Annotated in this window: 121 protein-coding genes, 1 pseudogene and 1 other annotated feature (2 of these 123 only partly in view); of the genes and pseudogenes, 87 read left to right on the plus strand and 35 right to left on the minus strand. The window is 35.7% G+C overall.

Annotation, left to right across the window (positions count from 1 at the left end):
- Positions 1 to 173, minus strand: the 5' end (the start) of a protein-coding gene (gene dapB / locus ACVWNY_RS16060) for a 4-hydroxy-tetrahydrodipicolinate reductase (protein WP_438720837.1). It extends 583 nt beyond the left edge of the window; 173 of the gene's 756 nt are visible here — the first part of the coding sequence; the start codon lies at positions 171 to 173; its stop codon lies off the left edge, out of view.
- Between the two features lies 1 nt (position 174).
- Entirely contained in the window at positions 175 to 1065 is an 891-nt protein-coding gene (gene dapA, locus ACVWNY_RS16065; protein ID WP_454071964.1) for a 4-hydroxy-tetrahydrodipicolinate synthase, read from the minus strand.
- 392 nt (positions 1066 to 1457) lie between these two features.
- Here dapA and ACVWNY_RS16070 point away from each other — a divergent pair, with 392 nt between their 5' ends.
- The gene (locus ACVWNY_RS16070) at positions 1458 to 2606 is read left to right on the plus strand and encodes a M20 metallopeptidase family protein (RefSeq protein WP_454071965.1); all 1149 of its coding nucleotides are present in this window, start codon (positions 1458 to 1460) and stop codon (positions 2604 to 2606) included.
- 302 nt (positions 2607 to 2908) lie between these two features.
- A complete protein-coding gene (locus ACVWNY_RS16075; RefSeq protein WP_454071966.1) occupies positions 2909 to 4240 on the plus strand; it encodes a uracil-xanthine permease family protein in 1332 nt (443 codons plus the stop codon).
- Between the two features lie 36 nt (positions 4241 to 4276).
- Here the strand turns inward: ACVWNY_RS16075 and ACVWNY_RS16080 are convergent, their stop codons facing one another.
- Entirely contained in the window at positions 4277 to 4618 is a 342-nt protein-coding gene (locus tag ACVWNY_RS16080) for a carboxymuconolactone decarboxylase family protein (RefSeq protein WP_438720834.1), read from the minus strand.
- A gap of 46 nt (positions 4619 to 4664) precedes the next feature.
- Positions 4665 to 5414: a DeoR/GlpR family DNA-binding transcription regulator gene (locus ACVWNY_RS16085; protein WP_438720833.1), complete on the minus strand. Its 750-nt coding sequence runs from the start codon at positions 5412 to 5414 to the stop codon at positions 4665 to 4667.
- A gap of 187 nt (positions 5415 to 5601) precedes the next feature.
- On the opposite strand from ACVWNY_RS16085, the gene ACVWNY_RS16090 reads away from it, so the two are divergent.
- Together ACVWNY_RS16090 and hxlB (ACVWNY_RS16095) are read left to right on the plus strand one after the other, a co-directional pair.
- Complete coding sequence (locus ACVWNY_RS16090; protein WP_454071967.1) at positions 5602 to 6282, plus strand: ribulose-phosphate 3-epimerase; 681 nt, start codon at positions 5602 to 5604, stop codon at positions 6280 to 6282.
- 2 nt (positions 6283 to 6284) lie between these two features.
- Positions 6285 to 6842 (plus strand): 6-phospho-3-hexuloisomerase, encoded by a 558-nt coding sequence (gene hxlB / locus ACVWNY_RS16095; protein WP_454071968.1) that lies wholly within the window; start codon positions 6285 to 6287, stop codon positions 6840 to 6842.
- Positions 6843 to 6887: 45 nt separating this feature from the next.
- Here hxlB (ACVWNY_RS16095) and ACVWNY_RS16100 read toward each other — a convergent pair whose 3' ends face one another.
- Entirely contained in the window at positions 6888 to 7640 is a 753-nt protein-coding gene (locus tag ACVWNY_RS16100) for a DeoR/GlpR family DNA-binding transcription regulator (protein WP_454071969.1), read from the minus strand.
- Positions 7641 to 7860: 220 nt separating this feature from the next.
- Here ACVWNY_RS16100 and ACVWNY_RS16105 point away from each other — a divergent pair, with 220 nt between their 5' ends.
- The 19 genes from ACVWNY_RS16105 to ACVWNY_RS16195 all read left to right on the plus strand — a co-directional run bounded on the left by ACVWNY_RS16105 (position 7861) and on the right by ACVWNY_RS16195 (position 27336).
- Complete coding sequence (locus ACVWNY_RS16105) at positions 7861 to 8661, plus strand: sorbitol-6-phosphate dehydrogenase subunit (RefSeq protein WP_454071970.1); 801 nt, start codon at positions 7861 to 7863, stop codon at positions 8659 to 8661.
- A gap of 12 nt (positions 8662 to 8673) precedes the next feature.
- The gene (locus ACVWNY_RS16110) at positions 8674 to 10587 is read left to right on the plus strand and encodes a PTS mannitol transporter subunit IICBA (RefSeq protein WP_454071971.1); all 1914 of its coding nucleotides are present in this window, start codon (positions 8674 to 8676) and stop codon (positions 10585 to 10587) included.
- 15 nt (positions 10588 to 10602) lie between these two features.
- Positions 10603 to 11763 (plus strand): mannitol dehydrogenase family protein, encoded by a 1161-nt coding sequence (locus ACVWNY_RS16115; protein ID WP_454071972.1) that lies wholly within the window; start codon positions 10603 to 10605, stop codon positions 11761 to 11763.
- Positions 11763 to 12410 carry an HAD family hydrolase gene (locus ACVWNY_RS16120; protein WP_454071973.1) on the plus strand — a complete coding sequence of 216 codons (648 nt, stop codon included), beginning with the start codon at positions 11763 to 11765 and terminating at the stop codon, positions 12408 to 12410. Before ACVWNY_RS16115 ends, ACVWNY_RS16120 begins: the two co-directional genes overlap by 1 nt.
- Positions 12411 to 12530: 120 nt before the next feature.
- Entirely contained in the window at positions 12531 to 12782 is a 252-nt protein-coding gene (locus tag ACVWNY_RS16125) for a TMEM175 family protein (RefSeq protein ID WP_454071974.1), read from the plus strand.
- A gap of 422 nt (positions 12783 to 13204) precedes the next feature.
- Positions 13205 to 13597, plus strand: coding sequence for a hypothetical protein (locus tag ACVWNY_RS16130; RefSeq protein ID WP_218325619.1), 393 nt, complete (start codon positions 13205 to 13207; stop codon positions 13595 to 13597).
- A 103-nt stretch (positions 13598 to 13700) separates the two neighbouring features.
- Positions 13701 to 16478 carry a sigma-54-dependent transcriptional regulator gene (locus tag ACVWNY_RS16135; protein ID WP_454071975.1) on the plus strand — a complete coding sequence of 926 codons (2778 nt, stop codon included), beginning with the start codon at positions 13701 to 13703 and terminating at the stop codon, positions 16476 to 16478.
- A gap of 147 nt (positions 16479 to 16625) precedes the next feature.
- Positions 16626 to 17057 carry a PTS sugar transporter subunit IIA gene (locus tag ACVWNY_RS16140; RefSeq protein WP_438720827.1) on the plus strand — a complete coding sequence of 144 codons (432 nt, stop codon included), beginning with the start codon at positions 16626 to 16628 and terminating at the stop codon, positions 17055 to 17057.
- Positions 17054 to 17533: a PTS sugar transporter subunit IIB gene (locus ACVWNY_RS16145; protein WP_454071976.1), complete on the plus strand. Its 480-nt coding sequence runs from the start codon at positions 17054 to 17056 to the stop codon at positions 17531 to 17533. Before ACVWNY_RS16140 ends, ACVWNY_RS16145 begins: the two co-directional genes overlap by 4 nt.
- A 21-nt stretch (positions 17534 to 17554) precedes the next feature.
- The gene (locus ACVWNY_RS16150; protein ID WP_218325623.1) at positions 17555 to 18370 is read left to right on the plus strand and encodes a PTS mannose/fructose/sorbose transporter subunit IIC; all 816 of its coding nucleotides are present in this window, start codon (positions 17555 to 17557) and stop codon (positions 18368 to 18370) included.
- The gene (locus ACVWNY_RS16155) at positions 18363 to 19211 is read left to right on the plus strand and encodes a mannose/fructose/sorbose PTS transporter subunit IID (RefSeq protein WP_246601439.1); all 849 of its coding nucleotides are present in this window, start codon (positions 18363 to 18365) and stop codon (positions 19209 to 19211) included. The genes ACVWNY_RS16150 and ACVWNY_RS16155 overlap by 8 nt, the downstream gene beginning before the upstream one ends.
- Positions 19212 to 19442: 231 nt before the next feature.
- On the plus strand, positions 19443 to 20741 hold the full coding sequence (gene lysA, locus ACVWNY_RS16160; protein WP_218325625.1) for a diaminopimelate decarboxylase: 1299 nt from the start codon (positions 19443 to 19445) through the stop codon (positions 20739 to 20741).
- Between the two features lie 10 nt (positions 20742 to 20751).
- Positions 20752 to 21582 carry a diaminopimelate epimerase gene (gene dapF / locus ACVWNY_RS16165; RefSeq protein WP_218325626.1) on the plus strand — a complete coding sequence of 277 codons (831 nt, stop codon included), beginning with the start codon at positions 20752 to 20754 and terminating at the stop codon, positions 21580 to 21582.
- Positions 21583 to 21766: 184 nt separating this feature from the next.
- Positions 21767 to 22216: a flavodoxin gene (locus ACVWNY_RS16170; protein WP_218325627.1), complete on the plus strand. Its 450-nt coding sequence runs from the start codon at positions 21767 to 21769 to the stop codon at positions 22214 to 22216.
- 232 nt (positions 22217 to 22448) lie between these two features.
- The gene (add, locus tag ACVWNY_RS16175) at positions 22449 to 23471 is read left to right on the plus strand and encodes an adenosine deaminase (protein WP_218325628.1); all 1023 of its coding nucleotides are present in this window, start codon (positions 22449 to 22451) and stop codon (positions 23469 to 23471) included.
- Between the two features lie 140 nt (positions 23472 to 23611).
- Positions 23612 to 24259 carry a GNAT family N-acetyltransferase gene (locus tag ACVWNY_RS16180; protein ID WP_218325629.1) on the plus strand — a complete coding sequence of 216 codons (648 nt, stop codon included), beginning with the start codon at positions 23612 to 23614 and terminating at the stop codon, positions 24257 to 24259.
- Positions 24260 to 24395: 136 nt separating this feature from the next.
- Entirely contained in the window at positions 24396 to 24755 is a 360-nt protein-coding gene (locus ACVWNY_RS16185) for a YxeA family protein (protein WP_218325630.1), read from the plus strand.
- Between the two features lie 11 nt (positions 24756 to 24766).
- Entirely contained in the window at positions 24767 to 25513 is a 747-nt protein-coding gene (locus ACVWNY_RS16190) for an ABC transporter ATP-binding protein (protein ID WP_454071977.1), read from the plus strand.
- An 11-nt stretch (positions 25514 to 25524) separates the two neighbouring features.
- Positions 25525 to 27336: an ABC transporter permease gene (locus ACVWNY_RS16195; RefSeq protein ID WP_218325632.1), complete on the plus strand. Its 1812-nt coding sequence runs from the start codon at positions 25525 to 25527 to the stop codon at positions 27334 to 27336.
- 156 nt (positions 27337 to 27492) lie between these two features.
- Here ACVWNY_RS16195 and ACVWNY_RS16200 read toward each other — a convergent pair whose 3' ends face one another.
- From ACVWNY_RS16200 to lepB, 5 genes are all read right to left on the minus strand, one after another.
- Positions 27493 to 28092, minus strand: coding sequence for a response regulator (locus ACVWNY_RS16200; RefSeq protein ID WP_454071978.1), 600 nt, complete (start codon positions 28090 to 28092; stop codon positions 27493 to 27495).
- Positions 28085 to 29194, minus strand: coding sequence for a sensor histidine kinase (locus tag ACVWNY_RS16205; protein WP_461211750.1), 1110 nt, complete (start codon positions 29192 to 29194; stop codon positions 28085 to 28087). Before ACVWNY_RS16205 ends, ACVWNY_RS16200 begins: the two co-directional genes overlap by 8 nt.
- A gap of 63 nt (positions 29195 to 29257) precedes the next feature.
- Entirely contained in the window at positions 29258 to 30010 is a 753-nt protein-coding gene (locus ACVWNY_RS16210) for an ABC transporter permease (RefSeq protein ID WP_454071980.1), read from the minus strand.
- A gap of 14 nt (positions 30011 to 30024) precedes the next feature.
- On the minus strand, positions 30025 to 30684 hold the full coding sequence (locus ACVWNY_RS16215) for an ABC transporter ATP-binding protein (RefSeq protein WP_454071981.1): 660 nt from the start codon (positions 30682 to 30684) through the stop codon (positions 30025 to 30027).
- A gap of 153 nt (positions 30685 to 30837) precedes the next feature.
- Positions 30838 to 31380 (minus strand): signal peptidase I, encoded by a 543-nt coding sequence (gene lepB / locus ACVWNY_RS16220; protein ID WP_281419016.1) that lies wholly within the window; start codon positions 31378 to 31380, stop codon positions 30838 to 30840.
- Positions 31381 to 31528: 148 nt separating this feature from the next.
- Here lepB and ACVWNY_RS16225 point away from each other — a divergent pair, with 148 nt between their 5' ends.
- The 13 genes from ACVWNY_RS16225 (at position 31529) to ACVWNY_RS16285 (ending at position 43976) form a co-directional block, all read left to right on the plus strand.
- A complete protein-coding gene (locus ACVWNY_RS16225; protein WP_454071982.1) occupies positions 31529 to 32581 on the plus strand; it encodes a serine hydrolase domain-containing protein in 1053 nt (350 codons plus the stop codon).
- 10 nt (positions 32582 to 32591) lie between these two features.
- The gene (locus ACVWNY_RS16230; protein WP_454071983.1) at positions 32592 to 33749 is read left to right on the plus strand and encodes a cation:proton antiporter; all 1158 of its coding nucleotides are present in this window, start codon (positions 32592 to 32594) and stop codon (positions 33747 to 33749) included.
- Positions 33750 to 33867: 118 nt separating this feature from the next.
- Complete coding sequence (locus ACVWNY_RS16235) at positions 33868 to 34248, plus strand: HsmA family protein (RefSeq protein ID WP_454071984.1); 381 nt, start codon at positions 33868 to 33870, stop codon at positions 34246 to 34248.
- 15 nt (positions 34249 to 34263) lie between these two features.
- Positions 34264 to 35733, plus strand: a complete 1470-nt coding sequence (locus ACVWNY_RS16240) for an MFS transporter (RefSeq protein WP_454071985.1) — start codon at positions 34264 to 34266, stop codon at positions 35731 to 35733.
- A gap of 69 nt (positions 35734 to 35802) precedes the next feature.
- Positions 35803 to 36453, plus strand: coding sequence for a hypothetical protein (locus ACVWNY_RS16245; protein ID WP_454071986.1), 651 nt, complete (start codon positions 35803 to 35805; stop codon positions 36451 to 36453).
- Between the two features lie 234 nt (positions 36454 to 36687).
- On the plus strand, positions 36688 to 38751 hold the full coding sequence (locus ACVWNY_RS16250; RefSeq protein WP_454071987.1) for a PRD domain-containing protein: 2064 nt from the start codon (positions 36688 to 36690) through the stop codon (positions 38749 to 38751).
- Positions 38752 to 38903: 152 nt separating this feature from the next.
- Complete coding sequence (locus tag ACVWNY_RS16255; protein WP_454071988.1) at positions 38904 to 39371, plus strand: PTS sugar transporter subunit IIA; 468 nt, start codon at positions 38904 to 38906, stop codon at positions 39369 to 39371.
- A gap of 19 nt (positions 39372 to 39390) precedes the next feature.
- Entirely contained in the window at positions 39391 to 39687 is a 297-nt protein-coding gene (locus tag ACVWNY_RS16260) for a PTS sugar transporter subunit IIB (protein ID WP_454071989.1), read from the plus strand.
- Between the two features lie 153 nt (positions 39688 to 39840).
- Positions 39841 to 41091 carry a PTS transporter subunit IIC gene (locus ACVWNY_RS16265; protein ID WP_454071990.1) on the plus strand — a complete coding sequence of 417 codons (1251 nt, stop codon included), beginning with the start codon at positions 39841 to 39843 and terminating at the stop codon, positions 41089 to 41091.
- A gap of 26 nt (positions 41092 to 41117) precedes the next feature.
- A complete protein-coding gene (rpe, locus tag ACVWNY_RS16270) occupies positions 41118 to 41762 on the plus strand; it encodes a ribulose-phosphate 3-epimerase (RefSeq protein ID WP_454071991.1) in 645 nt (214 codons plus the stop codon).
- Between the two features lie 145 nt (positions 41763 to 41907).
- On the plus strand, positions 41908 to 42660 hold the full coding sequence (locus ACVWNY_RS16275; protein ID WP_454071992.1) for an SDR family NAD(P)-dependent oxidoreductase: 753 nt from the start codon (positions 41908 to 41910) through the stop codon (positions 42658 to 42660).
- 12 nt (positions 42661 to 42672) lie between these two features.
- Positions 42673 to 43227: a 6-phospho-3-hexuloisomerase gene (hxlB, locus tag ACVWNY_RS16280; RefSeq protein WP_454071993.1), complete on the plus strand. Its 555-nt coding sequence runs from the start codon at positions 42673 to 42675 to the stop codon at positions 43225 to 43227.
- An 80-nt stretch (positions 43228 to 43307) separates the two neighbouring features.
- A complete protein-coding gene (locus tag ACVWNY_RS16285; RefSeq protein ID WP_454071994.1) occupies positions 43308 to 43976 on the plus strand; it encodes an HAD family hydrolase in 669 nt (222 codons plus the stop codon).
- A gap of 64 nt (positions 43977 to 44040) precedes the next feature.
- Here the strand turns inward: ACVWNY_RS16285 and ACVWNY_RS16290 are convergent, their stop codons facing one another.
- Positions 44041 to 44802 carry a MurR/RpiR family transcriptional regulator gene (locus ACVWNY_RS16290; RefSeq protein ID WP_218325642.1) on the minus strand — a complete coding sequence of 254 codons (762 nt, stop codon included), beginning with the start codon at positions 44800 to 44802 and terminating at the stop codon, positions 44041 to 44043.
- A 162-nt stretch (positions 44803 to 44964) separates the two neighbouring features.
- Between ACVWNY_RS16290 and pfkB the strand changes: the two genes are divergently transcribed.
- The 6 genes from pfkB (at position 44965) to dhaM (ending at position 49635) form a co-directional block, all read left to right on the plus strand.
- Complete coding sequence (pfkB, locus tag ACVWNY_RS16295) at positions 44965 to 45918, plus strand: 1-phosphofructokinase (RefSeq protein ID WP_454071995.1); 954 nt, start codon at positions 44965 to 44967, stop codon at positions 45916 to 45918.
- A 2-nt stretch (positions 45919 to 45920) separates the two neighbouring features.
- Positions 45921 to 46910: a tagatose-bisphosphate aldolase gene (lacD, locus tag ACVWNY_RS16300; protein ID WP_218325644.1), complete on the plus strand. Its 990-nt coding sequence runs from the start codon at positions 45921 to 45923 to the stop codon at positions 46908 to 46910.
- A gap of 103 nt (positions 46911 to 47013) precedes the next feature.
- Positions 47014 to 47982, plus strand: coding sequence for a dihydroxyacetone kinase subunit DhaK (locus tag ACVWNY_RS16305; RefSeq protein ID WP_454071996.1), 969 nt, complete (start codon positions 47014 to 47016; stop codon positions 47980 to 47982).
- 19 nt (positions 47983 to 48001) lie between these two features.
- A complete protein-coding gene (locus tag ACVWNY_RS16310) occupies positions 48002 to 48691 on the plus strand; it encodes a YczE/YyaS/YitT family protein (RefSeq protein WP_218325646.1) in 690 nt (229 codons plus the stop codon).
- A gap of 12 nt (positions 48692 to 48703) precedes the next feature.
- Complete coding sequence (gene dhaL / locus ACVWNY_RS16315) at positions 48704 to 49264, plus strand: dihydroxyacetone kinase subunit DhaL (protein ID WP_218326149.1); 561 nt, start codon at positions 48704 to 48706, stop codon at positions 49262 to 49264.
- Entirely contained in the window at positions 49264 to 49635 is a 372-nt protein-coding gene (gene dhaM, locus ACVWNY_RS16320; RefSeq protein WP_218325647.1) for a dihydroxyacetone kinase phosphoryl donor subunit DhaM, read from the plus strand. The genes dhaL and dhaM overlap by 1 nt, the downstream gene beginning before the upstream one ends.
- Before the next feature lie 88 nt (positions 49636 to 49723).
- On the opposite strand, the gene ACVWNY_RS16325 is transcribed toward dhaM, so the two are convergent.
- The gene (locus ACVWNY_RS16325; RefSeq protein WP_454071997.1) at positions 49724 to 50368 is read right to left on the minus strand and encodes an HAD family hydrolase; all 645 of its coding nucleotides are present in this window, start codon (positions 50366 to 50368) and stop codon (positions 49724 to 49726) included.
- Between the two features lie 178 nt (positions 50369 to 50546).
- On the opposite strand from ACVWNY_RS16325, the pseudogene ACVWNY_RS16330 reads away from it, so the two are divergent.
- Positions 50547 to 50729, plus strand: a pseudogene (locus ACVWNY_RS16330) (family 1 glycosylhydrolase); the annotation flags it as partial.
- A gap of 13 nt (positions 50730 to 50742) precedes the next feature.
- Positions 50743 to 51867 carry a glycerate kinase gene (locus tag ACVWNY_RS16335; RefSeq protein ID WP_454071998.1) on the plus strand — a complete coding sequence of 375 codons (1125 nt, stop codon included), beginning with the start codon at positions 50743 to 50745 and terminating at the stop codon, positions 51865 to 51867.
- Between the two features lie 10 nt (positions 51868 to 51877).
- On the opposite strand, the gene ACVWNY_RS16340 is transcribed toward ACVWNY_RS16335, so the two are convergent.
- A complete protein-coding gene (locus ACVWNY_RS16340; protein WP_454071999.1) occupies positions 51878 to 52324 on the minus strand; it encodes a GNAT family N-acetyltransferase in 447 nt (148 codons plus the stop codon).
- Positions 52321 to 52785: an Rrf2 family transcriptional regulator gene (locus tag ACVWNY_RS16345; protein ID WP_218325651.1), complete on the minus strand. Its 465-nt coding sequence runs from the start codon at positions 52783 to 52785 to the stop codon at positions 52321 to 52323. Before ACVWNY_RS16345 ends, ACVWNY_RS16340 begins: the two co-directional genes overlap by 4 nt.
- 484 nt (positions 52786 to 53269) lie before the next feature.
- Between ACVWNY_RS16345 and ACVWNY_RS16350 the strand changes: the two genes are divergently transcribed.
- The 3 genes from ACVWNY_RS16350 to ACVWNY_RS16360 are packed head-to-tail and all read left to right on the plus strand — an operon-like array spanning position 53270 to position 59938.
- Positions 53270 to 53806 carry a hypothetical protein gene (locus ACVWNY_RS16350; RefSeq protein WP_454072000.1) on the plus strand — a complete coding sequence of 179 codons (537 nt, stop codon included), beginning with the start codon at positions 53270 to 53272 and terminating at the stop codon, positions 53804 to 53806.
- 9 nt (positions 53807 to 53815) lie between these two features.
- On the plus strand, positions 53816 to 54610 hold the full coding sequence (locus ACVWNY_RS16355; RefSeq protein WP_454072001.1) for a hypothetical protein: 795 nt from the start codon (positions 53816 to 53818) through the stop codon (positions 54608 to 54610).
- 12 nt (positions 54611 to 54622) lie between these two features.
- On the plus strand, positions 54623 to 59938 hold the full coding sequence (locus ACVWNY_RS16360) for a hypothetical protein (RefSeq protein WP_454072002.1): 5316 nt from the start codon (positions 54623 to 54625) through the stop codon (positions 59936 to 59938).
- A 44-nt stretch (positions 59939 to 59982) separates the two neighbouring features.
- On the opposite strand, the gene ACVWNY_RS16365 is transcribed toward ACVWNY_RS16360, so the two are convergent.
- On the minus strand, positions 59983 to 60954 hold the full coding sequence (locus ACVWNY_RS16365) for a VOC family protein (protein ID WP_218325655.1): 972 nt from the start codon (positions 60952 to 60954) through the stop codon (positions 59983 to 59985).
- A gap of 40 nt (positions 60955 to 60994) precedes the next feature.
- On the opposite strand from ACVWNY_RS16365, the gene ACVWNY_RS16370 reads away from it, so the two are divergent.
- The 3 genes from ACVWNY_RS16370 to ACVWNY_RS16380 all read left to right on the plus strand — a co-directional run bounded on the left by ACVWNY_RS16370 (position 60995) and on the right by ACVWNY_RS16380 (position 64493).
- The gene (locus ACVWNY_RS16370; protein ID WP_218325656.1) at positions 60995 to 61576 is read left to right on the plus strand and encodes an alpha/beta hydrolase; all 582 of its coding nucleotides are present in this window, start codon (positions 60995 to 60997) and stop codon (positions 61574 to 61576) included.
- Between the two features lie 74 nt (positions 61577 to 61650).
- Positions 61651 to 63105 carry a helix-turn-helix domain-containing protein gene (locus ACVWNY_RS16375; protein ID WP_218325657.1) on the plus strand — a complete coding sequence of 485 codons (1455 nt, stop codon included), beginning with the start codon at positions 61651 to 61653 and terminating at the stop codon, positions 63103 to 63105.
- 272 nt (positions 63106 to 63377) lie between these two features.
- A complete protein-coding gene (locus tag ACVWNY_RS16380; RefSeq protein ID WP_218325658.1) occupies positions 63378 to 64493 on the plus strand; it encodes a tyrosine-type recombinase/integrase in 1116 nt (371 codons plus the stop codon).
- A gap of 43 nt (positions 64494 to 64536) precedes the next feature.
- Here ACVWNY_RS16380 and ACVWNY_RS16385 read toward each other — a convergent pair whose 3' ends face one another.
- Positions 64537 to 65520 carry a hypothetical protein gene (locus tag ACVWNY_RS16385; protein WP_218325659.1) on the minus strand — a complete coding sequence of 328 codons (984 nt, stop codon included), beginning with the start codon at positions 65518 to 65520 and terminating at the stop codon, positions 64537 to 64539.
- 73 nt (positions 65521 to 65593) lie between these two features.
- Positions 65594 to 66364 (minus strand): glycyl-radical enzyme activating protein, encoded by a 771-nt coding sequence (locus tag ACVWNY_RS16390; protein WP_218325660.1) that lies wholly within the window; start codon positions 66362 to 66364, stop codon positions 65594 to 65596.
- 151 nt (positions 66365 to 66515) lie between these two features.
- On the opposite strand from ACVWNY_RS16390, the gene ACVWNY_RS16395 reads away from it, so the two are divergent.
- From ACVWNY_RS16395 to ACVWNY_RS16450, 12 genes are all read left to right on the plus strand, one after another.
- Positions 66516 to 67259, plus strand: a complete 744-nt coding sequence (locus ACVWNY_RS16395; RefSeq protein ID WP_218325661.1) for a DeoR/GlpR family DNA-binding transcription regulator — start codon at positions 66516 to 66518, stop codon at positions 67257 to 67259.
- Between the two features lie 115 nt (positions 67260 to 67374).
- Entirely contained in the window at positions 67375 to 69819 is a 2445-nt protein-coding gene (locus ACVWNY_RS16400) for a glycyl radical protein (protein ID WP_218325662.1), read from the plus strand.
- 11 nt (positions 69820 to 69830) lie between these two features.
- Positions 69831 to 70511 carry a fructose-6-phosphate aldolase gene (locus ACVWNY_RS16405; protein WP_218325663.1) on the plus strand — a complete coding sequence of 227 codons (681 nt, stop codon included), beginning with the start codon at positions 69831 to 69833 and terminating at the stop codon, positions 70509 to 70511.
- A 370-nt stretch (positions 70512 to 70881) separates the two neighbouring features.
- On the plus strand, positions 70882 to 71232 hold the full coding sequence (locus tag ACVWNY_RS16410; RefSeq protein WP_218325664.1) for a MerR family transcriptional regulator: 351 nt from the start codon (positions 70882 to 70884) through the stop codon (positions 71230 to 71232).
- 175 nt (positions 71233 to 71407) lie between these two features.
- On the plus strand, positions 71408 to 73009 hold the full coding sequence (gene aspD, locus ACVWNY_RS16415; RefSeq protein ID WP_218325665.1) for an aspartate 4-decarboxylase: 1602 nt from the start codon (positions 71408 to 71410) through the stop codon (positions 73007 to 73009).
- Positions 73010 to 73018: 9 nt separating this feature from the next.
- A complete protein-coding gene (locus ACVWNY_RS16420; RefSeq protein ID WP_218325666.1) occupies positions 73019 to 73747 on the plus strand; it encodes a GntR family transcriptional regulator, LSA1692 subfamily in 729 nt (242 codons plus the stop codon).
- Positions 73748 to 73759: 12 nt separating this feature from the next.
- Positions 73760 to 75055: a Sapep family Mn(2+)-dependent dipeptidase gene (locus ACVWNY_RS16425; protein ID WP_218325667.1), complete on the plus strand. Its 1296-nt coding sequence runs from the start codon at positions 73760 to 73762 to the stop codon at positions 75053 to 75055.
- A 207-nt stretch (positions 75056 to 75262) separates the two neighbouring features.
- Positions 75263 to 76216 carry a glycosylasparaginase gene (locus ACVWNY_RS16430; RefSeq protein ID WP_454072003.1) on the plus strand — a complete coding sequence of 318 codons (954 nt, stop codon included), beginning with the start codon at positions 75263 to 75265 and terminating at the stop codon, positions 76214 to 76216.
- Between the two features lie 18 nt (positions 76217 to 76234).
- Positions 76235 to 76564 (plus strand): PTS sugar transporter subunit IIB, encoded by a 330-nt coding sequence (locus ACVWNY_RS16435; protein WP_218325669.1) that lies wholly within the window; start codon positions 76235 to 76237, stop codon positions 76562 to 76564.
- A 19-nt stretch (positions 76565 to 76583) separates the two neighbouring features.
- The gene (celB, locus tag ACVWNY_RS16440; protein ID WP_438720762.1) at positions 76584 to 77939 is read left to right on the plus strand and encodes a PTS cellobiose transporter subunit IIC; all 1356 of its coding nucleotides are present in this window, start codon (positions 76584 to 76586) and stop codon (positions 77937 to 77939) included.
- Positions 77940 to 77951: 12 nt separating this feature from the next.
- Positions 77952 to 78470: a GrdB-related putative oxidoreductase gene (locus ACVWNY_RS16445; RefSeq protein WP_218325671.1), complete on the plus strand. Its 519-nt coding sequence runs from the start codon at positions 77952 to 77954 to the stop codon at positions 78468 to 78470.
- A gap of 15 nt (positions 78471 to 78485) precedes the next feature.
- Positions 78486 to 78803 (plus strand): PTS lactose/cellobiose transporter subunit IIA, encoded by a 318-nt coding sequence (locus ACVWNY_RS16450; protein WP_218325672.1) that lies wholly within the window; start codon positions 78486 to 78488, stop codon positions 78801 to 78803.
- A 34-nt stretch (positions 78804 to 78837) separates the two neighbouring features.
- Here the strand turns inward: ACVWNY_RS16450 and ACVWNY_RS16455 are convergent, their stop codons facing one another.
- On the minus strand, positions 78838 to 79530 hold the full coding sequence (locus ACVWNY_RS16455) for an alpha/beta hydrolase (RefSeq protein WP_218325673.1): 693 nt from the start codon (positions 79528 to 79530) through the stop codon (positions 78838 to 78840).
- A gap of 173 nt (positions 79531 to 79703) precedes the next feature.
- Between ACVWNY_RS16455 and ACVWNY_RS16460 the strand changes: the two genes are divergently transcribed.
- From ACVWNY_RS16460 to ACVWNY_RS16500, 9 genes are all read left to right on the plus strand, one after another.
- Positions 79704 to 81161, plus strand: a complete 1458-nt coding sequence (locus ACVWNY_RS16460) for an NAD-dependent succinate-semialdehyde dehydrogenase (RefSeq protein ID WP_218325674.1) — start codon at positions 79704 to 79706, stop codon at positions 81159 to 81161.
- Positions 81162 to 81286: 125 nt separating this feature from the next.
- Entirely contained in the window at positions 81287 to 82573 is a 1287-nt protein-coding gene (locus ACVWNY_RS16465) for an MFS transporter (protein ID WP_218325675.1), read from the plus strand.
- On the plus strand, positions 82574 to 84595 hold the full coding sequence (locus tag ACVWNY_RS16470; protein ID WP_454072004.1) for a CocE/NonD family hydrolase: 2022 nt from the start codon (positions 82574 to 82576) through the stop codon (positions 84593 to 84595). It begins immediately after the preceding gene.
- Positions 84596 to 84674: 79 nt separating this feature from the next.
- Entirely contained in the window at positions 84675 to 85448 is a 774-nt protein-coding gene (locus ACVWNY_RS16475) for a Cof-type HAD-IIB family hydrolase (protein WP_218325677.1), read from the plus strand.
- 15 nt (positions 85449 to 85463) lie between these two features.
- Positions 85464 to 85652 carry a hypothetical protein gene (locus ACVWNY_RS16480; protein WP_218325678.1) on the plus strand — a complete coding sequence of 63 codons (189 nt, stop codon included), beginning with the start codon at positions 85464 to 85466 and terminating at the stop codon, positions 85650 to 85652.
- Between the two features lie 540 nt (positions 85653 to 86192).
- Positions 86193 to 86756, plus strand: a complete 564-nt coding sequence (locus ACVWNY_RS16485) for a GNAT family N-acetyltransferase (protein ID WP_218325679.1) — start codon at positions 86193 to 86195, stop codon at positions 86754 to 86756.
- 67 nt (positions 86757 to 86823) lie between these two features.
- Positions 86824 to 87960: a hypothetical protein gene (locus tag ACVWNY_RS16490; protein WP_218325680.1), complete on the plus strand. Its 1137-nt coding sequence runs from the start codon at positions 86824 to 86826 to the stop codon at positions 87958 to 87960.
- Positions 87961 to 88213: 253 nt separating this feature from the next.
- Positions 88214 to 88876 carry a CoA transferase subunit A gene (locus ACVWNY_RS16495; RefSeq protein ID WP_454072006.1) on the plus strand — a complete coding sequence of 221 codons (663 nt, stop codon included), beginning with the start codon at positions 88214 to 88216 and terminating at the stop codon, positions 88874 to 88876.
- Entirely contained in the window at positions 88870 to 89508 is a 639-nt protein-coding gene (locus tag ACVWNY_RS16500; protein ID WP_218325682.1) for a 3-oxoacid CoA-transferase subunit B, read from the plus strand. The genes ACVWNY_RS16495 and ACVWNY_RS16500 overlap by 7 nt, the downstream gene beginning before the upstream one ends.
- 45 nt (positions 89509 to 89553) lie before the next feature.
- Here the strand turns inward: ACVWNY_RS16500 and ACVWNY_RS16505 are convergent, their stop codons facing one another.
- The 12 genes from ACVWNY_RS16505 to ACVWNY_RS16560 all read right to left on the minus strand — a co-directional run bounded on the left by ACVWNY_RS16505 (position 89554) and on the right by ACVWNY_RS16560 (position 95246).
- On the minus strand, positions 89554 to 89766 hold the full coding sequence (locus ACVWNY_RS16505; RefSeq protein WP_218325683.1) for a hypothetical protein: 213 nt from the start codon (positions 89764 to 89766) through the stop codon (positions 89554 to 89556).
- A 33-nt stretch (positions 89767 to 89799) separates the two neighbouring features.
- Positions 89800 to 90240 carry a VOC family protein gene (locus tag ACVWNY_RS16510; RefSeq protein ID WP_218325684.1) on the minus strand — a complete coding sequence of 147 codons (441 nt, stop codon included), beginning with the start codon at positions 90238 to 90240 and terminating at the stop codon, positions 89800 to 89802.
- A 32-nt stretch (positions 90241 to 90272) separates the two neighbouring features.
- Positions 90273 to 90743, minus strand: coding sequence for a GNAT family N-acetyltransferase (locus tag ACVWNY_RS16515; RefSeq protein ID WP_218325685.1), 471 nt, complete (start codon positions 90741 to 90743; stop codon positions 90273 to 90275).
- A gap of 94 nt (positions 90744 to 90837) precedes the next feature.
- Positions 90838 to 90975 (minus strand): glycine zipper domain-containing protein, encoded by a 138-nt coding sequence (locus ACVWNY_RS16520; RefSeq protein ID WP_218325686.1) that lies wholly within the window; start codon positions 90973 to 90975, stop codon positions 90838 to 90840.
- Positions 90972 to 91502 carry a putative immunity protein gene (locus ACVWNY_RS16525; RefSeq protein WP_218325687.1) on the minus strand — a complete coding sequence of 177 codons (531 nt, stop codon included), beginning with the start codon at positions 91500 to 91502 and terminating at the stop codon, positions 90972 to 90974. Before ACVWNY_RS16525 ends, ACVWNY_RS16520 begins: the two co-directional genes overlap by 4 nt.
- Positions 91502 to 92008 (minus strand): GNAT family N-acetyltransferase, encoded by a 507-nt coding sequence (locus ACVWNY_RS16530; RefSeq protein ID WP_218325688.1) that lies wholly within the window; start codon positions 92006 to 92008, stop codon positions 91502 to 91504. Before ACVWNY_RS16530 ends, ACVWNY_RS16525 begins: the two co-directional genes overlap by 1 nt.
- Before the next feature lie 8 nt (positions 92009 to 92016).
- Positions 92017 to 92550, minus strand: coding sequence for a sugar O-acetyltransferase (locus ACVWNY_RS16535; RefSeq protein WP_281419017.1), 534 nt, complete (start codon positions 92548 to 92550; stop codon positions 92017 to 92019).
- A gap of 24 nt (positions 92551 to 92574) precedes the next feature.
- Positions 92575 to 92748 carry a hypothetical protein gene (locus ACVWNY_RS16540; RefSeq protein ID WP_218325689.1) on the minus strand — a complete coding sequence of 58 codons (174 nt, stop codon included), beginning with the start codon at positions 92746 to 92748 and terminating at the stop codon, positions 92575 to 92577.
- Positions 92749 to 92769: 21 nt separating this feature from the next.
- Positions 92770 to 93105 (minus strand): SdpI family protein, encoded by a 336-nt coding sequence (locus ACVWNY_RS16545; protein WP_454072008.1) that lies wholly within the window; start codon positions 93103 to 93105, stop codon positions 92770 to 92772.
- A gap of 12 nt (positions 93106 to 93117) precedes the next feature.
- Positions 93118 to 93324 (minus strand): hypothetical protein, encoded by a 207-nt coding sequence (locus tag ACVWNY_RS16550; protein WP_218325691.1) that lies wholly within the window; start codon positions 93322 to 93324, stop codon positions 93118 to 93120.
- Between the two features lie 114 nt (positions 93325 to 93438).
- On the minus strand, positions 93439 to 93867 hold the full coding sequence (gene mgsA / locus ACVWNY_RS16555; RefSeq protein ID WP_218325692.1) for a methylglyoxal synthase: 429 nt from the start codon (positions 93865 to 93867) through the stop codon (positions 93439 to 93441).
- Positions 93868 to 93872: 5 nt separating this feature from the next.
- Positions 93873 to 95246, minus strand: coding sequence for a M24 family metallopeptidase (locus ACVWNY_RS16560; RefSeq protein WP_454072009.1), 1374 nt, complete (start codon positions 95244 to 95246; stop codon positions 93873 to 93875).
- A 629-nt stretch (positions 95247 to 95875) separates the two neighbouring features.
- On the opposite strand from ACVWNY_RS16560, the gene ACVWNY_RS16565 reads away from it, so the two are divergent.
- The 8 genes from ACVWNY_RS16565 to ACVWNY_RS16600 are packed head-to-tail and all read left to right on the plus strand — an operon-like array spanning position 95876 to position 104150.
- Complete coding sequence (locus ACVWNY_RS16565) at positions 95876 to 96469, plus strand: YveK family protein (protein WP_218325694.1); 594 nt, start codon at positions 95876 to 95878, stop codon at positions 96467 to 96469.
- A gap of 16 nt (positions 96470 to 96485) precedes the next feature.
- Positions 96486 to 97160 (plus strand): sugar transferase, encoded by a 675-nt coding sequence (locus tag ACVWNY_RS16570; RefSeq protein WP_218325695.1) that lies wholly within the window; start codon positions 96486 to 96488, stop codon positions 97158 to 97160.
- A gap of 12 nt (positions 97161 to 97172) precedes the next feature.
- Positions 97173 to 98354 carry a beta 1-4 rhamnosyltransferase Cps2T gene (cps2T, locus tag ACVWNY_RS16575; protein ID WP_438720739.1) on the plus strand — a complete coding sequence of 394 codons (1182 nt, stop codon included), beginning with the start codon at positions 97173 to 97175 and terminating at the stop codon, positions 98352 to 98354.
- Positions 98355 to 99608 carry a glycosyltransferase gene (locus ACVWNY_RS16580; RefSeq protein ID WP_438720738.1) on the plus strand — a complete coding sequence of 418 codons (1254 nt, stop codon included), beginning with the start codon at positions 98355 to 98357 and terminating at the stop codon, positions 99606 to 99608. It abuts the gene before it with no gap.
- Positions 99609 to 99612: 4 nt separating this feature from the next.
- Complete coding sequence (locus ACVWNY_RS16585; protein ID WP_454072010.1) at positions 99613 to 100854, plus strand: O-antigen ligase family protein; 1242 nt, start codon at positions 99613 to 99615, stop codon at positions 100852 to 100854.
- Complete coding sequence (locus ACVWNY_RS16590) at positions 100833 to 101738, plus strand: glycosyltransferase (protein WP_218325699.1); 906 nt, start codon at positions 100833 to 100835, stop codon at positions 101736 to 101738. The genes ACVWNY_RS16585 and ACVWNY_RS16590 overlap by 22 nt, the downstream gene beginning before the upstream one ends.
- Entirely contained in the window at positions 101725 to 102711 is a 987-nt protein-coding gene (locus tag ACVWNY_RS16595) for a Stealth CR1 domain-containing protein (RefSeq protein WP_218325700.1), read from the plus strand. The genes ACVWNY_RS16590 and ACVWNY_RS16595 overlap by 14 nt, the downstream gene beginning before the upstream one ends.
- Before the next feature lie 11 nt (positions 102712 to 102722).
- Complete coding sequence (locus ACVWNY_RS16600) at positions 102723 to 104150, plus strand: lipopolysaccharide biosynthesis protein (protein ID WP_218325701.1); 1428 nt, start codon at positions 102723 to 102725, stop codon at positions 104148 to 104150.
- Positions 104151 to 104166: 16 nt separating this feature from the next.
- On the opposite strand, the gene proS is transcribed toward ACVWNY_RS16600, so the two are convergent.
- Positions 104167 to 105606 carry a proline--tRNA ligase gene (proS, locus tag ACVWNY_RS16605; protein WP_218325702.1) on the minus strand — a complete coding sequence of 480 codons (1440 nt, stop codon included), beginning with the start codon at positions 105604 to 105606 and terminating at the stop codon, positions 104167 to 104169.
- A gap of 42 nt (positions 105607 to 105648) precedes the next feature.
- Positions 105649 to 105844, minus strand: a binding site (T-box leader).
- Between the two features lie 105 nt (positions 105845 to 105949).
- On the opposite strand from proS, the gene ACVWNY_RS16610 reads away from it, so the two are divergent.
- The 3 genes from ACVWNY_RS16610 (at position 105950) to ACVWNY_RS16620 (ending at position 107673) form a co-directional block, all read left to right on the plus strand.
- Positions 105950 to 106831 (plus strand): helix-turn-helix domain-containing protein, encoded by an 882-nt coding sequence (locus ACVWNY_RS16610; RefSeq protein ID WP_454072011.1) that lies wholly within the window; start codon positions 105950 to 105952, stop codon positions 106829 to 106831.
- A 103-nt stretch (positions 106832 to 106934) separates the two neighbouring features.
- Positions 106935 to 107333, plus strand: a complete 399-nt coding sequence (locus tag ACVWNY_RS16615) for a helix-turn-helix domain-containing protein (protein WP_218325704.1) — start codon at positions 106935 to 106937, stop codon at positions 107331 to 107333.
- A gap of 13 nt (positions 107334 to 107346) precedes the next feature.
- A complete protein-coding gene (locus tag ACVWNY_RS16620; RefSeq protein ID WP_218325705.1) occupies positions 107347 to 107673 on the plus strand; it encodes a hypothetical protein in 327 nt (108 codons plus the stop codon).
- 188 nt (positions 107674 to 107861) lie between these two features.
- On the opposite strand, the gene ACVWNY_RS16625 is transcribed toward ACVWNY_RS16620, so the two are convergent.
- Complete coding sequence (locus ACVWNY_RS16625) at positions 107862 to 108407, minus strand: SHOCT domain-containing protein (protein ID WP_454072012.1); 546 nt, start codon at positions 108405 to 108407, stop codon at positions 107862 to 107864.
- 165 nt (positions 108408 to 108572) lie between these two features.
- Between ACVWNY_RS16625 and ACVWNY_RS16630 the strand changes: the two genes are divergently transcribed.
- Positions 108573 to 109673, plus strand: a complete 1101-nt coding sequence (locus ACVWNY_RS16630) for a glycerol dehydrogenase (RefSeq protein WP_454072013.1) — start codon at positions 108573 to 108575, stop codon at positions 109671 to 109673.
- Between the two features lie 40 nt (positions 109674 to 109713).
- Here ACVWNY_RS16630 and ACVWNY_RS16635 read toward each other — a convergent pair whose 3' ends face one another.
- The gene (locus ACVWNY_RS16635) at positions 109714 to 110760 is read right to left on the minus strand and encodes a DUF975 family protein (RefSeq protein WP_218325708.1); all 1047 of its coding nucleotides are present in this window, start codon (positions 110758 to 110760) and stop codon (positions 109714 to 109716) included.
- 475 nt (positions 110761 to 111235) lie between these two features.
- Between ACVWNY_RS16635 and ACVWNY_RS16640 the strand changes: the two genes are divergently transcribed.
- Both ACVWNY_RS16640 and ACVWNY_RS16645 read left to right on the plus strand, forming a co-directional pair.
- A complete protein-coding gene (locus tag ACVWNY_RS16640; protein ID WP_218325709.1) occupies positions 111236 to 112504 on the plus strand; it encodes an MFS transporter in 1269 nt (422 codons plus the stop codon).
- 12 nt (positions 112505 to 112516) lie between these two features.
- Entirely contained in the window at positions 112517 to 113713 is a 1197-nt protein-coding gene (locus tag ACVWNY_RS16645; protein ID WP_218325710.1) for an amidohydrolase, read from the plus strand.
- Between the two features lie 48 nt (positions 113714 to 113761).
- Here the strand turns inward: ACVWNY_RS16645 and ACVWNY_RS16650 are convergent, their stop codons facing one another.
- Positions 113762 to 114136, minus strand: a complete 375-nt coding sequence (locus ACVWNY_RS16650; protein WP_218325711.1) for a hypothetical protein — start codon at positions 114134 to 114136, stop codon at positions 113762 to 113764.
- Entirely contained in the window at positions 114133 to 114339 is a 207-nt protein-coding gene (locus tag ACVWNY_RS16655) for a helix-turn-helix transcriptional regulator (protein ID WP_218325712.1), read from the minus strand. The genes ACVWNY_RS16650 and ACVWNY_RS16655 overlap by 4 nt, the downstream gene beginning before the upstream one ends.
- Before the next feature lie 155 nt (positions 114340 to 114494).
- On the opposite strand from ACVWNY_RS16655, the gene ACVWNY_RS16660 reads away from it, so the two are divergent.
- Both ACVWNY_RS16660 and ACVWNY_RS16665 read left to right on the plus strand, forming a co-directional pair.
- On the plus strand, positions 114495 to 114815 hold the full coding sequence (locus ACVWNY_RS16660; RefSeq protein ID WP_218325713.1) for a DsrE/DsrF/TusD sulfur relay family protein: 321 nt from the start codon (positions 114495 to 114497) through the stop codon (positions 114813 to 114815).
- A 14-nt stretch (positions 114816 to 114829) separates the two neighbouring features.
- Positions 114830 to 115045, plus strand: the start of a protein-coding gene (locus ACVWNY_RS16665; RefSeq protein ID WP_218325714.1) for a sulfurtransferase. Its footprint extends 531 nt past the window's final position; 216 of the gene's 747 nt are visible here — the first part of the coding sequence; it begins with the start codon at positions 114830 to 114832; its stop codon lies off the right edge, out of view.

A 115045-nucleotide genomic window follows, 5' to 3' on the forward strand; every position in this document is an offset into this window, starting at 1 on the left:
ATCACATCTGCTGAAACATTTACGTCAGAAATTTGGGTAAAAGTAGGGAACTCAGCAGTAAAAGATTCACGATCGACACCAGCTACGACTTGCATTTCAGTTTGTTGAGCAATTATTCCTTGCAAAACTTTACCCATTTTGCCATTGGCGCCACTTAATATAACGTCTAGCATGTTAACCCTCCAAACCGTACGCTTGCATTTCTTTTTCTAAACGAGCCACTGTTGCCTCAGATGGTTGGCTTAACGGTAAGCGATAATGAGTTTCGGTTCCTTTAAGTAGTCCAACAGCTTTTTTAACTGGAATAGGATTGACTTCAGAGAAAATTGCATGAATCAAAGGAATTTGTGCCAATTGTAATTGACGTGCCCGTTCATAATCGCCGGCTAATAAACGTTTTGTTAATTCGCTGGTCGCTTTTGGAGCAATGTTGGCGATCGTTGAGATCGTGCCAGAACCGCCCAATGCTGTAATGGCTAAGACTTGGTCATCATTGCCAGAATAAATCGCGAAGTTTTGCTCTTTAGCCATGATTTGAGCAATTGTAGCGATTTGCGAAATATCGCCAGAAGCTTCTTTGATGCCCACAATATTTGGAATTGTAGCTAATCTTTTTACCATATGAGGTGGGATATTAAAGTTTGTCCGTGAGGCAACTGAATATAATAAAATAGGCAGTTTGACACTTTGAGCAATTTTTTCATAATGCATGAACAAACCATCTTCATTGGCTTTGTTGTAATAAGGTGTTACTACTAATAAAGCATTCGCGCCAACTCTTTCCGCGCCAGTTGATAATTCGATCGCATGATTGGTGTCGTTAACACCAGTACCGGCAATCACAGGAATTCGGCCATCTACTTTTTTTACTACTGCTTCGATGACAGCAATATGTTCATCATTGGTTAAGGTCGATGCTTCCCCAGTCGTTCCACAAGCGACAATTGCATCAGTACCTTGAGAAACTTGCCATTCAGTTAGTTCTTCTAATTGTTTAAAATCGACAGAGCCATCCGCAAAAAATGGGGTGACTAGTGCAACTGCAGAGCCTTCAAAAATTTTCAATCTATACACTCCTCGAAAAAAATATTCTTATTAAGATGATTGAATTATAACTATTATATGAGAAAGTATCAATGATTTTCTAATGAAAACCCAAGTTATTAACAAAAAAATCAGCCTCCCAAGATGGGGGACTGATAATAAAAAAGGTGCAGCAGGAATATAACGAAAGGATTCGATTAAGAGGTTAGAGAATTAGCGGATAATTCTGCACCTTTAGTGAACTGTAACGTAATACATTAGAAATCTGTGAAAACGATTCCTTATAGCTTTATCCTACAGAATTCAGCTACTGTAGTCAATAAATTTTCATAAAATAATCATTTTTTATTAAAATTAGGCAAAAGTAGCGATCTATATTATAATATGAAAATAAAAAAAATGGAGTTGATTAAATGCTAGCTTCAGAAATAATTGAATTAGAATCTTTTGTGACACAGACTCGTCGTGATTTGCATCAAATCCCTGAACTGGGTTTAGCTGAAAAAAAAACAGCTGCATATATTCGTCAAAAATTAACCGAATTTGGTATTCAAGAAATTTATGAAGTGATTGAAACTGGAATAATTGCTGTCTTACGAGGAGAAAAAACTGGCAAAACCATTGCTTTTCGTTCAGATATTGATGCGTTACCTGTAGAAGAAGAAACGGGTATTTCATTTGCCTCAAAAACTAAAGGGAAGATGCATGCTTGCGGACATGATGGACACATGGCGACCTTATTAGCTTTTGCCAAATATTTAACTGCACATCCTGATGAAATTATTGGTACGGTCGTTTTAATTTTTCAGCCAGCCGAAGAGGGTCCTGGTGGAGCGAAGTTAATTTTAGAAACAGGGATTTTACAAAAATTAGGCGTAGAAAAAATTGTCGGTCTCCATGTTTGGCCAGATTTATCTGCTGGGAAAATTGCTTCACGTCCTCATGGCTTAATGGCAAGAAATGCTGAAGTCACTTTGAAAATTAAAGGCCGTTCCAGTCATGGCGCCCAACCGCAATTAGGGGCAGATGCTATTGTGGCTGCCGGTGGAATTATTTCAGGCCTAAATAGTATTTTAGCGAAAAATATCAATCCTTTAGACGCCGTAGTTTTGAATTTTGGAACGATTCATGGTGGTGAGGCAATGAATATCGTTGCTAAAGAAGTTGAAATGAAAGGTACTTTACGGGCATTTGATGATCGGGTATATGATGAAATCGTTCGACGAATTGAACTTTTAGCTGGAGAGATTGCTAAAGGTTACGGTTGTGAAGCAGAAGTCCAATTTAATCACATGTATCGAGTGGTTGATAATGATCCAGAAATGGTCCAAATTTTAGCTGAAACGACATCAGAATACTATGAAGAAACGCCGCCTTCTTTGACGGCTGAAGATTTTTCTTTGTATCAAACTGAAATACCAGGATTATTTTTCTTTTTAGGTATTCGTAACGAAGAAAAAGGTTATATTCATCCGTTACACAATGGAAAAATGCAATTTGATGAAGCTGCATTGTTGACGGGTGTAGAAACTTACGTGCGCTTGTTAAAAGCTTTTAATTAAATAAGTACGAGAGAAACAGCTGGAACTGTTTCTCTTTTTTATTGCGGCACATATTGAAAGCGCTTAAATTAAATAACGGTTTAAAGATTCAAAAGAGAATCTCATGAAAATATTTTAAAAAAACAAAAAATTATTTGTATCGAAAAAAATATTTTTATATAATAGATTTGTTGAAGGTGACAAGTCATGATCTTTTTTCAAAATGTAAGCCCTTTCTATTTGTCCTTGTGATGCTATTCACTTTCGAATCATTAATTGTTCAGTCACTTAAGTCTAAGAAAAATGTTTTGAGGAGGAAAAGAATGAAAGCAGAGATGAAAAGCAATTTATTTCAGTACGATGCAAAAACTAAACTATCAGAAGTAGTTCCTTTAGGTATGCAGCACGTTGTCGCAGCAGCCGTTGGAATCGTTACACCCGGAATCATGATTGCCGGAGCCAGCGGAATGGGTGCGGCAGATCGAACCTTAATTATTCAAACTTGTTTAGTTTTTTCTGGTTTTGCTACCTTGATTCAACTTTTTAAACCTTTTGGAATTGGTTCCCGGCTACCAGTGATGATGGGGACTAGTTTTGCCTATGTGCCAATTTTACTTTCTATCACCAATGGAGAAGCTTCAGGTTTTGGCATGATCATTGGTGCTCAGATGGTGGGTAGTATTGTTTCCGTCTTAGTTGGTCTGGGGATTAATAAGATTCGAATATTATTTCCACCTTTGGTTACTGGAACAGTTATTTTGAGTATTGGATTTTCATTATTTGATGTAGCGGTAGGTTATATGGCGGGAGGAAAAGCTAGTCCTACTTTTGGTTCGCTGCAAAATTGGGGCGTAGGCTTAGCGACGTTTGCGATTGTTTTTTTCTTTACGTATTTTGTTAAAGGCGTGTTTAGTCTAGCATCAATTTTAATTGGTGTAATTGCTGGTTATCTATTATCCATTGTATTGGGAATGGTAGATTTTTCGGCGATTTCAAATGCTGGTTATTTCCAAATGGTTCAGCCATTACATTTTAAACCAGAATTTGAAGTTATTCCCATCGTAACTTTAACTATTATGTTTATTGTAAATGCAGTGCAGGCGATAGGAGATTTGACTGCTTTGACTGTCAGTGGTTTAGATCGTGAGCCAACCAATCAAGAATTAGGCGGCGGTATCATAGGAAATAGTATTACAACTTTTGTAGGGGCGTTTTTCGGAGCATTACCTACAGCAACTTTTAGTCAAAATATCGGTTTGGTTTCTGTTACTAAAGTAGTTAATCGTGGTGTTTTCTTGTTTGCATCAGTTGTTTTAATGATTGCTGGATTTGTGCCTAAAATTTCAGCCTTATTGACGACTATTCCACAAGCCGTAATTGGTGGGGCTACTATTGCTGTATTTGCTTCAATCTCCATGACGGGAATGAAAATGATTGCATCGGCTGGTTTTTCTCGAATTAATACAGGCATCATCGGCTTATCGTTAGCTTTTGGGATTGGAATCCCGTTGACAACAGGTTCATTGGCTGGTCCAGGATTTCCTGCTTGGGTCGATCAAATTTTTGGTGGTTCTGAAGTAGTTCTTACTACAATTATCGCAATTATTTTGAATCTATTATTAAATCATACAAGAGTGGGACGTGAAAAAGCCTAAAAATTGCCAGAGCATAAAATTGCTCTGGCTTTTCTCTTATTGATTTTCTAACATTTCTTTCGCATAAGCTAAGGCTTTCCCACTGTAGGCTGCCCCAGGTCCGCCAGACATACCAATTGCAATTTTTGCTACATCAGCTAGCTCTTCAAAAGTTGCGCCAGCTTTAATCGCTAAACCGACATGTGTGATGATGCAACCTTCGCAACGAGCACCAATAGCTACGCCTAAAGTAATTAGTTCTTTCGTTTTGGCATCAACGGCACTTTCCTCGTTAATCGCTTGTGCCATTCCCTTAAATGCTTGACCGGTACTTCCGATGGCTTCCATCAAAATCTTATTTTGTTGCGCCATTTCTTGTTGGGTTTCTGCTAAACTCATAAAATACCTCCTGTTATTTGATGAATTTATTATAACACAAACGTTTTCAATCAATTAATAGAACATCTTTCAAACTATATTCTCGACGAATTTGATTAGGTAATTTTTCCGCAATTAAATAAGTTAAATCATCAATTGGTCCGACAATTGCATGACTGACAGTACTAAACTTATCAGTTGTGGCCATGCCTAAAACTTCAGTAGCACACCTTGTCATTTCTTGTTTAATTTCTGCCTCAGCTATCGTAGGGACACTTGTTCCTGCATCTAAATCAAGATTATATACCCCCATTACATAAAGATCGGCCCGAATTTGTTTGAGACTCTTATAAGTTGTTACCCCAATATTAATCATTGATTGTTTATAAAATTCTCCCCCCAGATTAATTACTTCTAAATTTTTATGCTGGGACAATGCCATTGCAATCGGTGGACTGTTAGTGATAATCCGTCCTCTAAAATCTAGCGGAATTTCGTTGGCTAAAGCTAGATTAGTCGTACTACCATCGATGATAATGACACTGTCTTCTTTTAGAAACGGCAAGGCTTTTTTGGCTAACGCTGTTTTTTTGTCGTTGTCTAGATTAATCCGAAAGCTAAAATCAGTCACAGGAGGCCCTACCCGTAATGCGCCACTATGAACACGTTTTAAAAGGCCTTTACTATCTAGTTCCTTTAGATCACGGCGAATTGTGTCTTCAGAAACTTCCAAGCGAGCACTTAAATCACTGGCAATGACTTTTTGTTCGGAATTTAAAATATCGATAATTGTCTGCTGTCTTTCCTCTTTTAACATCTTTTTAGCACCTACTTTAAGTCTTTTTTATATTTTCTCATTTTTGCGGTTTGTCGTCAATTTTTCAATATTTTGCATGCTTAAAAGCATTAACATGCAAAATATATAATTTATTTTGCATGTTTGTGTTGATTTATATTTAATGAGCGTTTACAATGAAAGCAATTAAGAGAGGAGATATATAAAAATGACGAAAGATATTGTGCTGTCACCGTCAATTATGTGTGCTGATTTGGTTAATTTAGAGAATGATATTCGTGAACTGGAGAAAAATGGTTTAAATACCTTGCATATCGATGTGATTGATGGCGATTTTTCTCCCAGTATGCCTTTAGGTTTAGAGACGATTAAGCGGATGCGGGAAATTACAAAAATGAATTTTGATATTCATATTATGTCCACAAATAACGAATTTTTCATTCAAGAAATGCTGAAAATTGGCGTGGAAAGCATCACTTTTCACCTAGAAACCAGTTTACACGTAGATCGGTACATTCAATTAATTAAAAATGCCGGTACCAAAGTAGGTGTAGCTTTAAATCCAGCGACTCCTTTGTCAGATTTAGCTTATGTTTTACCTGATTTAGACTTGGTCTGCTTGATGCTTATTAATCCTGGTTTTGCAGGTAATAAGAATGAAAAGCAAGTTCCTTATGCGCAACAAAAAATTATTGATCTGAAAACATTAATCGAGAAAAATAGTTTAACGACTGCTATTCAAGTGGATGGCCGGGTCTCACTAGCATCTATACCGGATCTAATTAAGGCAGGTGCCAATAATTTAGTGTTAGGAAGCACCAGCTTATTTATTCCGGATAATACTTTAACGGAAAATAAAGCAACTTTGATGAAAGTGATTGGAGGATAAAGATGTCATTTAACCAAGTACAAAAAGAAATTTTATCAGAATTAATTTCTACTTTAGAAGCAGTTTCAAATGAACAGGTTGATCAATTGATTGGTGCAATCGAGCAAGCTGATCGTGTATTTTTCGTAGGAGTTGGTCGGGTTTTATTATCATTAGAAGCAGTTGCCAAGCGTTTAGCACATCTAGGTGTAGATACTGTAGTAGTGGGTCAGATTACTGAACCAGCGATTACTGAAAATGATTTATTGATTGTTGGCTCTGGTAGTGGGGAAAGTTTATTTCCATTAGGAATTGCTAGAAAAGCCCGATCCTTTAATGCTAAAGTTGCCCATATCGGTGCCAATCCTAAGAGTTCCATGAGCGAGTTGACAGATTATTTTGTGCGAATTCCTGTTCAAACGAAACTAAATTTACCAGGAGAAATCCCTTCAATTCAACCGATGACTAGTTTATTTGAACAAAGTTTATTGTTGTTAGGAGATACAATCGCATTAATGATAATTCAGAAAAATCAGATTGATATGCCGAAGTTGTGGCAGTATCATGCAAACTTGGAGTAACAAATAAAGAAGCCCATCAATAAAATTTTGACGGGCTTCTTTACCCTAGGCCGGTTTGACGTGAATATTTTTTTTACTGAACTCGGCTAAAAGTTTTTGATCTTTGGCATCAGTGACTAAAATGGTTACATCTTCTGGCGTACAGCAAATATAATTACTATAAACATTTAGCTTATCAGCTGAAGCCATGGCGATCACTTCATCAGAAACTTGACACATTTTTTGTTTCATTTGAGATTCTTGTTGACTGTGGACCGTCACGCCAATTTCCGGATGAAAATTATAAATACCCATTAGATAAGTATCAATCCGCATTTCATCTAAGACAGTTAAGGCTTCTACACCTAAACTAATGGCTGCTCGTTTCGCGACAATTCCACCCAAAGCAATAGTCTTGATATTTCTTTTTTTGATTGCTTCAATCGTAATAAAAGGTGAATTTGTGACAATTGTAGCTGAAAATTCTTCCGGTAACGCTTTAACCAATTCAAGATTAGTAGTGCCACCATCAATTAAAATGACACTATCCTCAGTTAGCAGTGGTAGCGTTTGGGCAACCAAAGCCTGTTTTTTTTCAACATTTGAAGACAAACGTTGTTCAAATGTTGTGACGGCTGGACCTAAACTGATGGCCCCACTGTAAATTCGTTTTACCAAGCCTAGTTGATCCAACTCCCGCAAATCTCTTCGAATTGTATCTTCAGAAACTTCGAATTTCCGACTCAAATCAATTGCTAAAATCTTTTTTTTCGCATTTAATTCTTCTAAAATTAAATTCTGTCTTTCTCTCTTCAGCATAAAATCCCTTCTTACTTATATTCATTTCCTTAATATTACCATAAAATCGCAATAAAAAATTTTTTTATAAAACGCAATCGTGCAAAAAAAATGAATGATTGCGCAAAAAAATGTTGTAATTTGCACGTTAAGCGTTTACAATGTAAACAAGCAATGAGTATTCACTAAAAACAAGCAAAAAAATAGCTTGTTTTAAAAATTTAAAACGAGGTGCGAAAAAATGATGGAAAAATGGTTGGACTTATCTGGAAAAGTGGCAATTGTAACGGGTGGAAGTATGGGGTTAGGTGAAAAAATGGTCGATGCACTTGCAACAAATGGGGCACAGGTGATCTCAGCAGATATCACTGAGATGGATACTCATGCAGGTAAAGACAATGTGACCTTAATCGTTTGCGATGTTGCCAATAAGGCCTCTGTAGATAGCATGGTAGCTGAGGTTGTTGAAAAATTTGGCAAAATTGATATTTTAGTCAACAATGCTGGCGTAAGTCGTCCACGGATGTTGGTGGATTATTATGGAGAACATCCTGAATACGAATTGACTGAAGATGATTTTGATTTCATGACTAACGTCAATCAAAAAGGTGTTTTCTTATGCTCTCAAGCGGTGGCGAGAGTCATGGTGAAACAAGAATTTGGCGTCATTATCAGCATGTCTTCTGAAGCAGGGATTGAGGGTTCCAAAGGCCAAAGTGTTTACTCAGCGAATAAAGCTGCAGTTCATGCCTTTACCAAAGCTTGGGCAAAAGAATTAGGTCAATTTAATATTCGCGTCGTAGCAGTAGCACCTGGCATTAATGAAAGAACACCAATGAACAACGATGCAAATTTTAAAGCATTAGCTTATACTCGTGGCCTTGATCCAAATGTTGTTCATCAAGACTTTTCATCAATCCCATTAAATCGTCCTGGGAAAATGACGGAAATTGCTGACTTAATTTGTTACTTATCATCTGATCATGCTTCATATATTTCTGGCACGACAATTAATATCACAGGCGCTAAATCTACTCGTTAGGAGGAAAACTGGATGGAAATCTCTCAAAATAAACCAGGTATTTTGGCTAAAATTCGCCGCTTCGGTGGATTCATGAGTGGCATGGTAATGCCAAATCTAGGTGCTTTTGTTGGTTGGGGTTTGATGGCCGCACTATTCATTCCCAATGGTTGGTTACCCAATGCTCAATTAAATGAACTTGTTGGTCCGATTTTAAATTATGTCTTTCCATTATTAATTGGTTACACTGCTGGATACAATATTCATGGTCAACGTGGTGGGGTAATTGGTTTATTCACTAGTATGGGTGTGGTAGTAGGTTCAGACATCACTATGATTAGTGGTGCGATGATCATGGGGCCATTATCCGCTTGGGTCTTAAAGAAATTTGATCAATTTATTGATGGTCGTATTAAACCGGGCTTTGAAATGTTTGTTAATAATTTTAGTTTAGGTATTATTGGTGCCATTTTTACAATCGTAGCTTTTCTGTCTGTAGGACCAGCAATTCGTGGTTTAGTTGCTATCTTAACCGCGGGGGTTCAGTGGGCAACCGATAATCGCATGATTCCCGTGTTATCCGTTTTTATGGCTCCAGCTCAGGTATTATTTTTAAATAATGTAGTGAATCATGGGATTTTAGCGCCAATTGGGTACGCCCAAGCTGCAGAATTAGGAAAATCAATTATGTTCTTGGTTGATACAAATAATGGTCCATTATTAGGAACGTTATTCTCAATTGCCTTATTTGGTCGCGGTAAAGCAAAAAACACAGCTCCGATGGCGATGTTTATTGCTGGAATTGCCGGGATTGGGGAGGTTTACTTCCCATTTGTTTTAGGAAATCCGATTATGGTCTTTGCCACAATGGGTGGCTTGGCGGTCTCCTTGTACTTGCAGGTCTTGTTAGGAGGCGGGTTGATCGGAGTCGCCTCGCCGGGTAGTTTGATAAATATTGCTTTAATGACACCAAAAGATGCCATCTTTGCCAATTTTGTCTCGATACTTGCTGGTTTCATTGTCTCGACCCTGATAGGAATGTTCTTATTAAAGACATTCGGATCAGGTGAAGAAAATGAGCTAGAAAGTTTTGAAGTCGGTGATCGTAAAGTTCGGAGTGTGGCTGATTTTGCTGCAAGTTCTGGAAAACAAACAGCATTATTGAAAAAAATCAATGCAGCAGTGGCAAAAATTGTCGTGGCTTGTGATTCAGGGATGGGTTCTAGTGCGATGGGGGCTTCTGTCTTGAAGAAACGCTTGAAATCAGAAGGTTTAGGTGGGATTAAAGTGGTTAATTCTTCCGCTAATCAAATTGATTCTGATGCCGATCTGGTTATTACACTGGACTCGTTAATTGAACGAGCCGAGATTAGTGGAAACAATCCTAATATTGCTTACATTCCAATTAATAATTTCTTGAAAGAGAGCGATTACGATGAAGCAATTGCTTTTGTTAAAGAGAGAAATAGTGAAAGTAGCGAACCAGAAATTTTTGAGACTGAAGAAGCAATTGCAATTGATTCCAAAATCTTAAATGAACACAATATCCTCTTAAATCAAAATTTTAATAATGTAGAAGAAGCTATTATCGCTTCGGGGAATCTGCTAGTGAAAAGAGGTTATGTAACTGGTGATTATGTAGATCAAATGATTGAACGAAATAATCGTTTGCCAGTCTATGTAGGAAATCATGTGGCAATTCCTCATGGTTTAGAAGACGCTCGCGGAGCGATTAAACATTCTGGAGTATCAATTATTCAAGTACCTGAAGGCGTAGCTTTTCCAGATGGTGATATCGCGTATATCTTTATTGGGATTGCCGGAAAAGATAATGAACATTTAGAAATTTTAAGTACAATCACAAATGCGTTGGTGGACGAAGCCAATGTTGAAAGGATTCGCAAGGCGGAGACAGTCAAGGAAATTTTAACTGTTTTTAAAAAATAAAATGGAGATGAAGGTATGAGTAATAAAAATGTGTTAATTGTCGGTGCTGGTCGTTTAGGTAAAGGATTTGTAGGAGAAACGTTCTTTAATGCTGATTGGCAAATTAGTTTTCTCGACAACAGTCCAAAAGTAATCGATAAATTAAATGAAAAAGGTTATTATGATGTGCGAGTTCATACCACAGATGATGTTTTCATGAATAAAATTGAAGGTTATAAAGCCTATTTAGCAGATGATAATTATGCTGTCATGGATGATTTTTTAGCAGCTGACTTAGTGATGTTGCCACTTTACCCAGAAGATTTTGAAGAATCAGCGAAATACTTAGGAAAATGTTTTGATAAACAATTTGAAGTCAATCCTGAAAGTAAAAAAACTTTAATTTGTTTAACTAATAAGAATCATATTATTGACCAAATTACTGCATACTATCGAGAAAATTTAGGTTCAGAAGAGGCAAAGACCTGGTTTGATAAAAATGTTGTCGTAAGAGATTCCATCGTTCGTCGTTCAACTGATGCCGATTCAGAATATAGTACTGATTTAGTGACGACTGCAGTGGCGGCCTTAATTATCCAAGGGCCTGTTAACAGTGACTTTAGTGATGTAAAGTGGCTAGACGTTAGAGACAATGTTGAGATGCTGAAGGATATTAAGGTCTTTACCATCAATGGGCCCCATGCGGCGACGGCTTACTTTGGCTATTTGAAGGGTTATGATGATATCACTACGGCTCAAACAGATCCAGAAGTGGCGGCTTTAATTAAAGAAGTTCACGATGCGACTGTTCACGCAGTACTGTTTGAATATCCCGTGACTCGTGATGAAATTCGTGAACTAGAATATCTGCCAAAAGCTAAAAATGAAATGCCTGATGCGATTTATCGAGTTGCTTACGATCCAATTCGCAAAGTGGGAGCTCATGATCGTTTTATGGGTGTCGTGGCGCTATGTGAAAAATATGGGATTGATTACACTGGTTTAACGAAAGCTTTAGCTAGTGCCTTTGCTTATAATGAACCACGAGATGAGAGCGCCATGGAAATTCAAGCAGATATTAAAGATATTGGCTTAACTGAAACAATTGCCAAATATATTGGAAGAACAGAAGATGATGACGTTGTAGCGAAAATTGTAGAACAATACCAAAAATTGGCAATTAAGGAAGTAGTATAGTGACTTTTCAAGCAGTTATCTTTGATATGGATGGAGTAATTATTGACTCTGAACCGATACAATTGGCCCGGCAAAAGGAATTTATCGCCCATAAAAATATCCATATTTCTGAAGAAGAAATGCTAAAAGTGGTGGGTGCTAATCGAAAATTAACCTATCAAATTATCTCTCCTTATGCGCCAGAAGAAACTTTTGATACCTATTTTCAAGGTTTTACGGATTATTTTAAAGCGCAAAAGATTGATTTTCAAAGTATTTTAAACGAAGAAATTTTAACTGTCTTTGATTGGTTAAAGAAAAAAGACAAAAAAATCGCTTTGGCTTCTTCAGGATCACCAGAAAAAATTGCAACGGTATTAGAAGAATGTGAGCTAGCTGGTTATTTCGATGTTGTTTTAAGTGGTGATCAGTTTAAACAATCGAAGCCTCATCCAGAAATCTATTTCACAACTGCAGAAAAGTTAGCTTTGCCTGTGGAAGCGTGTATCGTAGTTGAAGATTCTGAATATGGTATCACCGCCGCAAAAAAAGCCGGCATGTATACTTTTGCCAAAAAAGAAACCCGATTCAATTTCTCTCAAATAGATGCCGACCAACTGTTTACTGACTTTGATGAGTTACAACTTGCTTTGGAAAAGCAAAATTAATTCTAAAGAGAGGCTTGCCTCTCTTTTTTTCGTTCTTCTGTATTTTTCGAAGCAATTTGGCAACTTATTCATACTGATTGCGTATTTTTTTAGGTCCTACACTAAATAAAAAGGGACAGCATGTCAAAGTTACAGGTTGAGGGTCTTAATGATGGGATTATTTCGATCGTTACGACATTATTAGTTTTGAAATTGCCACAATCAGCTGGTGGTAGTTGGAACGATTTATTTGCAGTGGGTCATAAGTTAGTCGTTTATTTAATTAGTTTTGTGGCGCTGGCTACTTATTGCAACACAACCATTACCATCTTTTCCAAATCGTTGATAAAAACGATGGGGTGGTTTTATGGGCGAATAATGTACTTATTTTAATGATGACTCTTTTTCCATTTGTAACACATGGGTGGGTGATCAATCCTTGTGCTTGGCCACCGCAAGCCTTGTTTGGTTGGATTCTTTCAGGCACCATCAGATCATATTTTTTTCCGCTTATATTTTAGTATGTCCGATAGGTGAGATTCTCCTTTAGTAAAAGTTATTTAGTCACTATCCAAAGCTTTATTGGTCAATTGTTTGGGTGGTAGTAGCCTTATTTACAGGTTATTTTACTACACTGCTAACTATTATTGTCATCAATATAGTGGTTTTGGTAAGGTGATTTATTCCTGAACGGAAGATTAAAAGATCAATCTAAACTGATATGGTTGAGATTTTTTTCGCAATCAATTTTTTATTGCTATGAGATTCTGAAGTAAGGTACACTGCAAGTATGAAAATAAGTGAGGGGATATTTTATGGCGTTATTTTTGCAAGAGGAGAGTTTTTGTCAATTTTTAGCTAGTAAGTTTACTGACCGTCAGTTTTCGTTGGGTCATTCGGTGATTTCCATCAATGTAGTCAGTCTAAGTCCGATTATGAGTTGCCTCTATTATAGTGAAAATTTCTTTGCGGCTGCTAAATATAATCGTCAACTGGAAGTTTTCACAGATTATTTATTAGTAGATCAATCAGAAATTGTTAGTAAAGAGCTAACCAAGCAAGGTCTGAACTATCAGTTAACCATTGAAACACAAGAAAAATTAGCCAATGATCAACATTTAAAATTGTCATTCAATCTATCATCCATGACAGGAACAAAGTGGCATAAACAAAATCTAAAGAATATTGTTGCTAGTTTTAGTGAATAGTTAAAAAAATCCGAGATTGCCGTCTCGGGTTTTTAATTTAGATTGGCAAAAGACCGAGCGTTGTCTATAATGAAGAAAAGTGTTTCAAAAAAAGGGTGAAAAAATGAAGCGGATTGACAAAGTGTATCAAAAACTAAATGAAATTTGGTATACGAGTGATGAGACTCGTTTAATCCAAGAAAAAGGTTCTTCAGCTTCTGAGTTGGCAGAATTGTTAGCGTTGTCTCGAGCAAATGTTAGTTCAGAGTTGAACAAGTTAGTCCGGGATGAAATGGTTGTTAAAATCAAAGGATATCCTGTGCGTTATATTTCAGTGGAAGCTTTAGAAGAAATTTTACATATTCAATGGCCAGCTAGCCGTAATGAAATCGAAAACGTTGATGAATTTATTGTCGACAATCAACTTAAATTCAATCATAAAAAAAATCGTAATCCCTTTGATTTATTGATTGGTCACAAGGCTAGTTTGAAAAAGGCTGTCTCTCAAGCCAAAGCTGCAGTTCATTATCCACCGAATGGCTTGCATATGTTGCTTTTGGGGCCAACAGGATCTGGAAAAACTTTTTTTGCCAATAAAATTTATCAATATGGGATTTACGAGCAGTTGTTTGATGTTGAAGCACCCTTCATTAGTTTTAACTGTGCTGATTATTATAACAATCCTCAACTTTTGATGTCGCAACTGTTTGGTTATGTTAGAGGGGCTTTTACTGGTGCGGATGAAGACCATCCAGGCTTAGTAGAACAAGCCAATCATGGCGTATTGTTATTAGATGAAGTCCATCGCTTGACGCCAGAAGGTCAAGAAATGTTGTTTTATTTTATTGATAACGGGCATTTCAATCGAATGGGGGAAAATGGTTTTCAACGGGAAGCCGAAGTTTTAATCGTGTGTGCCACTACCGAAGATCCTAACTCAAATTTGTTAGGTACTTTTCAACGACGAATTCCTATGACCATTGAGATTCCTGCTTTAATTCACCGTTCAATCGAAGAGAGGGTAGATTTAATCAAGTTCTTGTTTGAAAATGAGGCCAAACGAGTGAAGAAAACTTTCTATATCGACATTGATGTGATTAGTGCGCTGGTACAAGGGGTAAATTATGGCAATGTTGGACAATTGAAATCGCAAATTCAATTGGTTTGCGCCCAGGCATTTTTGAAACAGCTTCATCAAGGCAATGAAATCAAGATTACACTCCAAAGTTTGCCGGAAGAAGTCCGTAATCAGTGGCATTCCAGCAGTCAAAATATTAAAAAATCCGAGGAAATTTCTTCTTATGTTGATGTGACAACGGTGATTTATCCTAATAAGTTACAAGAAAGCCTCGAAGAAGAAAACAGTGGTCTCAATATTTATGAGGTCATTGAAGATAAGGTCAATATACTTGAAAAAGAAGGCATTTCTAAGAAGGATATCCATCAATATATTATGACCGACCTGCATCTATATGTACGGAACTTTGTTAATAAGAGCACAATTGACTATAATTTATTGAAATTTGTCGAGCCAAAGATTTCGGAATTGACTTTGCGTTTGAAAAATATTGCTGAGGCAGAGATGGGCGTAACCTTTGATAACCGTTTCTTATATTACATTGGCATGCATTTAGATGCGTATTTTCACCGAGAAACGAAGGATAAACTGCTTTCTCCCTTTGATATCATTGAAATAAAAAAAGAAAATGCGAGTGAATACCAAGTTGCCTGTTTATTTAAAACCGAAATAGAAAACAGATTAGAAATTAGTTTCCCCGAAATAGAAGTTATTTATTTAACAATGTTGTTAGTCTCAATTGAAACACTTGATGAAAAGAAGAAGGTGAGTGTTTTAGTAGTGGCTCATGGTAATTCTACGGCAACTTCGATGGTGCAAGTGGCCAAAGATTTATTAGGAGATGTTCCGATGGCCGCTTTAAACATGCCGTTGGAAGTTCAGCCAGAGGAATTATTTGCTAAATTAGTTGAAACTATCAAAGAAATGAATCAAGGTCGTGGCGTCTTAATGTTGGTTGATATGGGCTCTTTGGCAACTTTTGAAGAAAAGTTAATTAAAGCCACTAAAGTCCCAATCAAAACCATTCCCAACGTGACGACTAGTATGGTATTAGACGTGGCGCGGAAAACAAATTATATGGATCTAGATTTAAACGGTATTTATCACTCTGTTACGAAAGATTTTCTGTCAGCTATGCAATTACAAGGCTTAACTGGTGGACGGGATAAAGCCATTTTAGCAGTCTGTACCACTGGTCAAGGGACCGCCAAAAAATTAGAAGAAATGATTACTAAAGTGGTGGATAGTCAAACAGATGAAACAGTTCGAGTAGTAACTGTTTCAAGTTTAAAAATGAAGGAAGACATCCCTAATCTTTTGGAAAAATACCAAGTCATTGCTTCTGTAGGTACCAAAAATCCCAAGATTGACGTACCATATATTTCTTTAGAAAATCTAGTGGACGGCTCAGGAGAGCGGGCCTTACGACAACTTTTAGGCCAGTACGATAGCAGCAAAGAAGTCATCACAAAAGATAATGTCATTATTCGTGATTTGGTACAAGATACTTTGAATATGTATTTAGTCTACTTAAACCCTCATCATATCACTGATTTATTAATGGAGTGGATCGACGATTTACAAATCAAGTTAGGTAGAAGTTTTCCCAATTCTTTGTCATTAAAATTAGTCGTCCACACAGCCTTTGCCTTTGAGCGGGTGCTGAAACAAAGTTCACTGGATTACGATGAGCCTTTGCGAGAAGAGTTGGTTGATTTGCTGGCTTTAGTGGGGGAAACAATTGCCCCAGTTGAAGAGAAGCTGGACTTAAATATTTCGCAAGATGAGAAAACGTTTATTGCAGAAGTTTTATTAGCAGACTAAAGTGTTTTAAAAATTAAAAAAAGCTGGAGAAGTGTTTTATTTTATTAAAACACTTCTTTTTTTATTGATAAAAACTGTCATTTTAAAGGGAAACACTTTTTTGGCACGTTACTTGCTTTATTGAAAGTGAAGGAAAGGAGCGAAAGTATGGTGAAAATAATAATTAGTGGACATGGCCAACTTTCAACTGGCATACTCAGTGCTTTTGAAATGATTTTTGGAGCAGATCCAGCGGTCATTGCTATTCCCTTTTTAAAAGGAGAAGGCTTACCACAAGTACAGGAGAAATTTCAGGCGGAGATGGATGCATTAGCTGAAGGAGAAGAAGTTTTATTTTTAGTTGATGTGTTTGGGGGAACACCTTACAATGCTGCAGCGCAAGTTATTTACCCATTGAAAAACGCCGATATTTTAACCGGTGTGAACTTGCCGTTAGTTTTAGAAGCCGCTAGTCGTAAGGACGGCGAGAATCTAGCCGAGATACTACCAGCATTAAAAAACGTTGGTTACGAGAGTTTTAAAGTTTTTACTGAAGAAATTAAAAAGACCCAAACAGATTCTGAGGAGGATTTACTATGAAAATAGAATTAGCAAGAATTGATGATCGGTTTATCCACGGACAAGTTTTAACTAAATGGGTTAAATTACGACCGGTTGATCGGATTATTATTGTATCAGATGCAGTAGCCAATGATGAAATGAGAAAAACGTTAATTTTATCTGTTGCGCCAGCAAATGTGAAGGCCAGTGCGGTAACTGTTGATAAAATGGTGCGGGCTTACAACTCACCACGGTATGAGAATGATTCTGTCATGCTGTTATTTGAAGGACCAGAAGATATAGTGGAATTAGTGGGAAAAGGTGTCCCATTAAAAGAAATTAATGTTGGTGGGATGCGTTTTGAAAAAGACCGCAAGCAAATTACTAAAGCTGTTAGCGTGTCACTAAAAAATATCGAAGCTTTTGATACATTACACGATCTAGGTGTGAAATTAGAATTACGTCAACTACCGGGAGATTCTAGTACTGATTTTTATAACGAATTACACAAATAAAGGATAAAGGAGTTTGAAAAGATGAACGCAATACAGATTGTATTACTTTTAGTGGTTGCTGGTATTACGGGTATGGGGAGTGTGCTAGACGAAGCGCAAACACACCGTCCATTAGTTGCTTGTACTTTGGTAGGATTAGTTTTAGGTGATGTTGGAACGGGCATACTCTTAGGTGGAACTTTAGAAATGATGGCCTTAGGATGGATGAATGTTGGTCTGGCGATGGCACCTGATACAGCAATTGCTTCAGTAATTTCAACTATTTTAGTAATTGTTTCTAATCAAGGAATCGGCGAAGGCATTGCGATTGCAGTACCTTTAGCTGCAGCCGGTCAAGCATTAACAATCTTTGTTCGTACTATTACCGTTTTCTTTGTTCATAAGGCAGACGATTATGCAGCTAATGGTAATTTTAAAGGGATTGAACGCATGCACTTACTCGGTCTTTCATTACAAGCGCTTCGTGTCATGATCCCAACATTTATCATTACAATGATTAGTGCAAATGCAGTTAGTAGTTTCTTAAATAGTATTCCAGAGGTAATCACAGGTGGATTGCAAATTGGTGGTGGCATTATCGTAGTTGTTGGTTACGCCATGGTTATTAATATGATGGATGTTCCTTATTTGAAACCTTTCTTTTATATGGGCTTCCTATTCGCCGCCTTCACTAATTTCAACTTAGTAGGTTTTGGTGGGCTCGGTCTTTGTTTAGCACTTCTTTTTATTCAATTAAAATATAATGTTGTCGGCGGAGGCAAAGCAGCTGTTGCAACACCAAATAATCAAAGTGTCAATGATTACGATGACGACCTAGACGACGACTTGGATGCTTAAGGAGGATAAAACTGTGGAAAATCAAAATAAATTAACAAAAAAAGATTTAAATAGTATGTTTTTAAGATCAAATCTATTGCTTGGTTCATTTAACTTTGAACGGGTACAAAATATGGGCTTCTGTTTTGTTATGATCCCAGCAATTAAACGTTTATATGCACCAGGAAAAGAAAGAAATGAAGCTTTGCAGCGTCACTTAGAATGGTTTAATACGCACCCCTGGTTAACAGCACCAATTTTTGGGGTTGTCGGTGCGATGGAGGAAGAAAAAGCTAACCACGGGAATTTGCCAGGTAATTCAATTTCCGCAATGAAAATTGGTTTGATGGGACCTTTGGCAGGTGTCGGTGATCCGATTTTCTGGGGAACAGCGCGTCCGGTATTAGCAGCTTTAGGTGCATCGTTAGCAGCAGCTGGTAGTATCGCGGGACCAATTCTATTTTTTGTAGCTATTAATGCGATTCGTCTAGCAACTAAATATTTTGGCTTAACTTTGGGATATGAAAAAGGAAATGAAATTATTAAAGAGATGGCTGGTGGCCGGATTCAAAAATTAACTGAAGGTGCGTCAGTCGTTGGATTATTCGTTATGGGGGCTTTAGTTAACAAATGGACCACGATAAATATTCCTATCATTGCGACTCGGATTACTAATGACAGTGGTAAAGTAGTTACACAAACAGTTCAAGATGTGCTAGATAGCATTATGCCTGGAATGTTGGCCTTATTACTGACCTTATTTGTTTCTTGGCTGTTGAAGAAAAATGTTAGTCCATTATTAATTATTTTAGTAATCTTCATTGTTGGTATTGCTGGTAAAGCTTTTGGCTTCTTGGGTTAAAATAAGTATGGATTGCGGAGAAAATGCGCAATCCTTTTTTCTATTCTACTGGATATTTATTTATTCATTAAAAGCTTTTTTGATTTTATAGAAAGTAAAAATACCAATTGATAAAGCTTAACTGTCTGTCATCAATATTTATTTTTTAATTATCTAGCCTTCATCAATCTTTTACTTTCTTTTAATAAAAAATCTTGTTAAGATGAAGCAAATAAATATTCGGAGGTTGCGATGGATTTTGAAACGAAAAATGGTCATTTGATGTGGGATGGCTGTGACACAGTTGCGTTGGCGCAAGAGTTTGGTACGCCGTTATATGTAATGTCGCAAACAAAAATTGAAAATAAATTAAATGAATTACAGACAAATTTTGTCGATAAATATGAAAAAGTAAGAGTGGCTTATGCCAGCAAAGCTTTTTCAACTTTGGCGATGCTAAAAATTATTGAAAAACAAGGCTTCTCATTGGAGGTTCTTTCTGATGGAGAATTGTATACTGCTATTAAAGCCGATTTCCCCCCAGAATTGATTGAGATGAATGGCAATAATAAAAGTCTGGCTGAAATTGAAATGGCGATTGATTATGGTGTCGGTCGAATTATTGTGGACAGCTTACAGGAAGTGGCGATTATTCGCTCAATTGCGGCAAAGAAAAATAAAGTCATTAATATTTTATTTAGAATCACGCCAGAAGTTTCCGTAGCTACTCATTCGTTTATTTCGACAGGACAAAAGGATTCAAAATTTGGTATTCCGATTGATCCAGCGATCTTATTCCCACAAGTGGAGCAAGCGATTCAAGCACCAGAAGTGAATTTCTTAGGCTTTCATTTTCATGTTGGCAGCCAATTGTTTGAAAATAATGCTCACTTAGCAGCTGTGACAATTGCTTTAGACTTAGTGCGGTTGGTGAAAGAAAAATTTGATTATATCATTGAAGAATTAAACTTTGGTGGTGGCTTTGGTGTTACTTATATGGATAGTGATCAGCCGCAACCCTTTAATTACTTTACCGATCCTATGATGGAAAGATTATTGGACTTTTGCCAAAAAGAGCATTATCCGCAACCGGCAGTTGTGATTGAGCCTGGTAGAAGTATTGTCGCTGAAGCTGGGATTACCCTTCATACGATTGGGGCAATTAAAGAATTGCCTGGTATTCGTAAGTACGCGTCAATTGATGGCGGAATGACTGATAATATTCGTCCAGGACTTTATCAAGCGGAATACACAGGAGTTTTAGCAAATAAAGCAGATGAACCAGCTATCGAGACGGTAACAATTTCTGGTAAAGCTTGTGAGAGTACCGACATTTTAATTAAAGATATTGAATTGCCAAAAATTGAAGCTGGGGATATTTTTGCGACTTTTTCGACTGGTGCATATGGCTATTCAATGGCTAGTAATTACAATAAATTAGCGATTCCGGCGGTGGTTTTAGTAAAAAATGGCAAAGCAGATTTAATTGTGCGTCGACAAAATTTTGATCAAATGTTGGCAAATGAAATCATTCCAGCATCATTAAAGTGAGGGAAAAAACATGAAATTGGCTTTTAGTAAAATGCAGGGAGCGGGAAATGATTTTATTCTCGTTGATAATATGGCGCTGACTTTTAATACTGAACAATTAATGAAATTAGCAAGACGAATTTGTACGCGCCGTTTATCCATCGGTGCCGATACGATGATTGTCTTAGAACCAGCAAAAAAAGGCGGCGATTTTTTTGCTCGTTATTTTAATGCGGATGGTTCAGAAGCTGAAATGTGTGGGAACGGCGCTCGTTGTGTTGCTCGTTACGCGATTGAACATCAGTTAGCTGGTGAAAAAATGGTGATGGAAACCATCGCAGGTGATGTGCCGGCAGAAAAAATTAATCAAAGAATTTTCCGTGTTCAATTAAATTCACCTAGTGTCTTCACAAAAGATTTAGCACTAGAAATTGATGGAGATGCTGTTTTAGTCGATTATGTCGAGTTAGGCAATCCTGGAATTCCTCATTTAGTCGTGCGCCAACCAGATTTAGCAATGATGGAAACTGAAAATTTAATGGATATAGCCAAAAAATTACGTCATCATCCACAACTGGAAAAAGGCGCTAACGTGAATTTTTACGATGTTTTACCAGATCAATCGTTAGTTGAAAGAACCTATGAACGAGGTGTCGAAGATTTTACTTTAGCTTGCGGCACGGGTACTGGTTCGACAGCTTATGCCGTTGTTCAGCGTGATTTAGTTAACGAAAACCTAGTAAAAGTTGAAGTTTTAGGTGGAGAATTACAGGTGGAAGTACAAGATGACCAATTATTTTTAATTGGTGATACGAATTTAGTCGCTGAAGGATTCGTGTTGGATGATGATTTAGAACTTTAATAAGTTGAATATCTAGTGCACAGGAAAGATAATTTTTCTGTGCACTTTTTTATACAATAAGAACATAAATGGTCAAAAACCTATATTCTGGCTATCTACTGATATATTGACTGAAACTCTCTTATAGCGTACTCTTTAATTAAGTGAAAAAAGTACTAAATATCAATTTTTTGGAGGAATTATGATGAAAAATGCGACAATTGTTTATGCAAGCTTAACAGGCAATACTGAAGAAATTGCGGAATTTTTAGTTGACGAGTTTAAAAGCCATGATGTTGAAGTTGAATTAATCGAGGCTGATGATGCAGATGAAGATAGTTTTGCGGATGCGGATATTTGTGTAGTGGCAACATTTACTTATACAGATGGCGATGTTCCAGATGACTTAGAAGATTTCTTTGAAGAACTACCTGATCAAGATTTAGCTGGAAAAGTATTTGGTGTTGTGGGTTCTGGCGATGATGACATGCACCATGCAACATTTTGTAACGCAGCTATTGAATTTGATAAGACTTTCGAAAAAACTGGGGCAGTCCGCGGAAGTGAATTAGTTAAAATTGATAACGCTTACGATGATGACGATGTTCCGGCATTAAAAGCATTTGTTAAAAATGTAGTGGAATTTGAAGCGTAAAATCCAGACGAGCGTTTAAAACGGGTGTGTTAGAAAAAAACTCTTAAAGTTCTGATATCAACTAATAAAAATTGATTTACAGACATTAGTTTGAAGTTCACCTCAATGCATAACCATTTTAACAATCCTATTTTTAGGATTGTTTTTTTATTTGCTTTTTTTCAATAAAAGCCTATACTTCCATCAAAAAACCCGTTATACTTCTTAGCAATATAAAAAAGTAGGTGTGGAAATGGAATTTTCAGAAATTCAGGCTTTTCCTAAGGCGGAGTTACATTGCCATTTGGATGGTTCGATTCGACCGGCGACGTTGATGGAGATTGCTAAGGTACAAAATATGGCGATTCCTCAAGATTTGGCGGTAGTAAAAGAAGCGATGACAGCGCCAGCAGATGCACAGGATTTAGTCGATTATTTGGCGCCATTTGATTTTGTGGCACCTTATTTACAAACGGAAATTGCTTTAGAAATGGCTGCCTTTGATGTGATGGAACAGGCTTTTGAAGATGGGATTGTTTATATCGAGATTCGTTTTGCACCTTCTTTGTCTCAAGAAAAAGGATTGACAGTTAGTCAAACGATTTTAGCAGTAGCTCGTGGAATTGCAAAAGCTGAAGAAAAATATCCGATTGATGGCAATATTTTAGTGATTGGGATGCGGCAGGAAAAACAAGAGGAAATCAAAAAAGTTTTTCAAGAAACGCAACAATTAGAAAATCCAAAAGTAGTCGGCTTAGATTTGGCAGGTCCAGAGCTAGATGATTCGGTGACGGATTTGTCGGAAACCTATCGCTTAGTGATTGATGAAACTTCCCTTTCTTTGACTTTACATGCAGGTGAGTGCGGTTGTATCGCAAATGTGGTAGATTCGGTAGCTCATGGCGCCCAAAGAGTCGGACATGGCATCGCGATTGCTACTGATGAAGCGGTGCAAGAAAAGCTGATTGCGGCTAATGTTTGTATTGAAGGCTGTCCTACAAGTAATTTACAAACTAAGGCGATTGAAAAAATTAGTGATTATCCTATCAGAAATTGGCTAGCTAAGGGTGTTCAATTTTGTTTAAATACTGATAATAAAACAGTTTCTGATACGACTTTATCAAAAGAATACGATTTAGTTATGAAAACTTTTGATTTAGACTTTATCGACTTTTATCAGATGAATCAAGTCGCCATTAATGCAGCTTTCGCCAGTTCAGTTATTCGGTCAAAAGTCCAAACTAAAATGCAAGCTGCCAGTCAAAAATATTTATGATAAAATAGAAGAAAAGAAATGAGGCATGTCTGATGAGGGTCACAGGTAACTAAAGCAATCCCAAAAGAATATAAGCTTATTTGGGTTGTTTTCAGCTATTTGTCGCAAATTCAAAGGATTCATTAAAGGAGACTATTTATATGAAGACAATTATTAGACATGAAAAACCAGAAGATTATCGCCGCGTTGAAGAAATTACACGAGAGGCTTTTTGGAATCTTTATCAACCGGGTGCTGAAGAACATTTCTTGGCTCACAGTATTCGTAAGCATCCTGATTATTTACCCGAACTATCTTTTGTGATTGAGAAAGATGGTGAAATCATAGGTAGTATCATTTATACCCGCGCCAAAGTGATTGCTAGAAACGGAGAAGAACATGTGGTTGTTAGTTTTGGTCCTGTTAGTATTTTACCGAAATATCATCGCCAAGGTTTTGGTAGACAAATGATTAGCCATTCGATTGCTGAAGCAAAACGTTTAGGCTATAAGGCAATTGTTATCGCTGGTTTTCCATACCATTATCAGCCTTATGGTTTTGTAGGAAGCAAAAAGTATCATATTTCCATGCCAGACGGCAAGTTTTATACTGGTGTGATGGCGTTACCGTTATATGAAGGAGCTTTAGACAATATTCAGGGAGAAATGCATTTTTCTGCAGCGATGTATCCTGATTTATCGGCTTTACCGGCATATGATGCAACTTTTCCAGAAAAAGAAAAACAAGTCTTACCTTGCCAAGCAGCATTTGAAAAAGCTGCTAGTGAACTGGATTTAACCGAATATTAATTGATAAAAACAACAGTTTAACAGCTGTTGTTTTTTTGTGTGACGAAATTGTAAGTTAAAGAATAGAAACTTCGATGTTACAAAAAATAAAATGATTATAAACTGACATTAATCAGAAAATACGGAGGAATTTAAAATGAAAAAATTATTAATTGGTTTAGTCTTGGTCGTTGTTCTTATATTTGGTGGACTGAAAATTGCTGAAACAGTTGTGATGGGTGGTACTGATTATTATGTCCAAATCACTGATGATGGCACAAAAACTTTAGAACAAGATGATTCTGGCAACGCGATTACTAAATACAGTTATCAATTAATTGGTTATGATAAAGAAGGTCAAGAAAAAGTATTGGATTTTTCAGCTTTTAAGGATCGGCCTTTAAAACGTGATGCTTATTTAAAATTAACCTGGAATCAGAAAAAAGGGGTGACTTCTTATGAAGAAGTCCAAAAAAACGATTTACCCCAAAAGGCTGAAACAAAATTAAGCAAATAGGAGAATTGAAAATGGAAAAAATTGTAACTGTTGAAGAAATAAAAAAAACATACGGTACTGGTAAAAAAACTGAAGCGTTAAAGGGTATTTCCTTTGAAATTGAAAAAGGTGATTTTGTTGGTATTATGGGTGCCTCGGGTTCTGGGAAATCGACGTTATTAAATATTTTAGCAACTTTAGATAAACCAACCAGTGGACAAGTGACCATTAACCAACAACCAACGCAAAATTTAAAAGGCAATCAATTGGCTGATTTTCGTAGCAAAGAAATTGGCTTTATTTTCCAAGATTTTAATCTATTAGAAAATTTAACTGCAGCTGAAAATATTTCGGTACCGTTATCCTTACAAAATGTAAAAGAGAAAGAAATTAAAGTTCGGGTTAAAAAAATTGCACAACGTTTAGGTATTTCAGAAATTTTAAACAGTTATCCAGCTGAAATTTCCGGCGGACAAAAACAACGAGTCGCTGCTGCAAGAGCTTTAATTACCCAACCAACGATTTTATTAGGAGATGAGCCAACAGGTGCGCTAGATTCTAAAAGTGCCAGAGCTTTATTGGATACCATGACGGATTTGAACCAAGAAGATCAAGTCTCTATTTTGTTGGTGACTCATGATCCATTTTCAGCAAGCTTTACTGATCGAATTTTGTTTATTAAAGATGGGGTCATCTATCAAGAATTAAATCGTGGAACAGCCAGTCGGGAACATTTTTATCGTGAAATCTTAGCGGTAGTGGCTGATTTAGAACAGTAGGGAGTGGGAAAATGTTATTAAAACTGTCACTTAGCGGAATGAAAAATCGCTTGCGGGATTATTTAGTCCTGTTCTCAGGATTGGTGGTTGCCGCTGGAATCTTTTATATGTTTGAAACATTGGCCTCTAATGAAGCTTTTTTAAAAAGTAACTCAACTATCTCAGCAGTGGTATTTATCTTTCATTTAGGGTCAATTTTATTAGGAATTATCACATTGGTTTATATTTTATATGCCAATTCCTTTTTAATGACGATGCGACAAAGAGACTACGGACTGTTTATGATGTTAGGAGCCAAAAGTCGAAAAATCGCACAATTGATCTTTTTAGAAACCTTTTTTGTCGGTATTGCGGCAACAATTGTTGGTGTATTGTTAGGCATTGGGCTAGCAGCTGGGGTGAATCAGTTACTCGTTCACCAATTGAATTTAACTGTTAGCCATTTTTCACCCGTTCATTTTTCGGCTTTTTTAACTACGCTTATTTTCTTTGTAGTAATCTTTTTTGTGGCAGCAATATTAAACGCTACAAAAATTGTAAAACTGCCAATTTTAAATCTATTGAAGGATGCCGATACACCGGTTCAAGTGAAACGATCAAAATTATTGTTATTTGTTGAAACATTGGCTGGTATTGCTTTACTTGGCATTGGTTATTTCATGATGTTTAAAGTGATGAATTTCGGTATCTTTGCTTTAGTTATCGCATTGGTCACAATTGTTTTAGGAACTTACTTTGTGTTTGATGGGGTAATTATATTTATTATATCGTTGTTGAAACGGTCAGCTAATTTGGCTTTAAATAAATTAAATAATTTTACTTTGGCACAATTAACATTTCGACTAAAAGACTATACCAAAATGCTATCAATGGTAGCGATGATTTTTGCTTTGGCTCTAGGCGCTGTCACAGTCGGCTTAGGTTTTCACAAAGAAATTACGAAAATGACCGAAGCAACCAATACTTATGATTTAGTTTTAAATAACAGTCAAAAAGTGGCGCAGGGGCAAGTCAGAAAATTACAGCCAATATCAAACACCAGCTACCAAATGAAAGAAACGGCTGACACAGTCTATTTCATTCAATCTGAATTTAATCAAACCCCTTTAAAAGTAGTTGAAATGAAAGAAGCTGGAGATTTTACAAAATCTGAATACTCTGGCGATCGTCTGGCAACAGATGTGACTGCTAGTGATCAATTAAGAAACTTAGAATTACCTAGCCAACGCTCGAAGAATCAAGTTTTTCTATCAGAAAGTGATTTTGCGGCATTACCAGAAAATACCAGTAGTTTACAGTTAATTCAAGTGAAAGATTTCTCAACATCCTTAGAAAAAATTGCTGATTTGGTGGCATTAAATCAAAAAAATAATCCTGAATTATCCGGTGATAACAATTTAAGTTTGTCACAAAAGTATGATGCCTATACTGTCTATAATAGCTTATTCTCCGGTTTTGAATTTATGGGCTTCTTTTTAGGGTTGGCCTTTCTAACCATGTTGGCAAGTTGCTTGATGTTTAAAATCTTATCAGGTGCAGCTAGTGATGCGATTCGTTATCAAATGTTAAACAAAATCGGTGCTCGCCGAAATTTATTACAAAGTGCTTTAAAAAAAGAAATCGGTACCCTTTTCTTAGTCCCAGGGATCTTAGGGATTTTCCATGTTTTGTTTGGTCTGCAAATGTTTAAATCCTTGTTGCAACAACCTTATCAAGGAATATGGTTGCCTTTCTTAATTTTCACTGTGCTTTATATACTGTACTATTTCTTAACAGTTTGGTTATATAGTGGGATTGTGTTACCGAAAGAAAAAAATTCCTAAAAATAATTAATAATAATTTCGTCTGCAATGAACTGTATTCAGTATTGTTTTGGGAATCGCGTTAATGGGACTTGCTAGTATCCTAATATTTATCAAAAAACGAAAAATGAATAACTAAGAAAAAGCCGTGAAATGATTTCATTCATCTCACGGCTTTTATAGCCACCCATTCTCCTTAGCTTTCTCTGCCGCATCAATCCGATTTTTAGCTGCTAATTTACTGATGATTTCTGAAATATAATTGCGAATCGTGCCGTCAGACAGGTAAAGTTTGGCGGCAATTTCTTTGGAGGTAGCGCCTTTGGCAATCAAATTCAAAATTTCTTGCTCTTTTTGTCTCAATGGATTTTTTTGATTGTTCATATAACCAGTAATTAACGAAGGTTCATAAAAAGTTTTTCCTTCCATGGCGGCTCGAATATGGTTAATCAATTCTTCGCTAGGGGTATCCTTTAACAAATAAGCGGAGACTTTTGCCGCCACAGCTCGTTCAAAATAACCGTCGCGAGCAAAGGTAGTTAAAATAATTACTTTGGTGGGACTTGCTGTTAATTCTTCAGCTATATCCAAACCAGTTTTTTCCGGCATTTCAATGTCAGTCAATAAAATATCTGGTTTAAATTTTGACAGTAATTTCATGGCTTCAGCGCCATCTTTCGCTGTTCCAACAACTTCTAAATCGTCTTCTAAATTTAAAATCATGGCTAAAGCAGAAGAGAGCACGCCTTGGTCTTCAGCGATTAAGACTTTAATCATTTTCAACCTCCTTTAAGGGAATATTAAAACGTAATAGGGTTCCTTTATCTTCTTGAATCACAAAAGAACCGTTGATTTTTTCGATGCGTTCTTTCATGCCCGTTAGTCCGTTGCCTGTAATAATATCTTTCGTACCGATTCCGTTATCTTTGATACTGACTTGAAGATAATTTTGGGCTTTTTGAAAAGCAATCGTGCAATAGGATGCTTTACTGTGGCGCACTATATTTGTGACAGCTTCTCGTAGAATGCTGCTAAATTCAGTTTGCTGTGGCGGCGCTAATTCAGCTGCTAATTCTTCATTTTCAGTGGTTAAAATAATTTTAGCCGCTGTTAAGGCTTGGTTGACGTCAATTAATTCTTCAGCCACGGTTCGTTGTCGCATATCTGAGACAATTTCCCGTACTGTTTTTAAGGTTGAACGGGAGATTGTTTCAATCTCTTTTAGTTCGTTTTCTACTAATGCAGGTTTTTTATATAAGATTTTTTGAGCTAAATCCAGTTTAATCGTCATGACAGATAAAGATTGGCCTAAAGAATCATGTAATTCGCGAGCGATACGGTCTCGTTCTTCTCCTTTAATGACGCCTTCCATTCGTTTATTGGCTTGATAATATTGTTTTCGTTGTTCTTGTTGATGATAAAATTCTTGACCAGCTAGCGGTGCGACTAGAGTAAATAAGCTAAAACCAATCGTCATTACCAATTGATCGCCACCACCTAAAACAGGGTAGCGAACCGGGCCAAAAATTAAACCAATCGTCATCAAAATAATTTGTAAAATAAATAATTGCCAAAACGTTCGGTTGCGGATTTTTGAAAAACCTAATTTCCAAGCGGGAAACATGAAAAGCTGGATAAAACCTAATGTCAGAACATAAAATAAGGCAATCAGATATTGCAGAACAATCCAATAAATGAAATATTTTCCATCAAATAAAGTATTGCGATAAAACCATGCAAACAGTAAAAGCGACAAACCAGCTATTTGTTTTAAAAAAGTATCATAGGGAAACAATGACATCATGGGAATCAAGAGAAACAGCAGCCATATTAATGAGGAAATTGTCTCTCCAGCTGGAAATAAGCGAAATTTATTCATAGGAAATCCTTTCCAAACAGTTACTATAATTAAATCGGAAAATCCGCTTTTTAGCAATAAGAATTAAATTTTTTTGCGATTAAAGATTAATTTTGCAATGAAAATAAATAATAAGATATAAAGAATATTACCGATAACTAATTGATGAGTCGATAATAAGGTCATTTTTGAAAGGGAGCTATTGGCTAATTGATTGGCTAAATTCAACATATTAAAAGGATTCCAACGTAACCAAGGAGCTTTATCTAAAGCTATAAATTGTAAGCCCGCCAACATAGAAGACATGAAATATGAACCGATTCCTAACATGCTTGCTAAAGATTCGTTTTTCACAATTAAAGAAATCATCAAAGATAAGCTAGCAAATAGCCACATACCAATAAAACTTGCCAATATATTCGTCAATAATGTCTCAAAAATTACTGCGTCATTAAAAGCAATTTTGGGAAATAAAATTAAACTGGCAGCAATGGTTGTCACTAGTGCAATCAGATTCAGATAAATTGAATAGCCTATCAAAGTGAAGATTTTTCCTAAGAAAATATTTTTTCGTTGAGGATTTTTTTGTAGTAAGTTTTTGATAGTACCATAACGAAATTCCATCGAAAAAATTTGACTGGCCAGATAGACCATGTAAAAGACAATTAGCCAACCGCTGTTAAATAAAACCGGGAGAACTTTTTCGGCAGACATAATGTTGGTAAATTTAGTAACTAGGGCATTGAGAATAATAAAACTTGCTAGGACACTACTTTGTTTCAGAATTAATTGTTGTTTCTTCATTTTATATATTTCTTGTTGGATTGTATTTTTCATTTTTATTCGCTCCTTTAAGCTAATTTGGCCAATAAGCCATCTTCAAAGTCCTCTAATAATTCAGGATGTACAACATTTTCAACTAAATGACCGGCTTTCATTAATAGAACCCGATTGACGATTTGTTCTAACTCACTTAGAATGTGGCTGGAAATTAAAAAGCTAGTGTCCGTCTCGCTGTAAGTTAAAATCGTTTTTTTCAAAAGTTTAACAGAATAAGGATCTAAGCCGTTCATCGGCTCATCTAAAATGATTAAGTCCGGATTATTTAATAATCCAATGGCAATTCCTAAGCGCTGTTTCATCCCTAGTGAGTATTCTTTGGTCTTTTGATTTATAAAATCGGTTAAGTCCAATAAATGAATCAAACGATCAATTTCGACCTGAGTGGTTTGCTTTTCCGCCAACATTTTTAGGTGTTCCATCCCAGTCATGAAAGGGTAAAGACCTGGTTGTTCAATCAGTGAAGCCATTTTTATTTGTTGGTGCGCTATTTCTCCAGTGCTTATTGGAATAAAACCTAAAATAGTTTTCATTAAAGTGGTTTTACCGGCGCCATTTGGACCTACCAAACCGACCACTTCGCCACGATCAATATGACAGTTAATTTTTTCAAGGGCGTTTTTTCTTTTGAAGCGAACTGTGACTTGTTTTATTTTTATGATTGTATTCATTTTCATTTCCCTCATCTCTTGTTGATAAGGTAAGTTTACTGGAATATTAGAAGCGGTTTAAGAAGCATCCGTCATGACATTCTATGACATTTGTCACAAAAAAAAGACTTGATAAATCTGACGAAAAATCGTCAATTTTATCAAGTCCCTCTATTATACTGTGCCCATTTGGTTCAATGGCCAAATCACAAATTTTGCATTAGAGTCAATTTTATCTCTTTCTATCGAGCCAATAAAACGACTGTCTTTTGAAACTCGGCGATTGTCACCTAAAACAAAATAACTACCTTCTGGAACTTTAACGGAAAAGTCTTCTGACATATTGGCATCCATTGTTAAAGGTAAATCATCAGTTAATTCACTTTTATATTGATCTAAATAATCTTCACTATATGCCTTGTCATTAATATAAAGTTGATCGTTTTTATAGCTGACGGTTTCGCCAGGTAAACCAATGACACGTTTGATATAGTCTGTGCCAGGATTATCAGGAGCGTCAAAAGTCACGATGTCAAAACGATGAATTTCGCCCAATTTTAAACCAATAATTTTTTCTCGATCTTGTAAAGTTGGATCCATCGATGCACCATTCACAGTAATCGATGAAAAGACGAACATCCGCAAGCCAACCATGAGTGCAATCAAGCAGATGAAATAGACTAAATCTTTCCAAGTAAACCACGATTCTTTTTTCAAACTTGCAGCCTCCTTTTTTTATTTATCATAAAGAAAAAGTCTAGATTAAGCAATCTATTCTGAAAGTTCTTTTAAAAACATTAAAATAATGGTGATTTTTTTTCATCAGGTGTAAAGTATAATAAATCAATTAGTCAGAAGGTTCCCTATGAAAAAATCAGGATTTCGCTATATAGTTATTTTAGTTACTCTAATCATCTCAGTCAGCGGCTTTTATTTTTCTCAAAAAAAGGCACCTGTTCAAAAAAGGATCGCTGTTTCAAGCACTGAACAGATCACCCAATATTTGAAGGAAAAAGATTTTAATGGAGTTGCTTTAGTGGTAAAAGATAAAAAAATACAGTTATCAGCTGGTTTTGGTTACGCTGATTATCAGCAAAAAATTAAAAACACGGCTGAAACAAGCTTTCCCATCGCTTCAATTCAAAAAACTATAACAGGTAGCTTAATTGCTGAAGCCGTTGCGGAGGGTAAAATAAGTTATGATCAACCGATTGTCGATTTTTATCCAGAATTAGCCAACAGTAGTCAAATTACCATTCGACAATTGTTAAATCAAACTTCGGGTATTCAAATGGAAGAAACTGATCCAGGGGAGTTTTTAGAGACGCAAGACAGCCAGTTGAACTATGTTTTATCTGAATTAACAGTTGCTGACCAAATTGACTTTGAGTATACCAATGCTAATTATTCTTTACTAGCAGGGATTTTATCACAAGTCTATCAGCTTGATTATGCCGAGTTGTTTAGCGAAAAAATCAGTACACCGTTGCAATTAAATCACACTTATTTTTCTCAAGATTTGTCAGCGGACACCTCTTACGCTAAAGGGTACCCCTCCGAAGCTTCCCTTAAAAACTCTGAGGTGGCAGAAGAGTCATTGCCTGATGCTGCCAATCTATTTTCAAGTTTGCTAGGTGCTGGTAATCTTTTAATGTCGGCTGAAAATTTGTGGCAAGTGGAATCAACTTTTCCAAATAGTAGTGAATTACAAAGTTTATTGGTTTCAGATAGCAATTATGCTGGTGGTTATTGGTTAGATAATCAACAGTTGATTGGCTTAGGTTCAATTGGGGCATACGCATCGGTTCTTTTAATGGATCAAAATCGTGATAGTGGAGTTATTTTATTATGCAATCAAGCCAATCAAAATGATCTAGGAGAAATTGCAAATAAATTATGGACAATCAGTCAAGAATAGGAGAATCTAAATGGCGTTCATTGGTATTCTAGTAATCATTTTAATCACAACAACATTGGCTGCCCATTTTTCCAAAAGAATCGGCTTACCGGCAGTTATCGGCCAATTGATTGTAGGAGTGGTATTAGGTCAAGGGGGCTTAAATTGGGTGCATCCCAATTTATTGGTGACTGAGTTTTCTGAAATCGGTGTGATCTTGCTAATGTTTATTGCGGGTTTAGAAAGTGATTTGTCATTGTTAAGAAAATATTTTCGACCAGCAATTTTAGTAGCCAGCTTTGGGATAGTATTACCCTTGATTTTAGCTTTTGCCGGCGGGAAATTGTTACAAATAGCCAGCAATCAAGCACTGTTTTTCGGAATTATTTTGGCAGCCACTTCGGTAAGTATTTCCGTAGAGGTTTTAAAAGAATTACGGGCGCTGGATAGTAAAGAAGGAGCCACCATTTTAGGTGCAGCCGTTTTAGATGATATTTTGACTGTCTTATTAGTAAGCTTTAGTGTGGCGTTTATTGCTGAAAAAAATCAAGCTTCCTTGAGTGAAAACTTCTTTGTTTTGGCAAAAGAAATCGGCTTTTTTGTATTTATTTTCTTTTTAGTGAAGTGGATTGCACCGTTTTTAATGAAGTTAGCTCAAAGATTATTCACCACATCAGCTGTGATTATTGTTTCACTAATCATCTGTTTAGGAATGGCATATTTTGCTGATTTCGTTGGTTTGAGTTCAGTCGTCGGGGCTTTTTTTGCCGGAATTGCGGTAGGTCAAACAGAAGTGAAAGAGTTAGTGAATCAAAACATGGAGGCTTTAGGCTATTCAATATTTATTCCGGTCTTTTTTGTCAGTATCGGTTTAGAAGTAAATTTCCAATCGATGGCAACGCAACTAGGTTTTATTTTACTAATGGTAGTCATTGCGGTAGCATCAAAATTATTAGGTGGATTTTTTGGAGCCAAAATATCTGGTTTTGAAAATAATAGCGCTTGGATGATTGGTTCAGGTATGGTCTCCCGTGGAGAGATGGCATTAATTATTTTGCAATTAGGTAGTGCCAATCTTTTAGTAGCAGACAAATATTATTCTTCATTAGTAATGATTATTTTATTTAGTACGTTGCTGTCACCATTAATTTTAAAATATTTCACTCAAAAAGTTTATCCGAAAATTTAACAAATTTCCGTCAAAAAAAGGCGGGAATTTTTTTAAGCAAAAATAGTGACAAAATGTCACCTAACAAGTATACTCATTTCATCAAGTAACAAAGTGTTACCGAAAATGGAGGAGAAAAATGAATACAACTTTAATTTTAGCCATCATCACCATTACTTTAGCATTAATTTTTTATACGATTGGTGTTTTTTCAGAAAGAAGAAGTGGCGAACTAAATTGGAAGCATGTCGGATTATTTGCATTAGGTTTAATTTTTGATACGACTGGTACGACAATTATGTCTGGGCTAGTTACTGCTCGTAACGCCGCCAATCCTTTGCACCAAATTACTGGTATGTTGGCGATTTTATTAATGGCTTTTCATTTGATTTGGGCAATAATTGTCTTACTTCGCAAAAATGAAAAAGCCAAAGCAACCTTTCATAAATTTAGTTTAGTCGTCTGGTTATTCTGGTTGATTCCTTATGTGATCGGGATGTTAATCGGAATGGGCATTTAGAAAGAAGGAAGAACAATGCAAGCAAAACCAAAAACATTTGCCTTAGTTATTTTTATTTTAGGCGTTTTTATGTCGGCATTAGATAATGGAATTATTTCCAGCGCATTAACGACGATTGAGTATAGTTTTAATATTAGTGCTGTTCAAGGCACTTGGGGAATCACCTTGTATACGTTAGGAATGGCGATTGCAACACCTATTATCGGCAAATTAGCAGATAAATTTGGTCGCAAGAAATTATTTTTGATTGAAATTTCCATTTTTGCACTAGGCTCGCTATTAGTCGCTTTAAGTCCTAGCTTTATTTTCTTTTTGGCAGCGCGCTTGCTTCAATCTTTTGGTGGCGGGGGGATTTTTATTATTGCTTCTAGTCATATTTTATCGACTTATTCAAAAGAAAAACAAGGTGCTTTATTAGGAGCATTAGGTGCGATTAATGGAATTGCTTCAGTCGTTGGTCCCAATTTAGGTAGTTTAGTTTTGAATGTGACAGGACATTGGAGTTGGTTGTTTTTAATTAATTTGCCGATCGCAGTATTTGTCATCATTGCTGGTTTAATCGCAATCCCAGAAACTAAACAAAGTCACACGCAACAATTGGATATTCGTGGTTTAACATTATTAACCTTTGGAATCTTGAGTTTTATGTTGGCGATCACTAATTTACAAAGTGGTGCATTATTGGCTAGCTTACTCACAGTAAAAGTTTTAAGCTTATTTGCTTTAGGGATTGTCTTCTTTGGCGCATTTGTCTGGGCTGAAAAAAATATCAAAGTTAAAACCGATCCATTTTTACCTTATAGCTTATTAAAGAGTCAAGGATTTTTATTGACGTTATTGATGGGATTATTATCTGGTACCTTGATTGCTATTTTTGTCTTTATTCCTAGCTTTGTGGAACAAACCTTTGGGATTTCAGCTAACAATAGCGGTATTTTCATGAGCGGAATTGGTTTGGGTTCGATTGTTGGTGCTGGTCTAGGGGGTATGTTTGTATCAAAACTAGGAGCAACCAGAACAATTACGTTATCTGGAATCATTTCCACGATAGGATTTGGTTTAATTGCTTTTTTTGGAACAAGTACAACTTTATTTATTGCCGCTTCAAGTGTTGCCGGTTTAGGTTTTGGGATGTTGATGGGGGCGCCATTTTCTGTTTTAATTAACCAAATTGCTGGAGCAAAAGACAGTGGCGTCGCCTTAGGAACCTTATCTGTCAGCCGTCAAATTGGTTTAACGATTGCGCCCACTTTATATGCGACGATTGTTCAAAATGGTTTTAGTGAGTTTGCTAAAAGTGTTGGCGGAAGTCATTTATCAGTGGAAGCTCTCTATTTAAAACTACAAAAATTAGGTGATACTGTTCAAATTAATTTATTTCATCAAACGGCACAATCTGCTTATCAAGGATTGTTTTTATTAGCAGTAGTAGCTTCGTTGATTATTCTGGCAGGCGGTTTTTATTTAAATCGTAAAAAAATCTAATGTTTAAAGTCAATTTTTGCCACAGTTTAAACCATTCGGTATACTGAAAAAAAGAACTGAGGGATGCAGATGGATTTTGCAAAATTTGACTTTGATTACTATGAGCGCAGTATCAAAGGCATGTATCAAAATTATTTTTCAAAACGAATAGGTTTAGCCAGTGGTGCATTGATCTTGATTGTGCTCTATTCATTAGTTTTTCGCGAAAGCTTATGGCTAAACGGTCTACTGGTGCTTATTTTAGCAGGGATTATTTTTTACCTTAGCAGTCAACGGCAAAAATTTCCTGAGATTTATCAGCAGTTTCTAGCTGACAATCTACCAGAAGCTAAAATCGAACGCATTCAAGAAAGCGAATATAACTTTGATGTGATGCGAGGAAATGAAGTCGCTCTGCGGATTAATAAAAAAGGCATGCGGAATTTTCCAGCGCAAAACAAACAGTATACTTTGATGGTAGGCTTCGAGAAAACTTTTTTCGCCAAACAACCTTTAGAAATTTTGTATTATGATGTCTTGGATTTAACATATGAAGAAAGCTATCGCTTGAAACGCAACGGTTATAGTAATGTGCCACGTTTTTTACGTCGTTTTTCTTGGGGAAATATCAAGTCTAGTATTGGTAACGTCTTTAGTTTTATTCTAGGGAATTTGTTTTTACTGTTTATTTTATTCCGGTTGTTACGATATTTGCTGGTGATTTTTAGACAGTTTATGTAGAGTCATAAATTAAAACGGATGGATTTTTCCATTCGTTTTTTTTGATTTTAAGGCTAAAATTCCTAAGAGGATATGCTAAAAAAATGCTACAATAAAAGATACTATGTCTATCTATTATAAGATGAAATCAAAGCTTCATCACAATGGGTTAAATAAATGCAACACTTTTTGGACTGAAATGATTAGATATCTGTATTGAAAGCGCTTATGATGATAATTAAGGAGGCTGATGATATGAGCGATCGTGATCAAGAAATACTTCACCGGCTAATTAAGCACCGTAGTGTAAAGGAATCAGAGTTGTTGGAGGTATTTAAAATATCAACTAGGCAATTAGGCTATAGTATAGATGCTATTAATGAAAAATTAAGTGAGAATGACTTACCTTTAATTGAAAAAAGAAACGGCTATTATTACGCAAAAAGCGAGGCAGCAGATTATTTAGCCGTCCATCAATCAGTGCAGGATATTATTTTTTCAAAAGAGGATCGTGTATTTTTAATTATCATTATGATCTTAACCCGGCTTGAGGAGCTTTCGTTGGATCATTTTAGTATTGAACTTCAAATCAGTAAAAATACTGCTTTGGCTGATATTAAAAAGGCTAAAACTCTTTTAAAGAAATATCATTTAATAATTGAGTTTTCTAGAAAAGAGGGCTATGAAATTGTTGGTGAAGAATGGGACAAGCGTATAGTTCTTTTTCATTCCATCACAAAAATCTATAAAAACTATGGTGAAAATGTCACCAATCAGTTATTAGAAAGTGCTTTGAAGTATAAGGATAATGTCAAAAACGATGTGTTGAAATTAGAGAAATTTTTAGGTATAAAATATACAGATGAGGATTTTTATCCATTAATTTATTTCATTTCTTCAATTTTTATCAGAATTGAACGGGGTCAGTTAATTGATATCCAACGAATCAATGATCGAGAAGAAATTATGAATACAAAGGAATATCAATCACTTTCTTATATCACATCAGATTTTCCTGATCTGCCAGAAGAAGAAAGAATCTTTATCACGTTGCAATTACTAAGCTCTAATGTTCGAAACAAAGGAATGGTTTCTGAAAAAGATTTGCCGTTTCTAGCCAACTCTTTATGGGAATTTTTAACAGAATTTGAGAGTAACACTTTTCTTGTGTTATCAGATAAAAAGGATTTACTGAAAAAATTGTTGAATCATTTTAAACCGGCGTACTATCGAATTAAATACGATCGTACCACTGAAAATGTTTTATACGATAAAATTCGTTCTGAATACAGTGTGTTACATACCTTTGTACGTCAATCTATTACACCATTAGAAGAATTTTTCCAAACAGAAATAGCAGATGAAGAAATTGCCTATATCACTTTATTTGTAGGTGGGCATTTAATTAGTAAGGAACATAATGATTTAGAAGAAAAGATTATCAAAGCAGCGATTTTGTGTCCTAACGGTATCTCCATGTCGAAATTAATAGAACAAAATTTAAGAGAAATTTTTCCAGAGTTCTTATTTTATCCGACAAATTCTATCAGGGAATATGAAAAGTTTATGTTGCCGCATGATATCGTTTTTTCAACCGTGCCAGTAAAATCAGATAAAAAAGTATATGTGATTAATGAAATACTTAATAAAAGTGACCAGTTGCAATTACGTCAAGCGGTGATTAAAGATGTTTTCAATTTAGACTTTGATAGTATTCATGCGACTGAAATCATAGACATCGTAAAAAAATATATTACGATTCCAAAGAAACAAGAAGCAAAGATGGTTGAAGAGTTAGATAACTTATTGTTGCGGGGAAATATGCAAGAAATTGAAGACGGATCGAATATCTCGGAAGATCCATCAGGAATTATTCAAGACGAGAATATCCTATTTGTTGAAGATCAAATCTCTTGGGTTGAAGTTTTAGAATTACTTAGTCAGACTTTAATCAATCAAGGAAAAGTAAAGCCGAAATTCACCGCAGCCTTAAAAAAGGAGTATCAAGATCAGCCAGAGCATATTATCTTGCGTCAAAGAATTGTCTTGCCACATCTTGATCCGACAAGGATTGAACAAAAATTGGGCGTATCCTTTTTAATTTTAAAACAGGGGATAATGTATCAAGGAAAAAGAATTTATGTTGTAGCACTATTAGCGACACCTGATAAAACTAGTCATCTGCCGATCTTATACCACATTAATAAAATTGCTAAAGATGGTGCGTTTCTTAAATCCTTAATAGCCTTAGAAGAACCTAAAAAAATAAAATTAGCGATTCAAAACTTTACAGATGAAATAAAGCAGTCGGATAGGTGAAACGAGACAAAATTGTTTGTCTCGTTTTTTTTGATCACAATGGCGAAAAAATTTTCAACAACTTTTGGGAGAAAAGTAAATAGTTTTTTTTCTTGAAAGCGCTTATGATTTAGTCAGCAAGTAAAACACCCCAACAAAAAGGAGAATGACAGATGATAAAAGATTATGTGAAAAAAGAACTGATTGTTCTTGATTTAGATATTCCCGACCGTCAGGAATTATTTAAACAGATGGCCAAATATTTTGGTGACAGAGGATATGTAAAAGATGGTTTCTACGATTTTATTATTGATCGCGAAGAAAACTATCCAACTGGTTTAGATTTAGAAACGCATAATGTCGCAATTCCTCATGGCAACCCAGAATTTATTGAAAAGTCGTTTATTTCAATCGTAAGGTTAACCCATCCGATTAAAATGAGAAAAATGGAAGATGCTGATGAAGAAATCGATGTCGATTTATTCTTCATACTAGGACTAAATGATGGAACACAACATTTACAAATTTTGAAACAAGTCATTGGATTGATTCAACAAGAATCTTTTGTCAATGAAATTAAAGCAGCCAAAACACCTGAAGAGGTTATGGATAAAATTTCAGCAGTTATTGTTGAAAATTAAAAATTAGGAGGAAATGGTAATGAAAAAAGTAAACATTATAGTAGCGTGTGGAAGTGGCGTAGCAACATCAACTCTTGCAGCAGACGAGGTAAAAGATTTATGTAAAGACAATAATATTCAATACAGCTTAAACAAATGTAGTATGACAGAATTGCCAACAATGAGTCAAAATGCAGACATTGTTTTAACAACCAATAATTTTAAAGGGGAATTAGACGTTCCTGTAATGAGTATTATGGGATTTGTAACAGGGATTAATGAGGAAAAATTAAAAGCTAATTTATTAGAAAAACTAAAGGAAATCCAAAATTCCTAAGAAAAAAAGGTTCCGCTTTTGCCTGAGAAACAAAGCGGAACCAATCAAAAATAATCTTACAAATTGAATCATATCATATTTTATACTAAATAGTGATTGCAAAATACTTTTAAAGAAAAAGCAGTTATGTATTTTAAGAAGAGGAGAGAAGAGATGGATACATTAATTAATATAGTACAAACAATTACAGGGATGGGTGCTTCAGCTATTTTACCGATTATTATTACGATTTTAGGTTTAGTTTTTAGAATGAAATTAGGAGATGCGGTAAAAGCCGGTTTAACCGTTGGTGTTGGTTTTATCGGATTGACTTTAGTCGTTGGTCTATTGAATACAGCGTTAGAGCCAGCAGTTGATTATTATTCAGCAATTGGTGCAGGTTTTACGGTAGCTGATATTGGCTGGCCGGCAGTTGGTGCAGCTTCTTGGATGGCACCTTTCGCTGGGTTAGCAATTCCGATTGGCTTGGTTTTAAATATTGTGTTGGTTCGCTTGAAATTAACTAAAACATTAAACGTAGATATTTGGAATTATATGCACTTTCTAGTACCTGGTGCCTTGGCTTATTTTATCTTTGATAATTTCTTTATCGGTTTAGCGGTAACGATTGTCTTATCTGTTTTAGCATTGTTTGTAGGCGATTGGATTGCCCCGATGTGGCAAGAGTATTACGGACTTGAAGGAACTACTTGTACAACGATTATTCATACTGGCTGGACTTTATTGGTTGGTTTATTGATCAATAAAATTATCGATTTTATCCCAGGACTAAACAAATTAGATGTTAGCTTGGAAAAAGTGAATAAACGAATTGGTGTTTTTGGAGAACCGGTAATTATCGGTGTGATTGTTGGGATTTTATTAGGTTTACTAACGAAACAAGGAATTACCGAAATTATTCCAATGGGCATGGGTATTGCCGGTGTAATGGTGTTAATGCCTAAAGTCGTTGGTGTTTTAATGGATGGTTTATCACCAATTGGTAAATCTGCGAAAAATTATATGCAAAAACAAATGGGTGACGATGCTGATTTAAACATCGGGATGGATGTTGCTTTAGGTTTAGGTGACCCAACCACGACAACGACAACAGTTATCTCAATTCCATTAGTTATGCTTTGTGCATTAGCATTACCAGGAATTAAAACTTTCCCAATCGGTATCTTGATGTCGGTTATTTATATGTCAGTAATGATGGTTATGGCTAGCAAAGGAAACTTATTACGTTCAATTATCTCCACCGTACTTTTCTGTGTGATTGTACTTTATTTGGCAGGCTATGTTGCACCAGGTGCAACAGAGATGTTGAAAGGTGCTGGTGTTGGTCTAAAAGGACAAGGAACCGATTTTGTTTTAACTGGTCCATGGAGTATCTTAACTTATTGGTTATCAACAATTTTCTAAAAAATATGAAAGAGGTTTAACATACAATGGCACAAATATTACCTTCAATTTTTGGCGCAGATATTCTGCATTTACAAGATGATATTGATTTTTTAGAAGCAGAAGGAACGGAAATTTTGCATGTGGATTTGATGGACGGAAATTTCGTTTCGAATATTGCTTTCGGACCAAATCAAATCGCTGAAATGAAAAAAAATTCAAAAATGATTTTTGATGTTCATATGATGGTTGCCCATCCGAAAGATCATTTAGATGATGTGATAGCAACAGGAGCAGAAATGATTTCTGTCCATTATGAATCAACCCCTCATATTCATTCAATGGTGCAAAAAATTCGTCAAGCTGGCAGAAAAGCCGGCGTAGTTATTAATCCTGGGACACCAGAAGCCTGTCTGGAATATTTACTGGATGACATTGACTATATTTTGATTATGACCATTAATCCTGGACAACCAGGGCAAAGCTTCATTCGTAAAAGCCTTGAAAAAATTCGTCATACGAAACAATTAATTGGCGATCGAAAAATTCAAATCGAAGTCGATGGTGGTGTTAATCAAGCAATCGCTCAAGAATGTGCAGCAGCAGGAGCAGAATTAATTGTGGTAGGCGACGCTTTGTTTGCTGGTGACAAAAAGGATAATTATCAAGCATTGAAAAATGCTGTTCAATAAAACGATGAAGTTGTGACATAAGATTTTTTACAGAAAATATCTGAACTACTATGTTTGGTGTACGAAGTTCAAATGTTAGCAGCGTCTGTTGGAACTTATGTCACAGCGAAATACTTAAAAAAATTTTTTTAAAGGAGAAATAACTATGGGAAATTTTGAAGGAAAAGTTGCATTAGTGACTGGAGCAGCACATGGTATCGGTAAAGGAATTGCAGAAAAATTTGCAGCAGCAGGAGCAAATACAGTAATTGTTGATTATAATCCAGAGACAGGGGAAGAAACGGCGCAAGAAATTTCTAATAAATATGTTGATTCGTTGTTCATTCAAGCCGACGTTTCTGATCCAGATGCTTTGGTAGCAGCTCGTGAACAAGTTTTCAAAAAATTTGGCCGAATTGATTTTCTTGTATTAAATGCAGGGGTGGCTTTCGCAAATAAGATGAATGACATTTCTTTTGATGAGTGGAATAAAACTTTGAGTATTAATTTAACTGGTTTATTTAATACGGTAAAAGCTTTCTATAATGACTTTTTAACAAATGAAGGTTCAATTGTTTACATTAGTTCAGGATCTGCATTAAGCGGTACAGGTGGCGGTGTTTCTTACCCAGCTTCAAAAGCTGGTGGTGAAGGACTGATTCGTGGACTGGCTAAAGAATTAGGGCCCAAAGGTGTAAATGTAAATGCCATTGCGCCTCGTTTAATTGATACCGGAGAAATGATGCGTGTAAATTACCCGACACAAGAAAGTCTAGATGCAGTAATTCAAAAAATTCCTGTTCGCCGTTTCGGAACAATCGAAGATGTCGCGAATTTGGCAATCTTTTTAGCAGATCCCGCAAATTCTTATATTCAAGGGCAAACAATCTTAATGGATGGCGGAAGAACAATTGCTTAAAGGAGAATCTAAATGAAAAATTACACATTGGATATTTTAACTGAATTAACCGAAAATGCTCAAAAAATTGATGCAACTGAATTAAGCAACTTCGTTAAACAAATCAGAGGGGCTAAGCATATTTTCTTAAAAGGTGCTGGTCGATCAGGAATTGCTATTCAAGCATTTGCTAACCGACTAATGCATTTAGGCTTTGATGTTAGCATTGTAGGAGAAATTAGTTCTCCCCACTCCCAGCCTAGAGATTTATTAATCATCTGTTCTGGATCTGGTGAAACTGGAAGTCTAAAAAGTTTAGCGGAAAAAGCCAAAGAAAGTGGCGTGGATCTTGCTTTAATTACGATGAAAAAAGATTCTTCAATTGGCCGTTTGGCAGATGCGGTAGTGGTTTTACCTGGCACAACCAAGGATGAAAATAACCGTGCTGAAAATGCTTTTGCGCAGCCGATGGGCTCAGCCTTTGAACAGTTAGCATTTTTAACCTTTGACGGTCTGGTGTTAAATATTATGGAAGAAACCGATCAAACATCGGAAAAAATGTTTGCCCGACATGCAGATTTTGAATAAATAAAAAAAAGGGTGATGCTGCTTAAACAGAATCATCCTTTTTCTAATTTTACTTTAGTAGATATTTAGGAGGTTTGACTATGAAAGAAACAATAGAAGCGATTATTTTTGATATGGATGGTGTTCTTTTAGATACCGAACCCGTTTCTAAACAAGCTTTTGAAAAAGCCTTTGCGTCAGAAAAAAAAGATTTAAGTGAAGAAAAATATCAAGAAATATTAGGTAGGAGCTTAAACGATATAAGTAAAGTATTATCAGAAAAATATCAAGATCCATTGATTGGAAATAAAATTGTCAAAAAACGCGACCAATTCTTTTTAGACTACTTTAAAGAGCATGACGTAATCATTAAACCAGGTGTTTGTAGCTTTCTGGAATATTGTGAAAAAAGAAATTATAAAATTGCTGTAGCAACTTCCGCGAGTCAAACTACTGCAGAATACTTACTTAAACAAGCCAATATTTATGATTTTTTTGATGCTTTTTCCTTTGGATCAGAAGTAGAAAAAGCGAAACCAGATCCAGAAATTTTTCTTAATGCGGCTAAAAGATTGAAGGTTAAACCAGAAAACACCTATGTCATTGAGGATGCAATTGCAGGAATTAAAGGCGCTCAGGTAGGAAATTTTATACCAGTATTCATTCCCGAAAATCAGATTGTAAAAGACAAACCAGATGAAATAAATCAATTAGTTTTTCAAACGATGGCAGATTTTCAACTTTATATGATCGAATCGTGTTTTCAATAAGGGGATTATCGAAAGGGAAACTCTTTCATTTAAACTAATTAACAATAGTAAAGGAAGTAACCATTTAGTTACTTCCTTTTTTGGTATCCATTCGAATGACATAAGAATCTAAGAGAATGCGGGCAATAACTGATAGTGGTAGCCGGGAACGGACTTCATATTCTGGAAAGAAAGAAACTTCAGATTTATAGCCGATAAGCGCTAGTTCACAGAGGTCAGTTAAAGGTGATTCAGTGTTGGTAGTTATTAAAATAGTACCGATTTCTTTTTTGTAGCAATTTTCAGCTGCATTTACTAACTCTTCGGTCTCGCCATTTAATGAGACGAAGATAGCAATATCGCTTTTCTTTAAATATTGACTCATGATTTTGATGATATTTGGATCAGTGTGCAGCTCACAGTATTTATTTGCTAATTGAAATTTTATCTTCATTTCTTCACCGATTAATTCGGAAAAGCCTCTAGCAAAGATTAACACGCGTTCAGAACTTTTAATTTTTTGGATAGCATCTTCAATCACACCAGTGTTCAGCATGTTTAATGTTCGGATGACTTCTTGTTCATTTTTGATAATAGATTTCTTGATTTCGCTGTCAATCTTTTCGACCTTTGAAAAATTAATGGATGTATTTTGCTCGTCTTTTAAATGATGCTTGAAGGCAGTAAATCCTTCATAACCTTTTTTCTTCATGGTTCGAACAATGGTTGATGTGGAAACATTGGCTAGTTCGCTCAGTTTAATAATGGATAAGTTTGGGATGTCATTAATATTTGCGCTGATATATTTCCACAGATAAGCCTCTGTTTCACTAAGTTTTGAGTCCATAGGCACACTCCTTACAGTTCTTTATCTATTTTAGATATCTGACTTGAAAAAAGCAAACGCATTTTTTTAAAGTTGGCAAGGTTTCCAACTTTTTAACAATATTTAGAAAACATTTTCAGTCCGAGGTAGGTCATACTTAGTTCATTGATAGGAGGGAGTAGCTTGTCGAATATCTATACCTGTACTTTAAATTTAGCAATTGATTTATTTATAGAAACCGACACGTTGATACCAGCTGTCGTCAATCGAACCAAGGATGATGATATTCAAGCGAACGGTAAAGGGGTCAATGTTTCTCTAGTTTTAAAAATGTTGGGAATCAATAGTACCGCCATGGGGTTTAAAGCTGGTTTCACTGGCCAATATATTGATGACTTTTTAAAGGGAAAATTAATTGCGACAGATTTTATTGATGTTCCTGGATTGACCCGCATCAATGTGTTTACCCAGGTCAATCAAACAAAAGAAGAATACAAATTGGTTAATAAGGGACCAGAAATTCCAGCAAAAAGTACGGTTGAATTTTTAACTCAAATTGAGCAATTAAAAGCGGGAGATTATCTCAGCGTTTCTGGTAGTTTGCCAAGAGGTGTTTCGCCAACAATTCTGATGGAAATTGCCAAACGTTGTTACCAACAAAAAGTATTTTTGATTATTGACAGCAGTTATTTGGAAGTGTTGGATTGTTTGACTTATCAACCTTATTTGTTAAAGCCTAACGAAGAAGAACTGGCTGCTTGGTTTGGTGTCACGATCAACACAAAAACAGAATATCTTTACTATGGTCGAAAATTAATTGAACTAGGTGCACAAAATGTGTTGCTTTCACTAGGTGGTGAGGGAGCTTACTTTTTTAGTCAGAATCAGATTTTATACGGTAATTCTCCAAAAGGAAAAGTCGTTAATACGGCTTGTGCTGGGGATACCTTACTAGGAACCTTTTTTGCAGGTTTATTAAAAAAAGACGATCTTGCAGCTACATTGAAAAAAGGTTTAGCGGCTGGTAGTTCTACAGCTTTTCGAAAAGGTATTACTGACTTTTCTGATGTATCGGATTTAGAAAAACAAATTACAGTTCACACTGTGACTGATCAATCTAAAATGGAGGCAAAATAAACATGAAAAAAATTAGCGGAACACAATTACAAAAGTTAAAAAATACGAGTAATTCTAATGGTATCATTGGTGCACTGGCAATTGATCAACGGGGCGCTTTAAAAAAGATGATTGGCAAGTATAAAGCCGAAGCTACTGAGCAAGATATTGAGGATTTTAAAAAAATTGTTTCAGAAGAATTAACGCCTTATGCAACTTCCATCTTATTGGATCCTGAGTATGGGTTACCAGCTGCTAATGCTCGTGCGAAATCTGCCGGTTTATTATTGGCTTATGAAAAAACTGGTTACGATGCTACGACACCAGGACGTTTGCCAGATTCATTGAATGTTTGGTCAGTTAAACGCTTGAAGGAAGCAGGAGCAGATGCTTGTAAATTTTTATTATATTACGATATTGATGAAAGCGATGAGATTAATGATCAGAAGAAAGCCTACATGGAACGAATCGGATCTGAATGTGTCGCTGAAGAACTGCCATTTTTCTTAGAATTGGTGTCATATGATGCAACGATTGCTGATGCTTCATCAAAAGAATATGCCAAAGTAAAACCGCATAAAGTGAATGACATGATGAAAGAATTCTCAAAACCACGTTACAACGTAGATGTTTTGAAAGTAGAAGTCCCAGTCAATATGAATTTTGTGGAAGGCTTTGGTGAAGAAATAGTTTACTCACGAGAAGAAGCTTTGAATTATTTCAAAGAACAAAGTGAAGCAACTGACTTGCCATTTATATTTTTAAGCGCTGGTGTTAGCGCAAAATTATTCCAAAAAACTTTGTACTTCGCTAAAGAAGCTGGTTCAAGTTTTAATGGCGTACTTTGTGGCCGGGCAACTTGGGCAAATGGGGTTGAACCATTTATTACTGAAGGTGAAGCAGCCGCACGTAAATGGTTACAAACAGAAGGCAAAAAGAATATTGATGAATTAAATAGTGTACTAGCAGAAACAGCTAGTTCGTGGTACGAAAAAATTATCAGTCAGCATTAAACTAATCGGATCACCTGAAAGTAATATTCTCATTGCTTTCAGGTAACCCACTAGTTTTTTATTAAATAATGAAAGCGCAATAAAAATAAAGGGGGAGTTCAGCTTGCTAAACAAATTAAGGAATCGCCATGTATTAATCGATTTATCAGAGGATATTATTAAGAAAGAGTTATTAGGCATTATTAAGACCCGACCTGATTACTATCAATTGGTGGATGACGATTTTGGTTATGGATTAATGTTAAAAGATCGACCACTTAAAAAAGTTGGCGTCATTGCATCTGGTGGTGGCGGATTAGGAAGACTATTTCCAGCGGTTGTCCATCAGGATTTAGCTGATGCGGTCAGTGCCGGAGCTATGGATACAGCACCTAATTATTTAACAATTTATAATTTGGCTAAAAAGATCGATACTGGCCAAGGTGTGATTTTACTAACCAACAATTATAGTGGCGATGTCATGAATAATGAAATGGCGGTAGAAATGTTAGAAGCTGACGGCATCGATGCGACGATTGTTAAAGTGACAGATAATTTTTTCAGCTCAAAAGAGAAAAATAAACGCTCTGGTTTAGCTGGTATTTTAACTTTAATCAAGATTGCCCAACAAGCTGCTAAGAAAGCTTTATCATTAAAAGAAGTGACTGAAATTGTTGAGCAGGCCAATCAAAATTTGACTTCTGTTACTGTCATGGCAACAAATGAAGGCAAGTTAATGTATGGAAAAGGCCTGGCTGACGAACCAGCTAGCTTTAATAGTGAATTTAAGGGAGAGGCTGCCTTAGTAAAAGAATTAAGCGATTTTGTCTTAAATCAATTAGCTAATGGCACCAGTAAAAAAGTTTGTATTCAGTTGAATACAATGATTTTCACTTCATATATTGAAGGGAATATTTTATTGAATAGTATTGTTGATTATTTTAGCCAACAAGGCTATGAAGTAGTCTTAGCTAATGTGGGTAGCTATTACGATATGTTTAATTATACAGGCTTGATTTTGACGGTTCTATCGGTTGATGAAAGCACGCAAGAATTTATTCAACCAGTTACAAATTACGATTATACAATCTAAAAAATGGGGGAAGTTAATCATGGATTTAAGTAAATATAATGTACGGAGTGTTTTTTCATCAGCATTAGGAATTGTGATTTTGTCATTAGGTATTTCAATTAATAAAGGTTCTGTTTTGGGAATGGATACTTACACGGGAATGAATACGACAGTTTCAACTTACTTTGATATGTCATTAGGCAATTATCAATTAGTTTTAAATATCATTCTTTTATTATCGATGTTTGTGTTTGGTCGCTACTTATTAGGTCTAGGAACAGTTCTAAACATGGTTTTTGTTGGTTATTTAGTGGATTTCTTCTTAAAATTATTTGATGGAACAATTCTATCATTTGATGTTGAAAAATCGATTTGGGTTAGACTCATCCTGCTAATTGCTGGTACAATTATTTTGTGTTTAGGCGCTTCATTATATATGACTGCTGATTTAGGTGTAGCACCGTATGATGCGTTGGCAATTATGATGTCTGATCATATCAAAGGACTCCCATTTAGTATTGCGAGAATTATTACTGATGTGATTTGTGTCATTGTTGGATTAATCTTTGGGACCGTTTTAGGATCTTATGCTTTTGGAACAATCATTGGGATCGGGACAGTCTTGACGGCATTCGGCACAGGACCATTTATTGATTTCTTTAATAAAACAATTTCAGCATGGATCGTTGGAAAAAATCAAATGGTAGAAACAAAACAAAAGGAGGCATAACTGATGGTCGAAATGACTACTGAAAATATAAAAAAATGGGTTTCTTTATGGGCAGATGATTTATTAGCCAATAAAGATTATCTAGATGAATTAGACACACCGATCGGTGACGATGATCATGGTACCAATATGGAACGCGGCGCAAAAGCAATCCAAGAAGTTTTAATGAATGAATACACTGACCCTCAAGAATTGACAAAAAAAGTTGCGATGGCACTTTTAACTAAAGTTGGTGGTGCTTCAGGTGTAATTTATGGCACCGCATTTTTAGAAATGAGTAAAGAAACTTCTCTACCAGAAATGATAAAAGCTGGAATTGCGGGCATTCAAAAAAGAGGGAAAGCCGAATTTGGTGAGAAAACTTTATTGGATGTTTGGTTGCCTATTGAAGACGCTATTTTAGCTGGAAATTTAGATGAAGACAAGGTTACAGCAGCTGTCGATGCAACAATTCCATTATTGGCAAAAAAAGGTCGGGCGGAATTTGTCGGTGAAGAATCGATTGGTCATGTTGATCCTGGCGCGGTTTCAAGTGGATACTTATTTAAAGCATTAATAAAGGTGGGAGAATAATGACAGTCTATGGTATTGTAATAGCCTCTCACGTGGCAGAAATAGCTGAGGGAACCAAAAAATTGGTAGAACAAGTTGCTAGTAATGTTCCCGTGACAATTGCCGGCGGTTTACCGGATGATGGCATTGGAACAAGTATAGAAACCATTCAAAGTGCAATTGAAAAAAACCCAGCAGATGAAATCCTAGCTTTTTACGATATTGGCAGCGCTAAGATGAATCTTGAGGTTTGTTGCGAATTGGTGGATAAAAAAGTGCAAATTTTTGATTGTCCCATTGTAGAAGGAACTTATTCGGCTGCTGCATTGGCCGAAGTAGGTGTCTCGATCGACGAAATTCAAAAACAATTACAAGCATTGGTGATCAAGTAAAACAATAAGCATCTCTCAAAAATCTGCTAAAGATTTTAAGAGGGATGCTTCTTTGTGGTTTATCAGCATGTCGCAATAAAAATCATTTTTAACTTTTCAATACTTCCTGAGCAGCAATAAAATCATGAAAACTCCCTGAAATAAGCGGGGCATATTCTTGTGGTAAGTCCATAAAATTCGTCAAATAGTAAACCGGTAGTTTAGCTCCTTGGGCTGCTCTCACACCACTAATGGAATCTTCAAAAACGAGACAATCTTCGGCGGATACTTGCGCTTTAGCCAGAATATTTAAGAAGATCTCTGGATCAGGCTTACCAACTCTGACTTGGTCACCAAAACTAGTATAAGAAAAATAATCAAACAAATTCAATTTTTTTAAAATAGTCGTTGCTTCTGCTTGATGTGAAGAAGTTGCCAAACAGCAAGTGATGTTTTTCTGAAGACAACTCTGTAAAAATTCTTCCGCACCATCCATTATTTCGAAATCACCGGTTGCAGTAGCGATTTCCCGTCGTCTTAAAAATTCAGTGAACAATTCGTCAAAGGGAAATTCTGCTCCATAATGGGCGATAAAATGCTGTTTAATAGTTGTAGTCGGGCGGCCCAACAAGGTTTGATAGAAGGCTACATCTAGAGGAAATCCTTTATTATTGACTAATTCCTGCCAAATATAAAAATATTTTTCTTCAGATTTAATCAAGGTGCCGTCCATATCGAAAATAATTGTGTTCATTGATAGCTCCTTTTTGGTCAATTATACTCTAATTTTAGCATGGAATTTATCAGACACAAGACTGTTAGATGAAGTATAATAGAAAAAACAAATAAGGAGACGAAAAATGGTACAACTAGAACGAAAGAAATACCGACACCACCATTAAAATTCCTTATTTAACTGCAGTTGATTTGGGGGTTGTATTGATCTAATCTCAAACTCCACCAATCAAATGGAAAAACGTTATGGATTTATTTATGTTGATTTAGATGATTTTGGAAATGGTAGTTATAAACGTTATAAAAAGACCTCATTTGACTGGTATAAGGAAGTGATTGCTACAAATGGTCGCTCATTACAAGCAACCAGTCTAGTCTGAAAAGGAGTGTACCATGAAAATTTTAGTCGCGATGGATTCATTTAAAGGTAGTGCCACCTCAAAAGAAATCAATCAAGCCGTCGCCGATGGGATGAAAAAAATCAATCCACAAGCGGAAATTTCAACTTATTCTGTCGCAGATGGCGGTGAAGGAACAATTGCTGCTTTTTATGAGAATGATTTAGGTCAATTAATGGAAGTGACGACGCTGGATTTATTTAACCAACCGATTTCAGCCATATACGTTTTATTTGATGAAAAAACCGTAGTGTTAGAAGTCGCAGAAACAGCGGGGATTCATTTTTTATCAGAAGAAAAAGAAAATAAATATGCCAGTTCTTTTGGCGTTGGCGATATGCTGCGACGAATTAATGAAAAACATCCTGAGATTGAAAAATTTATTATTGGTTTAGGCGGTAGTGGGATTAATGACGCTGGGATTGGTATGATGCAAGCTTTGGGGATTTCTTTTAAAAAAAATAATGGCGAAGAAATTGTATACGGCACAACAGAGATTGAAGAGATCATGGAAATTGATATTAGCAAATTCAATCAGGCTTTGGCTACAAAAGAATTTATTTTGTTATCGGATGTCAAAAATCCTTTAACCGGACCAAGTGGGGCGACTTATATTTTTGGCAAACAAAAAGGAGTAATTGATTTAGAAAAGGTTGATCAAGCTTTGCAGCATTATGCAAAAGTATTAACTGCTAAATTTGAAATTGATTATTCAAAAATGGAAAGTACCGGAGCTGCTGGCGGGATTGGCATTAGTTTCTTGTATTTTTTAAACAGCCATTTTGTTTCTGGTGCAGAATATATTACTGAGATGTTGGCTTTGAAAGAAAAAATGGCAACAGTTGATTTGGTCATTACTGGTGAAGGAAAGATGGATCGACAATCTGCCTATGGGAAATTACCAACCATCATCGCGCAATTAGCCAAAAGTCAGCAAAAGAAAGTCATTGCAGTAGTGGGTGATGCCAGTGAAGTGACTACTGAAAACTATCAGGCTGGAATTGATTTGATTCTGAGTTTACCGCGAGGACCCATGACTTTGAGGGATTCAATCGAACAAACAAAAAAATTAGCCAGTCAGACTGGTGAGGATATTATGCGCATCATGAAAAAGCTTTAGCCTAATGAGGTTAAAGCTTTTCCTTATGCAAAACTTCTTCTAAGTGGCCAAATTTGTCTTTGGTCTCAGCTATTTTTTGGTAACCAAGCTTTTCATATAAACGACCTGTCTCGCGGGTCATTATATAAGCCTCGTGAAAACCTACTTGAATCAATTTTTCTTCGGCTTTTTTCACCAATAATTCACTTAAATGTTGTCCTCGATAATCTTCATGAACAAAAACCAATCCAATAAATGGTGTCCAAGGGGAGTTTTCTAACAAATCTTCTTTTAAAACAGCCACAAAACCAACTAATTTTTCCTGATCGCTTAAAATTAGGACTTGCTCCCAATCTGTTAATTTTTGATCCTCTAGTAATTCAGTTAAATGAGCTCCAGCCGGCCAGCTGATATTTTTGATTTGTTCGATTAAACTCGCTGATTGGGGTTCCTTTTGTGTTAACCAGACTTCTCTCATAAAAAGCGAGCCACCAATTCTTTATTTTCTGGTCGCCGTTTCGTTTCCAATTGAGAAATATCACCGATTACTTCTGCTAAAGTAATTTGCTTCATTTCATTTTCGACTTGTTTTTGTAAAAAGCTATATTTTTCATTTAGGACATCTTGAATATTGGCACCAATAACACAGTTGGGATTAGTGGTTTCATCCACATGTAAGAGTTGATTATCGCCTTCAATCGCACGGTAAATATCGAAAAAAGAAATTTGATCAGCAGGTTTAGCTAAGCTGGGAGCGGCTTTTCCCGCTTGGGTTTTAATTAGACCAGCATTGCGCAATAAACCCATTAACTTTCTAACATTAGCTGGATTGGTCTCAACGCTTTTACCAATCATCTCGCTAGACAAATTTGTTCCTTGGAAAATTTCTATATAAGCCATGATATGAATGGCATCAGAAAATCGAATTGAATATTTCATCTTCATTCCTCCCAATAAATTGCTCGTTTCATCATATCATATTTTTGTTAACAAATGTGTAAGTTTAAAATATACAGAAACCTCCTGATAAAACCAAGGAATATATTATTACTGAAATGCCAAATTTTAAAATATTTGCTTCAGCACTATAGAAGACTGACTATTTACAGCTATTTACTCATAAAATAACATAATGAATTACTTTCTTAAGTAGGCGCAGATCATATCAATTGATTAAAAAAACTTTTAACCCCCAAAGGTACCTCTATTTACTAGCTGAAGAAAATTCTATAGAGTAGTCTTCATATATTTTCCTATAAATGGAAAAAATCTTTTTATGATTAATTGAATTGTTATAAAGTGATATAGAAATTCCAAATTAAATACGTTATTATTAATATATAATAATGAAAATAAATATACGTAACAATTTATTTCGAAAATAACAATTAGTTTCCGCTAGCTAGCTAAGAAGGTGATAAAAATGTTGAAGGATTTGAAAACTAGACCGAATTTTAAACGAGTAGTAGCACTTTTGCTAGTCGTTGCTTTTGCATGCCTAATTGCTTTGACAAATGCGAAATTTTTATCAACATTTGGTTTAAAAAGTCCACAAGCTAGAGTCAGTTTTTTTTTAGGAGATCAAGAATTAATTCAGCCAATTAATGGAGAAGAACTTGCACCAGGGGAATCAAAAACTGACATCGACATTTTGTTAAGCAATCGGCAAGATTTCAAAAAGACCGAAGTTTCCATGACCTATACAATCAAGGTAAATAATTACGGTTCTCTACCTTTGACTTATCAACTATTTGAAGTAGCAGCTGATGGCGCAAAAACGGAAATAACTGATTTCAAAGATAATCTGAATCATAGTGAAAAATTAGGACCAGGAAATATTGCTGAAGCCAATGTCAATTATTGTTTGAGAATCCACTGGCCTGAGGAATACAATCAGCTGAAATATAGCAATGATTTGGAAGTTAGTCGTTTAACGATTCAAGCAGAACAAATGGACTAGGTGAGTGAGATGAAAAAAATTAATATTAAAAGAAAATATTTGCTACTCATAATTGGACTCGCTGTTTGCTTATTACTGGGAGGCATCCTTAGTTATGGGAAATTTTTTAGAAGCAACAAGGAAGATACACCTACAAAAGCGATTGAGATGTTTTTTACTAGTGATGTTTTAACACCAACCAGTGAAAATAATCAACCTGAACATATCGTAGTTGATTGGCAAGATGGTGTAACAAATAATCTAAGTTTTGAATTACATAATTATCCAGATTCACAACGTTTTACCAATCGGCCGATTCTATATGAATTATCTGCAGATCAGCCTGGAGTCAGTTTTAGAAGTAGTAATGGTCATGATTTCGAATTACCGGCATCAACGGCTAATACAAATCAACAAAGTCAAAAAATCGATGTTCAATTGGAAACTGATTTTTGGCAGACGAATGAAAAAGAAAAAACGGTTACTATCTCAGCAAGAGCAACAAAACCTTATGTAGAAACTCTTTCGGCAAAATTTTTAATTAAAAGGCAAGCAACGGGTTATCAAGTTAAAGTAGAGGACGAAGCCGATAGCCCTTATATAACTGTGACTATTACCGCCGACACGGCACAATCCTTGTCTTTAACCTGGGATGACAGCTTAGTTGTGCCAGATCAAACCAATGCCTGTTTTGTAGATAAGATTGAAAATAATGCGCTAACTTTAAAAGAAATACCTGCTGGTGGAGCTGTTACTTTTTATCTATTCAAATTTGACGAATCAAATAATTATAGTGATGTCGCAGATATTTTTAAAATCAATTAAGGGGGAAGACAAGTGAAAAAAAATAAAAAATTGAAACTGTTTTTAATGGCCGGTCTCTTGATTGTCTTTCCTATAATAAATTGTGGCGTTGCATTTGCGGAGACATTTACCACTAAGACGGTCGAATCAGTTAAAAAAAATGAGCAGGATACAACTGAGCATTCTGCTGAATCAGATTCTGCAATAGATAAAGATTTGCCGGTTGTAGAAATACCCGAAGCAGCAGAAAGTACAGATGAGATTGTCCCTCAAGCAACGGACGTGCCATTTTCAGCTTCTTTAGGAGAAATGAATAATGGTGAAGTAAAATTGCGGGAAGCTGATGACACAACTGAAAAAGCTAATGTTAAATGGGAATTATTAAAAAATGATGGATACATTTTTAGTCTGCGATTAGATGGTTATGTACCGAGTACGACTCCCAGTACACGCCAGATTGAAGTAAAAATTCCTCAAGGGGTCATTGTAACCTTGGCTGATTTACAAAGAATTGTCCAAGAAAATACCAATGTGACTGCATGTGATGTGGTTGATAAAAGTGCAACAGTCGTTTATCAATTTGACACGAATTTTAAACAATCTGTTTTCGTAGATCAATATAATGGTAACAATAATTTTTCACAAAACCAGGTAACTGATGGAACCATCGTGTTCTCAATCGCTCCAGTGGCAACAACTGTTGGTTTTAGTTTTAATTTGATTCCTAATTATGAAGATGCCAGCTCTAATAGTCCCAATTATTGGACCGGTGTTTCAGGGGACAGCTTAACTCGTAATCAACCGATCAATGTAAAATTGTTAGATGACCAGACTGTGGTGAAGGACTTAATATTAGATGATATTGTGATCCCAAGTACTGTTAACTACTCAGTAGTAACTGGTGATCCTTCTGTTTCAGGCTCAACTAAACCCGGTTCTCAAGTATTGGATCAAGTGATGCAGATGTATATTCAACCGCGGGTTCGAAATAGTGAACGAGATTCAGACAATGCATACTATATGGGAAATGTAAGTTTTCATGCGTACTTGCCCTATAAAAAACTTGCCAACGGAAAATACTTATCAGCGACTTTAGATACTGCTAACATGAATCAGTGGATTGCTGATATCACTACTAGGAATGGCGGCAATGAGAAATTACGTTATAAGCAAGAGCGGCAAACGGATGGTCGGATTATTTTGACTTATTATTTTGTTGATCAGACACAAGAATACTTGCTAAGAGTGATGAATCTACAAATGTTTTATACTTATCCAAGTGCAGTAAATGAAAATGGTGACCGATTTGAAACAGGGGATAAGATTTTCTATACAAATCAAAATTTAGGTCGAACATTTCACAATTATTTTTATGATGAAAACGGTCAAAGGGAATTAAGAAAACGAGAAGTTGTTTCCTTAGGCGATTCCAGTGAAACAATGACGATTTCTGGTGATCAATTAGAGTTAGCTTATCTAAATGGATCGCCTAATCTGCTTTATAGTACTGTTTCCACTAAGGGAACTGAATCGACGGCCTTGTTAGGTTATTCATTGTTAACCAATCGTTCAACCGCTCAAGGGAATGTGAAAGTGAATTATCAGTTTGATACCGAAAACACCTGGAATTATGGTGTAACGACCGTTCAATATTGGACAGTTGATACTAATTATTCTGATGGAACGATTACTCGAGGGCGAGACTATACTTATAGTTTTGATTTTGTTTTACAGAAGAAAGGAACCAATCAGACAATCAGTGGCCGTTATGATTTGAAACCGAGTGAAGAATACAAAAATGTTAAAATCACTAAGTCAAATGGTCGACCTGCTAATTTACTAGGCTATGCTAATGAACGTTACTATTATTATGTTAATCGAGAAATGCTGGCAAAGGGTTTGTCGACAACTGACAAACAAGCTTTTGATGATTCTGGTGAATACTACATCAAAGATCTTTCCTATAATATGTATATTTCTGCTTCGGGGACATCAAGCTATATCAGTGGAGATACTGGCAGACCGCGAGAATCAGGGGGACAATATTATGGTTACACCTTTGGCGAGATTGGCGATCAAGCAATTGCTCGCTTTAATATTGTTGATCCTGCTGATAATACGAAAGAATTACTGACGAAAAGAGACTATCGAACCAGGATTATTAAATCCAGCCTGAGTGAAACAACACTGGATCTAACGCTGCTCCTAGATAATCAGATGACTGTCAAAAATGAAGCCGGTGTAAAGTTGACTGAATTAACTGAACCTGTTGGTATTGGTGAAAAGTTATCAGTTTCGGCGATAGGAATTCCTTGTTTTTACCCATATGGTGCGACCAATTATGCACCAGATCCGGTTTTTATTATCCGTACCCCAGTTGATTTTGATTTGTATACTGAATCGATTCGAGTAACTCAGGGCGGAGAAGTGCTAGATCGAACAATTGAGCCATTAGGCACACTGAGTGATGGCAGTAAAATATATTATGTTAAACCAGAAAACGGGAAAGGCATGGGTTATTACGATGAGAGTCGAGAACTTATCGGTGGACTGATTCAGATCGATTATGATATGGAAGTCAATCATGCAGTCCGTGGGGGGTCAATAGGTTATCGTGAGTTACTATTTATTGCAGATGAGCAATTTCAAAATGGTGGTTCTGGTAGCTATGCAAGCTATCGAGTAAACGACACTTTTGGCGTAAACGAACGGTTAAAAAGTTATGGTAAGACACCTTCGACTAAAATTAATAGCAATCTTTATGGCTTGATGACTTGTGGTGGTGATCCACGCTTTAACACAATTACAGCAGAAGTGGATAAACAGCTTTCTAATGAATTGATCGGAACTGGCACGACCGAAATTACTGACCCTCTGAATATAGAAAATGGTGGGGTGCTCGATAAAAAGGATGCCACCTTTGATTTAAGCTTTACCATGAGTAATACTAAGCAAAGCGGTTATGTCGATCATGATGGTCTGTTTGTTTTTTACATGCCAGTTGCTAAAGAAGGAATCCAGTCAGATTGGAATCCTGAACGAATAAATGAATTTTCTTTAGAGCTTACTGGCCCAGTTAAAATTACCAGCTCTTTAGGAATCAATTATCAAGTTCGTTATACCATTGCAACCGAGAATTTTGATAATCGAGGAACCGGATTTAACGGTCCAGCAGGTTACGCCGATTATCTTACTTACGATGAAATTGAGAGTAACAGTCAGCTAGATCAAGTAACAATGGTCAAAGTGGTGGCTGAATTAACGGCCGGTCAAGAGCATGTCATTCCTTTTGGTGAAGTGATGAATGCTCGGATGCCGCTTAAATTTGCAGAGAACAATTCGCAGGAATTTGGTCAGTACACTGGACAAATAACCAATTGGCGTCCTTATGTTATTCAATCCTACACTGCGAATGGATTTAAAAACGATTATCGGAGTGCTGGCTCGGAAAAAACGGTACGGATTCGATATCGTCCTGAAGAGCAAGTTCGAGATATATGGGCTTATAATGAAAATGATTATCAAGGTGGGGTTGCTCCTGGTGGAGAAATCTTATCGAAACAGACCAGCGTTAAGTTGCCTGACTTTAACAAAAATTTTAATCTTGAACTGAATAAATTTAATAATGATAGCTTAATCAATATGAATTTGGCAACCGTTACGGATATTGTAACTACGCCCAATCGACCTGTTTCTTATGGAAACACTACTTTTGCTTTTGCAACAGATTTAAATGGCACAGGAAATTTAACTAATCCCGATATTTACCAAGCGTATGGAACGAGTGGACAAAATATTCAACTGGGAGCTACTACCTCTAGTGGTAATACTCTGCGTTATCAAATATATAATGCCGATAATATTAATGATCCTTCAGGTAATCGACAAATAAGGGTGACTTATCACTCAATTGATGGCAATGGCAAGCCAACTGATGATGTCGCCTTCACGGTTCTTTTAAATATTAAACGTAAAGTTTCTGCGGTGGAGGCGGAGACAGCTCTAATCGCAGGAAAGGTCTATCGTGAATTTCCAAATTTAGCGTCTAATATTAAGACTACTTTAACTGATGGTGCTTTTACGACACAGTTTGCTTTGGAGGCACAAAATTTCCCAACATTTAGTGGCAAGGACGCTTCGGTATTTTTAGTCTTTGGTGATGAAAATGTGGGCGCAGGTTTACCGCCAGATGGAAGTTTCTTGTTAAAGGTACAATCAAGCTATGAAGACAATGGCGAGAAAAAATTAGTGACGCCAGAGTATTTTTACTACAAAAATAAATCGGGTAGCACCCAACAAGAAATTTCTTTGACAGAATTTACAAAAATGGGTACCGATCAGAAAATGACCTTAGCTGATATTGACCGACAAATAGAAGCCGTTAGAAAAACTGGGATGGTAAACGGTAAGTTATCTTATTTGATTGTGAGTGATTTTGCTAATGGTCACGCTGAGGAAGTCAGTGAAAATACAATTAACCTAAAATACGAAATAGATGATGGATCTAATGCACCACAAACAGCACCAAAATATTCAATTGAAGCTAAACGAAAAATTTCTAGCGCTATCACTAAGCCAGCAATTAATCAGGTTTATGAGCAATCAGAAGCGATTGAAGTTGATGGACGGTTTGAATTAGATAGCTTAGGAACAGTTATTGATGCTTATAATTTGAATAAATCACTAGGACTGAATGTTAGGTTATTGAAAGATGGGCAAGCGATTGATTGGCCACAAGGGACTTTGCTTGATAATAACGGTGAAATTATCACACCGCGGGTGATTAATAGCGATTTGCAATTTATTTATCCAGTTGCAGCAATTGGAAATACTAACAGCATAGCTTATGATTTTTCAATTATAACTGAGATGCTACCGTTAGCTGTTGGTGACTATTCGTTAGAAGTTACTAGTCTGAAGAGTTTATCGACAACTCATCCACTAAATGGTGATAGTATTTCCAAAATGATGATTTCATTTACGGTTAAGGCAAAAGTACCAACTGGTTTGCGAGTTCATTCAGATTTAAAACGACGAGTTATTTACAATCAAACTAGCAATCAAAAGACTCAGTTGACCTTAGCATATGAAAACTTGACAACAATTGAGGCTGTACTAGAGAAAAAAAATAGTCTTGGAAATTATGAAGTTATACCCAATACAGCTGATATTATTACTAGCCCATTGACTGTAGCTATTAGTGATACCAATTTAGATATAAAATTTAACACAATAGAAGCGAGTGACAATGGTGAGTATCGAATTTCTTTTACAGGATATAGGGACTCAGAAAAAGTAGTTGCGACAGCATGGACATTTATTGTGTGGGATCAGCCGACAAATAATTAAAAAATCTGAGAATGAAAAAAAGCTGCGACCCGCGTCGCAGCTTTTTATTCGTGTCTTTGTTCGGCCAATGTAGCTTCAGTTTGTGCTCTAATATCACTTAGATAATGGGGCAAATATAAAGGAATATCTTCAAAATGAGTACTTTGATTTTCATAGGCAGATGGATCGATACTGCCTTCAGCCGTGGCAATCTCAATTAATAATTGATTGGGCTCACGATAATATATAGATTTGAAAAATTCTCGGTCTTTTACTCCAGAATTACGAAAATTCTTGGCTTGAATTTGCTGATCAATCGCTTCAAGCTCTGCTAAATTTTCGACACCAAAAGCGACATGGTGAATGCCACCGATACCTTGCACAGCAATTTCATTTTTGATATCTTGGATGATGTGTACTTCTTGATAGAAGTGACTGTTTTGGTTACCTAAGATAATTACTTCGTTTTGGCTAGTGAAGAATTTGGTACGATTAATTTCTTCCCAACCAGCTTGCAGTAATTCTGTTTTGGTGGCTTCGGCATATTGAACGCGCATCTGAATAGCTCCGATGCCAACGATTGCGTGCTCTATAGGGATGATGCCACTATCGTAAGGGAAAAAGTTTTCACGACTTTCAAAATCTTTTAAGGCAACCAAAGCCATTTGAGTATTATCTGGCGCATCAAAGCGTAGAATTGGTGCACCATTAAATTCTTCAATACCATATTGGCAAACGTCATGCTCTTCTAAGTAATTTTCCCAAAATTTTAAAGATTCAACAGAGGGTACTTTTAAAACAGTTCGTTCCAAAGTATTGGTACCAAAAGATTGTTCTTTTCCTTCAGAAATCTCAAAAAAAGTTAACTCAGTACCGACTCGTTGTTGGTCATCGGAGAAAAAGAGGTGGTACATACTGTGATCATCTTGATTGATCGTTTTTATTAGCAGTTTCAATCCTAATAGATTATGATAAAAGTTGAAAGTAGGTTTTACATAACGATTAATAATTGAAATATGATGAATTTTTACAGACATACAAACAGTCCTTTCACAAATAATTGGAGGTAATCTTATCATGACATATTTTTTTCAAAAAGGCACCAATAAACAACTAATTGTCGCTTTTCACGGAACCGGCGGTAACCAGTACCAATTGTTAACTACTACGGCAGCGTTATTTCCTGAAGCGAGCTTAGTTAGTTTCCTAGGTAACGTGGGTAAGGCTGAAAATCGCCGTTTTTTTGCTCCCACTAAAAATGGGCAACTAGATCGTACAGAATTTGATGGTCGCACCCTTGAATTTATTGAAAATGAATGGCCTCAGATTGAGACAACCGACTATGAAGAAATTATTTTTATCGGTTATTCTAATGGTGCCAACTATATTTTAGGTTTATTAGAGAAGAACCCAGCGATTGCGGACACCGTGATTTTACTGCACCCGAGCGATTTGAATTATCAATTTGTTGGGCTAAGAGAGACACCCCGTATTTTATTAACAACAGGTTCACAAGATGAGTTAAGTTTAGCTGGAGATTTGGTGAAGTTAGAAAAACAGTTGGAAAATCATTTTACTGATGTCGAATTATTGATTGTTGATGGTGGGCATGGATTAGAAGCGGAAGAAATTACCAGGTTAAAGAAATATTTTAAATAAAATAGGACAACTACTTAAAAGTGTAAGACTAGAAAGTTTTACACTTTTTCTATAGATAAAAAGGTGAGTGGAAAATGCTACTGCGAGACTTATTGAATAATTATGAAAAGAGACAGTTGCAGGCATTGGATTTGTTATTACGTCGTCCATACACAACAAGCCAACTATGCCAAGCTTTACATGTTTCGCGAGATACAGTAAAAGAAGACTTAATCCAGCTTAAAGCGTATGAAAAAACTGTCAATGCGAAAATCTCAATGGAGAAAATCAACGGTTATTATCATATTAAATCTTTTGGAAAACTTTCAAATACTGAAATTAATCACTATTTTTTACAACATTCATTAAGTTATGAAATTTTGATATACATATTATTACATGGGGAATACCAATTAGACATAATGAGCACAGATTTAAATACCTCAGTGGCAACAGTGATTCGAAAGATTCGACAGTTAAACCAAATATTAAAAGAGTTTGAATTGACGATTGCAGGGGGGAAAGTGCATGGAACTGAGCTGCAAATCAGATATTTTTACTATCTTCTAATCTGGTACAGTAAAGACTACCAACAAAAAAAAGAGCTTTATTTAGGGTACAGCGGTAATCTGATACAACAACTTAGAGTAGATTTAAATTTTGTATTGTCTGAGCAAGAAGAAATTAAACAGAGTATCTGGTTTTATGTTACTAAGAAAAGATTTGAAAATAGACAAATATCAGATCAGTCAGTTTCTTTGGAAAAAAAATATCCGCCAAAAATTATTACTGGGCTTGAAAGTATTCTCGAGTCCCATTACAAAAATAACGGTATTTTTTGGGATGAACAAGAAACAATTTCCTATCAATTATTCTTGTTTGTGACGACTGAAATTTATGAAAACAAAGACAAATTTTTAGAATTATATCAAAAGAACATTGATTACTTAACGGCATTAAAAGTGACTAATGACGAAGTCTCTGAAAAATTATGGGAAAATTTAATGATTCAACGGACTAGTTTGCTAAAAGAACTGTTAGATATGACCATTTTTAAAATTAACTTGTGGGGTTACTATTTTCCAGGATTCATCGATATTTTCCAATACGAAATGAAAAGTACCAGTCAACCAGTGAAAAAAAGAGTAGACGCAGCGATGAAAGTGGTTGAAAAAAGATTGCAGATCGATTCTCAAGGCAATGGGCAAATGATGGCGAAATATTTTGGTGCTTTATTAGAAAATAATATTAAAGCAACTGGTTTTTCTTTGACAGTTGCCTACAATACTGGTTGGGATGATTTTATTACCGAAGAAAAAATAAGAAATATTTTATCCAGTATCGAATGGACAGTAAATCTGAAAATCATGCGCTATGAAGAGGGGAAAAGCTTTGATGTGATTTTATCAGACAGCAATCGAGATTTTGAAGGTATACCCTCAGAAAGAATCTATATTTTGTTGTCCCTAGTTTTTGGGTTAAATGTTGACCGACAAGAATTGAGTCAATTTATTAAGACTCATTATGAGAATAAATTAGAAGGTGTGTAGCAAGTGAATGCTATACACCTTTTTTGTTATTTAAAAAATCAGAAAAAAGATAATCACTTTTTGTTTTTTTTTACGATTTATTGAGAACCTCAGGGCATAAAAATGTTTATAATGAATAAATGAGAAAATGTCTCTAAAAAGGTAATCATTTTGTTTTTTTTATACCGATGCTTGATTAAAAAATAATGGATTGATAAAAATTACAAATTATTGTAAAGATACGGAGTGTTTTTTTAAAATTTTATTCCGATAGTATTTAAGGAGGATATTCCATGACACAAATAGGGGAAAATATTTATAGGAGAAAAGATGGTCGCTGGGAAGGGCGCTATATCAAAGATAGAACTGAAGCAGGGAAAATAAAATACGGCTATATTTATGGTCCAACTTTTCAACAAGTGAAAGAAAAACTAAAGACGCAATCCACTCGTTATCAAAAGCCGAAAGCTTCTGATGATGATAATCAGATGAAGCTAATCGAGTGGATTGAAATTTGGCTGAATGAAAACAAAGAATATTTAAAACCTTCCACAAGAGATAGCTATGTATTTAAAATGAATCAATATATTATTCCTTACCTGGGAGAGCTGGAATTAAACGAGTTATCTAACGCAACAATTCAGACATTGGTTAATCAATTACAGCGGGAAGGCCGCTCTACTAGTACCTTGCGGGTCACGTTTGGAATCTTAAAAAGATGCTTAACTGCTGCAGTAGTAAGTGAAATATTACTTCAGTCACCTTACCAAAAAATAGTTTTTCCCAAGGCTAAAGCTAATAATATTCATGCATTAAGCCGTTGGGAACAAAAGAAATTGGAAATGGTAGTGAAAAGCGATGGCGCCTTACCTAGTTTTGCAGTTTTACTTGCCTTGCGAACGGGTATGCGTATCGGTGAAATAGCGGCTTTACACTGGCAGGATATTGATTTTAGCGACAATAAAATATTTGTCCGACATACAATTACTCGAGTAAACTCACCAAAACAAGGGAATAAAAAAACAAATTTGACGATTTCTACACCTAAAACACTCTCGTCTCTTAGAGAAATTCCAATTAGTTCACAATTAAAAGCCGAGCTGCTTAAATATAAAAAACAAACACCAATCCACGAATTTATTTTTTCCAATTCTCCAAAACCCTATGATCCAAGACTGCTAACCTACTATTTTCATAAAATCAGAAGAACAGCAGACCTAGAACACATTACGTTCCACCAACTTCGTCACACTTTTGCAACTCGTTGTTTAGAATCAAAGGCTGATATAATGTCAGTTAGTGCAATTTTGGGTCACGCTTCTACCCAGATGACATTGGATATTTATGCTGATTCATTATTTGATGAACGGCGAAAAACGTTGGCAAAAATGGAGAAATCATTACAATAAAAAAAGACGCCATTAGTAAAATTTACTAGTGACATCTTTTTGACTAATAGCCCATTCCACGAAGAGTTTCGGTAATAAAATCTTGGTAGTCTGAATATTCCGTCATTAAATTTGTGGCTGCAAAGTTAACAGCTGCTGGAGTACTTTGCACACTATTTGGATCGCCGCCTTCAGCTGCAATTTGTTGCTGGTATTGTATAGCATCTGCTTCTGCTTGATTTAAGCGGTTGACAATATCTGCTCGAATTGTGTCGCCCGCAGGAACTTGTGATGGTTGGTTAATAATATTTTGGCCAGCATAAGTCACAGTGAAACCATAAAGCGCCCGCTGATCGCCAAAATTTGAGAAGACATTACTAAAAGTCGTTGTTGCTCCCGCCACTAGTTCGCGACTTTCTTGATAGTTTGCACCGATTGTATCGGCGCCATAAGTTTTATCTGCATAAATAAAGCCAAATTGTCCAGAATTTACTCGAATGGCTTTATTGGTTTGATTGGTGACAGTAATACTAACGTTAGAAGTAGAATCAGCCCCACCATTGCTCAAACTAAAGCTAGCCGCCAAATCATTACCTGTGGCATCAGACGTAGTTGTTTCCGATGTTTTAGTCACTTTAGAAGAGCTGGTAACGGTTTCTAGGCCATCATAAATATTTTTCAAACGTTTGAAAGCCATATTTTTTTTATCCAATAACAAGTTGGAACGCTCAATCGTGTCTTTGATTTCGTCTGTTTGATTGTCGTCTTGTAATTGGATAACTTCTTGGAGTAATTTTATTCCTTTAATGTCTTTTCGAATCCGATTTTTATTAGCACCGTCGTGATTCAATGCACTTTGCAAGGCTTTAATCGCTTGTTTATATTTTTTTTGATTGTAAAACTTTTGCGCACGTTTTACATAAGTATCGATATCTATTTGAGAAGAACTAATTGTAGTTGTACTCTCTGTTGTTTCTGCGCGATTCCCACAAGCGCTTAATGTAAACAGAGCCAACAAACTCATTAAAAAAAGCAGCCTTTTCTTCATCATCTCACATCCTGTTCAGTTTTTCTTACCTTAAATGTACCATAAACTAAACAAGGATGAACGAATATTTTTATTAGATATGACAATTAATCCCGTGAGCTTCCATAATCTCTTGAAAGTAAACCAATTCTTCTGGTTGAATTTGCGGTACATCGTGCATTTGATAAGAGCGATCTAAATACTGGTATTTTTTTTCGCCAAATTGATGGAAGGGCAGTAACTCAACTTGTTTAATCTGCATGTCTTGAAAAAGTTCGGCGAATTTTTGGGCATTCTCTTCGCCATCATTATATTGGGGAATCACCGGAATTCTGACAATCAAATGAGGGTGATGAGCAACTGCTTCAGCCAAGTTTTTTAAAATAGGTTGTAATGATACGCCAACACCGGCCTTGTGAGCCGCTTCATCATGATGCTTGACATCAAAATACAATAAGTCAACTTGAGCGATAAATTTTTGAAAAACTTCAAATCGCGCGAAGCCAGTTGTTTCACTAGCAGTATGGATATTTTTTTCCTTTAATTGGCGCAAAAGTTCCGTGGCAAAGTTGGCTTGGTACAATACTTCACCACCAGATAAGGTAACACCTCCGCCAGATTCTTCATAAAAAACTTCATCCTTCATTACTTCAACAATAATTTCTTCAATTGATTTGTATTCTCCCACTGTAGTAAAAGCTTTTTTAGATTGGTCCCACATTTTTTCTGGGCGACCATTTTGTGATTCAGGATTGGCACACCAATAACAACTTAATGGGCATCCTTTGAAAAAAACAACTGTTCGAATACCAGGACCGTCGTGGATGCTAAATTTTTGAATATTAAAAATACAAGCTGGTTCCATTTGTCAGGACTCCTTCCAAAGTTCAACTTCATTTTAGCAAATAAAAACCTATTCGTAAACAATAAAAGTTTCAAATGAAACTAACTTGTTGTGAAAATTTGTTCCTCTAAATTTTTTGTGTTATGCTAATGAAGCAGAAATGAGGGATTAAATGTCTAGAGAAGAAGAGATTATTGCGATTGTCAGTCAAGAAAAAAAAATACAAGTGAATCAATTGGCAGAACAATTAAATGTTTCTCAAGTGACGATTCGAAAAGATTTAGATAAATTAGAAAGTCGTGGAATTATTCACCGCCAGCACGGCTTTGCCTTATTAAATAATAGTGATGATATTAATTTTAGACTGGCACAAAATTACGATTTGAAATTAAAAATTGCCAAAGAAGCCGCTAAATTAGTCAATGATGGTGACGTTGTAATGATTGAATCTGGCTCAACTTGTTCTTTATTAGCAGAAGAATTAGCTTATCGGAAAAAGGATATCACGATTATTACGAATTCTTGTTTTATTGCTTCATATGTAAGAAAAGCTGATTCAGTTAAAATAGTTTTATTAGGAGGAGAGTACCAAAAAGAATCTCAGGTCAATGTAGGTCCTTTAGTAGAAAGAATTGTTAGCGAATTTCATGTGGATCGTTTATTTATCGGGATTGATGGCTTTGATCCGAAAAGAGGTTTTACTGGTAGCGATATTACTCGCTGCAACACGACTCGAGTATTGGCAACCGCCGCTGAAGAAACAATTATATTAACTGATGCATCTAAGTTTAACCAGTCTGGAGTGATTAAAGAATTTGATTTTAATGAAATTAGCCAAGTCTTTACAGATCAACGAATTACTGATGAAGTAGTCACGTTTTTAACTAAAAGAGAGATCACCGTATCAACTGTTTAAACCAACCATTGCGGTTGGTCTTTTTTTTAAATATTTATTGACGAAAAGTTTGTTCACATGTTATCATAGTTTCGAAAGTAATATAAAAATATTTCAAATGAAATGAGTGAAGAAAATGAATCCAGCAGTAAAAACAAACCCAACTGTCGAAAATCCGTCTCATTTTGGCTATTTAACCGAACGTATGAACAATTACCGTGAATCTGTATTAACAAAAAAAGCTTATATTGATGCTGAACGGGCCTTATTAGCAACTGAGTCTTATCAAGAGCATCAAAACCAACCAGCAGTGATGAAACGTGCTTTGATGTTACAGAATATTTTAGAAAATATGTCGATTTATATTGAAGATGAAACTTTAATTGTCGGTAACCAAGCTTCCGGAAATAAAGATGCTCCGATTTTTCCAGAGTATACTTTAGAATTTGTTTTGAATGAACTTGATTTATTTGATCAACGAGATGGTGATGTCTTTTATATTACTGAGGAAACAAAAGAACAACTTAGAAGGATTGCACCCTTCTGGGAAAATAATAATCTACGGGCGCGAGCAGGTGCTTTATTACCAGATGAAGTAAATGTTTTCATGGAAACAGGTTTCTTCGGTATGGAAGGTAAGATGAATTCAGGGGATGCCCATTTGGCTGTCGATTACCAAAAAATGTTAGCAGTTGGACTCCAAGGCTACGAACAACGAGCCCGTGAAGCCAAAGCAGCGTTAGATTTGACCCAACCAGAAAACATTGACAAGTATCATTTTTATAATTCAGTATTTATTACTATTGATGCAGTTAAAACATACGCAGAACGTTTTTCAAAATTAGCTGCTAAAAAAGCAGAAGTAGAAACAGATCCGGCGCGTCGTGCTGAATTATTAGAGATCAGTCGCATTACCGCCAAAGTTCCTTATCAGCCAGCTGATACATTTCATGAAGCGATTCAAGCGGTATGGTTTATTCAATTAATTTTACAAATCGAATCTAATGGTCATTCATTATCTTACGGTCGTTTTGATCAATATATGAATCCTTACTTGGTGCATGATTTAGAAAAAGGAAAAATTACTGAAGCAGCAGCTGTTGAACTGTTAACCAATTTATGGATTAAAACGTTGACAGTTAATAAGGTCCGCAGCCAGTCTCATACTTTTTCATCAGCTGGCAGTCCGTTATATCAAAACGTGACGATTGGTGGACAAACCACTGACAAAAAAGATGCTGTGAACCAAATGTCTTATTTAGTATTAAAAAGTGTGGCTCAGACGAAATTACCGCAGCCGAACTTATCTGTTCGTTACCATGCGGGTTTAGAGCAGGACTTTATGAATGAATGTATTGAAGTGATGAAACTTGGTTTTGGCATGCCAGCCTTTAATAATGATGAAGTGATTATTCCATCGTTTAAAAATATCGGGGTCTCAGAAGAGGATGCTTACAATTATAGTGCGATTGGTTGTGTAGAAACGGCTGTTCCCGGAAAATGGGGCTATCGTTGTACAGGCATGAGTTATATGAACTTCCCTAAAATTTTGATGATTGCCATGAATGATGGGATCGATCCAGTTTCGGGCAAACGATTTGTCAAAGGCTATGGACATTTTAGTCAAATGAAATCCTACGAAGAGTTATCGGAAGCCTGGGATAAAACGGTGCGAGAATTGACTCGGATGAGTGTAATTGTTGAAAATGCGATTGATCTTGGGTTAGAACGAGAAGTACCAGATATTTTATGTTCAACTTTAACAGAAGATTGTATTGGCCGCGGAAAGACGCTAAAAGAAGGTGGCGCAATCTATGACTTTATTTCTGGTTTACAGGTAGGAATTGCTAACTTATCTGACTCATTAGCTGCAATTAAACAATTGGTTTTTGAAGAACAAAAAATGACAACTAGCGAACTTTGGGAAGCCTTAATGAATAATTATCAAGGAGAGCGAGGGCAAGAAATTCAACAAATGATTCTTCATGATGTCCCTAAATATGGCAATGACGATGATGCGGTTGATTGCTTGGGAACCAAAGCTTATGATAGTTATATTGAAGAAGTTAAGAAATATCCTAATACTCGTTATGGTCGTGGACCAATTGGTGGGGTGCGTTATTCTGGGACCTCATCCATTTCTGCTAATGTGGGACAAGGAAAAGGAACAATGGCGACACCAGATGGGCGAAACGCTTGGACGCCGCTAGCAGAGGGCTGTTCACCAACGCATAATATGGATAAAAATGGTCCAACCGCCGTTTTAAAAACAGTGGCCAAATTACCTACTGAAGAAATCATTGGCGGCGTGTTACTGAATCAAAAAGTCAACCCGCAAACTTTGGCTAAAGAAAGTGACAAACAAAAATTAATTATGTTATTGAGAGCATTTTTCAATAAGCTACATGGCTATCATATTCAATACAATGTTGTCAGTCGTGAAACCTTAATTGATGCTCAAATTCATCCAGAAAAACACCGCGATTTAATCGTGCGGGTAGCCGGATATTCAGCTTTCTTCCATGTATTATCAAAAGCCACTCAAGATGATATTATTGCGCGAACAGAACATACTTTATAGGAGTGAATAAGATGAAATTTTTATTAGACACAGCTAACTTAGAAGATATTCAGCAATACAATCAGACGTTACCAATCGCTGGTGTAACCTCTAATCCTTCAATTATAAAAAAGGAAGGGAAAATTGATTTTTTCAATCACATGAAAAAAATTCGGGAAATCATTGGAACGGACAAAACTTTGCATGTTCAAGTAATTGCCGAAGATTATGAAGGTATGATCAAGGATGCAGAAGCAATCTTAGCTAAAATTGATCAGCAAGTCTACATTAAAATACCGACTACTGAAGCCGGTATTCAAGCGATGAAAGAGCTGAAACGTCGTGGAATCAATGTGACTGCAACGGCGATTTATACTAAAATGCAAGCTTATTTAGCAATCGCAGCAGGCGCAGATTATTTAGCACCGTACTTCAATCGGATGGAAAACTTGAATATTGATCCAAGAGAAGCAATTTTTGAGATGGCGGAAGAAATCAGTCGCACCAATAGTAAATCCAAAATTTTAGCAGCTAGTTTCAAAAATGTTGGGCAAGTGACTGCCGCATTAGAAAGCGGGGCACAAGCTGCTACCATGGGACCAGATATTTTGGCCGCAGCTTTCGCAATGCCATCAATCAATCAGGCTGTTTCAGATTTTTCAAAAGATTGGTCATCTATATTTGGTGAAAATGTAACAATTGCCGATTTATAATTTTCAATATTTAAAATAATATTTTTGAAATATTGCTGTCTTGTCAGAAAATATTGCAATTTCGGGAAATGTTTTGTTTGGTCAAAATAATTATAAATATTAAATCTTTTTGATTTATAAAAATAAGTATGATACAATAAGTTTGTAACAAGATAACCGCTTTCATTTTTGAAGAGTACACTTCCCCAAAAGCTGTTCCCACAGTTTGGTATACACTTCTCTGAACCCTAGCTCTTACGGAAATAGGAGCTAGGTATTTTTTTGTCTACCATAGCTAAAAAGCATAGATCGTTATTCAAGATAAGTATTGGTCAAAATGACTAAAAAGCTTTATGCTAACGTTAAGATTAAGAAAAGGAATGTGAATGCCATGAATATCTCTAAAGTAGCAGAAATGTCTGAATTGACGCCAGTGACTTTACGTTATTATGAAAAAGTTGGATTAATTCCACCGATTAATCGCAAAAGTGGTGGTGTAAGGGATTATTCAGAAGAAGATTTAGGTTGGATTGAATTTATCAAATGCATGAGAAATGCTGGCTTATCGATTGACTCATTAATTAACTATACTAATTTATATCAAATCGGTAGAGGAACTGAAGAAGAACGTAAAGAGATACTAAAGAAGGAAAGAGAACAACTGATGGAACGCTATCAGGAAATGGGCGAAACATTGGAGCGATTAAATTATAAAATTGCTAATTATGAAGCCATTCAATAAATTTTAACTGATGCAGTGATGCATCAGTTTTTTTGATATAGGATAGAAAAGGGTTACAAAGTATTAATAATTTCGGTCAGTTGAGTAAGAATTATCTTAGGAAACTTGAAATCTTTTCATTTATATTTAGTATATACTATATGGTATATACTTTTAATAATGTGAGGATGATTTTATGACCATGACAGACAATTGTACTGAACAAATGAGTCCCTTTGAATTAAGTTTATTTTTAGAAAAAGAAATTAGTAAAGATCCAAAGAATCGGCAAAGGTTATTAAACGCTGGGAGAGGAAATCCCAACTGGACAGCTCCGACGCCACGTGAGGCTTTCTTTTTGTTAGGACAATTCGCGACAATGGAAACCTTGAATACAGAGGGTGTTCTAACTGCTGGAATGATTTCAAAAGACAATGATGTAGATGAGCGTTTTGAAAAATTTTTAAGTACTCATCCGGGAAAAGGCAGCGATTTTCTTAAAGAAATTTGGCATAGTCAGGAAAATTATTTTGGTTTAATAAAATCTCAGTGGTTAAATCAAATCTTGGATTATTTAATTGGGGACAACTATCCTAACCCAGTGCGTTGTTTACCTGCTTGTGAAGAACCAATAAAAAATTACTTAAATCAGGAGTTGTTTTCTAATCAAGCGGTTCCTTTCGATATTTTTGCAGTGGAAGGTGGAACAGCAGGTATCTGTTATTTATTTGATACTTTATTTAACAACCATTTGTTAAATAAGGGAGATAAAATTGCGTTATTACTACCAACTTTTGCACCTTATTTAGAGATTCCTGAACTGCCTCAATACCATTTTGAAGTGGAAAAAATTCTTGCAGAACAAACAATTTTATCAGGGAAGACGACTTATCAATATAGTTCGGCAGAAATTGATCGTTTGAAAGACCCGCAAATCAAAGCGGTTTTTGTTGTTAATCCTAGTAACCCAACAGCAAATGCGATGTGTCAATCAACGATTGATCAAATCAAAGGAATTGTCGCTCATGACAATCCCAATTTAATGATTTTAACTGATGATGTTTATGGAACTTTTGTCCCAGAATTCCGATCACTGTTTACAGAGTTACCTTTTAATACAGCTTGTATTTACTCCTATTCAAAATATTTTGGCGCAACTGGCTGGCGAGTTGGTACCATTGCTGTGGCGAGAGAAAATATTTTTGACAAGTTGGTGCAGGAGTTGCCGAATGAGGTGAAAGAAAAGTTAAGATTGCGTTATCTTTCATTAAATGAACATCCACAGGAGACTAGTTTTATCGATCGGTTGGTTGCTGATAGTCGAGATGTGGCGTTGAATCATGCGGCCGGTTTATCCTCAGTCCAACAAGTGATGATGGCCTTGTTTAGTTTGTATTCATTGTTATATGAAGGACAAGCTTATAAAGAAGAAGTGATGGAAATTTGTCACACACGAGAAAAATTATTATTTGATAAATTGGGCATTGAAGAACCATTACCGGCTTTAAATACTGCTTATTATTGTGAAATCAATTTTAAAGATTGGACAGAAAAACGCTACGGAACAGATTTTTCCGATTATTTAAGTCAACGCTGGAATGTTACTAAATTTCTGACAACGCTAGCTCAAAATGAGCAATTGATGCTCTTAAAAGCCAATGCTTTCGGTAGCGATGATTGGTCAGTACGAATTTCACTAGCCAATTTAGCAACAAATCAGTATAGTGAAGTTGGAGATAGAATTATTCGTTTATCTGAAAAAATTAAAGATGAATGGCTAAAATCTAAACAGAAATAGGGGATTCATATGGAAGAAAAAAAAGCTACTCAAGCGATTTTTGATCAAGTTTCAGCTGAAATTGAAAAAAGAATTCGCGAGGGAATCTATGTTAGTTCGCAGAAGCTACCATCTGAATACGATTTAGCAAAGGAATTTAATTGTAGTCGTTTGACTATTCGTAAAGCGATTGATGATCTAATCAAAAAAAATATTATCGTAAAGCGTCGTGGAAAAGGTAGTTACGTGATGTCACAGCAAAAAATTCAAAGTGGTCGGGATGGTTTAGTTGGTTTTACCGAAGCGGCTAAAGCTTATGGCAAATCCAGTAAAACTGAAGTGATTTCCTTTGGCGTCTGTCAGCCAACAGAAGAGATGTTGAAAGCTTTGAATTTGACGAAAAATGATACTATTTATGAATTGGTTCGCCGCCGAATATTAGATGATGAACCAATGACAGTGGAAAAAACCTATTTACCAGAAGTTTATATCGCAGGATTGAAAAAAACTGATTTTGAAGGATCGCTATTCAAACAACTAGAAAAGAAAGTTGAGATTGCCTATTCCCATCAAGAAGTTGAAGCAATTTTAGTTGAACCAGAAATTTCAACATTGTTAGAGGTTCCGGTGGGAAATCCGATGTTGCAAGTCCATTCAGTGACTTATGCGATTGATGCGACCCCGATTTTATTTGATTTGTCTTATTATCGTGCAGATCGATATACATTTAAAAATACTTTGACTCGTTACAGCCATTAGGAGGCGCATTTTATGGATATTAGAGAATTAATTGAAGCCAATAAATTAGATTTTTATCAAGATTTACAAAAAGTAATGTCAATTGCTAGTGTTAAAGGTGCTGCCGAACCTGGAGCGCCGTTCGGTAAGGAACCAAGAGCTGTGTTGGAAATGGTCATGAATTTGGCAGCAGAGTATGGATTTTATACAAATGTTGTTGAAGATGCGGTAGGTTATGCTCAGTGGGGCGAAGATGATTCATATATTGGCGTTGTGGGTCATTTAGACGTAGTTCCTGCTGGCGATGGGTGGAATTATCCACCGTTTGATTTAAGTTTAACAAATGGACGTTTTTATGGTCGAGGCATTCTGGATAATAAAGGACCAATTATGGCGTGTCTGTTTGGGCTGAAATTATTAAAAGAAGCTGGCTTAGTTAACCGAAAAACTTTTCGAGTTATTTTTGGTACCGATGAAGAAAGTGGTAGCAGTGATCTGCCACTTTATTTAAAACATCAAAAGGCACCGATATTTGGTTTTACTCCAGATGGAAAGTATCCGGTTGTTTACGGTGAACGTGGTATTGTTAATTATCAAATTGAGACAGCTTTTTCAACAGATGAATTGGCATTACTAGGTGATTTTATTGGTGATCAGGCCAAAGACCATGTACCTGATGCATTAAGTCTGACAGTTAATGGTCAAGTGATCTCAGTTAGTGGAAAAAGAGCACCATCTAACGCTCCAGAGCTTGGTGAAAATGCCATTACGCTATTGGCGGAAAAATTAACGGCAGAAAAATTATTGACAGGAAAATTATTGGCTTACTTTACTTGGCTAAAAGACAGTTTGGCTGAAAAGCATCATGGCGAGGGTCTAGGATTAGCTTTTGAAGATGCAGATAGTGGAAAGCTAATGATCACCCCTTATGAACTCATCAAAACAGCTAATGGGTTGGCTTTGTCTGTAGCGATCCGTTATCCTATCTCGGTAACCGAAGAAGAAGTGACTAACACCTTAGAGAAAAATCTTTTTGCGGATAGTCATTTAAAAGTGGTACGACGGATTAAAAGTACCCAATTTCCTAAAGCCAATAAAAATGTTCAAAAATTATCTGAAGTTTACGAAAAAGCGACTGGTTTAGATGGGACACCTGTAACCACAACGGGTGCAACTTATGCCCGTTTCATGCCCAATATTGTTGCTTTTGGACCTTCTTTTCCAGGTCAAAAAGGAATTGCCCATAACAAAGATGAATATATGGATGAAATTGATTTATTAAAAAACATGGAGATTTACATGGCAGCAATTGTTGCTTTGAATCAATAGTATTTTTATGCCGCAGTTCTTATGAGCTGCGGCTTTTTTGTGTAGTTTGCCTTTTTGTCATTCGATTATTAGAGAATTTTCTAAAAGTTTATTTAGAAAAAAATGAAAAAATAGAATTATTTTTGTAATTAGTATATACAAAATAGTATATACTAACTATAATAAAGACAACAACGTGATGAAAGCGTTAACGGAAGGAGCGAATCAATGGTCTGGGGAGCAATAGCAACTTGGCGCATGGCCCACAATGGTGTGGTAAAAGCGCTGGATTTATTAGAACGAAAGCAGCATTCTGGTGATGCCGTAGAGGAATTGATTAAAACAGTGGAGGATTATCCGTATTATAAATCAGTTGGCTATGGTGGGTTACCGAATGCGGAAGGAATTTTAGAAATGGATGCCGCCTTTATGGATGGCGATAGTTTTAAAATAGGAGCAGTCGCCGGAATTACCGATGTCAGTAATCCAATTTCTGTAGCAAGAAAGCTTAGTGATGATAAATTCAATAGTTTTCGAGTTGGAGAAGGTGCCACAAGATATGCCATGACTGAAGGATTTCATCGGAAAAATATGTTGACCGAACGAGCGCATAAAATTTGGGAAAAACGATTAAAAGAAATCCATGAAAATAATTTAAACCCTTATAATGGTCACGATACAGTTGGCGCAATCACATTAGATCAAATGGGTTCTATGACGGCTGGGACTTCAAGTTCAGGTCTGTTCATGAAAAAACCTGGTCGAGTGGGTGATTCACCATTATCTGGTTCTGGCTTTTATGTCGATAGTCAAATTGGGGGTGCTACTGCAACAGGTTTAGGGGAAGATTTAATGAAAGGCTGTTTGTCTTATGAAATTGTTCGCTTAATGGGAGAAGGTTTATCGCCTCAAGCAGCTTGTGACAAGGCTGTATACGAGTTTCATGATAAATTAACTGCGCGTTATGGAAAAGCCGGCGCCTTTTCACTAATAGCTATGAATAAAGCTGGTGAGTGGGGAGTCGCTACCAATGTTGAATTTACTTTTAGTGTTGGCAATGATAAAGAGGCACCTCAGATTTTTATCGCCAACATGGGAGAAAATCATACCACAAAAATAGAATCAATCACCCAAGAGTGGTTGGACGCTTACGAAAAAAGAATTAAAGCACCAATTGAATAATCTAGGAGGATGAAAATTATGGCAACAAAACAAATTTATTTATTCTGTGATGCAGGTATGTCAACAAGTATTATGGTGAACAAAATGATGGAAGTTGTGACTAAACATAATATGCCATTGCAAATTACTGCTTTTCCCGTGGCACGAGCACAAGAAGTTGTGGATAAAGAAAAGCCAGTTGCAATTTTATTAGGTCCCCAAGTGAAATTTTTGCTAGAAAAAACGAAAGAACAATTTAGTCCTCAAGGCATTCCTGTAGCTGCGATTGAACCAGAAATTTATGGAATGATGGATGGCGAAAAAGCATTAAAAGAAGCTTTAAAATTAATCAAGCAAAATAAAAAGTAGGATGGAGTGAAAAAGTAACATGCAGAAATTTTTAGGTTGGTTAGAAAGAGTCTTGACACCGATGGCTAAAGTTATTGGCGAAAATAAATATTTAGTAGCTATTCGAGACGGTTTCTTATTATCTACCCCATTGTTAATTGTGGGATCAGTATTCTTGCTGTTAGCCAATTTCCCATTACCAAATTGGGACACTTGGATGTCGAATATTTTAGGGGACAATTGGGCAACAATGATGTCGGTTCCAGCTAGTGCCAGCTTTGATGTGATGACGATTCTAGCCGTAGTCGGGATTGCTTATAGTTTAGGCCGTCAATTTAAAGTAGATGCAATGCAAGCTGGTATTATTGCTTTAGTTTCTTTCTTTATTTTGACACCGTATACGACTTTATTTACTCCTGAAAATAGTACGGCAGTTTATGAAGTGACTAGCTTGCCTTTAAAATGGATGGGTTCTAGCGGTCTATTCTTAGGCATGATCGTGGCATTGATTTCAACTAGACTATTTGTTTTTATTTTAAATAAAGGCTGGACGATTAAGATGCCTGAAGGGGTACCGCCAACCGTTGTTAAATCTTTTGAAGCTTTAATTCCAAGTTTTGTTGTTGTCTTTATTATGTTTATTATTAACTGGTTGGTTTCATTGACTTCATTTGGTAATTTACAAGATGTCATTTTCCAATTTTTACAAACACCATTATTAAGCTTAGGAAATACTCTAGGCGCCATGATCATCGCTTATATTTTCTTACACTTCTTCTGGTTCTTTGGGATCAACGGAAGCAGTGTCGTTGGCGCAGTATTCAATCCAGTTTTACGGGCTTTATCAGTTGAAAATTTACAAGCTTTTAAAGATGGACACGAAATTCCAAATATTATTACTGGTCAATTTCAAGATATGTTTGCTACTTTTGGTGGAGCCGGTTCGACCTTATCATTGATTCTAGTAATGGTAATTTTCTGTAAGAGTCAACGAATCAAAAAATTATCTCAATTGTCATTAGTGCCAGGTATTTTTGGGATTAATGAACCGATTATTTTTGGTTTACCAATTGTCTTAAATCCACTTATTTTAATTCCTTTTGCTTTAGTACCGACGATTAATATTATTATCTCTTACTTTGCGATGGATTGGGGCTTGGTTCCTTTAACTAATGGGATTCAGTTACCATGGACAACACCACCAATTATTTCTGGTTTCTTAGTTAGTGGTTGGCAAGGAGCAGTATTACAGGCATTATTATTTGTTTTAGGAATGTTTATTTATTATCCATTTATTAAAGTGATGGATGATCAATATTTGCGTGAAGAACGAGAAGCTGTCGAAGAAGAATCAGAAGAAATTGACTTTGATGATTTTGATTTTGACGACATTTAAGAGGTAAAAATGATGAAAAAAATTATTTTAGTATTGAACCATGTACAGGCAGGTATGGGAAGCGATGAGCATGCTGATTTAGCTCCAGGTGGGAAAAAAGCCCCTTTAGGACCAGGCCAAACTTTAACTCCTTATTTGAAAGAGCATGATAGCGAAATTATTGCGACTTTATATTGCGGTGACCAGTATTATCTGGCACATCCAGAAGAAGTAACTAAAAAATTTATTGGTTTTGCTAAGAAATTTGGTGCGGAGGCTGTGTTAGTGGGACCAGCGATGCATTATCCAAATTTTGGTGAAATGGCCGGTGCTTTAACAAAATCGTTTAATGATTACGGCATTCCAGCTATTTCTTCAATGTCGGTGGAAAATCCGGCGACAGAAGTGTATAAAGATCAAGAACCAATTGTAAAAATGCCAAAAAAAGGCGGGATTGGTTTAAACGATTCATTTAAAAATATGGCTTTGTTAGTTTCGGAAAAAGCTAAAGGTAATGATACGACGGAATTAGAAAAAGAGATTTGTTTTTAGAAAAGAGGATTACAGATGAATGATGAACAATTACAAGTAGTCATGGGATTAATCATGAACGCTGGTAATGCTAAAGCAGAAGCTGTTGCCGCATTAACAGCAGCTAAAGAAGGTAATTTCATTTTGGCAGAAGAAAAAATGATAGCGGCAAATGAAGCATTAGTTGAAGCCCACAATGTTCAAACGGGTTTACTAACCGCTGAAGCTAGCGGCGACCACACAACAGTAACTTTATTAATGGTTCACAGTCAAGATCATTTAATGAATGCTATTTCTTATTTAGGTTTGACGCAAGAATTGATTGATTTGTACCACCGCTTAGATAGTAAATAATAAAAATTGCCTTGCCGCTTTGGCAAGGCAATTTTTATGCTTTGTTTAACCATGTCGATAAAAATTGTAACTGTTCCTCGGTATGGAACCAATGTTCGCCGCCAGGCATTACTGTTAGTTGACAGTGATATTTTTCTGCGAAGGTCCTGATTTCAGCTAGACTAGTTAAGTTGTCATTTTCGCCAAACATAATTTTTGTGGGAATTTGCCAGTTGGTTACAGGATGTGTTCTTGTATAAGTAAGATATTGCCACGACAAGGTTTGACCGAAATCAGTTTCAATTAGTTGCTCCTGCTCTAATTGGACTTCACTGACTTGGGCCCACGACATCATCTTTGTTATCAATTTTTCCATATCAACAACTGGTGAAACTAATAAACAATGATCGAGTTCTATATCAGCAAAAGCCAGCAAACTAAACCAAGCAGAAATACTGTTAGCATATAAAGCAATGGTGGTCCAATTTTGTTTTAAGGTTTGATACAAATTTTTAAGCTCAGGTATGACTTCCCAAGGGACAAATTTTTCTGAACTATTTTTTCGGGTGCCATGTTCTGGTAGGTCATATGCGACCACTTGCCACCCTTTTGTAGTTAATATTTTTGCGGCAAATGCTGCTTCTTCTTGATTGCCATTTTGACCATGGAGATAGAGATAGACTTTTTCAGAAGTCTCACCATAGATAGTGATTGAAATAGAATTAAGCGTATTATGTTGGATTTTCATCATTTTCTCCTTTATTTTTTTCAGTATATCATTTTTTTCTATGAGAAGAAAAATTTGATTGTTTTTTGGCGAAATATTAGGTTGTTATTTTTGTACTTTGATATTTTGCGTGTTACCGTTAAAAGGTGATGAAAAAACAAATTAGACATTTAAATTCAGGAGGAATGAGACACATGACAAAACATCAACTACCGTCAGTCGAAACTCGTCTTTATATCAATGGAGAATGGGTCGAAGGCTCAAAAGAAAAGATCCCTGTAACAAATCCAGCAACTGGCGACGTTTTAACTGAAATTCATCAAGGGGCTGAAGCTGAAACAGAAGCAGCTATTGCTGCAGCGAAAAAAGCTTTTCCAACTTGGTCGGAATTACCAGTTACTGAAAGAGCCGCTTATATGAATAAATTGGCTGACTTGATTGAAGAAGATACAAATCGTTTGGCAACTATCATGACTTTAGAACAAGGAAAACCACTTACCCAAGCTGCTGGTGAAATTAAAAGTAATGTAGAAAATTTACGCTGGAATGCTGCTCAGGCACAACGGGTTTTCGGAGAAATTATTCCATCACCACCAACAAATCAATGGCAAGTGCGCAAGCAACCAGTTGGTGTAGTGGGCGCAATTACTCCGTGGAATTTTCCTTCCAACATGATTATTCGCAAGATTGCACCAGGTATTGCAGTAGGTTGTACAATTGTTTTAAAACCTGCTAAAGAAACCCCATTATCTGCCTTAGCTTTAATGGAGTTATTTGAAAAAGCAGAATTTCCTGCTGGTGTAGTAAATATCGTTTTAGGAGATGCGAAACCAATCGGAAAAGTATTGTCAGAGTCTGAAGATGTGGCGAAAATTACTTTTACTGGTTCAACAAATGTCGGTAAAATTTTAAACCAACAAGCTTCTGATTCACTGAAAAAAGTTTCTTTGGAATTGGGCGGACATGCGCCATATATTATTTTTCCAGATGCCGATTTGGAATTAGCCGTGGATACCTTAATTACGACAAAATTTAGAAATAATGGTCAAGTTTGTGTCTCGCCAAATCGTATTTTTGTTCATCAAGATGTGAAGGAAGAAGTTACACATTTATTAGTGGAAAAAATCCAAGAAGTTACGGTTGGTGATGGCATGGATGATCCAACTACGGGTCCTCTAATCAATCAAGCAGGTCTAGATAAAGTTGTCGCCCAATTAAAAGATGCCACAGAAAAAGGCGCAAAAGTTTTATTCGGTGGTCAGCAATTAACTGAGGGCGAATATCAAAACGGCTTTTTCTTCCAACCAACTGTTTTGGATGAAGTTACAACTGATATGGATATTTATTATGAAGAAACTTTTGGTCCAGTCATTCCTTTAATTACTTTTGAAGATGAGGACGAAGTAATTAAAGCAGCTAATGATACAGAATTTGGTTTGGCAAGCTATTTCTTTGCTAACAATATTCAAACCATTGACAAAGTCAGTCGTGGATTGGATTACGGCATGGTAGGAGTAAACGATACAGCTATCTCTAATTCTGCCACACCGTTTGGTGGCATGAAGCATTCTGGCTTTGGTCGAGAAAATGGAATATACGGTGTCGAAGAATATGTAGAAGTCAAATTTGTAAATATTCGCACAGCTAAATAGGAAAATCACCAGCACACGAATTCTTGAAAAAGGATTCGTGTTTTTTTGATTTTTACTTATTTTCAGAATATTTAATCATTAATTGTGCTAAAATAAAAGAAAATTCAAAAAAATGGAGGTTACTTATGGGAACAGTCGTGAAAACGGGTCTAAAGAAGAACTTTTTGACGATTATCTTGTTAGCATTAGCAGGATCAATCATCTATGGGCTGCCATATTTTCGAAGCTATTATTACGATGCTTATGTTACAGCCTACAATCTGACCAATACGCAAATGGGTATGCTGGGAAGTGCTTACGGATTTATCGGTTTGGTTTCTTATTTTATTGGAGGCGTTTTAGCTGACCGTTTTGCAGCTAAAAAGTTATTGGTTTTTTCACTGTTAGCAACTGGTTTAGGTGGATTCTTACATTTATTTGTATCAAGCTTTTGGCCACTGTTTTTTATTTATGGTCTATGGGGCATCACTTCTTTGCTGACTTTTTGGCCAGCTTTAATGAAAATTGTCCGAATGCAAGCCAATGATGATGAGCAAAGTCGCGCTTATGGATTATTTGAAGGAACTCGTGGGATTACGAATGTAATTCATTTAGCGATAGCCACTGCAATTTTTGGGTTCTTTCAAAGCCGTGCTACGGCTTTAGTCGGTTTGAACTGGATTATTATTTTTTATTCGGTGATTCCGATTGTCTGCGGATTGGCTTTTATTTTTATTTTAAAGGAACCAACTTCGGTCGAAGAAAATCAAGCCCAAGAAAAATTAACTTTCAAAGATGTAATTGATGTTTTAAAAATGCCGGCCCTTTGGCTGTCAATTGGGATTATGTTTACTAGCTATGTTTTTAATATGTCGATTTACTATTTCACGCCTTATGCTTCAAATGTTATTGGGACTTCAGCCGTTTTTGCTGCAGTGGTAGCGATGCTAGCCCAATATTGTCGTTTGGTAGCAGCACCCTTTGGCGGATTTTTAGCTGATAAAATTAGCAAATCAATGGTTATGTTTGCAGGTTTTGTATTTTTAGCTTTAGGAACTTTTCTATTAATTGTTAGTTCTGGTGTAAGTGGTCAACTGCAAGTGGTCGTGTTAGTTGTTGCGGCCAGTATGGTTTATATCGCCATGTACTCTAATTATGGTATCTTTTTCTCTTTCCTATCTGAGGGAGGTATTCCACTGAGACTTTCTGGGGTAGCAATAGGACTGGCTAGTACTTTAGGTTATTTACCTGAAGTGGTGGTTCCGCTGGCAGCTGGTAATATTTTGGATCGTTACCCAGGAAATACTGGTTATTTTATTTACTTTAGTATTATGATAGCAATGGCAGCGATTGGTGCAGTTTTATGTATTATTTGGAGTAAAACGTATGGCAAAAAATATCGTTTGAAAATGGCAGCCAAGGAGGCAAAATAAATGAAAAGAATTATCGAGAACTTTCCTTATGATGTAGAGGTAATTGAAAACAGTTGGTATACACTAAGTGACGGGACCGTTCTTTCGTATCGAGGTTGGTTTCCCAAATCAGATAAACCTTTACCAACAATTTTAGAATATTTACCTTATCGTAAAACAGATGGCACCCGTGGACGAGATAATCCCATGCATGGTTATTTTTCTGGCCACGGCTACAATGTGATTCGGATGGATATGCGAGGAACAGGTGAGTCAGAAGGGTTATTGAAAGATGAATATTTGAAACAAGAACAAGATGATGCCTTGGAGATCATTGACTGGATTGCCAAACAAGATTGGTGTGATGGCAATGTCGGTATGATGGGGAAATCTTGGGGTGGTTTCAATTCCTTACAAATTGCGGCACGTCAACCAGAAGCATTGAAAGCTGTTATGGTCGTAGGCTTTACTGATGATCGCTACAATAACGATATTCACTATAAAGGCGGCTTGATTTTAAATGATAATTTCTGGTGGGGCGCCATTATGTTGGGTTATCAATCTCGTGCAATCGATCCCCATGTTGTCGGCGACCGTTGGCGGGAAATGTGGCTAGAGCGTTTGAAAAATATGCCTTTATGGATGGCGAATTGGTTAGAACATCAAACCCGTGATGATTATTGGAAACATGGATCAGTGTGTGAAAACTATGATGCGATTAAAGTACCGGTTTTTGCCGTTGATGGATATGCAGATTCTTATACAAATACTGTGTTGAGTTTATTAGAAGGTTTGAGTGTACCGAAAAAAGGTATTTTAGGTCCATGGGCCCATGTCTATGCTCATGATGGTGTGCCAGGTCCAGCAATAAATTATTTAGGTGAAGGAGTTAAATGGTGGGATCATTGGTTGAAGGGTGAAAAAACGGATACTTTAGATGGTCCAATGATTCAAGCTTGGATTGAAGACAGTATGCCGCCACAGACCAATAAACCTGAAAGTAAAGGTCGTTGGGTAGCTGTCGAAAACTGGCCTTCCAAGGTTGTCAACGATAAGAATTTTGGCTTAAGCTATCACGAATTAGTAGCAGAAAATGCAAATACTAGTGAGAAAGTTGCCTTGAAAACACCTTTAAATCATACCCTCTTAGCAAATGAATGGATGGGTGCAGGCGTGCCAGGTGAATCTCCAGGGGATCAACGTTTAGACAATGGTTTGGCATTGAATTTTGATTCTGAAGTATTAACCGAAGATTTAGAAATTTTTGGCTATCCAAAAGTTACTCTTAAACTAAGTAGTGATAAACCAAATGCGATGTTATATGCTTCATTATGTGATGTTGCTCCAGATGGGTCATCTGAGCGGGTGAGCTATGGTGTCATGAATCTAACGCATCTAGCTGGTCATGACAAAGTAGTCTACTTGGAACCGGGCAAAGAAGTTGAAGCCACCGTTCAATTAGATACTTGTGGGCATTCATTTAAGGCGGGTCATCGGTTACGTTTGTCTTTAGCAAATTCAGCTTGGCCAATGTTTTGGACGATGCCAGAAGATAATACTCTGACCTTAGAATTAGCCGATGCGCAGTTTAGTTTGCCAATTTTTACTGGAGAAGATACAGTGGGACCAGACTTGGATGCACAATCTGCTCCATTGACACCAACAACTATCTTGTCGGAAGGAAGAGTTGAACGAGAAATATCTTATGATTTAGTGACTGATACCTGGACTTGCATGACGAATGGTATTGGTGGCGTTTTTGGAGAAGGAATTTATCGGTTTGATGAAATTGATGTAACGGTTGAACATAACCTAAAACGACTATTAACCTTATCAAATCAAGATCCTTTGTCTGCAAACTACACGATTACTCAAAATATGCGAATTGGTCGTGAGGGCTGGTGGACCAATGCAGAAATTACCACTACGCAAACTTCTGATAAAGAATACTTCTACATTACAGGTGAGATGAATGTCACCGAAAATGAAGAACCAATTTATGCTACAACTTGGGATAAAAAGATTAAACGAAACGGTATGTAAACAATTGAAAGAGCTGGATTTTAAAATCCGGTTCTTTTTTCTAGTATTTTAATAAAATAAAAAAATGGGGCGAATTTTTTTGGATAAAAAATATTTTTTCTTTGATATTGATGGGACACTGACAGATCGGAAAACAGGAGAAATTGTGCCAAGCGCACAAGAAGCTCTGAATAAATTACAAGCAGCCGGACATTTTGTAGCAATTGCGACTGGACGGGCCCATTATAAATCGATTGATTTTATGAATTCGGTGGGATTAAAAAACATGGTTTGTGCAGGTGGCGGTGGTTTAGTCTTGAATAATCAATTGGTTCAAAATCAACCGCTGAATTTAGCGGATGCGAAAGCATTGTTGTCACAAACAGAAGCTTTGGGACTGGGAACTTTATTAATGTTAGACGATTCGATTAAAGTTTATGCTAAAAATGATCTGTTTAGAGAACAAGTCGGTGAGAGACGTGAGCCAACAGAATATATCATCGACGAAACATTAGACTATGAAAAATTGACAGAAATCTACAAAATATATGTGGTCATTTCCGAAGCAGATGAGGCGCAATTAACGACTAAAGATCCTTTGGGCTATGTTCGTTTTATGCCAGATTATTTGACGATTCAATACGATGATAAATATAGTGGAATCGTTGCGACTATCAATCACTTAAAAGGAGATTTATCAAAAGTTGTTGTTTTTGGCGATGATACCAATGATTTGGTGATGTTTTCACCGGAATGGACCAGTATTGCCATGGGTAATGCGCATCCGGAATTGAAAAAAAAGGCTGACTTTGTCACAGCAAACAATGTGGATGATGGGATTTATTTGGCTTGTCAGAAATTTGGCTGGATTTAAAATTTTGGAGAATCTATGAAAATTGTGGGCGAGAAGTTTTATGGATTTCTATTTCAAAGGTTAACTGACTTTGTCGATTTTTTAGCTACTCTGCTTAATTTAGCGCAGTTAGAAGTGTTGTCAAAAATAGTTAAAGGAATGATCTATTTTTCGATTGTAGGTTTTTATTTAGTCTTGCGAAATTTCTATGCTCTAATTGGCTGATTACTTTCGCTTTAATTGGAATTTATAATTTTCCTATTATTTTTGCTAATATGTGTTGTGCTTTGTGAAAAAAAATGGATTACGAGGAAAAGAAAATTTACCTCCTAAAAAAGTAGTTTTTGGATTGATTTTTTTAGAAATATCATCGGCAAACTGATGTGAAAAAATCTCAAAAAAGCTGATGAATGCTGCAATTATAGGCTTTATTATCATTTTTATTCTTTTTGGCTGTTTTCAAGAAATATCGTAATTATTTTACTTATTCTTCCCATGAGCCTTGAATTTGTGGCTAATTGTTTATCTGATTTAGTTGAGCTTCAAATTTGAGAAGTTGTAAAAGATGAAAAATGTCACCAAGCAAAAGTAGCTAAACGAAAGCCCAGGGCTATTAAAAGAATTAGTAATAATGAAGTGCCACCAAAAAGCAGATTCTTGATCTAATTTTGGATAGGAACTTCAAAATTACTAGGTTCTGGCATTGTTAATCATTTAAAAGAATTTGATATGAGTAAAATTTATTATTTGTAAAAGGAGAAAAATATGTTAGATAAAAGTATTCTCTATGCTGATTTTTGGATGGTACTGCCAGCTGAAAAAACAATCTTAGACTTTCCTTTGAAGACAGACTTCTCATTGGAATTTTATCAAAAAGGGGATGAAAAAGACTGGTGTGAGATCGAAACTTCCGTTTTAGAATTTGATCAACCAGAAGCGGCACTGACTTATTTTGAGAAAACTTTTTTGCCTTATCCAGATGAACTAAATCGTCGTATGTTATTTGTAGAAAACGCTAAGGGTGAAAAAATTGCAACTTGCACTGGCTGGATGAAAACATTGAATGATGGTAGAACTGTTCCGCAATTTCATTGGTTGGCGGTTAAGCCAGAATATAGTGGTCAAGGATTAGCTAAAACGTTAGTGAGTCAGATTTGCCAAGAGTTACGGAAGATCTATCCAGACCAATCAATTTATTTACACAGCCAGACTTGGAGTAAGCCAGCGGTATTTTTATATCGTAAATTTGGTTTTGAAATAATGCCAACTGATCTTAATGGCAATCAGAATGAGGACTATGAAAAAGCTTTAAAAATCCTAGATCTATAATAATAGTGAATCATTTTAAGCGTTAGAAATATGTTAAAATGATTTTAAATAATAGGGAGGTTTTTTTGTGAAAAAGTGTCGGATGTTTTTGATAATTTTAGCCGCATTGTTTTTCTTGACGGGGTGTGGGAAAAAAGCAAGTGATGATTTCAAAGAAACTCTGGAGCAACAAAATGAAATGAACAGCAGTGATTTTACTCTGAAAATGAAAACGATTGAATTTGGCGATACAGAAAATGTTTCTTCAATCATTGCTGGGGCGATGGGGGATCGTCTAAAGTTAGCAGTCATTACTGGGGAAAATATTATCGATTCGGAGAACGAAACCGCTGATACCAATTTTTCAATGGATCTTTCAGACTATCAATTACCGATGCATTTTATTACGGATTTAAAAAAGGGCAATATGTATTTAGAGGCTACTTATTTAATTGAAATTCTAAAAATAGCCGCTTCTTTAAATGACATGAATGCCGAAGACTTTTATGATTTTTCAAATATTGAAGGGAAATATATTGAAGCTACTGCCGAAGAAGAAGCTGATGAACTGTCGATGGAATCGCCAGAAGAAACGACTGAATCAGGTTATGATTTTGCTGAAATGCGGAGTATTTTTTCAAAAGAGTATTTTTATGGCTATTTAGGAACCCGAGGAAATGATGCTTTCAAAGTGACCAAAGAGACCATGAGCTATACTTTTAATAGCAAAAGTTTTAAGGAATTTTTGAGTTATGTCAGTGATGAAGGTGACGAAAGACAAAAAATTATTGCCACCGAAATGTTAAAAGAACTTGCTACAAATGAAGGCTTAATTGATATGAATATAAAAATGACTTTAAACAAAGCTAAAAACAGTGCTAAAATTGATTTTAAATTTTCAACTGATGAAACAGATACCGCAATTAGAAAAATCGCTGGGACGCTGAATTTAAAATACAAAGACAGCAAAAAAACAGTTAAACTTCCAAAAGATGATGAAATTATAACTGGCCAAGAAGTTGAAAGTGACTTAGAAGAACAACAAGGTGGCGATCAGTATATGAGTGAGGAAGATTTCCAAGAGATTTATGATTATGTTAGTCAATATCAAGCTGCTATAACACCAGAAATTGCGCAACAAATTCTGGAAGAATATGCGCCATATTTAACTGAAGAACAGTTGGCACGTTTAGAAAGCTTACTTCAAGGACAAATAGCCGCTTAAATAATCTGATAACAATTATCACCACTCGTGAAAACGAGTGGTTTTTTATTGTGGAAAAAATCTTGTGAGAAAACTTAGTAACCTTAAAGAATTGGGTATACATTAGTCTCAAATCAAAATTAAAATAATTAATTATAAAAAATATATTCGTAAATGATATTTGAAATACAGACTATTTTTGCTATTATTATTTTATAAATAAAAATAAAATATCTGAATATTGTTATAAATAATCTTTACGAAAGGGTAAGCCATGGAAAATAAACAAATAAGTTTAACTGAAGCTATAGATTTAGTTAAAGAAGGAGACATTGTTGCGGTGGGTGGCTTTATGACAAATGGTACACCGGAATTATTGGTGGATGCTTTAGTAGAAAAAGGCATCAAACATTTGACTTTAGTCAGTAATGATACCGGTCTCATTGATAAAGGTGTCGGGAAATTAATCATGAACCATCAGTTTGATAAAATCATTACTTCTCACTTAGGACTAAATCGCGAGGCTGGTCGTCAATTAAATGAAAATGAAACTAAATTTGAGATTATGCCTTTAGGAACCTTGGTGGAAAGAATTCGTTGTGGCGCATTTGGTTTGGGTGGTGTTTTGACGCCAACGGGTATCGGAACGCTCATTGAAGAAGGTAAGCAAAAGATTACAGTTGCGGGTCGAGAATATTTATTAGAGACACCAATTAAAGCGGATGTTGCCTTGGTCTTAGCTGATCAAGCTGATCAAACGGGCAATTTACAATATGCCGGATCTGAAAATAATTTTAATCATATTATGGCAGCAAATGCAAAGACAACCATTGTTCAAGCGAGAAAAGTTGTCGCAACGGGCACAATTAATCCGAGTTTTGTTCATACACCGAGTATTTTTGTTGATTGTGTGGTGGAAGGGGACGTATTATGCTAACGAAAGAGCAAAGACACGAGCAAATAGCGAAACGAGTTGCTCAAGAACTTTCTGATAGTTCTTTAGTAAATTTAGGGATTGGCTTACCGACAAAAGTTCAAAATTATATTCCAGCTAATTTATCGGTTATTATTCAGTCAGAGAATGGATTTGTTGGTTTAGGTCCGACACCTGATCCGATTGATCCAACAATCGTTAATGCCAGCGGGCAACCAGCTTCAATTAAACAAGGGGGCGCTTATTTTGATATTACAACTTCTTTTGGTATTATTCGAGGGGGTCACGTAGATATCAGTGTGTTGGGTGGTTTACAGGTTGATGAAACAGGAAATTTAGCAAACTATTTGATTCCGGGCGTGTTTGTTCCCGGCATCGGCGGTGCAATGGACTTATTAGCAGGAGTAAAAAAAGTTATTGTAGCGATGGAGCATACTAATTATGGAAAGCCTAAAATTTTAAAGCAGTGTACTTTACCGCTAACTGCGCGAGGACGCGTCAATCAAATTATCACTGAAATGGGTGTTTTTGAAATTACTCAGCAAGGAATTGAGATTACTGAAATTGCATCAGGCTATACTTTTGACGAAATTCAAGCAGTTACTGCAGCACAATTAATCAATCATTTAACGTGATTAACCCTTAGCAAATCCCTTTGAAGTAGAGATTTTATTAGTTTTTCAAGAATTTAAACCAGTCAAACCTAACCAAATAAAGAAATACAAAACCAGAATGACTAGAGCAACAAAACTACTAATCAAAATGAAAAAAAGTATATTTTGCAGACGATTTTTCTTTTTGAAAGCTAGTAATAGACTACCAATAATAATAAAACCAAAAAAAGTTAACAGCGGAGTTTTTAGATTAAATAGGTGAATTAATTTAATCAACATAGTAAACCTCCGCTGTTCTTTTATAGTTAATTGTTATTCCTCAATTACCAACATATTATTTTCATCAAACTGCCAGATTTTCCCGTAAGCAACTTCCCAATAATAACCGTTTGGATCAGTAAAATAGCCGGAATAACCGTCCCAATCAGGATTTTTAGTCGGCTGCTTGATGATTTTTCCACCGGCGGAGTGGACGTCTTTGAAAAAAGCATCAACTTCTTCAGGTGTTTTCATATTAATAGCTAAGGTGATACCAGGAAAAATGCCAGTTTGAAATTTTGGTGGACTGTCTGGATTAATATCTTTTGTTAATTGCTCCAGTGGATAAAGTTCTAATTTAGTGCCTTGATTATCGAAAAAAACAATCGGCGGATTGTCAGATTTTTCGTAAGTTTTAAAGCCGATATTCTTGTAAAAGCTTAACGATTCCTTCATATCATTTACCCCTAAACAAATCAAATTCAGTCTATTCATAGTAGCCTCCCAATATTTTTTTGTGTTAAAAGCTAGTTGATTGATGATTGTTCTTTGATTTTTTTTTCGTAAAGGTACGTAATGACATCAGATCGAGGATCTTTTTTTTCACCGACCTTATGGTAGCCAAGCGACTCATAAAAGCGATGTAACTGGAAGTTTTCGCTAACTGTTTCAAGGGTCCATTTTTTTACATGGGGATGGGCAGCTTCAAGAGCTGAAAGGATTTCTTTTCCGTATCCTTGGTGTTGATATTTTGGATCAATAAAGATAGTTGCTAATTCAGCTTTTTTACCTAAAACAATCACAAATACGCCACCAATTTCGTTACCATCAGCTAAAATAACTTTTCCAAAAAGTAAAGGTGGTTGGAAATTTTTCTTTTTCAAATGTAACAATGGTGGATAGATACCATATTTTTCAAAGTCTGATTGAAATGCCCGTAAAGCCATTTCGTAAAGTTTGGGTACATCGGTTTTTTTCATTTTTCTGAAGGTTATCATAAGAAGAGCCCCTTTTTAATCGGTTGTTGAAACTATCGTAGCAGACAGTAAATTTTTTTCAACACTGATTTAGTCATCTAACGATAGTGTAAGTTTATTTTTCAGAAAAGATACCAGCAGCACCTAATGAAATACCAATTGCTAAACCAATAGCCAAATGATCAAATAAATATCCAAAGACTAATCCAAAGATGATCCCTAAAGTTAACGAGTAATTTTCTTTCTTTTTCATCTGTTTTCTTCACCCTTTTGTTGGGCCGTTTTTATTTGCTTTTGTCGTAATTTTAATACTTCAGTCTGATTGTCTGGAAAAAGTAGATTGAAAACTTTCACGCTATAGTCAGCGGATACGAGGGCATGGCCACGCATATGGGCGGTGGCAATTGCCTGTGCGAAAACTCTAGCAGCATATTTTTCAATCGGTGTTTTTGATTCTTTTGCAATCTGATTTGCTAGAAACCCAGCTTGCCGAAACTCGTAAGCTGAGATTTCTCCAGCTATTTTTTGCTGAAAGGCATCAATTGCCTGCTGAATTCGCGGATCACTGATTCGTGGCGCATTCAAATAAACTAAAAAAGGTTGTGCGTTTACTAAAGCCCACTCAGCAAGTTCCTTGTGGGAAAGTAATTCCAGTTGCCTTTCCAAATCTGCTCTTAATTCTGAATGGTCAAAGATTTTTATTTTTGGCTGACTAGGAAATTTTGCTTGTCCCATTAAGCTTTGTTCATGAAGGTTCCAAGAATAAATTTCAGGTTTCATTAAACAATCTCTTTAGAAAAATCTCTTACCAAGTTATACCAAACTTCATTTGCATGGGTGGATTCAGAAACACCTTCTACTTGATAGTGATTTTTTTGATAAAAAGGAATCAAATTCGCTAAACAAGTTAAGGTGATACCAGCGCGTTTTTTTTCTTGTGAAATTTGCGCAAGACCTGTTAGCAAGCGACTCGCAATCCCAAAATTATAATACTCAGGGGCAACAGCTAAGCTAAGAATAGTTTGGAAGCCGCCTATTTCTGGATTGGGGATCGTTTTTTCAAATAGTTCATCAGTTAAATATCTTTCTGAAACAACTGGACCAACGACATAGCCCAAAATTGCCTGTTCTGGGTTAATAGCCACTAGAAAACTGTCAGGAATTTGCTGAATTCTTTCTAGCATAGCTTTTTCTGAAGCCGCTTCAGCTGGAGAAAAACCACTTCTTTCAATGGTCATAATCCGATCTAAATCTTTTTCAGTTGGTTGTCTAAAATCAATTTGCATCTGCTCACCTAGTTTTCAATCTTTTTTATAATTTTGGCTGGATTACCAGCAACCACTACATTTTCTGGTACGTCTTTAATTACCACTGAACCAGCTGCTACGATGGAATTATCGCCAATTGTTACACCACCTAAAATGGTTACACTTCCGCCAATCCATACGCGATTACCAATTTTGATTGGTTCGGCATAACCAGATAAGTTGCGGTCTACCGGATTGAGTTGATGGCCAGTTGCATAAAGTCCAACATTTGGTCCAATCATACAATCATCACCGATAATGACTTGCGCCATATCTAAAATAGTAAAATTAAATCCCGCATAAAAACGTTCTCCAACGGAAATATTACTTCCTAAATCACAATTAAAATTGGTTTCAATCACCGGTAACTCACCGCAAGAATGAAACAACTCTTTCAAAATCTCTCGCTTTTTTATTATTTCGCGGTTGGTCAACTGATTAAAGGTTTTTAGTTTTTCCTGTAAATCGATACTGTCAGTTGAAAAATTGTGCAGGTCACGTTGGTAAAATGAACGGGTCATTTTTTTCCTCCTGAAGATTTCTGGTTATTTATTTTCACTTGGTTTCAATAATGGGGTTAAAGCAACGCTAGATCCACTAGCGGTAATGACGGTTGTTTGTAGATATTGCTGTCCAGTTGTTAAATCTGTAATGACGGCTAGTTCTTGTTTTCCCTTTGCGTAAACTTGTTCGATAGTAAAATTTTTTGAATCAGTCATATTTTTTCCTCCTAATATAAATTAATTTAATTTGTGATTCACATAAAAAAATTGAAAAATTAATAGTAATGTTAAACTTAATAAGATCAACCATAAGACTAGAACATTATTGAAATGAAGTAAAAAGAGTAAGACCAGTGTTAAAATCAATTGCAATAACCCTAAGACCAACGAAGATGGTTTCACTGCTAATTGTGCTTGTTGCCAATTTTTTGAATTTTTGACGGATTTTGTAGAACGAAATCCCTGAAGCGATTGAATACGATAGTGATCATTTTTAGCTAAATAACTAGATTGAATGGGTAAGATAATTAAAAAAATAATTGTTGGAAAAAAGGTAAAGAAGGTTAACAACATGCTTGATTCTCCTTAAGTGAAGACATTAAAAGCAATTAAACCAGCTAAAAGAAGCAAAACTACGACTATTAAAAGATAAAAACTACCATTTTTACTATTTTTTTCAACCGCAAAAGCCTTTATTGAAGCATAAATAAAGCTGATTAAAGCAATTAAATAAGCTAAATGAAGAAAAATAAAAATATAGATACTTCTAAAAATTAAATGGTATGCCACCATGAATTACACCTCTTGTAAAAAAATATGGGTTCTCTTCTTAGTATAGCATTTATTTTTATTATTTTTACCAATAAAAAAACTGCTCTTCTGCTAAAAGCAGAGGAGCTGTATTGGTTATAAATCAAAACTAATACTTTTTTTAGGTGCATCGTCAATAATTTGGCGAAAATCTAGTAGGCCCTCAGCTAATCCACGAATCAAAATCTCAGCAGTGCCTAAATTTGTTGCCAATGGAACATTGTAAACATCACTTAATCGAATTAATGCATTAACATCCGGTTCATGAGGTTGAGAAGAGAGTGGATCTCTCAGGAAAATTACCAAATCTAACTCATCTTCGGAAATTAAAGCGCCAATTTGCTGATCACCGCCAAGAGGGCCAGATTTGAAGCGGTGAACCTTTAGTCCAGTCGCTTCACTAATTCTTTGACCAGTCGTACCAGTAGCGAATAATTCATGATTTTTCAATAATGGTTGATAAGCGGTAACTAATTGAACCATCAAATCTTTTTTTCGATCATGAGCGATAAAAGCTATTTTCATTTGGCTCACTCCTTATTATAAAATGCTAATTCTTGATTTAACAAAAATGGACGATAATAAGCAACAGTATCACTCATCGGTAAAATTTCAGGTGCTAACTCAATATTCAACGACTCTGCCAAGTAATCACGGCGACGAGTAAAATCAGCCCAAACTTTCGGATAATCCCGCTTAATTTCTTCTCGCAAAGCTTCATCCGCTAAACAAATCCCATCTTCACAGCCAACGCCAGCATAACCAGCAACTTTAGGAATGAGATCAATTTGTAATAACTGCCCACTTTGTAAAACAGCGCTAGAATTTTTGGCAAATGGTGAAGACAACCATTCTTCATCGGCAATAAAATGACCAGGATTTAGTTCCCAGTGGTAATCTTTTTGTGGTAAAACTTTATCGATTTCAGTAAATAAAGTAGCGCCAGTTAAACCAAGCTTGACTGTTTTCAGCCAAGTAACTAAGGCCTGGTAATAGGGATAAGCCACTTTTTCTAGATAATCTTGTTGCTTTTCTGGTAAGTCATTAACATTATTTGCGACAAATGCTGCACGAGAAGACAAACCACCTTTGTAACTTGTGGTTAATGAAAAAGTATCTCCCAGCTTGGTTTGCTTATTGCGAGGATAAAGTGTCGCGTGACTGAAACGTTCACCAGTGGCGCAAATCGTTGTTACATTATGTTGTTGTCCAAAAGCCGATAAACTTGTTGCAATCGCCAGCTCGGTTTTATTTAATTCGATTTGATTTAAGGTATCTAATAAACAATTACCTGCTAAACTCGCACCAAAACTATAATGAGCGATTTCGTTGGCATTGTTCGTAACGCGCAGACCATCTATTGGTGATAATAATAAATCAGCCACATTTTCCACGGAGGTAATGCTTTGTAAAGCTTGCAAGATATAGTGGGGTAAATCAAATAATTGACGGTTGTCTTCAATAGAAGAAGTAAACATTTTCCAACCAATTACGCCGACTTTAGTTAAATTTTTTAAGCCTGCTTCTTCAAAATAGCTACTTAAGGGGGCGTCGCCTAACATCGGTTGATTTGGTAAAGAGAAGAATGGAACATGAATTACTTGATTTTCCAGTCGCGCGACTTTACCCATCTTAGTATTTTCATTACCTAATAGTAAAAATGCTTTTCCATCTTGATGAAGTACCAAACAGGCTTCTTCAAAACGAGGAATAAAACCAGTAAAGTATTCAAAGTTAGCACCATGTTCACGATCGGCATAAATTACGACTGCATCCAATTGTGCGGCTTTCATTTTAGTTAAAAAAATCTGTCTCCGTTGGTTTAATGTTTCATCGGTTAAGTCGATCGGTGCAAGGTCTTCACTTCGTTGAGGTGAAGTTATTTTTTTTGTTTGAATTGTCATAAGAACTCCTTTATAGCTTTTCTAAAATGATAGCATAAAAAGGATTTTGATGGGACATTGATTTATTGAAAAATCAGACTATTTATATTCCATCAAAAATATTATTTTTTTAGAAAAAAACGATAGAAAAAACACGAACGTTTAATTATGTAAGGAGAAAGCCTAAGTTAACAAGCTTTCTCTTTTTTTGAATCATTTTCAATCAGTGAATTATTTTGCTTGTGAAAAATGTATTAGTGAAAAATAGATCATTTTGGAAACGTAACACTTTCTTGTTAAAGAAACCATTTTTTCTTAGAAGAAGTCAATAATAGCTTGTTTTTCATCAAAAATATCTAGCTATTTTTTCAAATAAGCATACGAGATTTTCATTTATAAAAAGATAATTTCCATTAAAGATGAATGAATAATTACTTGTGAATATTAAATATTTTTAGTGAAAAAAATAAAAAACATTATTATATAGGCATTTAAACGTAATAATTTTTATAATTTTTGATTGCGATAAAAATCACAATGAAATTCATTATTTTTGTTTCTGAAAATCGCAAGAAAGAATGCTTGGCAGATTCTCATTTTCTGATTATATTAATTTCACTTTTAACGAGGAAATAGAGAGGAAGTATGGCATGGAAGAAACAATGAATTTAAGTCAGCTTTTTAAACAGTTTAGAAAAGGCATCGGCTGGTTTGTCGGACTGACTATTGGAGGAGCATTAATCGGTGGCATTATCGCTTACCTGATTTTAACCCCGCAATATACAAGTCAAAGTCAATTAATAGTAAAAATATCTGATACAAATAATAGCGGAAAAATAAGCGCAGGTTTAGCAATGATTAATACTTATAAGGATTTTGTTACTAGCGATGTAGTAGTGAAAGAAGTTAAACAGGAATTATCCGAAAATGAAAATCTTCAGCTCTCCAAAAAAGCAATAAAAAATAGTCTTGAGGTTAATCAAAGTCCCAGCTCACAAATGTTTACGATTGAAGCGACTGCGACTGATAAAAAAGAAGCGGCAAAAATTGCTAACACAACAGTTGCTGTTTTTAAAACGAAAATTCGTGATGTTTTAGAAGTAAAAGATATTAAAACAGTCTCAAAAGCAACGCCCGCAAATCAAGCATCGTTTCCTAATCACTTGTTAATTGTTGGAATGGCTACATTGTTGGGCTTATTACTAGGATTTATAGTTGCTGCATTTAAGGGTAAGAAAGATTAATCAGAGGTGATTTGATATGGAAAAATCAATTAAATTAGTGGTTGAAAATCATCAATTACTGAATCGATTGCTTTACAAAAACCGACCTATTTATGGTTTCTTTAAAAGATCAATGGATATTGTTGGAGCCAGTATCGGCTTAGTCTTATTGTCGCCATTATTCATTATTATTGCATTGCTGATTACCCATGAAGATGCAAAGGGATCCATTTTCTTTGTTCAAAAAAGAGTTGGTAAGGATGGCAAAGTTTTTTGGATGTATAAGTTTCGCTCTATGTGTGTAGATGCTGAAAGTCAGTTGACTGCTTTGTTAGATCAAAATGAAATTGCTGGCAAAATGTTCAAAATGAAAAAAGATCCCAGAATCACAAAAATTGGTCGTTTTATTCGTAAAACCAGTATCGATGAATTACCTCAGCTTTTTAATGTATTAAAAGGTGAGATGAGTTTGATTGGTCCACGACCACCTTTAGAAAATGAAGTGGACGATTATTCCAGTCAAGATGCCAAACGTTTGTTAGTTAAACCAGGCTGCTCAGGCTTATGGCAAGTTAGCGGTCGAAATCAATTAAGTTTTGAAGAAATGGTTGCATTAGATGTTCGCTATATCCAAACCCGGAATCTAATATTTGATATTTTAATAATCGTCAAAACGATTTGGGTAATGATTAAACCAAACGGCGCATATTAAGAAGGAAAAACAATGAAAGAAAAACATATATATATCATCGGTTCGAAAGGGATTCCTGCAAAATATGGTGGATTTGAAACTTTCGTAGAAAAATTAACAGCCAATCGTTTAAATAATCAATTAACCTATCACGTAGCTTGTACGAAAGAAAACTCTTTAAAATCGGGTATTCAAGAAAAGACTTTTGTTTATCAATCAGCCCAATGTTTTACGATTGATGTCCCTGATATTGGACCAGCTAAAGCAATCTATTACGATATTGCAGCTTTAAATTATGCAATTCAAGAAGCCGAAAAAGAAAATTATCAACAACCAATCTTTTACGTATTGGCTTGCCGGATTGGTCCATTTATTCAAGGATTTAAAAAGAAAATTGAAAAAATCGGAGGACAATTATTTTTGAATCCCGATGGTCATGAATGGTTACGGGCAAAGTGGTCTTATCCTGTTCGCCGTTACTGGAAACTTTCAGAACGGTTAATGGTGAAACATGCAGATTTAATTATTTGCGATAGTCAAACGATTGAGCAATATATTCAAAAAAGTTACGCCAAATATCAACCTAAAACCACTTATATTGCCTACGGTAGTGACATTCCCCAACACTACTTAACTGCAACTGAGCCGAAAGTTCGTAAGTGGTTTTCTGACAATCATATTCGCGAAAAAGAATATTATTTGATTGTCGGTCGTTTTGTACCAGAAAACAATTACCGCGCAATGATTGAGCAATTCATGAAATCCACTAGCCAAAAGGATTTAGTGATTATCACTAATGTCGAACACAATAAATTGTATCAGCAATTATTAAAACAAACTGATTTTACTAAAGATGCGCGGATTAAATTTGTTGGGACGGTCTATGATCAAGAATTATTAAATTATATTCGGGTAGCAGCATATGCGTATCTCCATGGACACGAGGTTGGCGGTACCAATCCTTCATTGTTAGAGGCACTTGCTACCACACAATTAAACCTGTTATTGGATGTCGGCTTTAATTACGAAGTTGGTGAACAAGCAGGTGTTTATTGGCAAAAAAATAATTTAGCAGAAGTAATTACCACGGTTGAGAAATATTCCCCCCAAAAGATTTCTCAATTGAAGGAGCAAGCTGTCAGACGAATTAGTCAGGATTTTAGCTGGCAGAAGATCAATCAACAATACGAAAGCTGTTTTAATGAAGGTGTTTAAATGAAAATCTTACATTATACATTAGGCTTTGAACCTGCTAGGAGTGGCGGATTAATAAATTATGCAACTGATTTGATGCAAGAGCAGCATCATTCTGGACATCAAGTCTTTGCATTATATCCTGGAAAAAAATTGCTAACTAGTCAAAAAATAAAATTTTCCTTTCTTCAAAAAGAAGGAATCACGCGGATTGCGCTGAGAAATAGTTTGCCATTGGCTTTGTTTGGCGGCATTAAAAGCCCCACGGATTTCATGACTCCAGTGGAAGTGGTCAATTATTTGGCACTTTTGAAAAAAATCCAACCAGATGTGGTTCATTTACATACTTTAATGGGACTGCATCTGGAATTTCTGGAGGCCTGTCGTCAACTGAATATTCCTACAATTTTTACCAGTCATGATTATTTTGGCTTGGCACCAGAGCCCAATTTTTTTGATGGCAAAACCAGTTATCACCAAGATAATACAGCTTTAAATTGGCAAAAGGCCTCTGAGGATGCTTGGTCCACTGGGAAATTACGTTTATTTCAAAGTCGCTTCTATCCATTGATACGAACGATGGGGCGCCGTTTACCTCAATCAAAATTAATTCAGCAAGATCCTTTTTTTGCAAAAAAAACTGAGTATCAAGCCTTAAAAAGCTATTATCTGAAAATGTTTCGCTTGATTACCAAGTTTCACTTTAATAGTCAGGTAGCAGAAAGTGTGTATAGAAAAAACTTGCCTTTTAGAATAAACGGACAGGTTTCAAGCATCACTACTAACAGTATTTATCCGCGAATGATGGCTCAAAAAGAGCTGGCAGAAAAAATAAATGTCGCTTATATCGGACCAGCCAAAAAATTTAAAGGCTTTGCTGATTTTCTACAATTAGCCAAAGTATTACCGACGGAGAAATATCGTTTTCATACATTTGGTTATGCAGTCAAGAAAAGTTATTTTAATATTCACCAACATGGCCGTTTTGAAAAAGCTGATTTGGCGGCAGTCTATCATCAGATTGATTTACTGATTGTCCCCAGTCAATGGCAGGAAACCTTTGGCTTGATTGTGTTGGAAGCTTTAAGTTTTCAAATACCTGTTTTAGTCAGTGAAAAAGTCGGTGCCAAAGATATTTTACCGAAACATTGGCAGTACAAGAACTTGTCAGATTTAATTGAGAAGGTAAAAAAATTTGACTTTACTTTTAGTCCGGTTCATTTGAAGGACATATCGCAACATAGTGAAGAAATATTGACCCTTTATAGGAGGTGAGACGATGGAATTAGCATTAACTTTTAAAAAATCAACTATTGGATTGTTACTATTTGGGTTCTTGGTAACAGCTCAAAGTTTATTTCCCCGAACGATTTTTTTTATTAGTGCAATTGTCGTTTTGGGTATACTTTTTGGACTGGCAGATTATCATTTTCCCTTGAAAATCGTCTCATATCAAACACTGTTAATTGGGTTGTTTTTCTTAGGATTATTTGGAACTTTATTTCCTTTGGGTAATTATCAAACGACTGATCTGATTAGAGATATGGTTTATTTTCTTTCCCCGGTTCTTTTTATTCTAATTGGTCGATACTTATCTATTTTACAGGTTTCATTTGAAAAAATTATTCAATGGGTCATTATTCTTTCAGCAATACTTAGCCTTTATTTCATAGGACATCTCATTTGGGTTTTACTGCAGCTGAATGTCACAAATATTTATAATTTGCGAAATCAAATCGGTCATGGCTATACGATTGTTCCTTTTGGTCTAACTTTACTTATTTTTACTTCAGTTATAAAAAATAAATTTTGGCGCGTAGTTTTGAGTTTATTGATGCTAAGTCACTTAATTCTGTCTTTTTCTCGTTCGCTAATGATCATTACCATGATTCTAGTCTTGGTTTTGGCGATGGAGAAAAAAGCCAGTCGGAAGCTTATTTCAGTGAGCTTAATTATTCTATTGGCGGCTGTAATTTTTAAAATTTTCGAAGAACAAACCTTTATTGCAAATTTTCTAACAAAAATCATGCGAACAATCACTGAATTAAGTGGCAGCCAAGATTGGAGTAGTAGCCAGATGATTACTAGCAATTGGCGGGGTTATGAAACCCATCAAGCTATGACCGAATTTAATAGTTGGAATATTTTCCATCAGTTATTTGGGGGAGGCTTTGGTAATAATATTTATGTTGGAGACTATGCTTATTTAGTTGGTGTGAAAGGCAATAGTATTCCTTTTTTACATAATGGTTATTTCACTATTTTGATAAAACAGGGCGTTCTTGGTGTTATTATTTATTTGGCCTTTTTAGGATTGAATAGTTTAACGGCTTTCGGCGCAATTTTACGTAAAAATAGTTTTGAAAATCGTTTACTGTTAGCAGTTTTCTTAATTATTTTAGTCACAACTTATACGACTACTGGCATTTTTACTTTGGAAAATGGTGGATTCTTATGTGTATTTATCGGTTATTTAGCTAAGAAAGAACAGGTGTCCATTTGGAAAACTTCGTTAACTTAATTGTTTTAAATTACAATAACTACCAAGAAACTAGTAATTTTGTGAAAATTATGGAGGAACGCCGCCAGATTGATCAAATTATAGTGGTAGATAATGCTTCAACTGATCGTTCTTACGAATATTTGTGGCGTTTGCGAAACAAAAAAGTTCATGTGATCCAAGCAACAAAAAATGGGGGCTATAGCGCCGGTAATAATTTCGGAATTTTTTATGGATTGAAGCATTTTAAGCCCCAATTTTTTTTAATTGCTAATCCTGATATTGCAATAAGTGAGGAAGACTTGGATCAGTTTATCAAAAATTTAGCTGATTTGCCTAAAAAAACTGGGATTGTCGCACCCATCATGCTGACAAAAGAAAAATCGCAAGCTTACAATTCCGGCTGGCAGTTACCTAGTTATGGCTCAGATTTACTGGCAACTAGTTTAATCTTGAATAAATTTTTTAAAAAAAGAAATAGTTACGGCAGCTTACCAGACGAAAAAAAATTAATCCCTGTAGATGTATTGCCAGGCTCATTTTTTGCTATTTCAGCTGAAGCGCTAGAAGAGATTGGCTATTTGGATGAAACGACGTTTTTGTACTGTGAAGAACGAATTTTAAGTTATAAATTACGAGCGCATAGTTATAGGAATTTTTTAGACAGTCGATTTGTCTATTTTCATGACCACGGAACGACTACCAAAAAACAAATCAGCAAATTAAAACAACAAGAAATTTATTTCTCTAGTATACGTTATTACTTAAACCATTATTTACAAGTATCAACTTGGCAGAAAAATGTTTTTTCCTTTTTTGCTTATGCAGGATTATTAGAACGAAAATTGATTTATTCGTGGCAAGATTGGTTATTAGAAAAGAGGCAAAAAAATGGAGAAAATTGATTTTGTTGTGACCTGGGTCGATGGTAATGACCCAATTTGGCAAACTAAAAAAGCCCATTATCAAACAAAAAATCCGTTATTAAACAGTGAAGCCCGTTATCGAAATTGGCAATTTTTACATTATTGGTTTCGTAGTGTGGAAAAAAATGCCCCTTGGGTCAATCGAATCTTTTTGATCACAGAAGGACATTTACCCAGTTGGTTAAACACTGCGCATCCCAAGCTGGTTCATGTTCGTCATGAGGATTATATTCCTGCAGAATACCTACCTACGTATAATTCTAATGTGATTGAACTTCATATTCATCGAATTAAAGAATTGAGTTCGCAGTTTGTTTTATTTAATGATGATATGTTTTTAAATCGACAAATGCGTCCTACGGATTTCTTTTCAGCTGGTAAACCGCGAGACTTTGGAATTTTTAGTCCTTTAGTGCCACAAGCTAATTCATTAGACACCGTCATTCTAAAAATGAATCAATTGATTAATCAACATTTTTCAAAGCAAAGCATTCTAAAAGGACATTTTTCTCAATACTTTAATCTGAAATATGGCCGCCAATTGTTGAAAAATTTTTGTGTTCTTCCTTGGCAAGGTGTATTGGGTTTTTACGATCCCCACTTGCCGGTCGCTTATTTAAAAAGTACTTTTGAAGATGTTTGGCAAATTGAGCAAGCTGAATTGGAGAGGATTTCTCAGCATCGTTTTCGTGAAAGTGACGATATAAGTCATTGGTTAATGCGGTATTGGCAATTAGCCAGCGGTAATTTTGAGCCACAACCTATTTCTGTCGGAAAAAATTATCTGATTGGTGAGTTACCGATTGATATTGAAAGAGAAATTAATCAAGGAAAACATTCCTTGGTTTGTCTAAATGATAATGATTTTTTGAAAAATTTTAATAGAGCCAAAGAAATGATTTTGACCGCTTTTGACAATCGCTATCCTGAAAAATCTGCATTTGAAAAATAAAAGGAGCTTGAATGAATACAAAAACCAAAAATTTACTCAAGAATCTACGCTATACCTTATCTGCTAATTTTTTAGTGTTAGGTATTTCACTGATCTTAAATATTGTGGTGCCAAAATTTATTTCTACTGAAGCGTATAGTTATTGGCAATTGTATGTTTTTTATGGCACTTATGTAGGCTTCTTTCATTTTGGCTGGCTTGATGGAATTTATTTAAAAACCGGCGGGAAGTATTACCAAGAATTGGACAAAAAATCCCTCGGTAGTCAATTTTGGTATTTAATGATTTTTGAGACCTTCTTAACCTTGATTGTTGGTGGGTACGGAATAATATTGAATAATAATAAAGGGATTGTTTTGTTGTTTACCGCGATTCTTTTAGTAGTAACCAATAGCCGGACGTTTATTTTATATATTTTGGAATCCACCAATCGTTTTAAAGAATATGCCCAACTTTCCCGCAGTGATCGCTATTTATATCTTTTATTTTTAGTTGGTTATTTACTTGCTGGTGGGCGGGATTTTATTTGGTTGCTGGCTTTTGATGTGTTAGCAAAAGGGCTAGTCACTTTATGGGGGATGTATTTGATTCGGGATTTGCTGAAGGGAAAAGTCTTGAAATTAAAATTTCTCCAATTTGAGATTGGGGATAATTTAAAAATTGGCAGTAATTTGTTAATTAGCAATCTGGCTTCGATGTTTATTTTAGGGATTACTAGAATTTTTGTGGAGCGCAGTTGGAGCATCAATACGTTTGGTAAGCTTTCATTTACTTTGAGTATGTCCAATCTATTTATGACTTTTATTAATGCAGTTGGTGTGGTGATGTTTCCTTTATTAAGAAGAACCAATCAAGAACAATTGCCACAATTGTATCAAACCATCCGTAACGTTTTTGTACCAATCACTTTTGCTATTTTATTAACCTACCAGCCGATTTCTTATTTATTAAACTTGTGGCTGCCTCAGTATCAAGCCAGCTTAATTTATATGGGTGTTCTTTTTCCCACCGTCATTTATGAAGGCAGAATGGCTTTGTTAGTCAATACTTATTTAAAAACCATGCGTCAAGAACGGACGATTCTTATGGTTAATCTAACAACTTTATTTTTATCGACTGCTTTAAGTGCACTAACTGTTTTTATTTTTCACAATATCCTTCTAACAGTCGGAGTTATTTTATTGAGCTTAGTATTTAGGTGTATCTTCGCGGAAAAAATGCTGACAGGACAATTGGAAATAAAGGTGGGTAAACAAAATATTCAAGAACTTATTTTGGTGACAGCTTTTGTGTTTGGAAATCTATTGCTGACACCTCTTGTGAGTTTTATAGTTTATTTCGCTTTGTATGGTGCTTATCTATTGATTAATCTGTGGCGCACGCGAGATAGTCTGAGTTATTTTTTAGTTTTAATAAAAAAAACAAGTACGGCTCTATAGTTTGAGCCGTACTTATTTAGTATGCCCGAGCAATCCAAACAGTATATTTTGCTGGCTTTCCACTGACTAAGTCAAATTCTTTTTCCACCGGTGCTTGAAAAGGAATAATGCGGGTTGTAAATCCTGTTTCAGCTTTTATGATTGCTTCTGTTTCTGTTGAACCATCCCATCCGATTAAAACAAATCCAGGTGTTTTTTTGGTTTCACGACAGTTTTTAATATGATCTTTTAACTCTTGGAGAGTCTGAATATTTGTGTATTCATTGCTTGTAGCACGTTGCCGGGCTTTTTCTAATAATCGTTGTTGCATGTCATTCATATACTTCTCAATGGTAGGTACTAATTGTTCTAAAGAAACGGTCTCTTTTTCTGTTAAGTCTCGCATTTTTAAAGTGATACTATTTTTAACCAGGTCTCGAGGCCCCAACTCCAATTGAACGACAGCACCTTTTTGTTCCCATTTATTAAATTTGAAACCGGCAGTATTATCAGAGTCATCTAAGCGAACACGAATTCCCACAGTCTTTAATTGCTCTTTAAGTTCATTTAATTTGGTTAAAATTTTTGGTTCTTTTTTATATGGACCGACTGGAATTAAAATTACTTGGGTTGGAGCAATCTTTGGTGGTAAAACCAAACCTTGCTCATCACCATGAACCATGATTAGTGAACCAATTAAACGAGTAGAAACTGCCCATGAGGTTGTATGGACCAACGTATGTTGATTTTTTTGATTTAAGAAACGAATATCAAATGCTTCTGCAAATTTCGTACCTAGGTAATGGGAGGTACCTGCTTGAACTGCTTTCCCATCTTGCATCATGGCCTCGACAGAATACGTGTCTACCGCTCCAGCAAAACGTTCTGAAGGTGTTTTTTTCCCTACGTAAACCGGGATGGCTAAAAATTTTTCTAGTAGCTCAACATAAAAGTTCAATACATGTAATGTTCTTTTCCTTGCATCTGCTTCGTTAGCATGGGCTGTATGTCCCTCATGCCACAAAAATTCTGATGTCCGTAAAAAGGGCAGTGTTTTCTTTTCCCAGCGAAAAACATTCGCCCATTGATTAATCTCATATGGTAAATCGCGATAAGATTTAATCCATTCATGAAAAGATTGCCCAATCATAGTTTCAGAAGTGGGGCGTAATGCGTACGGTTCTTCCAACTTTTCATTTCCAACTTCTGTTACCCATGGTAATTCTGGAGCAAAACCTTCAACGTGCTCTGCTTCTTTCATAAAATAGCTTTTAGGAATTAACATAGGAAAATAAACGTTTCGAATGTCTTCAGATTGTAAATAGCGATTAACTTCTTGCTGGATTCTCTCCCATAATTCAAAACCATCTGGACGAAAAACGATACAGCCTCGCACCTCCGAATAACTCATTAATTCTGCTTGTTGAATCGTTTGTAAATACCATTTTGAAAAATCCTCTGTTTGTAAATTGGTCATGTTTTTTCCTCCTTTGATAAAAAAAGCAAACTCGTCCTATAAAAAAAGGACGAATTTGCTTCGCGGTACCACCTTGATTGGTTGCCTGCAACCCAACTCAAATCTTTTAACGCAAGAATACGGACTAGTTTGCTAGCCAAAAATTTAGTAGGTTCAATTTGATTGATTATCGAATTCGCAGCAACATCGACTCTCTGAAAATCAATTCATATTTACTAAGCTAAATTAAATTGTTGAAGCTAGCTTATCAAGATTATACGTAAAAAAGTCAGATTATTTTCTCCAAAAATATAAAAATCTGCTCAAATTAAGTTATACTTGTTAAAAATTGGAGGTGCCTAAATTGGATAATCGTTTACATGAAGAAAATAAATATAAATATTCAACTTTTCCTTTCGAAATCTATCGCGTAAACCAATTTTCTATGACCCCTAAAGGTCGGGGATTTGATGATCTTCACTGGCACGAAGAGTTACAATTTACAATTGCTGAAAAGGGGCCTTTACGGATGCAAGTAAACGGTGAGCTAGTTTTTTTAGCAGAAGGTGAGGGATTATTTATTTCACCAGAAGTTCTACATACAACTAAAACGATGCAGACCGACGGCAGTTATTATAGCTTAAATGTCCAAACTAAAATTTTATCATTCTTTCTAGGAAGCTTAATGGAGCAAAAATATGTTTTACCTTACCTTAAGCAACAAAGATGGTTACATTTGAATCAAGGCGATCTTAGTCAGGAAAAAATTTTGTCTCAAATCAAACAGATTAATCAAATTTATTTAAATCAAAGCGATTTTGCTTGGGAATATCAAATTGCTGTTTTGTTAGTAAGCTGCTGGCAAGAAATTATTCAAGCTCAAGAACAGTTATCATTACCTGCGGATAAAAAACAGTTACAGCATCAGAAACGAATGCAATCGTTATTAAATTTTGTTCAAGAAAATTATATGCGAGAACTTCGGCTTTCTGAAATGGCTCAAGCAGCACACATTTCTATTTCTGAGTGTACGCGTTCTTTTAAAAAATTTACCGATTATTCGCCTTATGAATATTTGTTGCAGTATAGAATAAAAAAAGCCGCTGAAAAATTATTACAAACTGAGCTAACAGTTGAACAAATAGCTATTCAAACGGGTTTTAAAGATGCGTCTAGTTTTATTCAAGCATTTAAAAGGAGAGTAGGTTTAACGCCTTTAAAATATCGGAAAAATTACCAAAATTAACGATGTAAAAGCTTTTTTACGTACTTGGTAAAAGATTTTATCGTCATTAGCAAAGAAATTTGATTTAATAGAAGTGACAAATAATAGAAAATGAGGGTATCAGATGGAAGTTGGGATGCGCATTAAGCAACGACGAAACGAACTTCATTTAACGCAAGATGAAGTAGCGGAAGCGTTAGGAATTACTCGTCAAACCATTTCAAATTGGGAAAACGGACGCAGTTATCCTGACATTGAGCGAGTGATTCGTTTGTCGGAAATTTATCAGTTGTCATTAGACGAATTATTGAAAGGAGATGTTAAAATGGTCCATCATTTACAAGATAATACCAATGTGAATCGTTATTTAAAGCTATTTATTTTATTACTTGGCATCAATATTTTGTTGATGCTGTCGCTTTCATTTTTGGGTCCAATAAATGAAATTCTTTTATTTGGTATTTTTGCCTTGATTGGGATTAATTCTTTTTCCATCTTCTATCTGATTATTAAAAAAATTTAGGAGTGAGAAGTTTATGATTGAAGCAGTTTTCATAGTGTGTATCGGTGTGATTTTAGTCACTAGCGTCTTTCTATATTATTATTTGTACCAGTTAGTTTTATTAGATGCCAAAAGCCGCGACATTGCCCATCCGAAATTATGGTCATTATTTGCTACAAGTGGACAAAACAGCAGTGGTTTATTCTTATATTTATTTAAGCGACGAAAAACGACTAGCTTTTTGACAGCGGAGCAAAATTTAAAATTTCTAGGAATCAAACGTAAAATTTATTGCTTAATGGGATTGGAATTGGCAGTTTTTTTAATGATGTTAGCTAATTTGATTCGAGGAATAAGATAAATAGTTGTCACATTAGCTTTTTTTACAGATGAGTTATCCAAGCAAGGGTGTACTTACTTTCGTGGTTTAGTAATTTTTTGAAGGTAAGAATGAAGCTTTAGCTATATAACTTCTGGACAATTTGAAGCTGTTATAACTTTTGTCCCATTTTTTTCAATCAAAAAAGCACTTCGAAAAGTGCTTAAAAATTATAGTTTATCGAGAACTTTAGCTTTGGCGATCGCAAATTCTTCTTCCGTCAATAAGCCAGCTTCTTTTAGTTCAATTAGCTCTAAAATTTCTTTACTTAAATCTTTTACAGCTGGGGCTTTCGGAGTGGATTCTTCCACCGGATAAATTTTTTCAAAGACATTATTCGGTGAGGTCCCTTTTTTATACTCAGACAAGGCTAAAGCTGCACCGACAATTTTTAACACATTCATCGCTAAAATGGCACTGACTAGATAAAAAATATTCCAACCTTGTGACATCGGCACTTTTTTTAAACCTATATAAGCAACTACTTGAAAGGCCACAAATCCAACAACCACTAGAAACATCAAGACTGAGGTAAACATCATGGCACCTTGTGCATAATAATCGTAATAGTAATAACTATCCAGCATCATTCCCGATACAATAATTAGTCCGAATAAAAATGCCAAGATCCCGCAACCTGTACCAATCCACCAACTAATCGTCAAAATTGTTCGAGCGGTAGACTTAGGCAACTCTTCTTTTAAATCTTCTTTCATTTTTTCTCCTTCCAAACATCCTTTTGAAAACTTCATCTAAATATACCAGACTTAAGCTTAAATAGCTCATAAAAAAATCATCCGGACTTAAAATTATCCGTCTATTTGACATTATTTGATTAACTGGTACCATTCAGCTAAAGAAAAAAAGAGGAGCTATGATTTATGGATAAAATATTTGCTAGCCCATCTCGTTACGTACAAGGTGAGAATGCTTTAAAAAGAAGTCCAGCTTATTTAAAAGAATTGGGTCAGAAAGTTTTAATTATCACTGATGAGATGGTTTGGAAGATTGTCGGAGCAACGCTGGCAGAAGATTTAACTAACCAGCAGTTTGACGTGGCAAAGGAAATTTTTCAAGGTGAAAGTTCTTTAAAAGAAATTGAACGGATGACTATGACTGCTAAAGATGCATCGGTTGAAGTAGTCATTGGCTTAGGTGGAGGAAAAGCCATCGACGGTGCTAAAGCAGTAAGTAATCAACTGAATACTAAGCTAGCAATTTTTCCAACGAGCGCTTCGACTGACGCGCCTACATCGGCTATTTCAGTCATTTATTCTGAAGAGGGACATTTTGAAAAATACCTCCATTATCAGAAAAATCCTGATTTAGTTTTATTAGATACAGCTGTTATTAGTCAAGCTCCTGTTCGTTTGTTAAAATCTGGTATTGCAGATGGGATGGCAACTTGGATAGAAGCAGAAGCCGTCTTACAAAAAAATGGTGAGAATTTGTTAGGCGGTCGGCAATCGCTGGCGGCTTTAGCCATTGCAGAAAAATGCCAACAGGTTTTATTTGATAGTGGTTTTGCAGCTGTTGCAGCTAACGAAGCAAAAGTTGTTACAGAAGCTTTAGATGCGGTGATTGAAGCCAATACTTTATTAAGTGGAATTGGTTTTGAGAGCGGTGGTTTAGGTGCAGCACACGCGATTCATAATGGTTTTTCTGCGATTGCTGGCAACATTCATCAACTGACTCATGGAGAAAAAGTTGCCTATGGGACTTTGGTACAATTATTTTTAGAAAACCGACCTACAAATGAAATCGACAAATATATTGCTTTCTATCAGAAACTAGGTTTACCAACTACGTTAGAAGAAATGTATCTAGCAAAAGCGACAGAGGAAGAACTTTTAAAAATTGGAGAACTAGCAACCTCATTAAGTGATACGATTCAGCAAATGCCTTTTGAAATTACAGCAAAAGAAATTGCTGCAGCATTAAAAGCTGTTGATTTATATGTAAAAAAATTTGCCAATCAATAAAAAGAAAGCTGCGTAGAATTTTCTACGCAGCTTTCTTGAATTAAGCTACTTCAGCATTTTCAGCGCGAAGAGCTTTTTGTTTTTCGATATAAGCGTTATAAACTTTATCTAGAAAAGCAATTTCAGTTACTGTAGCATATGGTGTTACGTAAAAACTCATCCAGTTAACTCCCAGTGAGAAGAAAGCTGTAAAACCGGAAATAATATACCAAACTGAGAATGAAGCTAGTAAAATCCAATATTCTAATTTGTAACCGTCCATAATTTCACGACTTAAAGTAATCGCATCAGAGGCATCCAAGGTTGGGTGTTTCTCCAATAAATAATTTGTCATCGCATAAGAGGCCGTTTTGACTAAACCAGGAATGACGAATAATAATGACCATAAGAAAGTGAAGATTGCTACCATGACATTGGCTTTTAGTACTCGATTTTTTGAATGTTTGAACAAATAACTAAAGATTTTCACGCCATCGGCTTTTTGATCTCTTAAGGTATAGATGGCACACCATTGGAAAGTTGCGCGAATCAAAGCTTGCGCTAAGAACAATAGTAACCACATTACGATAAAGAAAATAAACCAAAAGAAAACAGAGGCGCCACTATAATAAGGAGAATAATAATTGCCGTAGTTACCATAATAATTGCTACCCAATGAATTGTACATGCCACCGTAGATAGCACCTTCTACAATATTGAACAAGCCAGACATCATCCGATTAATTGGCATCATCATTAGAAAAGTAATAACTGTGATAATAATGACTGACCAAAAAATACTCCAGAACCATTCACCAAAACGACCAGAAAGTTTTGTTTGAGCATATTTTTTTAATTCAGCTCGGGTAATATTTAAACCTTCGCTTTGCTCAATTTCCAACGCAACAGGTTCTTCCGGTTCCCCATTAATAAATTCTTCTTGCATTTTTTCTGAAACACTTTGTTTTGGAGTAGGTTGAATCAAAGGCTCATTATTATTTTCTTCAGCCGCTGGTTCACTTTCAACGCCCTCCAAATCAAAACCACAGTTTGGGCAAAATTTTGCAACATCACTTACTTCTGCCCCACAATTTGGACAAAACTTCATGAACAGCACCACCTTTATTTTTTTTATTACCTCAATAGTATAACAAAAAATATTTTAATAATCTGTTTTTACTAAATCAAATTATAAAAAATACCAAAAACGATAATTTTTTTTATTAAATTAGTTCAGTAAAGTATTGTCGTAGAAATAATGAAAACGAAATCACAAAAACCTAAAAATAATTAAGAAAATCGACATTCCAAATAAGGAAGTTGAATAAATATTAAAAAAAACTATTGAAAAACTCATCAAAAAAAATGATTGTTCTTTAAAAGTTGTCAAGACACAAGGCTGATGTTAAATGAAAAGCAAGGATTCACCGTTTACTAGATAGCTCATTTATAAATATTAGAAATTTCTTGTATTTTTAGTCAAAAAAATACTTAAAATCACAAAAAAATAATTACGATAAACAACAAATTTGGGGTAAAATGAAAAAGAAATAAAATTTATGAGAGTACAAGGAGGAAAAAGAATGAGAAACAAGCCGATCTTTTATGGCTGGTGGATTGTCGCAGGCTGCGTAGTTATTACCGCAACAATTGTTCCATTAATCATGTCATTATCAGGAACTTACGCCTTGGCAGTCACCGAAGAATTGGGCATAAGTCGCAGTCAATTCATGATTGCAACGATGGTGGTCCAGATCACTGGAATTATTTTATCGCCACGGATTTCAAAATTAGTTGCTAGCGGTCAAATGAAACGGATGCAAGTGATTGGTGTTATTGGTTTTGCTTTGAGTTACTGTACTTATTCTTTCGCGCAGAGTGCTTGGCATTTGTATCTATCTTCCATTTTTGTAGGAATATTTTATTGGATGTCAGCGATGATTCCAGTCAGTTACATGATTACTATGTGGTTTCAAGAAAAAAGAGGTTTAGCACTAAGTATCGCTATGGCTGGTATCGGTTTAGGCGGGACTATTTTATCTCAAGTGGTTAGCTTGCTGTTAAACAATTTTGGCTGGCGCTCGACTTATCAAATCATGGGAATGATTGCTTTAGTTTGTTCATTGCCGATTGTTTTATTTGTCTTCAAAAGCACACCGGCTGAAAAAGGGCTGGAACCTTATGGGGCTAATTTGGCAAAAAATCAACAATCTGAAGGAGCCAGAGAAGAAAATAATGATTCTCAGCTAACCGTCAAAGAGACTTACAGTAAAGCTTTCTTTTGGCTAGTCATGATGGGAATGTTCTTAAATGGATTGATAAATACCGGAGCATTATCGAATTTTCCAGCAGCGATTCAAGGAATGCACGATCCGGTAACAGCTGCCAATGTTATTTCGATTTATTCTTTCATGGGAATTTTCGGTAAAATTATTCTAGGTTGGGTTAATGATAAATTTGGTGTAGTTGTTAGTAGTTTCTTTGGTTGTGGGGCCTTTTTCTTGGCATTTATCTTAATGATTTTTGGTGATCAAAACATGGTGATTTACATGATGGGCTTTGTTTTTGGTTTAGGTACACCGATTGGCACTGTTTCACCGCCATTAGTTACCACAGCAGTTTTCGGAATCAAAAATTATCCAGAGGCTTATGGTTTGATTAATAGTACCGTTACGATCGGAATGGCAGTTGGCTCAGTCTTTGTGGCAAGTATTTTGGATTTGACAGGTTCATATCAAATTGCTTGGATTTTAATGGCTGTCTTTAGTGCTTTGACATTGTTTGGTTGGGTATCAGCATACTTAGGGTCACGGAAATATTTTAAAAATACAAATTTTGAAACTGTAGAATAGGAGGCTTTTAAGATGGATTTGAAACAAGAATTATTTGAAAAATTGCGGGCAAAAGAGGACCGCATGATCGAGATACGGCGTTATTTACATCAGCATCCGGAACTTTCTTTTAAAGAAGCTAAAACCGCCAAGTATATTGCTGATTTTTATCAAAATAAAGGTTTAGATGTGACGGTAGAAACTGATATTAATGGTGAACATGGTGTGATTGTTGAAATTGATTCTGGAAAACCCGGAAAAACTTTAGCGATTCGGGCTGATTTTGATGCATTGCCAATTCATGAAGAAACAGAATTGCCTTTTGCTTCAGAAAATCCTGGCGTTATGCATGCTTGTGGTCATGACGGACACACTGCTTATATGTTGGTATTGGCTGAAACTTTAGCTGAAATGAAAGATCAATTAGCTGGGAAAATTCGGGTCTTGCACCAACCAGCTGAAGAAACTCCTCCAGGCGGTGCTTTGGGAATGATTAAAGCTGGTTGTTTAGAGGGCGTTGACAATGTTGTGGGTATTCACGTTATGAGCAATTTTCCTTTTGGCAAAATATTTTATAAAGAAGGAGAAGTTCAAACGGGTCGTTCATTTTTCAAATTAACGATTAAAGGAACTGGTGGGCATGGTTCTTCACCCCATGAGGCTAATGATGCAATTGTTGCCGGTAGTTATTTTGTGACGATGGCTCAAACGATTATTTCTCGCCGAATCAATCCATTTGATATGGGTGTGGTAACAATCGGATCTTTTGATGGTAAGGGTTCTTTTAATGTCATCAAAGATCAAGTTGTTTTAGATGGAGATGTACGTGCAATGACTGAACGGGCGCGAAACACAATTGGGGAAGAAATTCATAAATTAGTCAAGGGCTTAGAAGTAGCGTATAGTGTAAAATGTGATTTAGAATACACGACTGATTATCCAGTTTTGTATAACGACCCGGCCTTTACTAGACAAGCCGCTAATATTTTACAAAATACTAAAATTGATCGCGTGACTGACGTGGTTGAGACTGCAGCAATCCCGCCTTCAGAAGATTTTGCTTATTACGCGGAAAAAGTTCCTAGTAGTTTTATCTATGTAGGAGCAGAAGTAGAGGATAAGGCGGTCTATCCTCATCATCATCCAAAATTTGATATCAATGAAAAATCATTATTGATTTGTGCAGAAGCAATGGGCGCCATTGTGGTGGATTATCTAACGGAAGCATAACAAAATGAACCGAGGAAATTCGTTATTAAGAATTTTCTCGGTTTTTCATCAATAATTTTTTTGATTCAATTTATTTAAGCGAATAATTCCTAAAATTAGTAGTACTAAAGAGAGAATTAATAGGCCTAATAGCAAGGGTTGATTTAATAGGTAGGTCGCTAAAATAGTAAAAGCCGCAGTAACGATTGAGCTATTTAATATAAGTAAAGAAGATGTATCCGTAATCATGGTATTTAATAAGCCATAATTAATTATCCAGCAAAGCTGTTGCGCCACATAAAAAGCAACAATCGCGAAAAAGGCATTCATTTCTCCGATCCCAGCTAAAAAAAGCATTAGTATAACCGTTGGCGCAACACTTCCCATCAAAACGTAATGGGCTCCAGTTCGTTGATTTCCCACTTGTCTTTCATCTTGTTTCATTTTTCTTCCTCCTCTTCAAAAATAAAAATTTCCTCAATTGTTTTACCGAAAATTTGTGCCAAATGATGGGCTAGATGAATCGAAGGATTATAGCGATCAGTTTCCAAAAAATAAATCGTTTGCCGGGAAACACCGACAAGACTTGCTAATTCTTCCCGACTCATTTTACGTTTTTCTCGTTCTGCTTGGACAATATTTTTCATAGGTTACTCCTTCGTTAAGTTAGCTTAACAACTTGCGTTAAGTATACTTAACGAGATAGTTACTGTCAAATTTTTTTATAGTATAATAAAGAAGAAAATGGAAAATAAAAGTTTACTTTAATTTATTAAAGTTTACTTAAAAAGGAGAGAGCCAAATGAAACTAGGAATTATTTTAGAAACGAAAGAAGCGGAAAAAGCTTGGAATGCTTTTAGATTTGCAGTTACAGCTTTGAAAAAGGAGCATACGGTGAAATTATTTTTAATGGGTGAAGCAGTTGAAGTGGAAACCATCGCGACTGAACCCTACAATGTGGCGGATCAATTGGCACAATTTTTAGCAAATGATGGTGAAATTTTGGCTTGTGGCACCTGTTTACGTTCGAGAAATTTAGAGGATCAAACGGCTTGTCCAATTTCAACTATGGTGGATTGTGTCGAATTAGTAGAATGGGCAGATAAAACAGTCACCTTTTAGAATAGGAGAAATATATGGATTTTTTGATAGATGCAAAAGATTTAACCGACGAAATCTTGATAGACGCAAGAAGTTTGCCAGCTTTTGAAACCATTAAAGGAAGCATTGCTTTGAACTTTGAGACGGTAGCAGACAAGTCTCCAGCAGAATTATCGTCGATCTTCAGTGAAACTGGCCTAAATCTAAAAGATAAAATTGCCGTTTTCAATGACTTAACTACGGGTTTAGGT

This window comes from Enterococcus sp. JNUCC 77, from assembly GCF_054819945.1.

What these genes read in the sequence shown, in the direction of transcription:
- ACVWNY_RS16070 (WP_454071965.1), top strand. Translation starts at nt 1,458, where the DNA reads ATGCTAGCTTCAGAAATAATTGAATTAGAATCTTTTGTGACACAGACT.
- ACVWNY_RS16075 (WP_454071966.1), top strand. Translation starts at nt 2,909, where the DNA reads ATGAAAGCAGAGATGAAAAGCAATTTATTTCAGTACGATGCAAAAACT.
- ACVWNY_RS16080 (WP_438720834.1), bottom strand. Translation starts at nt 4,618, where the DNA reads ATGAGTTTAGCAGAAACCCAACAAGAAATGGCGCAACAAAATAAGATT.
- ACVWNY_RS16085 (WP_438720833.1), bottom strand. Translation starts at nt 5,414, where the DNA reads ATGTTAAAAGAGGAAAGACAGCAGACAATTATCGATATTTTAAATTCC.
- ACVWNY_RS16090 (WP_454071967.1), top strand. Translation starts at nt 5,602, where the DNA reads ATGACGAAAGATATTGTGCTGTCACCGTCAATTATGTGTGCTGATTTG.
- hxlB (WP_454071968.1), top strand. Translation starts at nt 6,285, where the DNA reads ATGTCATTTAACCAAGTACAAAAAGAAATTTTATCAGAATTAATTTCT.
- ACVWNY_RS16100 (WP_454071969.1), bottom strand. Translation starts at nt 7,640, where the DNA reads ATGCTGAAGAGAGAAAGACAGAATTTAATTTTAGAAGAATTAAATGCG.
- ACVWNY_RS16105 (WP_454071970.1), top strand. Translation starts at nt 7,861, where the DNA reads ATGATGGAAAAATGGTTGGACTTATCTGGAAAAGTGGCAATTGTAACG.
- ACVWNY_RS16110 (WP_454071971.1), top strand. Translation starts at nt 8,674, where the DNA reads ATGGAAATCTCTCAAAATAAACCAGGTATTTTGGCTAAAATTCGCCGC.
- ACVWNY_RS16115 (WP_454071972.1), top strand. Translation starts at nt 10,603, where the DNA reads ATGAGTAATAAAAATGTGTTAATTGTCGGTGCTGGTCGTTTAGGTAAA.
- ACVWNY_RS16125 (WP_454071974.1), top strand. Translation starts at nt 12,531, where the DNA reads ATGTCAAAGTTACAGGTTGAGGGTCTTAATGATGGGATTATTTCGATC.
- ACVWNY_RS16130 (WP_218325619.1), top strand. Translation starts at nt 13,205, where the DNA reads ATGGCGTTATTTTTGCAAGAGGAGAGTTTTTGTCAATTTTTAGCTAGT.
- ACVWNY_RS16135 (WP_454071975.1), top strand. Translation starts at nt 13,701, where the DNA reads ATGAAGCGGATTGACAAAGTGTATCAAAAACTAAATGAAATTTGGTAT.
- ACVWNY_RS16140 (WP_438720827.1), top strand. Translation starts at nt 16,626, where the DNA reads ATGGTGAAAATAATAATTAGTGGACATGGCCAACTTTCAACTGGCATA.
- ACVWNY_RS16145 (WP_454071976.1), top strand. Translation starts at nt 17,054, where the DNA reads ATGAAAATAGAATTAGCAAGAATTGATGATCGGTTTATCCACGGACAA.
- ACVWNY_RS16150 (WP_218325623.1), top strand. Translation starts at nt 17,555, where the DNA reads ATGAACGCAATACAGATTGTATTACTTTTAGTGGTTGCTGGTATTACG.
- ACVWNY_RS16155 (WP_246601439.1), top strand. Translation starts at nt 18,363, where the DNA reads ATGCTTAAGGAGGATAAAACTGTGGAAAATCAAAATAAATTAACAAAA.
- lysA (WP_218325625.1), top strand. Translation starts at nt 19,443, where the DNA reads ATGGATTTTGAAACGAAAAATGGTCATTTGATGTGGGATGGCTGTGAC.
- dapF (WP_218325626.1), top strand. Translation starts at nt 20,752, where the DNA reads ATGAAATTGGCTTTTAGTAAAATGCAGGGAGCGGGAAATGATTTTATT.
- ACVWNY_RS16170 (WP_218325627.1), top strand. Translation starts at nt 21,767, where the DNA reads ATGAAAAATGCGACAATTGTTTATGCAAGCTTAACAGGCAATACTGAA.
- add (WP_218325628.1), top strand. Translation starts at nt 22,449, where the DNA reads ATGGAATTTTCAGAAATTCAGGCTTTTCCTAAGGCGGAGTTACATTGC.
- ACVWNY_RS16180 (WP_218325629.1), top strand. Translation starts at nt 23,612, where the DNA reads ATGAAGACAATTATTAGACATGAAAAACCAGAAGATTATCGCCGCGTT.
- ACVWNY_RS16185 (WP_218325630.1), top strand. Translation starts at nt 24,396, where the DNA reads ATGAAAAAATTATTAATTGGTTTAGTCTTGGTCGTTGTTCTTATATTT.
- ACVWNY_RS16190 (WP_454071977.1), top strand. Translation starts at nt 24,767, where the DNA reads ATGGAAAAAATTGTAACTGTTGAAGAAATAAAAAAAACATACGGTACT.
- ACVWNY_RS16195 (WP_218325632.1), top strand. Translation starts at nt 25,525, where the DNA reads ATGTTATTAAAACTGTCACTTAGCGGAATGAAAAATCGCTTGCGGGAT.
- ACVWNY_RS16200 (WP_454071978.1), bottom strand. Translation starts at nt 28,092, where the DNA reads ATGATTAAAGTCTTAATCGCTGAAGACCAAGGCGTGCTCTCTTCTGCT.
- ACVWNY_RS16205 (WP_461211750.1), bottom strand. Translation starts at nt 29,194, where the DNA reads ATGAATAAATTTCGCTTATTTCCAGCTGGAGAGACAATTTCCTCATTA.
- ACVWNY_RS16210 (WP_454071980.1), bottom strand. Translation starts at nt 30,010, where the DNA reads ATGAAAAATACAATCCAACAAGAAATATATAAAATGAAGAAACAACAA.
- ACVWNY_RS16215 (WP_454071981.1), bottom strand. Translation starts at nt 30,684, where the DNA reads ATGAATACAATCATAAAAATAAAACAAGTCACAGTTCGCTTCAAAAGA.
- ACVWNY_RS16225 (WP_454071982.1), top strand. Translation starts at nt 31,529, where the DNA reads ATGAAAAAATCAGGATTTCGCTATATAGTTATTTTAGTTACTCTAATC.
- ACVWNY_RS16230 (WP_454071983.1), top strand. Translation starts at nt 32,592, where the DNA reads ATGGCGTTCATTGGTATTCTAGTAATCATTTTAATCACAACAACATTG.
- ACVWNY_RS16235 (WP_454071984.1), top strand. Translation starts at nt 33,868, where the DNA reads ATGAATACAACTTTAATTTTAGCCATCATCACCATTACTTTAGCATTA.
- ACVWNY_RS16240 (WP_454071985.1), top strand. Translation starts at nt 34,264, where the DNA reads ATGCAAGCAAAACCAAAAACATTTGCCTTAGTTATTTTTATTTTAGGC.
- ACVWNY_RS16245 (WP_454071986.1), top strand. Translation starts at nt 35,803, where the DNA reads ATGGATTTTGCAAAATTTGACTTTGATTACTATGAGCGCAGTATCAAA.
- ACVWNY_RS16250 (WP_454071987.1), top strand. Translation starts at nt 36,688, where the DNA reads ATGAGCGATCGTGATCAAGAAATACTTCACCGGCTAATTAAGCACCGT.
- ACVWNY_RS16255 (WP_454071988.1), top strand. Translation starts at nt 38,904, where the DNA reads ATGATAAAAGATTATGTGAAAAAAGAACTGATTGTTCTTGATTTAGAT.
- ACVWNY_RS16260 (WP_454071989.1), top strand. Translation starts at nt 39,391, where the DNA reads ATGAAAAAAGTAAACATTATAGTAGCGTGTGGAAGTGGCGTAGCAACA.
- ACVWNY_RS16265 (WP_454071990.1), top strand. Translation starts at nt 39,841, where the DNA reads ATGGATACATTAATTAATATAGTACAAACAATTACAGGGATGGGTGCT.
- rpe (WP_454071991.1), top strand. Translation starts at nt 41,118, where the DNA reads ATGGCACAAATATTACCTTCAATTTTTGGCGCAGATATTCTGCATTTA.
- ACVWNY_RS16275 (WP_454071992.1), top strand. Translation starts at nt 41,908, where the DNA reads ATGGGAAATTTTGAAGGAAAAGTTGCATTAGTGACTGGAGCAGCACAT.
- hxlB (WP_454071993.1), top strand. Translation starts at nt 42,673, where the DNA reads ATGAAAAATTACACATTGGATATTTTAACTGAATTAACCGAAAATGCT.
- ACVWNY_RS16285 (WP_454071994.1), top strand. Translation starts at nt 43,308, where the DNA reads ATGAAAGAAACAATAGAAGCGATTATTTTTGATATGGATGGTGTTCTT.
- ACVWNY_RS16290 (WP_218325642.1), bottom strand. Translation starts at nt 44,802, where the DNA reads ATGGACTCAAAACTTAGTGAAACAGAGGCTTATCTGTGGAAATATATC.
- lacD (WP_218325644.1), top strand. Translation starts at nt 45,921, where the DNA reads ATGAAAAAAATTAGCGGAACACAATTACAAAAGTTAAAAAATACGAGT.
- ACVWNY_RS16310 (WP_218325646.1), top strand. Translation starts at nt 48,002, where the DNA reads ATGGATTTAAGTAAATATAATGTACGGAGTGTTTTTTCATCAGCATTA.
- dhaL (WP_218326149.1), top strand. Translation starts at nt 48,704, where the DNA reads ATGACTACTGAAAATATAAAAAAATGGGTTTCTTTATGGGCAGATGAT.
- dhaM (WP_218325647.1), top strand. Translation starts at nt 49,264, where the DNA reads ATGACAGTCTATGGTATTGTAATAGCCTCTCACGTGGCAGAAATAGCT.
- ACVWNY_RS16325 (WP_454071997.1), bottom strand. Translation starts at nt 50,368, where the DNA reads ATGAACACAATTATTTTCGATATGGACGGCACCTTGATTAAATCTGAA.
- ACVWNY_RS16335 (WP_454071998.1), top strand. Translation starts at nt 50,743, where the DNA reads ATGAAAATTTTAGTCGCGATGGATTCATTTAAAGGTAGTGCCACCTCA.
- ACVWNY_RS16340 (WP_454071999.1), bottom strand. Translation starts at nt 52,324, where the DNA reads ATGAGAGAAGTCTGGTTAACACAAAAGGAACCCCAATCAGCGAGTTTA.
- ACVWNY_RS16345 (WP_218325651.1), bottom strand. Translation starts at nt 52,785, where the DNA reads ATGAAATATTCAATTCGATTTTCTGATGCCATTCATATCATGGCTTAT.
- ACVWNY_RS16350 (WP_454072000.1), top strand. Translation starts at nt 53,270, where the DNA reads ATGTTGAAGGATTTGAAAACTAGACCGAATTTTAAACGAGTAGTAGCA.
- ACVWNY_RS16355 (WP_454072001.1), top strand. Translation starts at nt 53,816, where the DNA reads ATGAAAAAAATTAATATTAAAAGAAAATATTTGCTACTCATAATTGGA.
- ACVWNY_RS16365 (WP_218325655.1), bottom strand. Translation starts at nt 60,954, where the DNA reads ATGTCTGTAAAAATTCATCATATTTCAATTATTAATCGTTATGTAAAA.
- ACVWNY_RS16370 (WP_218325656.1), top strand. Translation starts at nt 60,995, where the DNA reads ATGACATATTTTTTTCAAAAAGGCACCAATAAACAACTAATTGTCGCT.
- ACVWNY_RS16375 (WP_218325657.1), top strand. Translation starts at nt 61,651, where the DNA reads ATGCTACTGCGAGACTTATTGAATAATTATGAAAAGAGACAGTTGCAG.
- ACVWNY_RS16380 (WP_218325658.1), top strand. Translation starts at nt 63,378, where the DNA reads ATGACACAAATAGGGGAAAATATTTATAGGAGAAAAGATGGTCGCTGG.
- ACVWNY_RS16385 (WP_218325659.1), bottom strand. Translation starts at nt 65,520, where the DNA reads ATGAAGAAAAGGCTGCTTTTTTTAATGAGTTTGTTGGCTCTGTTTACA.
- ACVWNY_RS16390 (WP_218325660.1), bottom strand. Translation starts at nt 66,364, where the DNA reads ATGGAACCAGCTTGTATTTTTAATATTCAAAAATTTAGCATCCACGAC.
- ACVWNY_RS16395 (WP_218325661.1), top strand. Translation starts at nt 66,516, where the DNA reads ATGTCTAGAGAAGAAGAGATTATTGCGATTGTCAGTCAAGAAAAAAAA.
- ACVWNY_RS16400 (WP_218325662.1), top strand. Translation starts at nt 67,375, where the DNA reads ATGAATCCAGCAGTAAAAACAAACCCAACTGTCGAAAATCCGTCTCAT.
- ACVWNY_RS16405 (WP_218325663.1), top strand. Translation starts at nt 69,831, where the DNA reads ATGAAATTTTTATTAGACACAGCTAACTTAGAAGATATTCAGCAATAC.
- ACVWNY_RS16410 (WP_218325664.1), top strand. Translation starts at nt 70,882, where the DNA reads ATGAATATCTCTAAAGTAGCAGAAATGTCTGAATTGACGCCAGTGACT.
- aspD (WP_218325665.1), top strand. Translation starts at nt 71,408, where the DNA reads ATGACCATGACAGACAATTGTACTGAACAAATGAGTCCCTTTGAATTA.
- ACVWNY_RS16420 (WP_218325666.1), top strand. Translation starts at nt 73,019, where the DNA reads ATGGAAGAAAAAAAAGCTACTCAAGCGATTTTTGATCAAGTTTCAGCT.
- ACVWNY_RS16425 (WP_218325667.1), top strand. Translation starts at nt 73,760, where the DNA reads ATGGATATTAGAGAATTAATTGAAGCCAATAAATTAGATTTTTATCAA.
- ACVWNY_RS16430 (WP_454072003.1), top strand. Translation starts at nt 75,263, where the DNA reads ATGGTCTGGGGAGCAATAGCAACTTGGCGCATGGCCCACAATGGTGTG.
- ACVWNY_RS16435 (WP_218325669.1), top strand. Translation starts at nt 76,235, where the DNA reads ATGGCAACAAAACAAATTTATTTATTCTGTGATGCAGGTATGTCAACA.
- celB (WP_438720762.1), top strand. Translation starts at nt 76,584, where the DNA reads ATGCAGAAATTTTTAGGTTGGTTAGAAAGAGTCTTGACACCGATGGCT.
- ACVWNY_RS16445 (WP_218325671.1), top strand. Translation starts at nt 77,952, where the DNA reads ATGAAAAAAATTATTTTAGTATTGAACCATGTACAGGCAGGTATGGGA.
- ACVWNY_RS16450 (WP_218325672.1), top strand. Translation starts at nt 78,486, where the DNA reads ATGAATGATGAACAATTACAAGTAGTCATGGGATTAATCATGAACGCT.
- ACVWNY_RS16455 (WP_218325673.1), bottom strand. Translation starts at nt 79,530, where the DNA reads ATGAAAATCCAACATAATACGCTTAATTCTATTTCAATCACTATCTAT.
- ACVWNY_RS16460 (WP_218325674.1), top strand. Translation starts at nt 79,704, where the DNA reads ATGACAAAACATCAACTACCGTCAGTCGAAACTCGTCTTTATATCAAT.
- ACVWNY_RS16465 (WP_218325675.1), top strand. Translation starts at nt 81,287, where the DNA reads ATGGGAACAGTCGTGAAAACGGGTCTAAAGAAGAACTTTTTGACGATT.
- ACVWNY_RS16470 (WP_454072004.1), top strand. Translation starts at nt 82,574, where the DNA reads ATGAAAAGAATTATCGAGAACTTTCCTTATGATGTAGAGGTAATTGAA.
- ACVWNY_RS16480 (WP_218325678.1), top strand. Translation starts at nt 85,464, where the DNA reads ATGAAAATTGTGGGCGAGAAGTTTTATGGATTTCTATTTCAAAGGTTA.
- ACVWNY_RS16485 (WP_218325679.1), top strand. Translation starts at nt 86,193, where the DNA reads ATGTTAGATAAAAGTATTCTCTATGCTGATTTTTGGATGGTACTGCCA.
- ACVWNY_RS16495 (WP_454072006.1), top strand. Translation starts at nt 88,214, where the DNA reads ATGGAAAATAAACAAATAAGTTTAACTGAAGCTATAGATTTAGTTAAA.
- ACVWNY_RS16500 (WP_218325682.1), top strand. Translation starts at nt 88,870, where the DNA reads ATGCTAACGAAAGAGCAAAGACACGAGCAAATAGCGAAACGAGTTGCT.
- ACVWNY_RS16505 (WP_218325683.1), bottom strand. Translation starts at nt 89,766, where the DNA reads ATGTTGATTAAATTAATTCACCTATTTAATCTAAAAACTCCGCTGTTA.
- ACVWNY_RS16510 (WP_218325684.1), bottom strand. Translation starts at nt 90,240, where the DNA reads ATGAATAGACTGAATTTGATTTGTTTAGGGGTAAATGATATGAAGGAA.
- ACVWNY_RS16515 (WP_218325685.1), bottom strand. Translation starts at nt 90,743, where the DNA reads ATGATAACCTTCAGAAAAATGAAAAAAACCGATGTACCCAAACTTTAC.
- ACVWNY_RS16520 (WP_218325686.1), bottom strand. Translation starts at nt 90,975, where the DNA reads ATGAAAAAGAAAGAAAATTACTCGTTAACTTTAGGGATCATCTTTGGA.
- ACVWNY_RS16525 (WP_218325687.1), bottom strand. Translation starts at nt 91,502, where the DNA reads ATGAAACCTGAAATTTATTCTTGGAACCTTCATGAACAAAGCTTAATG.
- ACVWNY_RS16530 (WP_218325688.1), bottom strand. Translation starts at nt 92,008, where the DNA reads ATGCAAATTGATTTTAGACAACCAACTGAAAAAGATTTAGATCGGATT.
- ACVWNY_RS16535 (WP_281419017.1), bottom strand. Translation starts at nt 92,550, where the DNA reads ATGACCCGTTCATTTTACCAACGTGACCTGCACAATTTTTCAACTGAC.
- ACVWNY_RS16540 (WP_218325689.1), bottom strand. Translation starts at nt 92,748, where the DNA reads ATGACTGATTCAAAAAATTTTACTATCGAACAAGTTTACGCAAAGGGA.
- ACVWNY_RS16545 (WP_454072008.1), bottom strand. Translation starts at nt 93,105, where the DNA reads ATGTTGTTAACCTTCTTTACCTTTTTTCCAACAATTATTTTTTTAATT.
- ACVWNY_RS16550 (WP_218325691.1), bottom strand. Translation starts at nt 93,324, where the DNA reads ATGGTGGCATACCATTTAATTTTTAGAAGTATCTATATTTTTATTTTT.
- mgsA (WP_218325692.1), bottom strand. Translation starts at nt 93,867, where the DNA reads ATGAAAATAGCTTTTATCGCTCATGATCGAAAAAAAGATTTGATGGTT.
- ACVWNY_RS16560 (WP_454072009.1), bottom strand. Translation starts at nt 95,246, where the DNA reads ATGACAATTCAAACAAAAAAAATAACTTCACCTCAACGAAGTGAAGAC.
- ACVWNY_RS16565 (WP_218325694.1), top strand. Translation starts at nt 95,876, where the DNA reads ATGGAAGAAACAATGAATTTAAGTCAGCTTTTTAAACAGTTTAGAAAA.
- ACVWNY_RS16570 (WP_218325695.1), top strand. Translation starts at nt 96,486, where the DNA reads ATGGAAAAATCAATTAAATTAGTGGTTGAAAATCATCAATTACTGAAT.
- cps2T (WP_438720739.1), top strand. Translation starts at nt 97,173, where the DNA reads ATGAAAGAAAAACATATATATATCATCGGTTCGAAAGGGATTCCTGCA.
- ACVWNY_RS16580 (WP_438720738.1), top strand. Translation starts at nt 98,355, where the DNA reads ATGAAAATCTTACATTATACATTAGGCTTTGAACCTGCTAGGAGTGGC.
- ACVWNY_RS16585 (WP_454072010.1), top strand. Translation starts at nt 99,613, where the DNA reads ATGGAATTAGCATTAACTTTTAAAAAATCAACTATTGGATTGTTACTA.
- ACVWNY_RS16595 (WP_218325700.1), top strand. Translation starts at nt 101,725, where the DNA reads ATGGAGAAAATTGATTTTGTTGTGACCTGGGTCGATGGTAATGACCCA.
- ACVWNY_RS16600 (WP_218325701.1), top strand. Translation starts at nt 102,723, where the DNA reads ATGAATACAAAAACCAAAAATTTACTCAAGAATCTACGCTATACCTTA.
- proS (WP_218325702.1), bottom strand. Translation starts at nt 105,606, where the DNA reads ATGACCAATTTACAAACAGAGGATTTTTCAAAATGGTATTTACAAACG.
- ACVWNY_RS16615 (WP_218325704.1), top strand. Translation starts at nt 106,935, where the DNA reads ATGGAAGTTGGGATGCGCATTAAGCAACGACGAAACGAACTTCATTTA.
- ACVWNY_RS16620 (WP_218325705.1), top strand. Translation starts at nt 107,347, where the DNA reads ATGATTGAAGCAGTTTTCATAGTGTGTATCGGTGTGATTTTAGTCACT.
- ACVWNY_RS16625 (WP_454072012.1), bottom strand. Translation starts at nt 108,407, where the DNA reads ATGAAAGAAGATTTAAAAGAAGAGTTGCCTAAGTCTACCGCTCGAACA.
- ACVWNY_RS16630 (WP_454072013.1), top strand. Translation starts at nt 108,573, where the DNA reads ATGGATAAAATATTTGCTAGCCCATCTCGTTACGTACAAGGTGAGAAT.
- ACVWNY_RS16635 (WP_218325708.1), bottom strand. Translation starts at nt 110,760, where the DNA reads ATGAAGTTTTGTCCAAATTGTGGGGCAGAAGTAAGTGATGTTGCAAAA.
- ACVWNY_RS16640 (WP_218325709.1), top strand. Translation starts at nt 111,236, where the DNA reads ATGAGAAACAAGCCGATCTTTTATGGCTGGTGGATTGTCGCAGGCTGC.
- ACVWNY_RS16645 (WP_218325710.1), top strand. Translation starts at nt 112,517, where the DNA reads ATGGATTTGAAACAAGAATTATTTGAAAAATTGCGGGCAAAAGAGGAC.
- ACVWNY_RS16650 (WP_218325711.1), bottom strand. Translation starts at nt 114,136, where the DNA reads ATGAAACAAGATGAAAGACAAGTGGGAAATCAACGAACTGGAGCCCAT.
- ACVWNY_RS16655 (WP_218325712.1), bottom strand. Translation starts at nt 114,339, where the DNA reads ATGAAAAATATTGTCCAAGCAGAACGAGAAAAACGTAAAATGAGTCGG.
- ACVWNY_RS16660 (WP_218325713.1), top strand. Translation starts at nt 114,495, where the DNA reads ATGAAACTAGGAATTATTTTAGAAACGAAAGAAGCGGAAAAAGCTTGG.